This window comes from Phytohabitans sp. LJ34, assembly GCF_052068095.1.
In the GTDB taxonomy this organism is placed as follows: Bacteria; Actinomycetota; Actinomycetes; order Mycobacteriales; family Micromonosporaceae; genus Phytohabitans.
Genome location: NZ_JBQHDG010000024.1, coordinates 1 through 113,453, shown reverse-complemented (window position 1 = coordinate 113,453; position 113,453 = coordinate 1). Strand labels below are relative to the sequence as shown.

The window sequence follows — 113,453 nt, the reverse complement described above, 5'->3', positions numbered from 1 at the left end:
TCGCCGCCGTACGTCCGCTGGACGTAGCCCACCATCGAGGCGATCGACACCGGGTCGCTGCCGCCACCGCGCCGCTTCGAGGCGGCCGACCAGGTGTCGAAGCAGTTGCCGAAGCCGGCCTGCTGCATGGCGGACGGGTAGATGACCACGAACCCGTAGCGGTCGGCGAGCGAGGCGAACTCGCTGCCGGAGTAGAAGCCCGGACCGGAGCCGCCGCAGCCGTGCATCGCCACGACGACCGGCGGGTTGGCCGGGCGGGAGTCCGGCACGTAGACGTGCATGCGCATCCCGCCCGGGTTGTCGCCGAAGCTCGTCACCTCGACCAGGGACGCCGCCGCGGCCGGGGAAGGGAGCGCGATCGCGCCGCCCGCGACGAGCGCCGCGGCGGCCAGGCCAGCAAGGGCGGTCCGCACACGGCGGTGCCGCCAGGCATCGACAATCATCATTTCGACAAAGTTAGTCACAATCTCGACGGCCGTCAAGAGAGTGCCCAACATGTCGCCGCCGCCAGACCGACCGGCCGAGCGCTGACAACCTCACGCCGGGCCGTCTCGTACAGGAAAGTGAGGGCGGCCGAGCGAAGGTGGAGCGATGCGGGATCCGGAGCACGACGACAGCTTCGTCCGGTTCGTCGGCGAGTGCGGTCCCCAGCTCTACCGGGTCGCCTACCTGCTGACCGGCCAGACGGCCGCCGCCGAAGACCTCTACCAGGCCGCGCTGACCCGGTCGTACACGGCGTGGCGCCGGATCCGCCGGGAGGACGCCTACCGGTACGTGCGCAGGGTGGTGGTCAACCTGCACACCGACTGGTGGCGCGCGCCGCGGACCTGGCGCGAGAGATCCGTGCCGACCCTGCCGGACCGTCCCACCGCGGACGACCCGGCCGCGGCGGTCGCCCACCGCGACCAGCTCAGCCGGGCGCTGCGGGCGCTCACCCGCCGGGAACGGGCGGTGCTCGTGCTGCGCTACTTCGCCGACCTCAGCGAGCAGGACACGGCCGTGGAGCTCGGCGTCGGCGTGGGCACCGTGAAGAGCACCACCGCCCGCGCGCTGGCCAAGCTGCGGCTGTCGCCGGAACTGACCGAACCGTCCGAAGAGGAGCTGAGTCCCCGTGCGTGACATCACGGACCTGCGGCAGGCGATGACGAGCGAGACCGCGGACCTGGTGCCGCGAACCGGCGCCGAGGAGATCCTCCAGGCCGGCCGGCGGCGCGCCCGCCGCCGCCCGGTCGTGGCGGCCACGGCCAGCGTGGCACTCGCCGCCGTGGCGGTGCCGGTCGCGGTCTGGGGCATCGGCGCCGGCGATGGCGGCGTCATGGTGGGCGGCGCGCCGCCGAGCGTGTCACCGCCGCCCGGGTACTGGTGGACCACGTCGCCGATGACCGGCCCGCCCGGGAGGCTGGAGCCGTACCGGGAGCACTGCCCCGACGACGCGAAGGCCGCCCGACCGATCGGGGACACCATCTGGACCGGGGCCATGAACTCCAAGGGCGAGGAGGTCGTGGTGCGGTTCGTCGAGAACGACAAGGCCGACACCGACACCGCGGGGTTCGCGATCGGCCTCGGTGACTCGGCCACCGGCAGGTTCGCGGACCTGCACTGCTCGTTCGCCTTCTCCCTGCCTCCCACCGCCGACGACTTCGAGGGCGTCACCGCCGAGTTCGACGGGCCGGACTTCAGCGGGCCGGGCAGCACCACCACCATCATCGACACGTTCGTCGGGCCGGCCGACCGGATCACCGCGACGTACGACGGCCGACCGCTGACCGTCGAGCTCCGGCGGTGGAGCGCCTACCCGCAGCTGGTCGTCTACTGGATCACCGGCGTCCCGGCCGACCAGCCGGTCAACCCGCGCGGCGTCAAACACCCGCTCGTGACCATCTACGACGCGGCCGGAAAGGTCATCGGCCCGGCGAACTAGCGGGTGCGCCGGCGGCCCGACCCCGATTAACATCATCGATGGGTGGCGGCGGCGCGCTCCCGGGTCCATTCCCGCTGCGCGAGGAGAGTCGCATGCCGTCTTCCGTGTCCCGCCGCACCGTGCTGCGTGTCGGTGGTGCCCTCGTCGTCACCACCGCGGGTGTGACCGGCTTCGCGCCGGCCGCTCTGGCCGCTCCGCTCGTCACCGCCGACCTGGTCATCTACGGCGCCACCTCGGGTGGGCTCGTCGCGGCCGTCCAGGCCCGGCGGATGGGTCGCACCGCCGTCGTGCTGGAGGCGTCCCACCACATCGGCGGGCTGAGCACCGGCGGCCTCGGCCAGACCGACAGCGGCGTCGCGGCGTCCATCAAGGGCATCGCCGGCGAGTTCTACCGGCGGATCTACGCGAAGTACAACGGCACCGCCGTCACGCCGACCTCGCCGGTCCGGATGACCTTCGAGCCGCACGTGGCCCGCGCGGTCTTCGACGACCTGCTCGCCGAGGCGGGTGTGCCGGTCTACCTCGGGATGCGGCTGGCCTCCGTGTCGAAGTCCGGCAACCGCGTCGTCGAGGTCGCCGCCGAGAACGGGCAGGCGTTCCGCGGCGCGATGTGGGTGGACGCGTCGTACGAGGGCGACCTCATGCACCGGGCCGGCGTCGCCTGGACGGTGGGGCGGGAGGGCAACGCCACGTACGGCGAGACCATCAACGGTGTCCAGTTGCGTGGCGGGCACCAGTTCACGCTTCCCGTCTCGCCGTACGTGGTCGAGGGCGACCCGGCCAGCGGCCTGCTCCCGGGCATCTCCGCGGCGCCGCTCGCGCCGGCTGGATCGGGCGACGACCTGGTACAGGCCTACAACTACCGGATGTGCCTGACGCAGGCGGCCGGTCGCATCCCGTTCCCGCGCCCGGCCGGCTACGACCCGGTCCGGTACGAGCTGCTGGCGCGCCACATCCGGGCGGGTGCGACCGGGCCGTTCTTCACCACGCACGGCGTCGGCGGCGGCAAGACCGACTCCAACAACAACGGCGCGTTCTCGACCGACTTCATCGGCGCCAACTACGCCTATCCCACGGCCTCCTACGCGGTACGGGACAGCATCGCGGCGGACCACACGACGTACCAGCAAGGGTTGATGTGGTTTCTGGCCAACGACCCGCGCGTGCCCGCCGCCATCCGCGCCTCGACGGCGTCCTGGGGATTGGCGCCGGACGAGTTCACCTCGACCGGTGGGTGGCCGCCGCAGCTGTACGTCCGCGAGGCCCGCCGCATGCTCTCGGTGTACGTGATGACCGAGCGCGACTGCCGGGGGCAGGCCGTCGCCGCCGACCCGGTGGGGCTCGCGAGCTACACCATGGACTCGCACAACTGCCAGCGTGTGGTGGTCTCGGGCCAGGTGAAGAACGAGGGCGACGTGCAGGTGGGCGTCCCCGCGCCCTACGGGATCAGCTACCGCTCGATCGTGCCGGCCGAGGCGCAGTGCGCCAACCTGCTCGTGCCGGTGTGCCTGTCGGCGAGCCACATCGCGTACGGCTCGATCCGCATGGAGCCGGTCTTCATGATCCTCGGGCAGTCGGCGGCGACCGCGGCGGTGCTGGCGTTGGCGGCCGGCTCGGCGGTGCAGCGCGTGCCGTACCCCACGTTGCGCGCCCGCCTCCTCGCCGACGGGCAGTTGCTCCAGTGGCCGCCGCCACCCGGGCCGGGCGAGTTCGTCGTGGACAGCAAGGACGTGGGCGTGACCCGGGCCGGCACGTGGGTGACGAGCACGTCGATCGGCGGCTACTACGGGTCGGACTACGAGCACGACGGCAACACCGCCAAGGGTGTCAACCGCCTGCGCTTCCGGCCGTCCCTGCCGTCGGCCGGCACGTACCAGGTCTATCTACGGTGGACGGCCGACCCCAACCGCGCGAGCAACGTGCCGGTCGACATCGTCCACGGCGGCGGGATCGCCAACCGGGTGGTCGACCAGCGGGTCGACGGCGGCCAGTGGGTCTCGATGGGGTCGTACACCTTCGCCGCGGGCACCGCGGGCAGCCTGCTCATCCGCACCGAGGCCACCGACGGTTACGTCATCGCCGACGCCGCGCGGTGGGTGCTCACCACGCCGTAGGAAGAGCTCGCCCAGCTCGAGCGCGACGGCCCGGCGACGGCGGCGGGCCGCTGCTGACCGCGCGGGCACACCGCGACCCGCCTCGACACCGTGCGGTACGGGTGAGGCGGGCCGGGGTCGTCCTTGCCGCCGCCTACAACGGGATCGGCGGGTCCGTGCACGTCGTCCCGGCCGGCGGGATGACCAGCCGCAACAGGTTCTCGTACATGTGCGCCTCGGTGCAGGCGCTCTTGCGGCGCGCGGTGTGCCCCTCGCCCACCCAGGTCACCAGGTGGCCGTTCTCCAGGATGCCGGCGAGCGCCACCGCGTCGGCGTAGGGCGTGTCCGGGTCGCCGGTGTTGCCGAAGACCAGGATCGGCGCCGAGCCCTTCGCCTCGAACGAGCCGCCGTAACGGCTGTGCCGCTTGGCGGGCCACTGCACGCAGGCCGGGGCGTGCGTCTGGTCGTAGGCCGGCGGGCCGTACGCCATGCCGGGCGCGGTGAGCGGCGCGTCGTTCGCGGCCTTGGCCAGCCGCGCCCGCAGCTCGTTCAGATCTCTCGGGTACACGCGGTCCGCGCACTCCACGGAGACGTTCGCCGCGTTGAAGGTCGTGTCGGAGTCGCCGATCACGTACATCAGCGGCCCGGTCCGCGACTCCGCCGCCTTCAGGTCCGCGCCGAGCGCCACCCAGCGGCGGGTGCCGCCGTTCAGCCGGAACGTGAGATCCGACAGCATCGTGGCGCCGTTGACGGCGACCGCGCCGTTGGCGTCGAGGATCGGGTTGGCGTCCAGGTCGTCGAGGATGGCCCGGATCTTCAGCGCCAGGCTGGCCGGTGTGGAGCCGGCCGAGCCGAACGCGCAGTCCGGCCACTTGTTCGCACACCAGTCGAGGAACCGGTACATCGCCCGCTCGGTCGCGATGTACTGCCCGTAGTCGTAGGCGTAGGGGTCGTCGCGGTACTTGTACGGGTCGTAGCCGGCGTCCAGGTTCATCGCCCGGACGCGGGTCGGGAAGAGGTTGGCGTAAACCGTGCCGACGTAGGTCGCATACGACTCGGCGTGCAGCGTCAACTTCGGGTCGCCGACGGCCGCGCGCAGCAGGTCGAGGTCGCGCGCCTGGTTTTCCGACCCGAGGAAGGGCAGCAGGTCACCGGAGTACTTCTGGCACGCGGCATCCCACTCGGCCGCGAGCTTGACGGCCGTGTCGAACGACCCCGGCAGCACGCGCGTGGACACCTGCGCCCACTGCGCCTTGTAGGACGCGGTGTCCAGGCAGCTCACCGCCTGGCTGCGCTGCACACCCCGCGGGTCGTACCCCACGATGTCGAACCGGTCGCGGATCTCCTGCGGCGACGACGACGCGAACGACGACACCCAGCCCCACCCGGAACTGCCCGGCCCACCCGCGTGGATGAACAGCGTGCCGATCCGCGTCGCCGGGTTGGCGGCCGGCCACCGCCGCAGCTGGAGCGTGACCTTCTTCCCCGACGGCTGGCGGTAGTCCAGCGGCACCTCCGCGGGCGTGCACTGGTACACGCCGTCGCCGCAGTCGGTCCAGGCCAGCGCGGGGACCGGCAGACCCGGCAGGCCACCCGGCGGCGGATCGGCCCCGGTAGCGCCGCCGGCCGCGTTCGCCACGGCCGGTCCGAGCAGCACCAGCGCGGCCGTCGCCGCGAGACACGCGGATGCGATGCGAGGGATATCCATTCCATCGAGGATGGCGCACGTCGCTTTCAGTCCGCTTTCACTGCGTGAAGCCGCAACCCCACCCCCGGGTCAGAACGTGGCGATCGGGTTGACCGGGCTGCCGGACGTACCCGCGAAGCGGACCGGCGCCACCGCGAGGTGGAAGTCCCACTGGCCCAACTCGGCGGCCGTCTCCGCGCACACCTCCAGGTCGCAGTTGTCCAGCAGCCACAAACCCATCGCGACCAGGCTCACGGCGTGCACCGGCATCAAGACGTCGTCGTACCCCGACGGCTGAACGTCCTGTGGGGTGTCGGCGCCGATCAGCGCCACCTGCCGGTCATGTAGCCACGGCAGGCAGGACGCGTGCCAGCCGGCCTGGACGACACCGCCGGCCGGACCGCTTTCGTGCCGGGCGCGGCCGTAGCCGGTGCGCAGCAGCACCGCGTCGCCGGCCCGCACCCGCACACCCTGGCGCCGCTCGGCCTCCTCCAGGTCGTCGGGGAACACGGCCTCACCCGGCTCCAACCACGGCACGTCACGGACCCGCGCGATGTCCAGCAGGACACCACGCGTGACGATCCCATCCGCCGCCGCCGTGACCGCCGCCCACCCCGATCCGGTCGCGGCGTCGACCAACGAGTGCGGCCGCCCGTTGTACATCGTGCCGTCCCAGTAGATGTGGCACGGCGAGTCGAGGTGGGTGATGGTGTTGCCGTGGAACATGATGCCGAGCCGCTCGGACGAAAAGCCCCAGCGCCGGTCGGCGTGGAAAGCGGGCGGCATGTTTTCGCCACCCGGCATGTCGGCGGCGCACGGGCACGAAGTCGTCGACCGCTCCATCTCCGCCGGCACGGCAACCTCCCAAGCGCACGACACACTACGGCCGTGACGCACAGCCCGCGCCGCCGCCACCCGGACGCCGTCGGTGATGTGGTTGAGAGTCCCGCGCTGGTCGTCGTCCCCCCACCGTCCCCAGTTCGACAGCGTGTCGAAATATCCGAGCACGTCATCCTGTGTAGGCATCGGCCGTCCTGCCGTCATCCGAGCATCGACTCCTCCGGTCACGCGGTTCGAAACACCGCAGCAGAGTATCCCGCCCTCCTGTCGAGGTGCCTCGGCCTGCCCATTCCTGTTAGGACGGAGATTTGAGCTACCGCGACGCTCATGATCGTTAGCCCAAAACCCGCGTTCGTGCCCGCGTGTCACACGGGTTCCGGGCTAACGATCACCACGCCGCCCACATGCTGAGCCACATCCCCAACCAGTGAGAAGGCGGGCCGGCGATCCGCCGGTCGGCCGGCCAACCCCAAGCCTCTCCATCGGGCGCTGGCTACCCGAGGCGGAGGATGGTTTCCTCGATTTCGGCGCGGCGGGCGGGTGCGTAGGCGGTCTCGGTGCCGATGACGGTGAAGCCGGCCTTCTGGAGGACGCGGAGCGACCCCGCGTTGTCGCTCGCCGCGCGGGCGTACACCGGACGCGTCTCGATGCCCTCGAGGAACAGTGCCAGCGCCCGGCTGGCCACGCCCTGACCCCAGAAGGCGCGGTCGATCCAGTACGTGACCTCGGTGTCGCCTTCCATGACCCAGCTGCCGATGCTGCCGACCAGCCGCCCGTCGCTGGTGATCGCCCGCTGGGTCACGTCGGGGGACGCGCGCAGCCGGGCCATGTGGGCGTCGAACGCCGCGCGGTCGGCCGGATCCCGCGCCGTGAACGCGGCCATGTGGACCGACTCGGGGTCGCGCATCTGCGCGAAGAGCGCGTCCATGTCGGCATCGACAATCGGGCGCAGCGCCACGTCTCCCACCGTCGTCCCCTTCACCGGCCACATCCTGTGACAACCTATCAGCTGGCCGTGCCCAGGCCGTAGACCCGCCGTGCGGTGCGGCTGAAGACGTCCTCCTGGGCGTCCGATGTGTACGGTCGCAGGGCGCGCTTCCAGGCCGAGACGAGCGGGGGCAGCTCGGTCCAGATCTTCTCGACCGGGAAGTTGCTGCCCCACATGCACCGCGCGGAGCCGAACAGCTCCAGGCAGGTCGCCGTCACAAGGTCGATCAGCGGCTGGTCCACCCGGTGTACGAAGGTGCCCTGTCCGGTCAGCTTGACCACCACGTTGGGCTGCTCGGCCAGCCGGCGCAGGCCGCGGATCCACTCGTCCACGGTGGACGGTGCGCGGCCGTCCAGCATGCCGGCGTGTACCAGGACGAAGGTGGTCTCCGGGAAGGCCGCCACGAAAGCGGCCGCGTCGTCCATCTGGCCGGCGAAGACCTGTAGCTCGAAGAGCCAGCCGAGGTCGGCGAGGGCGGCGATGTTGCGGCGGAAGGTGGGGTCGTTCATCCGGTCCGGCGCGGACGCGAAGCGGAACTCCGGGCGTTCGTGCCAGTGCAGCTGGAGCCGCACGCCGCGGACGAGTGGCGTGACGGCCGCCTGGCGGCGCATGACATCGGCGGCACCCTCGGCGAACAGGTCCGCGGAGCCGACCACGGCCATGGGCCATCCGCTTTCCGCGTGTACCTCCCGGAGCCACCGGATCTCGTCCACCGACCGTTCGAGGGGCCAGTTCGTCTGGATGTACACGGAGGACGTGATGCCGCACGCGGTGGCCTCGGCGATGTACTCGGGCGCCAGGTAGTCGCGCCGGATCGGCTCGTACGGCCCGAAGATGCGCGGCACCATCTCGCCGCTCAGCCACGGCAGGTCCCGTCGCCGCCAGATGTGGTGGTGCGCGTCCACGAGGTCAGTCATGCGGGGACTCCCAGGAGAGATAGGCGGCGCGGCGTGGACCGGCGGTGACGGCGGGGATGCGTTCCACTTCGGACAGTCCGGTCGCGAGGTCGCGTACGCCGCCGAGGTGGTCGAGGTGGCGCAGCACGCCGGCCATGCCCCGGGTCACCGGGCGGTAGGTGGGGGAGCAGGCGAGCGGCGACCACCACACCAGCCGGTGTCCGAGGCGGGAGAGGCGTCCGGTGGCGCGGACCATGGCGGTCGGGTCGCCGCGTTCCAGGCCGTCGGAGATGACGACGACCAGGGCGCCGCGGGCGAGGGCGAGGAAGCGCGGGTTGGCCAGAAACCGGCCCAGCGCCTCGCCGATCGCGGTGCCGCCGTCGGCGTCGGTGACCGCGCGGGAGACGGCCGCCAGCGCCGGGTCCACGCCGGCGCGGGCGAGCGCGCTCGTGACGCGGGTGAGGCGGGTGCCGAACGTGAAGACCTCGGTGCGTGCCGGCGCGGTGTACGCGAGCCGCAGCAGGTCGGGTGTGTGCTGCTTGAGCGAGCCGGACACGTCGAGCAGGATTAGCAGCCGGCGGGTCCGCGGCGGCCGGGTGGTCCAGCGCAGCTGGGCGAGCTCGCCGCCGTCGCGCCGGGCCTGCCGCCAGACGCGCCGCATGTCCAGCGTGCGTCCCGTGCGGGCCGGCCGCCGGCGCCGCGAGGGGATCACCGGGAGGTTGGCCGGCCAGGCGTCGCGCAGCAGGCGCATCATGTCGCGCTGGCGGGCGTCCGAAGGGCCGAAGGTGCGGCCGCCGGTGGTGGAGACCGCGCTCGCCTCCGTCCCGCCGCCGGGCCGCGCCTCCGCGGTGGACAGGGCGCCCGACGACCCCACGACCGCACCGTCCACATCGTCCGGTGGCGGGACGACCGCCGCCTCCGCGGCGCCCCGCACGAACCAGGCGTCGAAGACGGCGTCGAACGCGGCCAGGCCGGTGATGTCGGTGAGCAGCGTGACCCGGGCGTACCAGTAGAGGGCCTCGACGTCGCGTGGTGTGGCCTCGGCGATCGCGCGCAGGAAGTCCGCCTGCTTCGCCGGTGCGGCGCCCACGCCCGCGCGGCGCAGCGCGTCGAGGAAGCCCCACAGGTGGTCCGCCGCGAGCCGGCGAGGGTCGTCACCGATGGTCGAACACCTCCTCCGCGTGGCGTTCCAGGACGCGGGTGTCCTCCTCGTCCTTGATGAGCAGGCCCAGCGCCCGCCGCAGCGCGCGCGGCCAGCCACCGGCGCCGCCGGCGAGGGCGGCGGCGCCGCGTGCCCAGTCGACCGACTCGGCGATGCCCGGCCGCTTCAGCAGCGGCAGCGCCCGGATCCGCCGCACCGCCTCGACGAGCGCGGTCGCGGCCTCCTCGGTCAGGCCCGGCACGTGCGCGTGCAGGATCGCCCGCTCGCGCTCCGCGTCCGGAAAGTCGATCCAGTGGTACAGGCAGCGGCGGCGCAGCGCGTCATGCAGCTCGCGGGTGCGGTTGGAGGTGAGCACGACGACCGGGACGTGCGTGGCGCGCAGCGTGGCCAGCTCCGGGATCGTGATCTGGAAGTCGCTCAGGAACTCCAGCAGAAACGCCTCGAACTCGCTGTCGGCCCGGTCGATCTCGTCGACGAGCAGCACCGCGCCGCGCGCGGAGCGTACCGCGCGCAGCAGCGGGCGCTGGAGCAGGAACTCCTCGGCGTACAGGTCGCCGATCTCCTGCCCGCGCGACTCGGCGGTGCGCACCCGCAGCAGCTGCTTGGGATAGTCCCACTCGTAGAGGGCCTGACCGGAGTCGAGCCCCTCGAAGCACTGTAGGCGGATCAGCTCGCGGCCGAGCACGCGGGACAGCACCGCGGCGACCTCGGTCTTGCCCACGCCCGGCTCGCCCTCGAGCAGCAGCGGCCGCCCGAGGAGCAGAGCCAGGTGTATGGCCGTGCGGAGGCCCTCGTCGGCGAAGTAGCCCTCCCGCGCCAGCGCCGCCGCGAGCCGCTCTTCGCCGAGGACCATCAGAACAGCTCGTGCGGCGTCGTCAGCACGTGTACCCGGCTGGACGTGTGCGCGCCCGCGTCGGCCGCCGCGGCCTTGCCGTGCTCCGAGGCGAACGCGGCCACCCGCGCCTCCTCGTCGTCGAAGTACAGCTCGTTGACCGCGTCGTAGGGGGCGTCCTCGGGCACCGCCACGTTCACCGTGTAGCGGCGCAGGCCGGGCAGCTTCTTCGCGAACTCAAGGTGATCCTCGACGACCCACTTCGCGAACTCCTCTTTGGACAAGCCATCCGCGCGCTTGAGTAGCGAGACGACCTTGAGCATTGCGAATCCTCCTGTTAGTAGTTTCCGCCGCGCAGCTCGTCGAGCCCGCGCAGTACCCGTTCCGGCGTGAAGGGCATGGTGTCCAGCCGCACGCCGCAGGCGTCGAAGATGGCGTTGGCGATCGCCGGGATCGGCGCGTTCGCGGTCATCTCGCCGATCCCCTTGGCGCCGAACGGCCCATTGCTCGCCGGCCGTTCGAGGATCGCGTTGTGGTACGCGGGGATGTCCGCCGCACCGGGCATCAGGTACTCGTTGAAGTCGCCGGGCCCGTGGTCGCGGGCGGGGTAGTAGGGCTCGGTCGCCTCGAAGAGCGCGTGCGACATGCCCATCCACGCGCCGCCCTCGACCTGCTGGGCCACCAGCGCAGGGTTGAGCGCCCGCCCGATCTCGTAGACGTTGTGCATCTCCAGCACCTCGACGACACCTGTCTCGTCGTCGACTTCGACCACCGCCACCGTGCAGGCGTGTGCCTGGCACGAGTCGGGGTCCATCTCGCCGGTCTCCGGCACCGGGTCGTTCTTCTCCTTGAGGAAGATGCCCCGGCCCGAGATGGTGCGCCCGTGGGTGAAGTGCGCGGCCAGCGCCAGGTCGGTGATGTGGATCCGCTTCTCCTCGGCGCCCCGGACCTGGATGTAGCCGGTGCCGTCGGTCTCCAGGTCGCCGGCGTCGACCTCCAGCTCCTCCGCGGCGACCGCCAGCATCACCTCACGTGCCTCGGCGGCGGCCATGATGACCGCGTTGCCGACCCGGTGGGTGCCGCGGCTGGCGAACGTGCCCATGCAGTGCGGCCCGGTGTCGGTGTCCGCGGTGTCGACGAGGACGTTTTCGATCGGCAGGCCGAGCGTCTCCGCGGCACACTGCGCGACCACCGTCTTCAGGCCCTGCCCGAGGTCCACGGAGGACAGTGACACCACGAACGTGCCCGTGGTGGTGGCGTGGACGAGCGCCTGCGACGGGTCGCCGCCGAGGTTCATGCCGGTGGGGTAGTTGACCGAGGCGTATCCGCGCCCGCGCAGCCTGGCCATGCGTCAACGCCCCTTCCGGTCCAGAGAGGACATCCGGCGGTACTCGTCGGGAAGCTCGTGCCCCACCATCTCCGCGGCCTTCTGGATGACCTCGACCAGCGCGGTGCCCTCGGCGACCTTGCGGTGTGCCTTCATGTCGCCGTCGCGGTAGGCGTTGATGAGCCGCAGCCGCAACGGGTCCATCGAGAGCGCGCGGGCGATGCGGTCCATCTGCGACTCCAGCGCGAAGTCGCCGATCGTGACGCCGAAGCCGCGCATCGCGCTGGACGGGGTGCGGTTGGTGTAGACGCAGTGGCAGTCGACCCACACGTTCGGGATGCTGTACGGCCCCGGCATGTGTGCCGCCGCCTTCGTGGTGCCGTACGGGCTGTGCCGGGAGTAGGCGCCGGCGTCGACGTACAGCGTGACCTTCCGGCCGGTGATGCGGCCGTCGGCCAGCACCGCGTCCTTGATGTAGATGCGCTCGGCCGCCCGGGGCGAGGAGACCTGCATCTCCTCGTACCGGCTGTACACGTACTTGACCGGCCGCCCGGTCAGCATCGCGGCGACGCAGGCGACCGGCTCGACCGCGATGTCCACCTTGCCGCCGAAGCCGCCGCCGACCGTGCCGCCGACGATGCGCAGCTTGTTGAACGGGGTGCCGAGGATCAGCGCGGTGTTGTCGAGCGTGAAGAAGCAGGCCTGCGTGTCGGAGTGGATGCGCAGCCGGCCGTCGGGCTGCGGCACCACGACGCAGCCCGTGGTCTCGGTGGGCGCGTGCTCGATCGGCGCCGACTGGTAGCGCCACTCGAAGACGTGGTCGGCCGCCGCGAACGCCTCCTCGACGTCGCCGAACCGGATCCGCCGGCAGTGGTGCCCCTCGTACGTGAAGTAGTTGTTGCCGTGGTACTCGTTGACGATCGGCGCGCCTTCGGCGAGTGCCTCCTCCACGTCGAAGACGGCCGGCAGGTCCTCGTACTCGACCCGCACCCGGGCGGCGCCCTCGTGCGCGGCGGCCTCGGTCTCGGCGACGACCGCGCAGATCGGCTCGCCGAGGTAGCGCACCTTCCCCTCCGCCAGCACCGGCTCGTCGTCAGGCTGTACGCCGATCAGCTTGAGCGGGGTGAAGACGTTGTTGGGGATGTCGGCGTGGGTCAGCACCCGTACCACGCCCGGCACCGCGAGCGCCGCGGACACGTCCACTGTGGTCAGCCGGGCGTGGTGCCGCGCCGAGCGGTGCGTCTTCAGGTGCAGCAGGTCCGGCGGCGTGAGGTCCTCGAAGAACGCGGTGCGGCCGGTGACGTGGCCGAGCGCGTCCGACCGCTGCACCACCGAGCCGATCACCGTGAAGTCTCCGGCCGGCTCGTCCGGGAAGTACGCGCGGTCGATGGGATTGGTCTTCATGACCGCCGCCGCGCCGCCGCGTCGAGGATCGCGTCGACGATCGGGCCGTATCCCGTGCAGCGGCACACGTTGCCGCTGATCGCCTCCACCACGTCGGCACGCGTCGGGTCGGGGTTGCGGTCGAGCAGCGCCTCGGCCGCCATGATCATACCTGGGGTGCAGAAGCCGCACTGGGTGGCGAACCCCTCCAGGAAGGCGCTCTGCACCTCGTCGAGCTCGCCGTCGCGGGCCACGCCTTCGAGCGTGTGCACCGAGGCGCCGTCGACGGTCTCCACCGCGACGAGGCAGGCCATCACCGGCCGGCCGTCGAGCAGCACGGTGCAGGTGCCGCAGCCGCCCTGTGCGCAGCCGCGCTTGGCGGCCGTCAGGCCCAGCGTGTCGCGGAGGCTGGACAGCAGCGAGGTACCCGGTGACGCGAGGAACTCCCGCGACCGTTCGTTGACGCGGAGATTGACCACCGATGACGCCATGCCGTCGACCTCTCTAACCGAGGAACGCTCTGCGGAGATGAACGGGGAGGACGCGCGAGCGGTACCAGGCGCTGGCGTACGCGTCGTCGAACGGGGCGATGTCGGCGCGGGCCGCCCGCCCGGCCTCCTCCAGCACGCCGCTCTCCAGTGGACGTCCGATGAGGACGGTCTCGGCGGAGACCGCGCGGACCGGCGTGGGAGCCACGCCGCCGAGCGCGATCCGCGCGGACGTCACGACCCCGGCTGCCGTCTCCACCACCGCGGCGACCGCGACGATGGCGGCCGAGTTGAGCTTGCGGCGCATCGCCTTGTGGTAGAACCACGTGCCCGGCGCGGGCACGGCCAGCCGCACGGCCGTCACCACCTCGCCGGACGCGACCCCGCCGGCGAGCACCGCGCCGACCGGCACCTCCCGGTGCCCACCCGGGCCGGTGATGTCGGCGCTGGCGTCCAGCGCGAGCAGGCACACGGCGAGGTCGCCGTAGGGCTGCGCCACGAAGAGGTTTCCACCGACCGTGGCCAGGTTGCGGACCGTCGGCGAGGCGACCGTGCGCACCGCGCCGCGCAGGAACGACAGCTCTTGGCTTTCCTCGACCTCGGCGAGCGTGGTGGTCGCGCCGACGCGGGCGATCGGGCCGTCGAGCTCGATCCCGCCGATGCCGGCGCGGCGCAGGCTGACCAGCTCGGGGAAGCCGACCGCGCCGTTGTTGACCTGGGGCATCACGACCGTGCCGCCGGCCATCAGCCAGCCGCCGGCGGCGGCGTGGCCCACGGCGGCCGCGACGGAGTCCGGAGTACGCACTGCCGAGATCATCGACCGTCCTCCTTCACCGACTATCGATAATCGGTTACAGCGACGTTAAGACCGCGCGCCTCGCCACGTCAAGGTCAGCACGTGGTTACGATGGCGCCATGACGCCCGACGAGCCCGCCGTCACCCCGCTTGTCACGCGGATGACGCTGGCACAGCAGATCCGCGAGTCACTCGTGGTCCGCATCGTTTCGGGCGAGATCCAGCCCGGCGAGCGGCTCGTCGAGACCAAGCTGGCCGCGATGTACGGCACGAGCCAGGCCCCGGTCCGCGAGGCGCTGCGCGACCTGGAAGCCATGCGCATGGTGGAGACCCGGCCGCGGCGCGGCACGTTCGTCCGCCACTTCGTGCAGCAGACGCTCCGGGAGAGCTACGTCGTCCGCGCCGCCCTGGAGGAGACCGCCACCCGGCTGGCGATGCTGGCCGGCACCGTGCCCCTGGAAGCCCTGCGGGCCGAGGTGAAGGCCATGCGCGCGGCGGCGCGTGCCGACGACGCGGCGGCCGCCGCCCGGGCCAGCGTCGCGTTTCACCGGCACATCGTCGACGCGGCCCGCAACGAGCTGCTCAAGCTCTCCTGGGAGGCGCTCCAGATCGAGGCCCGCACCTCGGTGACGATGGTGGCCGCCGAGGTAAAGCTGAAGGACATCGCCCGCGACCACGCCGAGCTGCTCAGGTCCATAGCGGACGGTGACCTGGAGACCGCCTGCAAGCACGCCCGCGACCACCAGTGGCACTACGCCGACCTGCCGCACGACGCCCACGGCCGGGCCCGTCGCCAGGTCAGCTGACGGCGGGCAAGGCCGGCGGGGTCAGCCCGCGCAGGGGTCGGTGCCCGGGGTGCCGGGGCGGGCGATGCCGCGCTCGTCCAGCAGGCGCTCCATCCGCGTCGGCCACGACGACATCAGGCCGTCCGCGCAGGCGTCGATCAGCGCGTTGTACGTGGGCTCGTCCTCGGGCGCGGTGCCGCTGAACCACACGTGCACCGCGTACCCGTCGGCGTGGGCGCGGGCGATGAAGGCCGGCGTGGCGATCGGGACGCCCTGGTAGGTGACCGGCACCTGGAGGGCGACCGTGCCCTCGATCGGCCGTACCCCGGCGAAGAAGTAGTTGGTCAGCCCCTGGAGCCCCGGCGCCAGCGCGACCGCCGGCGCGAGCCGGTGGAACTCGGCCACCGCGGCGTCGTTGAACGAGGTCACGATGACGCCGCGGGTGCGGCCGGTCCTGGCGAGGAGGTCGGCGAGCAGCCGCGCGTTGTGCAGGAACGACTCGGTGTCGGCGTCGCTGGTGCCCTTGATCTCGATGCTGAGCGGCACGTGCCGGAAGGTGCGGAGGATCTCGCGCAGCGTCGGGATCGCGAAGTCGCCGGCGTGGTAGCCGCGCGGCGGTCGCTTGTCGTGGGTCCGGACCCCGCGCAGCGGGTACGACTCCGGTGGCAGGCCCGGCACCGCGTTCCGGCCCGGCACGAAGTGGTACGCCGCGTCCAGTTTGCGTAGTTCGCGGTATGTCTTCTCGCGGATCAGGCCGCTGCCGTCCGTGGTGCGGTCGACGGCCGCGTCGTGGCTGGCGACCAGCACGTCGTCGGCCGTCGAGTGGACGTCCAGCTCCAGTACGTCGGCGCCGACGCGCACCGCCCGCTTGAACGCGTACATCGTGTTCGACGGCGCCTCGCTCTCGCCGCCCTGGTGCGCGATGTGCAGAAACCGCTTCTGCGGCCAGGGGACGGGTCGCCCGCCGGCGCCGGCCGGGGCGGCGCCGACCGTGAGCGCGGCCATGGACGCGATCATGGTGGTGGCGGTGACCCGCCGGAAAAGTCGAGTAGCCCGCATCGGGACAGTATGCGTCGATCCACCGATGTGTTGGCTACCTGGTCGAACAACCGCGAACAAGGTCGAACGAGGTTGGTACGGGCGTCTGCCGACATCGTGCGAACAGGCGAGCCGAGGCGCGGGCATCGATGGGTATTCTCCCGGTCCATACGCGTAGGGGAGGGGCATGTCGCCGCACCGCCGGGTCCTGTCCGGGCTCCTCGCCGCCGTGCTCGCGGCCGGCGCGTTCGCGATCGTCGAGCGCGCCTCCGACGTGGTCGCCGCCGCCGTGGTGCTGCCGTCCGGGTTCCAGGAGCAGACCGTCTACTCCGGACTCAACCTGCCGATGAATATGGAGTTCGCGCCCGACGGGCGGGTCTTCGTGGCTGAAAAGCGCGGCCGGATCCTGGTCTACGACGGCCTCGCCGACCCGACGCCCACGACGTTCGCCGACCTCTCCGCCAACGTCCACAACCAGAACGACCGCGGGCTGCTGGGCCTGGCGCTGCACCCGGGTTTCCCCACCGAGCCGTGGGTCTACGTGCTCTACGCCTACGACGCCCCGCCCGGCCAGACCGCCCCGGTGTGGCACGACAACTGCGGCGACGTCGGCGGTGCCAACAGCGGCCGGTGCGTGGTCAGCGCGCGGGTCTCCCGGCTCCAGGCGGCCGGCAACGTGATGACCGGCGCCGAGCAGGTCCTGGTCAGCGGCTGGTGCCAGCAGTTTCCCAGCCACTCGGTCGGCGACCTCGACTTCGGCGCGGACGGCATGCTCTACGTCTCGGGCGGCGAAGGGTCCAGCTACAACTACGTCGACTACGGGCATCTGGGCACGCCGACCAACCCGTGCGGCGACCCGGCCAACGAGGGCGGCGCGCTGCGCGCACAGGACGTGCGTAGCACCGGCGACCCGGCCGGGTTCAGCGGCGCGATCCTGCGCGTCGATCCGGAGACCGGGCTGGCCGCGCCGGGCAACCCGCTCGCCGCGAGCGGCGACGCCAACGCGCGCCGGATCGTGGCGCACGGCATGCGCAACCCGTACCGGTTCACGATGCGCCCCGGCACCAACGAGGTGTGGGTCGGCGACGTCGGCTGGAACGACTGGGACGAGCTCAACCGGATCGCCGACCCGCTCGCCGGCGTGACCAACTTCGGCTGGCCCTGCTTCGAGGGCGCCGGCCGCCAGTCCGGGTACGACGCGGCGAACCTCCCGCTCTGCGAGAGCCTCTACACGGCCGGTGGCGCGGCCGCGCCCTACTACGCGTACGGCCACGCGGGCACGGTGGTGCCCGACGACGCCTGTCCCAGCGGCGGCTCGGCCCTCTCCGGGGTCCAGTTCTACCCCAACGACGGGCCGTACCCGGCGCAGTACCGCGGCGCGCTCTTCTTCGCCGACTACACCCGCAACTGCATCTGGGCGATGCTCCCGACGGCCTCCTCGGGCGGCCTGCCCGACCCGGCCAGCCGGCTCACGTTCGCCTCCGGGGTGTCGACACCGGTCGACCTCGCCGTCGGTCCCGGCGGCGAGCTGTACTACGTGGACATCATGGGCGGCACGGTCCGCCGGATCCGCCACTTCGCCGGCAACCAGCCGCCCATAGCCACCCCGGTCGCGACACCGACGTCCGGTCCGGCACCGCTCGCGGTCACGTTCGACGGCTCCACGTCGTCCGATGTGGACCCGGCGGACCAGGGGCGGCTGCGGTACGAGTGGGACTTCACCGACGACGGCACCGTCGACGCCACCACCGCGCGGGCGACCTTCACCTACCCGGCCGGCGGCCCGTACACGGCACGGCTGACCGTCTACGACACGCTCGGCGCGAGCGGCACGGGCGTCGTCACGATCCAGTCCGGCAACGGCGCGCCGGTCGCCGTCATCGACAGCCCGACCGCCGCGCTTACCTGGCGGGTCGGGGACCTCGTCACGTTCACCGGGCACGCGACCGACCCGCAGCAGGGCCGGCTGCCCGACTCGGCGCTGCGCTGGCGCCTGCTCCAGCACCACTGCTACGCGGCCGACAGCTGCCACGTCCACACCTACCAGGAGTGGAACGGCGTGGCGAGCGCGTCGTTCTCGGCGCCGGACCACGAGTACCCGTCGCACCTCGAGCTGGTGCTCAGCGCGACCGACTCGTCCGGGCTGGAACACACCACCCGCATGCGGCTCAACCCGCGGACGGTGCCCCTGACGTTCACGAGCAGCCCGCCCGGCCTCCAAGTGGTGGTGGGTTCGACGGCGCAGGTGACGCCGTTCACCCGCACCGTCATCCAGGGCTCGGGCAACTCGGTCAGCGCGGTCACGCCGCAGGTGGTCGGCGGCGCCTCGTACACGTTCCTCACCTGGAGCGACGGCGGCGCGCAAAACCACGTCGTCCAGGCGCCGCAGACGGCCACGACCTACACGGCGACGTTCACCTCGGTCACCAGGGTGCCGCGGGCCGACCTGCGCGTGCGCGGGTTCGACAGCCAGGAGACCGTCGGCGAGAACGGTCGCGCCACCAACGCGATCGACGGCAACAAGGCGACGTACTGGCACACCCGCTGGAAGGGCGCCGCGCCGCCGCACCCGCACCACGTCGACATCGACCTCGGCGCGACGTACCCGGTGACCGCCCTCCGCTACCTGCCGCGGCAGAACGCCGACTACGGTCGCATCGCCGCGTACGAGGTGTACGCCTCGACCGACGGCGTCAACTGGGGTACACCTGTCGCGAGTGGACGGTTCGGCAACTCCGCCGCCGAGCAGGCCGCGGCGTTCGCGCCCAAGCCGGCGCGATACCTGCGGTTGCGCGCGCTCGGTGAGGTCAAGGGCCGCGCCTGGACCACGGTGGCGGAGCTCGGCGTTGGAGTGGTCGCGCGGCTGCCGCGGTCGACCATCACCGTGCGCGGGTTCGACAGCCAGGAGACGGCCGGCACGGACGGGCGCGCGGTAAACGTGCTCGACGGTGACAAGGCGACGTTCTGGCACACGCGGTTCAGCGGGGCCACCCGGCCGCACCCGCACAACATCGACCTCGACCTCGGCGCGACGCGGACGGTCAGCTGCGTGTACGTGCTGCCCAGGCAGGACGTCAACCGCGGGCGGATCGCCCGCTACGAGGTGTACACGTCGATGGACGGCACCGCCTGGATCCCGCGCGCCGCGGCCGGCACCTGGCCCAACGGCAACGCCGAGCGGGCCGCCTGCTTCCGGGCGAAACCCGCCCGGTATGTGCGGCTGCGTGCCCTGTCCGCGGTCGACGGCCAGGCCTGGACGACCGTCGCGGAGATCAACGTCGCCGCCCTGTGACGGGCCGCCCGGCGATCACGCCGCCCGTGTGTTATGCCGGCAGGCGGGTATCGCGCCTCGTTTGGGAGGTGACGCGTGTCCGGTAGGGCGAAGCTCTGGTTGGGGATCGCCATCGTGGCGGTCGTGGTAGTGATTGTCATCGTCGCGCTGTCCGCGGGCGGCGGTGGGGGCGGGGGCGGAGGCGGTGGTTACTGACCGCGGGGCGTAACGCGTGGCCCGGGGGCTAGCCTGTCCCGGTGTCGTCGATGTTGCGCCCGGCCCGCGTGGCCGTCGCGGTGGCCCTGGCCATCCTTACCGGCGGGTTCGCGCTCGCCGCCCCGGCCCGGGCGGACCGGCCGATGCGCCTGGACGGCCAGGTCACCGACGAGGTGGGCGCCCTGGACGGGCGCCGCGCCGAAGTGGAGGCCGCGCTCGACCGGCTGCGGGCCGACGGCGGGCTGCGGCTCTTCGTCGTGTACGTACGCTCGTTCGACGGCACGCCCGCCCAGCAGTGGGCCGACGAGACCGCCACCCGCAGCGACTTCGGCCGGCGCGACGCGGTGCTCGCCGTGGCCACCCGCGACCGCTCGTACGCGTACGCGTTCGACACCGAGTTCCCGCTGACCGACACCCAGCTCGACGTCGTCGCCGCGGTGGCGATCGAGCCGGCGCTGTCGGCCAACGACTGGGCCGGCGCGGCGGTCGGGGCCGCCGACGGCTACCGGGCCGTGCTCGCCGGCCAGGCGGTGCCCAGCCCGCGGATCCGGCCGGGCGAGGCCGACCCCGGCGGCGGTGGCGGCGCCGGCACGTGGATCGCCGGCGCGCTCTGCCTGCTCGCCGTCGTGGCCGGTGTCCTGCTGGTCCTGTGGCTGCTGCGGCGCCGCCGGCCACGCCCGCCGGCACCGGCCGGGCCGAGTACGGCCGAGCTGACCACCAGGGCCAACGACCTGCTCGTCGAGCTCGACAACGACCTGCGCACCAGCGAGCAGGAGCTGGCCCTGGCCACCGGCCGCTACGGCGCGGAGGCGACCGCGTCGTACACCGCGGCCCTGGAGAGCGCGCGGCAGGACGTCGCCGAGGCGTTCCGGCTGCGGCTGACGCTCGACGAGACGCCCGGCCCGGACGAGGCGACCCGGCGAAGCACGCTCGAGGAGATCATCCGGCGGTGCACTGCGGCGGACGGCCGGCTGGACGCGGAGTCCGAGGCGTTCGACGCGCTGCGTGACCTGGAGGCCCGGGTCGAGGCCGAAGCGGCCGAGGCGACCGAGCGGCGTACGGCGCTCGAGGCGCGCATCCCGGCGGCGTCCGCCGCGCTCGACGCGGTACGCGCCGGCTATGTCGGCCCGGCGGCGACCGCGATCGCCGGCAACGTCGACCAGGCGCGGCAGCGGCTGGAGTTCGCCGCGTCCGTGACCGCGCAGGCCACCGAGGCCGTCGCGGCCGGCGACCGCCCGCGCGCCGCGCTCGCCGTGCGCGCGGCCGAGGAGGCGCTCGACCAGGCCGGCACGCTGCTCGACGCCGTCGAACGCGGCCGCACCGACCTCGACGCCGCGCGAGCCGGCATCGACGCCCTCCTGGCCGAGGTCGAGGCCGACCTCGCCGCCGCCCGGGCGGCGCGGCAGGCAACGGCGGGTTCGGCGGCCGAGGTCACCGCGTCACGGCCGGAGACGGCGGGCCTGCCGGCCGAGGTCACCGCGTCACGGCCGGAGACGGCGGGCCTGGCGGCCGCGGTCGCCGTCGCCGAGCAGGCCCTCGCGGCGGCGCGAGCGGCGGTCGCCGCACCCACGATCGACCCGCTCTCCGTGACCGCCCGGCTGGAAGCAGCCGACGCCGCGCTCGACCGCGCGCTCGCCGAGATCCGCGACGCCGGCGAGCGGGCCGCGCGGGCCCGGGCGATGCTCGACCACGCGCTGCTCGCCGCCCGCGCCGAGGTGGCCGCCGCCGGTGACTTCATCGCCACCCGCCGGGGCGCGGTCGCCAGCCAGCCGCGCGCCTGGCTGGCCCAGGCGCAACAACACCTCGCCCGCGCCGAGGCGCTGGCCGCGTCCGACCCGGCCGCCGCGCTGCCCGAGGCCCAGCGGGCCAGCCAGCTCGCCGCCGAGGCCGGCCGCTCCGCACAGTCCAACGTGGACCAGTGGTCGCCACCCGGCTTCGGTGGCGGTGGCGGCGGCACGGACGTCCTGTTGGGCGTACTGCTCGGCGGCATCCTGTCCGGCGGTGGCGGCGGTGGCCGTTCACGCGGCTGGGGTGGCGGTGGGTTTCGCGGCGGCGGCTTCGGCGGCAGCGGCAGCCGCGCCCGCCGCACCGGCGGAGGCCGCTTCTGAACCCGCCGGCCTAGTCCCGCGTTCGGGAGGATCGTGCAAGACCTCGCGCGGATCGGTCTACGCCGGCGTCGTCCCCGGCGTTTCGATGGGAGTACCGATCCGAAACGCGAGGAGAACACGCCATGCCGCTCGACCGCTACGTCACCCTCGGCCGCTCGGGGCTGCGGGTCAGCCCGTTCGCGCTCGGCGCCATGACCTTCGGCGAGGACCCCGGTGGCGCCGGGTGCGGCGTCGAGGAGTCGGAGAAGATCCTCGCCAGCTACCTCGACCGCGGCGGCAACTTCGTCGACACCGCCAACTTCTACACCAACGGCCACTCCGAGAAGATCCTCGGCGACTTCTTCGCCGCACACCCCGGCCGCCGCGAACACGTGGTGCTGGCGTCCAAGTTCTTCGGCAACATGCATCCCGGCGACCCCAACGGCGGCGGCGCCGGCCGCGGCGCCATCATCGCCCAGCTCCACGAGACCCTGCGCCGCATGCGCACCGACTACCTCGACCTCTACTGGCTGCACAACTGGGACCGCAACACGCCCGTCGAGGAGACCATGCGCACCCTCGACGACCTGGTGCGGGCCGGAAAGGTGCGCTACCTCGGCTTCTCCAACACGCCCGCCTGGGTCGTCGCGCGGGCCCAGACCATGGCACAGCTGAAAGGTTGGACCCCGCTGGTCGCGCTCCAGGTCGAGTACTCGCTGCTGGCCCGCACCGTCGAGGGCGAGATCGCCCCGCTGGCCCGCGACCAGGGCATGGCGCTGGTCCCGTGGAGCCCGCTGAAGAACGGCTTCCTCTCCGGCAAGTACCGCCGTGGCGCCCAGGTGACCGACTCCGCCCGTACGGCCTACGTCGGCGGCCCCACCGACGACGAGTACAAGGTCATCGACACCGTCGCCGCGGTCGCCGACGACCTGGGGACCACCTCGGCCGCGGTCGCACTGGCCTGGCTACACGCCCGCGAAGGCACGGTGGTCCCGATCGTCGGCGCCCGGCGCGTCGAGCACCTGGAGGCCAACCTGGCCGCCCTCGACACGACCCTCACCCCGGCACACCTGGCTCGCCTCGACGGGGTGTCCACTCCGGACCTCGACTACCCGGCACCGCTGAACGGCCCGCTGCGCGCCATGCTCCAGTTCGCCGGCACCACAGTGGACGGCGAACCGTCCACCGTGTACCCACCTCTCCTACAAAGCGACGTCCGCTACTAGAGACCTTTCGGGGTCAGGGTCGCCGTTCGTCGTGCGTTGTTTCAAGGCAGATTTGCCCACGTCCGCGTCAGCTGCGGACCGTATGCTCCCGCGGGCACCGTTCCCGGCCGGCGGCTCGCAGCGCTCGCCGAACCCCCCGGCCGTCCACTGCCAGCTCCGCGGTGCAAGCCCCGAGCGGGTCGGCGCGGCCCCCACCCGCGCCACCCTGACGCAGCGTAACCAGCCAAACGGGCCAGACTTCGAGATCTAGGAGACTTAGGGTTGAAATAGCGCCCTAACTCTCTCCTAAATCTCGAACCTCGCGCCCGCTCGCACCCTCGTGGCGGTTACCCGCGGCGACGACAACCCCGTTGCCTTCCCGGATCGCCGATCCGGGAACAGACATTGTGGACAAACGTCGGCCACCGCCTGGCGCGAGCTCCGTCACCACGCCCCCTTTCCTCCCGGCCGGTTGCGCGCAGGGTGATCGCGACCAGCGGCGGACGGGTGAGGCCGCGGGAGCAGCGGTCTGGACCGCGACGGACATCGCGGTAGCCCAGTTTCGGGGCCGCGACGTCCGCCACTAGGCGCCGCCCGGGGGGCTAGGCGCGGGACGAGCTGCGGCGGACTACCAGGTCGGGGGTGAAGACCAGGTGGTTTTCCTCGGGCGGTGGGGTCTCGCCGAGCACCGCGAGCAGCAGGTCTATCGCGGCCACGCCGAAGTCTTCGTGGGGCGGGCGCACCGAGGAGAGCGGCACGAACGAGTTTTCCGCGTACTCGATGTCGTCGTAGCCGACCACCGCGACCTCCTCCGGCACGTCGACGCCGCCGGTGGCGAGGGTTTGCACGAGGCCGATGCCGAGCAGGTCGTTGACCGCGAAGATGCCGTCGGGGCGGCGGCCCTGGGTGCGGCCGATCAGCTCGGCGGCGACCTTGTGGCCGGTGGCGATGACGCGGGGCTCGCTCGCGATGATCTCCAGGGTGGCGGAGCCGGACTCGCGGATCGCGTCGCTCGCGCCCTGGAGGCGGTCGGCGACCTGGCGGATGGAGAGCGGGCCGCCGACGAAGGCGATGTGCTGGCAGCCGATGTCGACGAGGTGGCGGACCGCCGTGTAGCCGCCGGAGACGTCGTCGATGGAGACCGACGGCTGGGCCGGTGCGCTGGCCCGCTGGCCGACCAGCACCGAGGGGGTGCCGCGCCCGCGGATGGCCGCCAGGCGGTCTTCGATGGCGCGCGGTGACGCGACGAGCATGCCGCGCACGCCGTGCTCCTCGAAGAGGTCGAGGTAGGAGTCTTCGCGGGCCGGGTCGCCGCCCGAGTTGGCGACGAACACCGACAGCCCGGCCTGGGCGGCCCGCCGCTCGACGCCCTCGGCGATGGTGGCGAAGAACGGGTTGCTCACGTCCGGCACGATGTACGCGATCGTGGTGCTGTGGCCGAGCCGCAGCTGGCGGCCGGCGTTGTTGCGGACGAAGCCGAGCCGGTCGATGGCCTCCTGGATGCGCTTCGCCTTCTCCGCCGACACCCGGTCGGGGTGGTTGAGGAAGTGCGACACCGTGCCCATGGAAACGCCGGCCGCCGCGGCGACCTCCCGGATCCCAACTCTCGGCACCTCGAACCCCATGCTGCTAGTAAACGTGATCGCGTCCTACGGCGTGGGCGCGGTCTCCAATCGGAGCATCCGGGCGATCACCCGGTCGAGCTCGGCATCGTCGAATATCTTCTTCCAGTCGGGCCGCACGATGGTCTCGCGCCCGTAGTCCATGGCGATGCGGCACCCGTCGGAGAACGGGTTGGCACCGCGCAGCGTATTACTCAGCGCGACCTGGATGTGCCCGTGCAGCATCGCGCGGGCGGCGCCCTCGGGCACCCCGACCGTGTGGACGGTCTCGTGGAGCGCCTCGCGGAGCAGGTCGCCGACCATGCACGCCACCGTCTCCACCAGCGTCGGCTCCAGCACGGCGAGCTGCTTGACGGTGACCCAGTGGAGGTCGAGCACCGGGCCGTACATGACGCGGATGACCTCCTCGGCCACGGCGCGTTCCGCCTCCGGGCCCTCGAACGCGGCCACCACGTCCTGCGGGGCGGCCACGCCACCGAAGCTGTCCGCGTACTCCTCGGGCGCCGTCCGTTCCAGGAAGACCGAGGGGTGGCACGGGTGGGCGACCGCGTAGTGGACGTCGTCGCGGCGGTGCAGGACGCCCGCGTAGGCCGCCGCGGGGTCGAGCGTCAGCACCGTCGCGCCCGCCCGCAGCAGCGGGACCACCGCGGCCGACACCGCCGCGAGGGCCACATCGGGTACCGCCAGGACGACCACGTCCGCGTCGGGCGCCGCCGTCCCGGTCTCGGACAGGGGCCGGCCGGCGGCGGCGACCCGTTCGCGGCCGGCGGGGGCGTTCTCCACGTAGCGCACGTCGTGGTCGGTGCGCGCCAGGTTGTCCGAGACGCGCATGCCCATCTTGCCGCCCGCGCCGATCACCGCGATCTTCATGCTCTCCTCCTCAGGTACGCGAGGTTGTGCGCGGTCCAGCGGCGCTCCAGCGCCACCGTGCCGTCCTCGTCGCCTTGCCACGGCAGCCAGTGCTCGATCACCTGACTGATCCCTCGCTCAGCCGGCCGCACCCGTGCGAAGAGCCGGTCGAGGTCGAGCGCGCCCTCGCCGAGCGGGGCGCCGGCCAGGCGGAAGCCGACCCAGCCCTCGTCCCGGGTGAAGGCGAAGTCTTTGACGTGCAGGTTGACCACGTGCGGCGCGGCCGCGTCGACGACGTCGTCGGGGTGTTCCAGCGCGGCCACGCAGTTGGCCGGGTCGAGGCAGATGCCCAGGTGGGGATGGTCGATCCGCTCGACGAGCGCGACGAGCTGCGCGGAGGGCACCCGCTCGTAGGTCTCCAGCGCGATGGTCACGCCCGCCGCCGCATAGCGCGGCAGCACCGCTTTCAGCTCGCCTTCCGCGGAGGGCCCCGTCACCATCGTGCGCACCAGGCGGGCGTGGAGGTGGGTGGCCAGCCGCAGGTACGCGTCGAGGTGCGCGACCGCCGTGCCGCGCGTGCCGAGCTCCAGCGCCACGCCCGCGTCCCGCGCCCGCGCCGCGAGCGCGTCCAGCCGCGCGTCGTCGAAGCCGGCCACGTCCGGGTGGTCGCAGATCTGGAACACCTCGGCGCCGAGCGCGGCCGTCCGGTCGAGCATCTCCTCGACGGTCAGCGGCTCGGCGACGCGGGGGGAGTGCTGCCAGAAGAAGGCGTACGTGCTGAGGCCGATCATCCGCTCAGCGCCTCCGCTTCGTCGAGCACGTCGGCGAGCGCGGCCGGGTCGTGCGCGAACCGGCCCAGGAACAGGCCGTCCACCGCGCCGCCGAGCTTGGTCAGCAGGCCGGGTCCGGCGCTGCCGCCGTAGATGACGGGGTGCCCGCCGCCGCGCAGCGCGTGGCAGATGGCCGCGATGTGGTCCGGGCCGGCCGGCTCGGCGGCACCGATCGCCCAGACGGGCTCGTAGGCGACGATCGCGGGAGCCGCCGCAGCGGCCGCGTCCAGCTGCCGCAGGCACTCGCAGGCCGCCCCCGGCCCGGGTGACGTCTCACCGACGCAGATCACCGGCGTCAGTCCACTGCGGAGCGCGGCCGCCGTCTTGGCCGCCACCACCGTGTCGTCCTCGCCGAAGAGGCGGCGGCGCTCGGCGTGCCCCACGACCGCGTACCGGCAGCCGAGCGCGGCGAGGTCGGCGCCGCTGACCGCGCCCGTGTACGGCCCCCGCTCGGCCCAGAACAGGTCCTGTGCGCCGACCGCGAGCGCCGAGCCGCGCACCCGGTCGAGCACCAGCGGGATCGCGGGCAGGCTCGGCGCCACCCACAGCCGTACGCGACCGTCCACGATGGCCGGACGGTCGGCGGCCAGCGCCACCACCCGCTCGCACCAGTCGAGTGTGGACGGGATGTCGACGTAGAGCTTGAGGCTGACCCCGATCGTCAGCATGGGGCCTCCGCGTCGTAGCCGTCGAGCACGCGCACCTTCTCCGCCGAGGGCGAGCTTTCGTCGAAGCGGTGGGTCAGCCACTCGCGGGCCAGGCGGCGGGCCAGCTCCAGGCCGACCACGCGCTGACCGAGCGCGAGCACCTGGGCGTTGTTGCTGAGCACGGCGCGCTCCACCGAGTACGAGTCGTGCGCGGTCACCGCCCGCACGCCCCGCACCTTGTTGGCCGCGATGGCGACGCCCAGCCCGGTGCCGCAGACCAGCAGGGCCCGGTCGGCCTTGCCGTCCGCGACCAGCTGGGCGGCGGCGACCGCGATGTGCGGGTAGGCGGTGCGCCCGTCGGCGGCCACCCCGACGTCCACCACGGACTCGACGAGCTCGCTCGACTCGAGATCCCGCTTGAGGACCTCCTTGTAGTCGTATCCGGCGTCGTCCGAGCCGACCACGATCCGCCAGCGACTTCTCATGCCTGTGCCTCCACTGTGTCCAGAAGCGCGCGCAGCAGCAGCGCCAGCGACGTCGCGCCCGGGTCGGGGGTGCCGCGGCTCCGCTCCCCGTGCGGCCGCGCCCGGCCCTTCCGCGGCAGGAGGGCCGCGGTCGCGCGGGCGGCCCGCTCCGCCACCGGCACGGCCGCTTCGAGCGCGGTCCGCGCCCCGCCGGCCGCTGCGGCCTCGAACGCGTCCCGGAACGGCACCAGCACGTCGACCATCGTCTTGTCGCCGACCTTCGCGCCGCCGGCGTCCACGATGGCGTCCGTCGCGGCGGCGACCGCGAGCGCGAGCGCGGCCGCCGCCGGCTCGTCCCGGTCGCCGACCACCTCGCCGAGCGCGCGCAGGCCCACGCCCCACAGCGCCCCGGAGGTGCCGCCGGCCCGATCCGCCCAGGCGTCGCCGGCGAGGCGCAGCGCGGTGCCGGTGCCGCCGCCCGCGGCCACCACCCGCCCGGCCGCCTCGAAGGCCGCCTCCGCGCCGCGCCGCATGCCGATGCCGTGGTCGCCGTCGCCGGCCACCGCGTCGAGCCGGCCGAGGTGGTCGGCGTGCTCGCCCAGGACCCGGACCGCGGCGGCGAGGGCGTCCCGCACCGCCGCGGCGCCCCGCCGGCCGGCCTCGGGGGCGCTCTCTATTTCCCTGGTACGCACGGGTGCCTCACCGCCGGCGGGCACAGTGCCCGTGGCGACGGTGCCTTTGCGGTAGGCGGGCGTGTCGGCCGCGGCCCTCCACAGTGGCTCCAGCTCGTCGTCGAGCCAGCACAGGGTGAGCGAGACGCCGGCCATGTCGAGGCTGGTGACGAGCTCGCCGACCTCCGGCTCGACGATGTGGACGCCGGCCGCGTCGAGGCGCTCGGCGACCGCGCCGTACAGCACAAAAAGCTCCTCGTACTTGACCGCGCCGAGTCCATTGAGGATCGCGACCGCCCGCCCGTCCCGCGCCGCCGTCAGGTCCTCGGGAAGCTCGGCCAGCAGCGCGTCGACGAGCCGGCCGGCCAGCTCGTCCGCGGTGGGCACGTCGGCCTCCTCGATGCCGGGCTCGCCGTGGATGCCCATGCCGACGGCCATCCGCCCGGCCGGCACGGTGAACAGCGGCTCGCCCGCGCCCGGCAGCGTGCACCCGCCGAAGGCCACGCCGAGCGTGCGGGTGCGGTCGTTGGCCCGCCGCGCCACCCGGGCCACCTCGTCGAGCGGGCGCCCTTCCGCCGCGGCGGCGCCGGCCACCTTGTACACGAAAAGGCCACCGGCTATCCCACGACGGAGCGCGCGGTCGCCCGGGGGTGCGCTGGAGATGTCGTCGGTGACCAGGACGGTCTCGCACGGTACGCCGTCGGCGCGCAGCCGGGCCTGTGCCTGGTCGAAGTTGAGCACGTCGCCCGCGTAGTTGCCGTAGCCGAGCAGCACGCCCCGGCCGCGGTCGGCGGCGCGGGCCACGCTGTAGACCTGCTGGGCCGAGGGCGAGGCGAAGAGGTCGCCCATGGCGGCGGCGCTCGCGAGCCCGGGCCCGACCAGGCCCGCGAACGCCGGGTAGTGCCCGGAGCCACCGCCCACGACGAGCGCGACGTGCGGAGCCGGCTCGACGGTGCGGCGCGCCACTCCGCCCGGCACGGGGCGCACCCACGCCCCGAACGCCCGCGCGAACCCCGCGGCGGACTCCTCCGCGAAGCGTGCCGGGTCGTTTGCCAAGCGGGTCACGAGCGCACCTCCGTGATTGAAACGTGTCAAGCATAGCGGATCATGCCGGCTACCGGAACAGCCGAAATCCCTGGGATACTTCGGCACATGGCCGCGTTGACCGCTCCCAGCAGCAAGCTTGAAACGTTAGCGACAGGCACGCGATGGGGCGAAGGTCCGGCGTGGTTGCCCGCCGCCGGCCGGTTGCGGTGGAGCGACATCCCGAACGACCGGATCCTCGAGTACGCACCGGACACCGGCCGCACCACCGTCCACCGCACCGAGGCGGGCTTCGTCAACGGCCGCACCCTGGACGCGGCCGGTGCCGTGGTGCACTGCTCGCACGGGCGGCGCGCGGTGGAGCGCGAGACGGCGACCGGCGTGGCCACGATCGTCGACACCTGGGACGGCAAGCGCCTCAACTCGCCCAACGACGTCGTGGTCGGCCCGGACGGGGCGATCTGGTTCACCGACCCGCCCTACGGCATCCTCTCGGACCGGCAGGGCCACGTCGCCGAGCCCGAGTACGGCGGCTGCTACGTCTTCCGCCACGACGAGCGCACCGGCCGGACCACGCCCGTGGTCACCGACATGGTCCACCCCAACGGCCTGGCCTTCTCGCCCGACGGCCGCACCCTGTACGTGTCGGACACCTCGGTCCTGCACCGCCCCGCCGGCCACCACCACATCCGCGCGTACGACGTGACGCCCGACGGCACGTGCGAGCGCGGCCGCGTGCTGGCCGAGATCTCACCCGGCTGCCCGGACGGCCTCCGCGTCGACGAGGAGGGCCGAATCTGGACCTCCAGCGGCTCGGGCGTGCAGGTGCTGGGCCCGGACGGCGCGCGCCTCGGCGAGATCCCGGTGCCCGAGGTCGTCTCCAACGTCTGCTTCGGCGGCCCCGACCTCTACATCACGGGGGCGACACGCCTCTACCGCATCCGCATCCGCGTCCCGCGTCGCTAGTGCGGTGGCACGGACGCTTACCCGGCCCGGCGAAGCCGGCCAACCGCGCGGGTCGGTGCGGCTGTGGCCGCACCCGTTGTGACACGGCGTTACCGGCCCGGGGCCGGGACTTCGAGATCTAGGAGAGTTAGGGCTGAAATAGCGCCCTAACTCTCCTAGATCTCCACCATCCACGTCCGCGTTCCTCGCGGCCGTTACTGCTGGTGACAGGCTTCGCTGCCCGCCATCCGCGTCGACCCGGCTACGGACATCGTGGACAAATCCTCACCCCCGCCGGGGTCAGCGTGACCAGCCGCGAAGGGTGAGGCCGCGGGAGCAACGGTCCGGACCACGACGGACATCGCGGTAGCTCAAATCTCCGTCCTAAAGGAATTCGAAAGCCCGACCCCGAAAGGTCTCTAGTGGCCCGGCCAGTGCGTCCAGGTGCGCAGGACCGGCGCGAGCGCCTGTTCCTCGAACGCGAGGTGCTCGTGCAGGTGGGTGGTCAGGCTGTCGAGCGCCTCGACCAGCCGCACGCGGGCGGCGTCGCCGTCGCTCCCGAGGTCTCGGGCGGCCGCCTCGATCTTGTCGAGGAGGTCGCTGACGGTGCGATGGTCCTCCTCCAGCCGGTCGACGGTCCCGGCGAGGTGGGGTGCCGCCCGGCGCACCGCGGGGAAGAGCATGCCGTCCTCGCCGCCGTGGTGCGCGTGGACCAGCTGGCAGTAGCCCAGGCAGTTGGCCTTGAGCTGAAGGAGCGGACCCCGCGCGTGCAGGGCGTCCAGGCCGTCGCGGACCCGCACCGCCGGCTCGCCGGCCGCGGCCGCCGCGGCGATCTCCTTCACGGCGGCGAGGTCGCGGCGGAGCATGTCGTGCACGCGCAGCAGCTCGCCGAACAATGAGGCTTCTCGTGTCGTCACGCACCCAGGCTCGTCGAGGTCCGGCCCGCTCGGCAAAACCGGGTTAGTAACTTACGATCGGTAAGTGACTCAGATTGGTGTGGCCGACGACGCGACGTGCGAGGCGTTCCAGCCGATCCTGGAGCTGATCGGCCGGCGCTGGGTCGGCGTGATCCTGCTGGCCGGGGCGCACGGGGCCCGGCGGTTCGGGCAGTACCGGGCGCTCGTCACCGGCATCTCCGACCGGATGCTGACGCAGCGGCTGCGCGAGTTGGAGCGCCAGGACCTGATCACGCGGACGGTGATCCCGAGCTCGCCGGTGCAGGTCCTCTACGCGCCCACGGCCCGGGGTGAGCAGCTGATCGAGGCGTTGCGGCCGCTGCTGGCGTGGAGCCTGCGGCACCCCGACTTCGTCCACCGCTGAGGTCACGGGCCGAGCGGCTCGGGGATCTCGGCGCCGCACTCGACGAGCGTGTCGGTCACGACGCGGATGGCGTTGAGCGCTCGCGGAAAGCCGGCGTACTGCACGACGTGGATCACCGTCTCCAGGATCTCGGTCGGCGTCAGGCCGGCGTTCAGCGCGCCCCGCGTGTGGCCCTTCAGCTGGGGTTCCAGCCCGCCGAGGGCGACAAGTGCGCCGAGGGTGATCATCTCGCGCTGGGCCAGGGTCAGGCCGGGGCGGGAGTAGATGTCGCCGAAGTTGAACTCGATGCCGTACCGCGCCAGGTCCTGGGCCAGGCCGGTCTGCATGGCGATCAGGCCGTCGGCCTTGCCTTCGCCGTAGAGCTCCTCGAACTTGCGCTTGCCTTGTTCCAGCCGGTCGCTCACGTGCGAACCTTTCAGATCGAGTGCCCGCCGTCGAGCGGGAGGACGACGCCGGTGATGTTCACGGCGGCGGGTGACGCCAGAAACACGATCGTCTCGGCCAGGTCGCCTGGCTCGCCGAGCAGGCGGGTCGGGATCTGGGCCAGCAGCGCCTCGCGGCGTTCCGGCGTGTCGCGGTCGCGGCCGGGCGTGGCCTGCGCGCCCGGTGCGATGCAGTTGACGGTCACGCCCCGCTCGGCCACCTCGATCGCGAGCGCCTTGGTCAGGCCGACCACGCCTGCCTTCGCGGCCGCGTAGGCGGTGGCGCCGCGGACCAGGCGGCCGCCGGCGATGGCCGCCACCGAGGCGATGTTGACGATGCGGCCGTGCGACTGGGCGAGCATCGACGGGAGCACGGCGCGGGTGACGTTGAAGACCGTGGTGAGGTTGCGGTCGACCTGGGTCGTCCAGGTCTCGTAGCTCATCTCGTGGAAGAACGCGACCGCGCCGCCGCCGGCGCCGTTGACCAGGATGTCGACGCCGCCCCAGACGCCGGTGACCCGCCCGACGGCGGTCTGGACGGCGTCGAAGTCGGTGAGGTCGACCGGCTCGGTCAGCGTCAGCGCGCCGTTGGCGGCCAGGCCGTCGGCGTTGAGGTCGAGGCCGGCCACCTGGGCGCCCTCGGCGGTCAGGTGCTTGGCGATGACGGTGCCCAGCGCGCCCGCGGCGCCGGTGACGACGGCCCGCTTGCCGGAGAGCTTCACTGCGGCCTCCTCCAACCCCTACTTGAAACCTGTCAAACGTCAGTGAATGTTACGGGCCATACCCGTGGCAAGGGGAATGCCCTGCACCTGTGAGATCCTTGACATCGTGTTGGTGGCAGGGCTAACCTCCGCTTTGAAACGCTTCAAAGTCCCGCCGCGCTTCACGAGGAGGAAACGTGTCGGTAGCGAAGACAGGGCGCCGCGGGTGGGCCGTCCGGGTGACGGCCGCAACGGGGGCGGCGCTGCTGCTCGCCGGGTGTGCGTCTGACAACGGTTCGGGTGGCGGCGGGTCCGCTCCCGACAAGTTCAGCCTGCTCACCCCGGCGGAAAATGCGATCATCCGGGACGAGCTGACCGCGCTGTCGAAGAACCAGTGCGCCACGGCCGAGCAGGCCCTGCCACTGAGTAGTGAGACCGTCGCACAGTCGGACGTCGTACAGAAGATAACGCTCCTGGCCAGCCAGGACGCGCTGCCGGTCATGTTCGTGGCCGGCACCGCCCAGGTGAAGCCCACCGGCGACCTGGGCAAGGGCAAGCTGATCGTCGACTACGAGCAGACCCTCAAAGAGCTCGGGGTCTGGGACAACATCCTGCCGGCCGCGGCCTCGACCGTGAAGTCGGCCTACGGCTCCATGGCATCGCTGCCGTTCCAGTACAACATCGAAGGCATCTTCTACAACAAGAAACTCTTCGCCGACAACGGTGTCCAGCCGCCGCAGACCTGGGACGACCTCGTCGCGGCCGGGCGGAAGTTCAAGGGCGCCGGCGTCGTGCCGATCACCGAGGCGGGCAGCCAGGGCTGGCCGATCACCCGGCTGATCGGCATGTACCTCTTCCGCAGCCTCGGCCCGGACGCGATGCTCGCGATCCAGAAGAACGAGGCCAAGCTGACCGACCCGCAGTACGTGGCGGCCGCCAAGGCCGTCGCCGACCTGGGCACCGCGGGCATGTTCGGCGACGGGATCACCTCCCGCACCACCGACGCCGCGAACGCGCAGTTCCTCAACGGCCAGGCCGCGATGATGTACAACGGCTCGTGGTTCCTGGCCAACCTCAACGACCCCAAGCAAAACAAGATCGGCGCGGAGAACGTCGGCTTCATCCCGTTCCCGAACGTGGCCGGCGGCAAGGGTGACAGCTCGCAGTGGCCGGCGAACGCCGGTGCGGCGACCGCCCTCGCCACCAAGTCCTACACGCCGAAGGTCGGCGACTGGCTCAAGTGCGTCGCCGAGAACTACGGCAGCAGCGTGTTGCAGAATCAGGGCGTGATCTCCGGCTTCCGTACCAACCAGCAGGTCAGCAACGTGCCACCGCTGACATCGCAGCTCCAGGAGATCGTCAGCAAGGCCAGCCAGACCGTGCTGTGGTTCGAGGCGCTCATGGACGCCAAGACCACCTCGGACGCGCAGACCAACGCCGCCCTGCTGCTCACCGGGAAGATGGCGCCCGACAAGTACATGGCCACGCTCCAGGCGGACCTGGACCAGGCACGCTGACCCAGCTGGAAGGGAAGCCACGTGCAGAGCGTCCTGGGTGACAAGAAGGCGATCCTGATCCTTCTCGGTCCCGCGCTGCTCGTCTACACGCTCGTCAAGCTGGTGCCGGTGTTCTGGTCGCTGGGCCTGACCTTCTACACCGGCAACCCGCTGAGCGGATTCGACTTCATCGGGCTCGACAACTTCAGCCGCTTCGCCGAGGATCCGCAGGCCCGCTCGGCGCTGTGGTTCACCCTGAAGTACGCGTTCGTACTCTCGGCCGGCCAGATCGTGCTGGGGTACGCGCTCGCGCTGCTGTACGTGTTCGTGCTCCGGCGGGCGTCCACGTTCGTCCGCACGGTGGTGTTCTTCCCGACGGTGCTGCCCACGGTCGCGGTCGCGCTGCTGTTCAACAGCCTGTTCGCGACCGGGCAGCAGCAGGGTCCGGTCAACGCCGGGCTGGAGGCGGTCGGCGGGTCACCCGTCGACTGGTTCTCCACCGGCACCGGCACGTTCGTCGTGGCCATCGTCATGGAGCTGTGGCGCTCCATGGGCTTCTACGCCGTGCTGCTCTACGCCGGCCTCGTCGACATCCCGGAGGAGACGCTGGAGTCGGCGAGGCTGGAAGGGGCGACGGGATGGCGGCTGGTGCGACACGTCGTGCTGCCGCTGTCCCTGCCCGTCCTGCTCTCCTCGGTCATCTTCAGCATCAACAACACCCTGAAGGTCTTCGACACCCTGCTCGCGCTCAACAACGGCGGGCCGGGCGGCGAGACCACACCCCTGACGCTGTACATGTACCGCACCGTCTTCAACTACGCCGACTACGGCTACGGCAGCACGATCGCGTTCGTCCTCACGGTCATGTGCCTGCTGGTGACGCTCGTGGTGTTCCGGTCGGCCCGACGCGACATCACGAGGGCCTGATGACGACGCTCACCGAGGCGCCGGCGCGAGCGGCGCACGCCCGTACACCGGCACCCCGCCGCCGGGCCGGCCGCACGCTGCGGCGGCTGCCGGTCCGGATCCTCATCGGACTGTTGGTGGTCGTCGAGCTGTACCCGTTGGTGTGGCTCGTGCTCGGCTCGTTCAAGACGCAGGACGAGTTCTTCAGCAAGCCGACCTGGGCGCTGCCGGAGGGCTTCAACCTCGACAACTACACCGAGGCCTGGTCCGGCGGCGGCCTGGGCCGCAACGTGCTCAACAGCGTGCTGGTCACCGTGCCGTCGCTGGCCTTCATGATCCTGCTCGGCGTCGCCGCGGCGTACGCGCTGGAGGTGATGGTGTGGAAGGGCCGCGGCACGGTGCTGCTCGCGTTCGTCGCCGGCATCATGATCCCCGGGCAGATGATCCTGGTGCCGCTCTTCACCGTCTACTTCCAGGCCGGGCTCACCAACACGTTGTGGCCGCTCATCATCACGTACACGGTGATGGGCCTGCCGCTGACGGTCTTCCTGATGGCGGCGTACCTGCGCGCCATCCCGCGGGAGATCTTCGAGTCGGCGGCAGTCGACGGCGCCGGCATGCTGCGCAGCTTCTTCCGCATCGCGGTGCCGATGATGCGCAACGCGATCGTCACCATCGCGCTCGTGGAGTTCTTCAGCGTGTGGAACGACCTGCTGATCGCGCTCACCTTCACCACCCGCGACGAGCTGGCCACCGTCCAGGTCGGACTGTTGCAGTTCAGTGACGAGTACGGCTCGACGCAGTACGGCCCGCTGTTCGCCGCGATCAGCATCAACGTGCTCGGCATCCTCGTGCTGTACCTCTTCCTCAACCGCCAGATCATGGCGGGCTTGGCGGCGGGGTCGGTGAAGGGATGAGGCCGGTGACGATCGGCGCCGGTCGGGTGTCCAACGTCGACCTCGCGCTGGCGGTGCTCCGTTCGCCGTTCGGACAGGTCGACACGTCCAACGCCTACGGCGAGGGGCGCAGCGAGACGGTCCTGGGTGAGGCGATGCGCCTGGCCGGGCCCGCGGTGGTCTTCTCCAAGGCCGACGCCGACCCGGTGACCGGGGTCTTCGACGGCGACCGGGTCAAGCGGTCGTTCGAGGAGTCCGTCACCCGGCTCGGCGTCGACCGGCTGCCGATCTACCACCTGCACGACCCGTTCACCATCACGTTCGCCGAGGCGGCCGCGCCGGGCGGGGCGATCGAGGCGCTCGTCGGGCTGCGCGAGCAGGGCCTCGTCGGCGCGATCGGCATCGCCGCCGGCCCGCTCGACCTCGTCGAGGAGTACGTGCGCACCGGCGCGTTCGACGCGGTGCTCACCCACAACCACTACACGCTCGTCGACCGGAGCGGCGCCGAGCTGATCGCCTCGGCGAAGGCGCGCGGCATGGTGGTCTTCAACGCGGCGCCCTTCGGCGGCGGGCTGCTCGCCGGCTCGACGCGCGCCGGGGGAAAGTACGCGTACCGCTCCGCCGCACCCGAGGTGCTGGCCCGCGTCGACCGGCTCACCGCGCTCTGTCGCGAGTGGAGCGTCCCGCTGCCGGCGGCGGCGCTGCACTTCTCGCTCGCCAATCCGGACATCGACTCGACGGTGGTCGGCGTCTCCCGCGCGGCGCAGCTGGCCGAGCTGGAGGCGATGGCGGCGCACCCGATCCCGGACGGGTTCTTCGCCGCGCTGTGACGTCCTACGTGGAGTCGTTTTCGCCGGGGGAGGGGCGGCGCCGGCCGCGGGCTGACTTTCACTCCGACGCGCCCCGCCTCTCGCTGAACGGCGACTGGGCATTCCGCCTGGCGCCGACCGCGTCCGGTCCTTCGTTCTGGGCACCGGAGTTCGACGACAGCGGCTGGGACCGGCTGCGCGTGCCCTCGCACTGGGTGCTCGAAGGCCACGATCGCCCGCTCTACACCAACACCGCCTACCCGTTTCCCATCGACCCGCCCCACGTGCCGGTGGAGAACCCGACCGGCGACTACCGCCGCCACTTCGACTGGCCGTACAGCGGCCGGGCGGTCCTTCGCTTCCAGGGCGTCGACTCGTGCGCGAAGGTCTGGCTCAACGGCACCGAGCTCGGCCACTCGAAGGGGAGCCGGTTGCCGTTCGAGTTCGACGTGACCGGATTGGTGCGGCCGGCCGGCAACGTCCTCGCCGTGCGCGTGCACCGCTGGTCCTCCGGCAGCTACCTCGAAGACCAGGACATGTGGTGGCTGCCCGGCATCTTCCGCGACGTCGAGCTGCTGGGCGGCACCGTCGACGACTTGTTCGTCCACGCCTCCTATGTGGACGGCCTCGGCACGCTGCGCGTGGACGCCGACCCGCCGGGCATCGTGGAGCTGCCGGAGCTGGGTGTCCGGGTGCCGACCGGCGAGACCGTGACCGTGCCGGTCGAGCCGTGGAGCGCCGAGCGCCCACGCCTCTACAAAGGCGTGTTGACGGCCGCCGGCGAGCGGATCGACCTCGCCGTCGGCTTCCGGACAGTGTCCATCGTGGACGGCCGGCTGCTCGTCAACGGCGCGCCCGTGCTCTTCCGCGGCGTCAACCGCCACGAGCACGACCCGGACCGCGGCCGCGCGCTCGACCCGTCGACGATGCTGCGGGACGTCCTGCTGATGAAGCGGCACAACATCAACGCCGTGCGTACCAGCCACTACCCGCCGCATCCGGAGTTCCTGCGGCTCTGCGACGAGTACGGGCTGTGGGTCGTCGACGAGTGCGACATCGAGACGCACGGCTTCGTCTACGCCGGCTGGGAGGGCAACCCGCCGGACGAGCCGGCCTGGCGGGACGCGCTCGTCGACCGGATCGAGCGGATGGTCGAGCGGGACAAGAACCATCCCAGCGTCGTCGTGTGGTCGCTGGGCAACGAGAGCGGGCACGGCGCGGCCTTCGGCGAGATCGAGTCGTGGATCAGGGAGCGCGACCCGAGCCGCCCCGTCCACTACGAGCGCGACCGCTCCTACCGGCACTCCGACTTCGCCAGCGTGATGTACCCGTCGCTGGAGGAGCTGGAGGCGATCGGACGGCGCCGGGAGCCGACCCCGGAGGGCGTCGAGCCGGACTCGCCCGACGACGTACGCCGGCGCGGGCTGCCGTTCCTGCTCTGCGAGTACGCGCACGCGATGGGCAACGGTCCCGGCTCGCTCGTGGACTACCAGCGGATCCTGGAGGCGCACGAACGGTTCTGCGGCGCGTTCGTGTGGGAGTGGATCGACCACGGCCTGCACGCGCCGGACGGCGGCCTGTTACACGGCGGCGACGTCGACCACCTGCCCAACGGCGGCCGCTACTGCCTCGACGGCCTGCTCTTCGCCGACCGCACCCCCTCGCCCGGCCTGCTGGAATACGCGAAGGCTATCGAACCGGTCGAGATCACGATCGCGGACGGCCGGGTCTGGTTGCGCAACCGGTACGACTTCGCCGACCTTTCCCACCTGCGTCTGGAGTGGACGGCCGGCGACGAGGCCGGCGAGCTGCCCACGCCCTACGTGCCCGCGCGCCACGCGGCGTCGGTGCCGGCGCCGAGGGGCGACCTGCTCACGGTCCGCGCGGTGCTGGCCGCCGGGACCGCCTGGGCGCCGGCCGGGCACGTGGTCGCGTGGGGCCAGGCCCCGGTCGTCCCACCGGCACGGGCTTTCCGGCCGGCGGGTGCTTTCCGGGGCGTCCGGTTCGACGACGGCCAGCTCGTGCGCCTCGGCGACCTCGACCTCAGCGGCCCGGTGCTCGACGTCTGGCGCGCACCCATCGAAAACGACCGCGGCCAGGGCTTCCGCAACGACGTCACGCGCGCCTGGCGGGCCGTCGGGCTGGACCGGATGCTGCACCGCGTGGAGGAAATCCGGACGGAGGACGGCCGGGTTGTCGTGCGCGGCCGCAGCGGGCCGGCCGGCCAGGCCATCGGCCTGCGCACCGAGATGTGCTGGGAGCCGGCCGGCGACGCGGGCGTCGCGCTGACCCTGCGGGTCACGCCCGAGGGCGTCTGGACGGACACCCCGATCGGCGGCCACGCCGTCACCCTGCCGCGGCTCGGCCTGCGGATGGGGCTGCCGGCCGGGCTCACCCGCGCCAGGTGGTTCGGCCGCGGGCCGGGGGAGTCCTACGTGGACAGCCAGGCGGCCGCCCGGGTGGGGCTGTTCGCGGCGGACATCGACGCGATGCAGAGCCACTATCCGTGGCCGCAGGAGAACGGCAACCACATCGAGACCCGGTGGCTGGAGCTGACCGGCGACGGTGTGCCGAGGCTGCGGGTCGAGGGTGACCCGTGGTTCGACTTCACCGCGCGCCGCTGGACGAGCGAAGACCTCGACCGCGCCACGAAGCCCGCGCAGCTGGTCCCGTCCGACCGGGTGTGGCTCAACGTCGACTACGGCCAGCAGGGCCTGGGCAGCGCGTCCTGCGGGCCGCCGCTGCCGGAGCGGTACCGGCTGCCGATCCGCCCCTACACGTTCCGCGTCCGCCTGTACGCCTAGCCGTCGCGGCGCTATGGTGCGAGGCGAACAGATAGGGGGACGTGGATGCATCTCGTGGCCGCCGTCGCCATCGCCATCGCTTCCGCGGTCGTGCCGCCAGCCGAGCCGGCGCTCACCTGGCGGGCCTGCCCGGGCGTCGCGGACGCGCGCCTGACGTGCGCCACCGTCAGGGTGCCGCTCGACCACGCGCGCCCCGGTGGCCGCACGATCGACATCATGATCTCCCGGCTTCCCGCCACCGACCCGGCGCTCCGCCGCGGCGTGCTGGTCACCACCGGCGGCGGGCCGGGCGGCGCCGGGGTCCCCGAGCCGCTGGCCCTCGCCGGCGTCCTCGACCCCGCGGTGCTCGCCCGGTACGACATCGTCGGGTTCGACACGCGCTTCGTCGAGCGCAGCACCCCGATCAGCTGCGGCCAGCCGGAGGAGGAGCCGGGCGGCTTCTGGGTACGCTCCGCGACATACCAGTCCATGGAGGACACCGCGGCGCAGGCGCGCGCGTACGCCCGCGCCTGCGCCCGTCACGCCGGCTGGGCGCTGCCGTACGCCACGACCGCGCAGGCCGCCCGCGACATCGACGCCATCCGCGCGGCCCTCGGCGAGCGGCGCGTGTCCTTCCTCGGCGGCTCGTACGCCGCGATGCTCGGCGCCGCCTACAGCACGCTCTTCCCGGGGCGGGTGGACAGGTTCGTGCTGGACAGCCCGGCCGACTACGACCTCGTCTGGCGCCGGTACGAGCTGAGCCGCATCCCCGCCTTCGAGGAGAACTTCGCCGCCTTCACCGGGTACGTCGCCGCGAACAGCGCGACCTTCGGGCTCGGCGCCACGCCGGCCGAGGTGGCCGAGACGTTCCGCCGGGCGTTCGCCGAGGCGCCCCTGCCCGCCGGCGGGCACGCCTGGACGGTCGGCGAGCTCGGCTCCCTCGCCGTCATCGCGACGTTCTTCGCGCACCTCTGGCCGGTCGTCGCGACAAACCTCGCCGCCATCATCGCGGGCAACCCGCCGCCGATCCCGATCGACCCGCGGCCCGCCGCGCTGCCCGGCACCCCCGGCGTACCGGCCGACAACCACACCGCGGTCAACACCGCCTTCCGCTGTGGCGACAACGCGTGGCCGCGCGACCTGGCGACCTACCGCCGCGACCTGGCCGGCCTCGGCGCCCGCTATCCGGTGTACGGCCCTGCCAGCGCCAACGTCGGTCCGTGCGCCTTCTGGCCGTTCAGCCGCGACAACACCGTGCCGCTGGCCACCAACCGGGCGCCGGCCGCGCTCGTCCTCGCCGCCCTGCACGACGCGTCGGTGCCGCTGGCCAACTCGGTCGCGACCGCCCGCGCCATCGCCGGCTCGCGACTCGTCACCGTGGACCGGCGGACGCACGTGCCGCTGCTCAGCGGGCAGGGCAACGCCTGCCTGGCCGGCGCGGTGACCGCGTACCTGGTGGACGGCCGGCTCCCGGTGCGCGACACGGCCTGCTAGTAGGGCTAGCCCTACGCGGAGAGGGTGGCTAGCCGCAATGCGATCACACGGCGGGACGCGGGACCCTTCATAGCATGTCGAGCCCTCTCAGCCGCCGCACCGTACTGGGAGCCGCCGCCGGCCTCGCCGGCGCCGGACTCATCCCCGGACGGGCCGCGCACGCCAGCCCGCCGCCGGACCGCGACTCGGTGGACGCCGTGGCGTCCACATTGGACGCCGATTGGATCGCGCTGCGCCGCGACATCCACCGCCATCCCGAACCGGCCGGCCAGGAGGAGCGCACCGCCGGGGTTGTCGCGCGGCGGCTGCGCGCCGCCGGCCTCGCCGTCACCACGGGGGTGGGCGGGCACGGCGTCGTGGGCGTCCTCGAAGGCGACCGCCCGGGCCGGATGGTCGCCTACCGGGCCGACATGGACGCGGTGCCGCCCGACGGGCAGATCGGTGGCGCCGCCGGCCCAGCCGCCCACCTGTGCGGGCACGACATCCACACCACCGTCGGTGTGGGCGTCGCCGAGGTGCTGGCCCGCCTGCGCCGCCGGCTCAGCGGCACCGTCGTGTTCGTGTTCCAGCCGGCCGAGGAGGCACTCACCGGCGCCGCCGCGATGCTCGACGACGGCCTGTTCGCCCGCACCCGCCCGGCGGAGATACACGCCCTGCACTGCGGTCCGTGGCCGGTCGGGCAGTTCATGGTCATGCCCGGGTTCGGACTACCCGGCCTCGACCGCGGCACCGTCACGCTCACCGGCCCCGACGCGGCGACCCGCGCGCAGCGGCTCGCCGCCGACATCGGCGCGCTGGGCACCGTCATGCCGCCCACCACACCCGCCGACCTCGAACGGATCGTGTCCGACGTCCAGGTGCCGGACGGCCCGCTGGCCAGGTTCGTCTTCATGCGGCCCCGGGCCTCCGGCGCCGAGGTGCAGATCTCCTTCCGCTGCTGGCCGGAGAAGAGGTACGTCGAGATCCGCGAGGAAATCCGCCGCCTCGCCCGGTCGTCCGGCGAGGCCACTGTGGACTTCCCGGACGACCCGTTTCCCGCCATGGTCTGCTCCGAGCGGGAGGGTCACGCGCTCAGGCGGCACCTGCGCCGGACGCTCGGCCACGACCGGGTGGGCACGCTGCACGCCTCGATCCCGTTCAACGGCGAGGACTTCGCGCTCTTCCTAGACCGGATGCCCGGCACGTTCACGTTTCTCGGTGTCCGGCCGCCCGGCGCGCCCATCGAGTCGGCCTATCCGCACTTCGTCGGCTTCACCCCGGACGAGCGGGCGATCGGCCACGGCGTCCGCGCCATGTCCGGCTGGCTGGCCAGCCGGACCCATGCCTAGAGAGCAGATATCCCCGGTCCGCGTCACCTGCGGACCGTACGCTCCCGCGGGCACCGCTCCCGGCCGGCGGCTCGCGGGGCGAGCCGAGATCCCCGGCCGTCCACTGCCAGGTCCGCGGGACAAGCCCTCAAGGATCTTCGCGGGCAGTCGCAGACCCCTACTTTCCTCCACCCTGACGCAGCGTGACCAGCCCGGGGCCGGGACTTCGAGATCTAGGAGACTTAGGGTTGATATAGCGCCCGAACTCTCCTAGATCTCGACCGCGCGCTGCTCGCATCCCTCGCGGCCGTCACTCCTGGCACCGACGCCCGCGCCACAGGTGGACCGGTTCGTAGCCGAGCTCGGCGCGGGCCTTGTCGATGGACATCAGGGTCTCGTGCTCGCCCAGGTCCTTGCGCAGTGGCACGCCGGGGAAGGCGCCGGCGACGAGGTCGGGGGTGGGCACGGTGAGGCCGGTGTCGGAGGCGGCGACGTTGTACGCGCGGAAGCCCGGCCGCGCGGCGTCCAGCGCGAGTGACACGGCCGCCGCCGCGTCCCGGGCGTCCACATAGGTCCACAGCAAGACGCGGCGGTAGGCCGGGTCGTGGGCGCGCTCGGCGAACGTGCCGTACTCGCCGGGGCCGGTCACGTTGGTGAAGCGCAGCGCCGTGACGGACAGGTCGGGCCGCCACCGCACCAGCTGCGCGGCCATCGCCTCTTCGAGGACCTTGACGAGTCCGTACGTGTTGTTGGCGCGCGGTTCGCTCTCCTCGTCGAGCGGCAGGTAGGCCGGCGGCTCGTCGAACGGGAAGCCGAGCGCGGTGATGCTCGACGCGTACACGATGGACCTGATCCCCGCCCGCAGAGCCGCGTGGAATGCGTTGAACGAGATGGTCATGTTGGTGTGGAACGTGGTGGCGTCGGGCACCAGGCCGTTGACCGGGACGGCCGCGAGGTGCACGAGCGCGTCCAGCCCGGTGTGCCGCGCGGTGACGCCGAGCAGAGCGTCGAGCGCCTGGCCGTAGTCGGCCAGGTCGACGCGGGTGAAGCCGGCGCCCGGCGGGCCGGTCAGGTCGAGGCCGAGCACCTCGTGACCGTCCGCGCGGAGACGGTCCACAGTGGCCGTGCCGAGCGTGCCGGAGCTTCCGGTGACCGCGAGCCGCACGTGTCAGCGCCCGGGGAAGTCGGCCGGCAGTGGGCGGGCCGGCACCTCGTGGCCGGCGGCGTCCGACGGGTCGCGGTGCAGGTGGCCGACCCGGCCGCCGGACGGGTGACCGGTCTCCACGAAGAAGCCGCGCAGCGTCTCGTACACCTCGACCACGTCGTGGAGGTCGCCGGCCCGGATCAGCACGACGTCGCCGGCCTGGGTGTACCGCTCGGCGCCGTCGACGAGGATGCGGCCCTTGCCCTCGGCGACGAACCAGATCTCGTGGTCGTCGTGGTAGTGGCGGTCGAAGCGGCCGCCGTCGACCGGCACCGTGAACCGGCCGGCGGTGGCCACCTCGCACCACTCAGGACGGTCGCCGGGGTTGAGCCAGCGACCCGGCCCGTAAACCGGCATCAGGCCTGCCGCCACGCGGGTTGAACGCCCGGGTCGAGGATGCGCGCGTCCGGGAGGGCGTCCAGCCCGGTCTCCGCTCCGCCGGGCGTGTACACCACGACGAGGCGCAGCGGCCGCCAGGTGGTGTTGTACGTGGAGTGCAACGTGTTGGCCGGGATGTAGACCGCGTCGCCCTCGCGGATGGGGAAGGCCGGCCCGTCGCCGACCGTCTGCTCGCCCTCGCCGGAGATCACGTAGATGACCTCCTCCTCGTTCGGGTGCAGGTGCGGCGCGTGGCCCTGTGACGGGTAGATGATCACCTCACCGGTGGTGAGGCCGGCGCCTTCGTCGAGGTGTGGTGTGACGAGCCACTTGATGGTGCCCCAGTCGAACGTGCGGGTGGGCACCTCGTCCGGGCGGCGCTGGGTGATGGCGGACGTCATCGTGGGTTACTCCTCAATGGAAATGGACTTGAAGTCGGCGACCTGCTGCTTGATGGCGCGCTCGGTGGGCAGGCGCTCCACGGAGGACGCGCCGAAGAAGCCGACCACGCCGGTGGTGTTGGCGAGGATGTAGGCGGCGTCGTCCGGCTCGGCGATGGGGCCGCCGTGGCAGAGCACGATGACGTCCGGGTTGACCGCCACGGCCGCGTCGCGCATCTCCTGCACCCGGGCCGCCGACTCCGCCAGCGACAGCGCCGTCTTGGCGCCGATCGTGCCGCTGGTCGTGAGGCCCATGTGTGGCACGAGGATGTCCGCACCGGCCTCGGTCATGGCCACTGTGGACTCGACGTCGAAGACGTACGGCGCGGTGAGCAGCTCCCGCTCGCGGGCCAGGCGGATCATCTCCACCTCGAGGTCGTAGCCCATGCCGGTCTCTTCGAGGTTTTCCCGGAAGACGCCGTCGATGAGGCCGACGGTGGGGAAGTTCTGCACGCCGGCGAAGCCGAGCGCGGCGAGCTCGTCGAGGAAGCGGCCCATCACCCGGAAGGGGTCGGTGCCGTTGACGCCGGCCAGCACCGGGGTGTACCGCACGATCGGCAGCACCTCGCGGCTCATGTCGACGACGATCTGGTTGGCGTCGCCGTACGCCAGCAGGCCGCTGAGCGAGCCGCGGCCGGCCATCCGGTAGCGGCCGGAGTTGTAGATGATGATCAGGTCGACGCCGCCGGCCTCGGCGGCCTTGGCCGAGATGCCCGTGCCGGCGCCGGCCCCGATCACCGGGCGCCCGGCGTCGATGGTGGCCCGCAGCCGGGCGAGCGCGGTCGCGCGATCCATGCCTCAGCCCTCCTTCCCGGTGATCAACGCGTGCAGCCGGTCGGCGGTGTCGGTCGCGAGTGCGCTGTCGTTGATGTGCCGCGGCGAGTCGAGCACCGTCACGTCGCTGCCGGCCACCGCGTCCAGCGCGGCGGCGAAGAGCGCGGCGTCCGCACCCGGGTCGTGGAAGGCGCCACCGTCGGCGTCCAACGCCGACACTCCGCCGCGCGGCACCACCAGCACGGTCGGCCCGGTCGCGCCGGCCAGCTTGGTGCCCAGGCGCCGGCCCAGCTCCGCGTTTTCCGCCTCGGTGGTGCGCATGAGCGTGACGGTGGGGTTGTGCACGAAGAACGTCCGGCCGGTGAACTGGGTGGGCACGGTCTCCCGCGGTCCGAAGTTGACCATGTCGAGCGCACCGAGGCTGACCACCTGCGGCACCCCGGCGGCACCGGCCGCGGTGAGCCGGGTCGGTCCCGCGCTGAGCACCCCGCCCACGAGGTCGTCGGCGAGCTCGGTGGTGGTCAGGTCGAGCACGCCGGCGAGCATGCCCGAGCGGGCCAGCGCCTCCAGGGCCCGGCCGCCCGAGCCGGTGGCGTGGAAGACCAGCACCTCGTAGCCGAGCTCTTCCAGGCGGGCGCGGGCGGCGTCGACCGCGGGCGTGGTGACGCCGAACATCGAGGCGGCGACGAGGGGCCGCTCGGCCGCACCGGCGCCGGCCGTGGAACGCGCCGTGGCCATCCCCGCGATCGCGGCGGCGGCGTTGCCCAGCACCGTGCGAGACACCCGGTTGATGCCGGAGATGTCGACGACGCTGTACATCATCGTGACGTCGGAGGCCCCGACGTAGGGTGCGACGTCGCCGGAGGCCATCGTCGAGACGATCAGCTTGGGCAGCCCGACGGGCAGGTCGCGGACCGCGCGCGCGGCGATCGACGAGCCGCCGCTGCCGCCGAGCGCGAGCACGCCGTCGAGGCGGCCCTCGGCGGCCAGCCCGGCGAGCACGGCAGCGGCGCCCTCGCCCATCGCGGCGACGGCCACGCCCCGGTCGCCGCCGTCGCGCAGGGCCTGGATGGTGGTGCCGGCGGCGCGGGCGACCGCGTCCTGACCGACGGAGACTGTGCCGGTGAAGCCGGCCGGCGGGTGGATCCCGGCGTCCACGACGACAGGCTCCACGCCCAGCTCGCGCAGCCTCGCGGCCACCCACTGGTACTCAGCGCCCTTGGTGTCGAGCGTGCCGACGAGCGCGACGGACGGTATGAGTAGGGTCACGGCTCCCATCCTGTAACCATCTCTGAAACGTGTCAACCAGTCGGCTAAAGTCAGTGCGCTATGGTTTTGAAACGTGTAAAGGACCGGCAGTGGGAGGACCAGGCGAGATGAGGGTTACCCCGCACGCGCCGACTGTCGAGCACCACCGCGCGGCGCTCGGGATCGGCGAGCGGCGGCCGCGGCTGTCCTGGCGCACCGACGCCCCGCCGGGGTGGCGCCAGGCCGGGTACGAGGTCGAGGTGGTCCGCGACGCCGGCACCACGCTCGCCGGCACCGCCTCGCCCGACCAGCTGCTCGTGCCGTGGCCCGGCGCGCCGCTGCGTTCGCGGGAGAGGGCCGCCGTGCGGGTCCGGGTGCGCGGCGAGGACGGCACGCTCTCCGGCTGGAGCCCGCCCACGGCGGTCGAGGCGGGGCTGCTGGAGCCCGGAGACTGGCGGGCCGTGCCGGTCGGTGCGGCCTGGCCCGAGGAGCCGGACTCCGACGACCGCCGCCCGGCGCTGGTCCGCCACACCTTCGACGTCGGCGGCGAGGTGGTCGCCGCTCGCCTCTACGCCACCGCGCACGGCCTCTACCAGGTGGAGATCAACGGCCGCCGGGTCGGCGACGACGCGATGTCGCCCGGCTGGACCGCGTACCGGCGGCGGCTGCGCTACTACACCTACGACGTCACCGACCACCTGCGCGCCGGCGGCAACGCGATCGGCGCGTGGCTCGGCGACGGCTGGTACCGCGGCCGGCTCGGCTGGCGCGGCGGCTTCCGCGACCTCTTCGGCACCGACCTCTCCCTGCTCGCCCAGCTCGAGATCGAGTACGCGGACGGGGGCCGCCAGGTCGTCGCCACCGGCCCCGACTGGCGCGCGGCGCCCGGCCCGATCGTGCGCACCGGCAACTACGACGGCGAGGTCTACGACGCGCGCATGGAACGGCCCGGCTGGTCCACTCCGGACTACGACAGCGCGGGCTGGAGCCCGGTGCGGGTGGGGGAGCGGGATCCGTCCACATTGGTCGCCCCGACGGGCCCGCCGGTGCGCGCGGTCGAGGAGGTGCGGCCGGTGGCGGTGCTCCACACGCCGTCCGGCCGGCCGGTGCTCGACTTCGGACAGAACCTCGTCGGCCGCCCGAGGATCCGCGTCCGCGGCCCGCGCGGCACCGTCGTCACGTTGCGCACCGCCGAGGTGACGCAGGACGGCGAGCTGTACCGGCGGCCGCTGCGCGACGCGAAGTCCACCGACGTGTACACATTGGCCGGTGGCGACGTCGAGGAGTGGGAACCGCGCTTCACGTTCCACGGGTTCCGTTATATGGACGTGGAAGGGTGGCCCGGCGACCTCGACGCGGCGGTGGCCGCCGGCGACGTGGTGGCCCTGGTGCTGCACACCGACATGGTGCGCACGGGGTGGTTCGAGTGCTCGGAGCCGCTGCTCAACCGCTTGCACGACAACGTGGTGTGGAGCATGCGCGGCAACTTCCTCGACGTGCCCACCGACTGCCCGCAGCGGGACGAGCGGGTCGGCTGGACCGGCGACATCCAGGTGTTCGGCCCGACGGCCGCCTACCTGTACGACTGCGCCGGCATGCTCGCCTCCTGGCTGGCCGACGTGGCCGCCGAGCAGCTGCCCGACGGCACCGTGCCGTGGTACGTCCCGGTCATCCCGGCCCACCACATGTGGACCCCGATCCGGCCCGGCGCCGGCTGGGGCGACGTGGCCGTGCTGCTGCCCTGGACGCTGTACGAGCGCTACGGCGACACCGGCCTGCTCGCCCGCCAGTACCCGAGCGCCAAGGCGTGGGTCGACCTGGTCGAGCGGCTCGCCGGCCCGGACCGGCTGTGGGACGAGGGTTTCCAGCTCGGCGACTGGCTCGACCCGAGCGCGCCGCCGGACGATCCGGCCGCCGCGGCCACCGACAAGCACCTGGTGGCCACCGCGTACTTCGCCTGGTCCGCCCGGCGGCTCGCGGACACCGCCGAGGTGCTCGGCGAGGCGGCCGACGCGGAGCGGTACGCCCGGCTGGCCGCCGAGGTGCGGCGCGCGTTCCAGCGGCGGTACGTGACCGGGCCGGGCCGGCTCACCAGCGACACCCAGGCCGCCTACGCGATGACGATCGTGTTCGGGCTGGTGCCCCTGGCCGACCGCGAGGCGTGCGGCGAGCGCCTGGCCGAGCTTGTCGCGGCCGGCGGCAACCGGATCGGCACCGGCTTTCTCGGCACCCCGCTCGTGGCCGACGCGCTCACCCTGTCCGGCCACCTGGAGCGGGCGTACGACCTGCTGCTCCAGCGGGAGTGCCCGTCGTGGCTCTACCCGGTGACGCGAGGCGCGACCACGATCTGGGAACGCTGGGACAGCCTGCTGCCCGACGGCCGGGTCAACCCGGGCCAGATGACGTCGTTCAACCACTATGCCTTCGGCGCGATCGCCGACTGGCTACATCGGACGGCCGCCGGCCTCGCGCCGGCCGCGCCCGGCTACCGCGAGATCCTCTTCCGCCCGCGGCCGGGCGGCGGGCTCACGCACGCCTCCGCGGCACACGACACGCCGTACGGCCGCGCCGCGATCGCCTGGACCCTGGACGGCGGCACGCTCCACGTGGAGGTGACGGTGCCGGTCGGGACGACCGCCCTTCTCGACGTGCCGGGGGAGGAGCCGCGCCCGCTCGGCCCGGGAATCCACAAGGCCACCGCGCCGCACGCACCGATCCCGGCCCGCATGCCCGCGTAGCGCGTCACCCGTACGCGGTGGGTCGCGCTCACCCGCTGCCCGGTTGTGCGTGCGGCCTTCCCCGGGCCGGCGGCCAGGCGTGGGTGAGGTGTCCGGGGACGCCTTTGCTCTGCTTCCCTATCGGGGGCGGCCGGCGGTTCAGTGGCCCCTGGGCGTGGGCGCCCACTATGGGGAAGCAGAGCAAAGGCATCCGCGCACACCCTGTCCAGCCAGGTCCGCTAGGCAGATTTGAGCTACCGCGATGTCCGTCGTGGTCCCGACCGCTGCTCCCGCGGCCTCACCCGCTCCGCGAGCCGCCGGCCGGGAGCGGGCCGCGGGCATCCGCCCGACAAAGCTCGACACCGTGGGCTTGCGGCGCGGACCTGGCAGCGTGGGTCGGGGATCTCGGCGAGCGCCAGCTCGCCGCCGACCCGCGCGGTCTCCGGCGGGAGCGGCGGTCCGCAGCTGACACGACCCGGGCAAACTCAAGCTCGAGGCACCACGACGGAGTCACCCTGACCCCGAAAGGTCTCTAGTCGTAGTAGCGGCGGACGCTCGAGCCGACGCGGGTCACGTCCGTGCCGTAGATGTGGATCGAGATCGCGGTGCCGCCGGTGGTGTTGTGGACGCGGTGGATGTCGCCGGGCGGGGCGAAGCCGCTGACCTCGCCGGTCTTGTTGTCGCTGCGGCCGATCAGATTGAGGTCGGCGTCGAAGAGCTCCTCCCGCTCCACGCCTTGGATCACGCCGAAGACGCACCAGGTCAGGTGGTCGTGGATGCGGGTGATCTGGCCCGGCCGCCACACGATCGCGAGGATCGAGAAGGAGCCGTCGGGCTCGACGTGCAGGGTGTGGCTGCCGTAGCCGTCGGCGGAGCCGAGGCGCTGTTCGGCGGTGAGCACGTCCGGGCTGGGTAGGTGGCGGCGCAGCTGCTCGGCGACGAGCCGCGCGGTGGCGGCCCAGTCGACGTGTGCGGCGATGGCGGTGCGGACGCCGTCGACGAGGCCGGCGAGCTCGGTGGTGGGGCGGATCTGTGTCGTCGTCATGTGAATCAGCGTGCGCGCGGCCGATCCATATGTCTAATGCCAGGTTTCGTGCTGAACCATAGATATGCTCGATGGATGCTGGACGTTTCCCGGTTGCGTGTCCTCGATGCCCTGGCCCGCCACGGTTCGGTCACCGCCGCGGCGAAGGAGCTGCACTACACGCAGCCGACCGTGAGCCACCACCTGGCCCGGCTGGAGGCGGAGACCGGCGCGCAGCTGTTCCAGCGGGTGGGGCGCGGCATCCGGCTCACCGAGGCCGGCAGGCTGCTCGCCGACCGGGCGGCCGAGATCATCGGGCGGATCGACGCGGCCGGTGCGGAGCTTGCCGCGCACGTGGGGTTGACCGCCGGGCGGGTGCGGCTGGCCGGCTTTTCGTCGGTGATCGGGTCGCTGGTGCCGGCGGCCCTGGCCGCGCTGGCCGGCCGCCACCCCAACCTCCAGGTCAGCCTCGTCGACACGCACCCGCCGGAGGCGTTGGAGCTGCTGCGCGCCGGCACGATCGACGTCGCGGTCATCTTCCGCTACGACGAGACCGAGCCCGAGCCGGACGGCGTCCGCCTGCACCACTTGCTCAACGACCCGCTGTTCCTGCTGTCGAGCCGCCGTGGGCAGCGGCTCGCCACCCTGCGCGACGCGACCTGGATCGCCGGCTGCGAACGGTGTCGCAGCCACCTCCTGTCCCTCTGCGCCGACGAGGGCTTCGAGCCGCGGATCGGCTACATCTCCGACGACATGGTGGTGATGCAGACGCTCGTCGCCGCCGGCCTCGGCGCGACCGTGATCCCCGGCCTGGCGCTGCGCACCCAGCGGGTCAAGGGCGTCGTCGCCACCGAGCTGCCGGGCTCGCGCCGCCACGTCTACGCCGCGACGTACGGCGAGCCGCCCGACCCACCGGCCACCGCCGCGCTGCTGGCCGCGCTCGCCGAGACCGCGCGCTCGGCCTAGGGCCACCGGGTGTGCGGTGGCGCTCACCGGGCCGGCGAAGCCGGCGGCCTTAGCGGCGGGCGGCCAGTGTGGCGGGGGCGGCCGTGACGAGCAGCGCCGGTATGGCCCACCGCCCTAGCGGCGGGCGTGGCGGGCGGCCACCGTGGCGAGGGCGGCCGTGACGAGCAGCGCCGCCGCGCCGGCGACGGCGACCGGTGGCGGGCCGCCGGGCAGGGCGCCCATGTAGTCGAGGCCGCGGACGTCGTTGAGCACCGCGTACCAGAGTGGCGGATAGACGGCCTGAAACAGCCGGTGGGTGCGGCTCACCACGCCCAGCGCCAGCGCGAGCGCCGGGATGAACGCCACGCCGGCCAGCCAGCCCGCCAGCTCGCCCGCCGTGGCCAGCCGCACGCCCGCGCCGGCGCCGACCAGCGCGGTGAGCGCCACGCCGGCCAGCCACTGCGCGAGCGCGCGGCGCACCGGCGACGGGTAGGCGCCGAGCAGCCCCTCGACGCCGGCCTCCGCGGCCTGCGTGCCCAGCCGCGACCAGACCAGCACCGGCCAGATCCAGGCCGCGATCAGCAGCGGCCCGGACGCCCGCGTCGGCGCCGCCGCGCCGGCCACCACCAGCGCCGCGACGCCCAGCCACCACCACCGCGAAATCCCACCGGCCAGGATCCGCGTCTCTCCGGTCAGCAAGCCGCGGCCTCGTCGCCGCTCGGCCTTCGACATCATCTGGTACGAAACGAGAGGTGCCGTGGCGGTAACCGTGGGCGCCACGGGGGCGGCCGGGGCGGCTGAGCGGGCCGGGTCGAAGCGGCCGAACCACAGGGCCGGCACCGCCGCCACCGCGACCGCCAGCAGCACCGCGACGAGCCGCTGGCCGGCGAAGGCGGCGGTGAAGTCGACGCTCGCGAACCCGACCGCGCGGGGCGGGTCGTCCGCGTACATCAGGCCGATCGCGACCTCGGTGACCCCGACGCCGTGCGCGGCGAACTCGTCGCGCAGCGACGCGGCGAACACGTGCACGCCCAGGCCGCCCAGCGGAGCACCGGCCGACTGCCCGGCGACCATGCCGGTGAGCGCCACGAAGAACCACACCACGTTGCCGAAGCCGGTGCGCAGCACGGGAATCGTCTCGACGAGCACCGCCGCGGTGGCGGTGAGCGCCAGCACCGGCAGCGTGAAGAGCAGGAACGGCAGCACGAGGTCGACCGGGTGGAGCGCCCGCGACTCGCCGCGCGCCAGCTGCATCACCAGCGCGGTGCCGGCCAGCGCCGCCGCCATCGAGCCGAGCACCAGCAGGTTGCTCAGGAACTTGCCGACGAGGTACGCCGGCGTGCGCAGCGGGGTCGCGGCGAGCAGCTGGCCGACGCCGGTCCGCTCGTCGCGGGCGATCGCCGTACGCACCACGTAGAAGCCGGCGGCCGAGAGCCACAGCGCACCGGCGAGGGCGGTGACCGCACCGACGTAGGCGCTGTTGTAGACGCCGCGGTGGTCGCCCGCGTTGACGATCGTCCAATGCGCACCGGCGGCGGGTGCGGCCAGGTAGCCGAGTCCTACGGCGGCGAGCAGCACCACCGCGTACGACGGGCGGCGCACCCGCTCGCGGAAGTCGGCCACCGCGAGCGCCGCCAGCACCCGCGGCGTCATGCCGCCACCACACCGAGGTAGGCGTCCTCCAGGTCGGGTGCGACAGGTGTGGCATCCGGGTCGGGCCGGGTGGTGGAGAGCAGCCGCAACCGCACACCGCCGTCGACGCGGACCATGCGGCTGACCGTGTGCCGGGCCTGCACCGCCGGGACCGTTTCCGGCGCCACCACGGTCTCCCACACGTGCCCCGCCACGGCCTGGAGCAGCTGCTCCGGTGTGCCCCGGCGGAGCAGCCGGCCCCGTGCCACGATCGCGATGTCGTCGGCCACCGACTCCACATCGGACACGATGTGCGTGGAGAGCAGCACCAGCCGGTCGGCGGCGAGCTCGCTGAGCAGGTTGCGAAAGCGGACCCGCTCCTGCGGGTCGAGGCCGGCGGTCGGCTCGTCGACGACCAGCACCCGGGGGTCGGCGAGCAGTGTCTGCGCGATGCCGACGCGGCGCAGCATGCCACCGGAGTACTTGCCCAGAGGACGCTTGGCCGCCTCGGTCAGGCCGACGAGGCGCAACAGCTCGTCGACCCGGACCCGGGCGGACCGGGCCGACAGCCCCTTGACCGCCGCGAGGTACCCCAGGAACTCGCGGGCCGTCAGGTTGGGGTACACGCCGAAGTCCTGCGGCAGGTAGCCGAGGTGGCGGCGCAGCACGTCCGGCCTGGCGACGACGTCGGTGCCCTCGAAGAGCACCCGCCCGCCGGTCGGCCGGGTGACCGTGGCGGCGATCCGCATCAGCGACGACTTGCCCGCGCCGTTGGGGCCGAGCAGGCCGACGACGCCGGTGCCGAACCGCATCGTCACGCCGTCGACCGCCCGCTTTTGTCCCTTGTAGACCTTGGTGACGTCGACCAGCTCGAACATCAGGCTCCCTTTCGCACGCGGGCGGCGTGTCCGTCGCCGGCGACCGCGGTGACGACCCGCCCGCTGGCCGGATCGCCGCGCATCGCGTCACCCTTCGGCGAGGCGCTGACCCGGTAGGTCTCCGGCCCGTCCGGCAGCGTGACCTCCACCGCGCCGGCACCCCGCGCGTCGACCCGGCTGGGCGGCCCGGCGAAGGCGAGGCTGACGTCGCGGTCGGTGGAGCGGGCGACGACCTCCGCCGAGCGGGCGCCGGTCACGTCGACGTCGAACGCGGCCTGTAGGCGGAGCGAGCCGGCCGGATCCTCGACCCGCAGCCAGGAGTCGCGGACGGTCGCGGTGAGGTCGCCGCCGAGCCCGACCGCCCGCACCGGCGCGTCGCTGCGCACCTCGACCGCGACGCCGCCGGGCACGTGCACGATGTGCCGGCCGCCGCAGTCGGGCACGAAGCCGCTGCACTCCACCCGCAGCCGCAGCGTGTCGCCGTCGAGCGCCCAGGACGCGTTGCCGTCCACTGTGGCCTTGCCGGTCAGCGAGCGCTCCACGTCGACCGCGCCGTCGTCGCCGGCCACCAGGCGCAGATCGGCCCCGCCGCTGTCGACGACGAGCCGCTCGCCGGTGAAGGGGAACTCGCGCCGGTCGTCGCGGGACTCGTTGACCGCGCGGACGTCGGAGCAGCCGGCCGCGGCCAGGACGGCGGCGAGGGTGAGCAATGGCAAAAAACGCATGGGGCGGAGCACATCACGCGGCGCCGGCCCAGAGCACTACTCCTAGATACCGAACCAAAGGTAATGCTAGGTATACCGCGGCCGGCCGGGTGCACCGGATAGCGTGGGCTGATGCCCGCACCGATGCCGCAGACCGCGATCGAGGCGGTCGCCCGGCGCCGGTTCCTCGCCTCCGGGTGGCCGTGGCGGTCGGTCGCCTACCTGTTGACCACCGCGCCGCTCATGGTCGCGGTCGGCGTGCCGCTGGCGCTGCTCGCCGCGCCCTGGGCGGCGCTGCTCCTGCGTCTCGCGGAGTGGGACGGGCCGTCACTCGCGGGGCTGGCGCTCCTGCTGGTCGCCGGCGCCCTGCTGGTGGGCGTGGTCGGGCCGGCGGTGGCGCTGCCGCTGGCCGCGGTGGAGCGCCGCCGGCTGCGCCTCGTCGACAGCCGGCCGGTCGGCTCGGGCCACCGGCGGCCGCCCGGGGTCGGGCCGGGCCCGTGGCTGCGCACGCGCTACACCGAGGCGGCCACCTGGCGCGAGCTGGGCTACGCGGTGCTGCTGTGCACGGTGATGCCGATGGCCTACCTGACCGCGCTGATGCTGGTGGTCCTGATCGTCGTGTGGGCGGCCAGCCCGCTGCTCGTCCCCGACAACGGCCCGGTCTCGCTCGGCGTGGGCGAGGTGAACACGGTCGGTGACACGGTGCCGTTCGCGGTGGCCGGCATCGCGCTGCTCCCCGCCGTGCCCTACCTGCTAGCGCTGCTCGCCGGCGCGCACGCCGCGGTGGCGCGGGCGCTGCTGTCGGCCGGCGCCGGCTCCCAGCTGCGCGCCGAGCTCGTCGAGGTGTCGCGGTCGCGGGCCCGGCTCGTCGACGCGTTCGAGGCCGAGCGCCGCCGGATCGAGCGCGACCTGCACGACGGCGCCCAGCAGCGGCTCGTCGGCCTCACCCTCCAGCTCGGCCTGGCCCGCCTCGACCTGCCCCCGGAGACGCCGGCCGGCCACGCGGTGGCCAGCGCGCACGAGCAGGCCAAGCAGCTGATGGCGGAGCTGCGCGAGCTGATCCACGGCATCCGCCCGCAGGTGCTGACCGACCTCGGGCTGCCGGCCGCGCTGCGCGAGCTGGCCGACCAGGCGCCGATCCCGGTGACCGTCCGCACCGACCTGCCCGCGCGGCCGCCGCCGCACGTGGAGACGGCCGCCTACTTCGTGGCCGCCGAGGCGCTGGCCAACATGGCCAAGCACAGCGGCGCCACCGCGGCCGCCATCACCGCCACCCGCGATGGCGACATCCTGGCGCTCGAGGTGCGCGACAACGGTCGGGGCGGCGCCGACCCGGCCCGCGGCAGCGGCCTGACCGGGCTCGCCGACCGGGTGTCGGTTGTCGATGGTCGCATGTTCGTGTCCAGTCCGGCCGGTGGGCCGACCCTCGTCCGCGTGGAGCTACCGTGCAGCAAAGCCGACCTTCCGTCCGCGTAGTCCTCGCCGAAGACGGCGTGCTGCTGCGCGAAGGGCTCGCCGGGCTGATGGGCCGCTTCGGCTTCGAGGTGGTCGCCTCGGTCGGCGACGCGGCTGAGCTGCGGGCCGCCGTCGCCGAGCACCATCCCGAGCTGGTGGTGACCGACATCAAGATGCCGCCCACCTTCACCGACGAGGGGCTGCGCGCCGCCGTCGAGCTGCGCCGCGCCGACCCGCGGCTGGCGGTGGTGGTGCTCAGCCAGTACGTGCAGCAGGGCTACGCGACCGAGCTGCTCGACTCCGGCGACGGCCGCAAGGTGGGCTACCTGTTGAAGGACAGGGTGGTCGACGTCGAGGAGTTCGTCGCGGCGCTCCGCCAGGTGGTCGGCGGGGGCACCGTCGTCGACCCGGACGTGGTGCGGCAGCTGCTGCGCCGCCGCAGCGATCCCGTGGCCGGCCTGTCCACAAGGGAGCGCGAGGTGCTGGCGCTGGTCGCCGAGGGCCACTCCAACGCCGCGATCGCCCGCACCCTCGTGGTCTCCGAGGCCGCCGTCGGCAAGCACGTGGGCAACATCCTGGCCAAGCTCGACCTGCCACCCACCGACGACACCAACAGGCGCGTGCTGGCCGTGCTGACCTACCTGCGCAGCAGCTCACCGCCCGCGCGGTGAAAGCGTGGAACCGATGGGGGCGGTGCGGGGTGTACAGAGGGCTGCCCTCTTGGGCGCAGGGCGGAAGGGGTGAGCGGGACCAGCGGCGGACGGGTGAGGCCGCGGGAGCAACGGCATGGACCACGGCGGACGTCGCGGTAGCCCAAGTCTTTGTCCAAATAAGTGATTCAGGGGTCGAGCCACCCGACTTCGAAAGCTCTGTAGATCTCGAACGGCGCGTTGCCGGTGGCCGGAGCGGACGCGGCTATGGGCGTTCGATCCGGGTGGGGTCGCCGCGCACCAGCTCGTCGTGGATCCGCCACCGGGCCGTGGTCAGCGAGCGCCCGGCCTGTTCGTCGCCGCGCTCGAGGCGTTCGCGGAGCAGGCGCAGCGCGGTGCGGCGGTTGAGGCTGAAGTGGCGTTCCGTGTCGACCACCACCACCGTCCCGGATGGACGGTGGGTGGCGCGCACCGCGGTGCTGGCCTTGTTGCGGTGTTGTCCGCCGGGTCCACCGGTGCGGCAGGGCACGATCTCGACGTCGCCTTCCGCGAACACCGTCCGCGGCGCGTCCACCTCGCACGGCTGGGCGATGACGTACCAGTTCTTGCGGCCGGCGCTGGCCCGGTAGGGGCTCGGTGCCTGCCAGCACAGCGTGCCGGTCCAGGAGGCCGCGAACGCCTCGGCGCCGTCGCCGGTGACCTCCAGCAGCACCGAGCGGTAGGTGCCGGGACGGTCACCGGCCACGGTCTCGACCCGCCGGGTCGCCACCCGGCGCCGGGCGGCGTCGGCCTCCAGCCGGTCTACCAGGCGGGCCAGCGCCCACGCGCACTCGCGCGGGCCGCGGCCGGCGGACAGCAACAGGTGGACGCTCACCGCCGGCGCGCCGATCCGTTGTGTGCCGTCTTGTACGTGACCAGCGGCACCGTGGTGGCGATCGGCGTGGCCAGGCCGTGGTCGACGAGGTCGGCGACGACCTGCTCGATGCGCTTGTAGGCGGTGGGCGCCTCCTCGAAGAGCAGCTGCCGGTCGCCGCACACCACCAGCGAACCCACCGGCGTGCGGCGCAGCTCCTCGACCGTGTGCTTGGCCCGGCCGCGGCGCAGCGCGTCGGCGCGCGACATCTTGCGACCCGCGCCGTGCGCCACCGAGTGGTTGGCCTCCGGGCCGGCGTGACCGGCGACGAGGTACGAGCGCGTGCCGCGGGTGCCGGCGACCAGGACGTCGCGCCCGTCGCCCCGCGCCGCGCCCTTGCGGTGCAGGTAGACGCCGTCGCGGACCTCGACGGAGTTGTGGCATTCGTCGACGATCGGGTCGGCGGGCTCGGCGCCCAACGCGTCCGCGACCCGGGCGGCCATCAGCCGCCGGTTGAGTGAGCCCCACCGCACGGCCTCGTCGTGCGCAGTCAGGTAGGCGGCGGGGTCGGGCGCGGGGCCGGCGCCGTGCGCCTCGGTGTGCGCGCGCAGGATCCGCTCGCCCAGCCCTCGGGAGCCACTGTGGACGATGAGCACGAGCCCGCCGGCGGCCAGCCCGAGACGGTCCGCGTGCTCGGGTGCGGCGACGGTGTCGACGCGGGCCAGCTCCACGAAGTGGTTGCCCCGGCCGACCGTGCCGAGGCCGTCCACGTAGCCGGCGGGAATGCCGTCGCCGGCGGCCGAGGGGTCCAGCGGCACGTCGAGGTCGGGGAAGCGGGCGGCGAGCTTTTCCGGCACGGCGCGCTTGAGCCGGATCGGAAACACGGCGATGCCGCAGCCGATGTCCGAGCCGACCAGAAACGGGTACAGCACGGTGGAGGACATGGCCGCGCCGATCGGGGCGCCCTTGCCGGGGTGCAGGTCGGGCATGCCGGCGACGTGCAGCATCCCGTCGAGCGCGGCGACCTGGTGGCACTGCGCGACGGCGTCGGACTCGATCCAGCTGCCAGCGGCGGCGAACACGGAGACGGTAGACAAAGACGCTCACTTCACGGAAAGGGCGGACACGGGGCTCAACGTGAGGTCAGAACGTCATGCCCACCACGATCACCCGAGCCGCCCTAGTCCGGCAAGCGGTTTTCCACCGTGGTGAGCGGGCCCGGCCGCGCGGCCGGGCCCGCTCGTCAAAGCCGCGTCAGCAGGTCGCCAGCATGCCGTTCAGCGCGGTCTTCTCGGCGCTGTCGACGCTGAGGCCGTAGTAGTACTTCACCTGGATCCACGCCCGCGCGTACGTGCAGCGGAACGACGCCACCGACGGCTGCCAGGTGGCCGGGTCCTGGTCGCCCTTCGACTGGTTGACGTTGTCGGTGACCGCCCACAGCTCGGGCCCGCCGAGGTCGTTGGCGTACGTCTGCCGCCGCGAGGTGGTCCAGGCCCACGCGCCCGACGCCCAGGCCTCCGACAGGGGCACCATGTGGTCGATGTCGACGTCCGCCGGGTTGGTCCAGGTGGCGCCGTCGTACGGGCTGCGCCACGAACCCGACGTCGGGTAGCAGCTGCTGTCCACGGTGACCCCGGTGCCGTCCCGCTTGAGCACCTGCTCCCGGGTGTTGCACGAGCCGGTGATCGTGATCCAGTGCGGGAAGAGGTCACGGTCGTACGTGGACTGGTGCGACTCCGCCGCCACGGTGAGCGCGGCGAGCCGGCTCACGGCGGTGCTGTACGACGGGATGTTGGGCGGGGTGGCGCCGGCCGGTGTGGCGGCGAGCGCGAGGAGCGCGACGACGGCGGCAAGGGTGGCGCCGCCGGCCTTCAGGACGCGAGCCATCTGGACTCCTGACTGTGCGCCGCCGCGGCCGGACGGGGGTGTTCCGGCTGGGGACGCGGCGACGGACACATAGATCAATGTCAGATTTATTAGCATGGACCCCACCGAGCCCGAAACGACCGCGTGAACGTCGTGTGAAAATCGCCGCCGGCTCAGCGTCCTCTCAGCGGCTCTCAGCGGACTCAAAGGCTGGCTCGGCGAGGCTCGCGGCATGAGAGCGTGGGCCGCGATCCGCCTGACCCGACCGTGGTTCTGGCCGCTGGGGTGGGGCGGCGCGTACCTGGGCTGGGTGCTCGCGGCCGGCCGCTGGGTGCCGCCGCCCGGCGCGGTGCCCGAGGCGGTGGCCGCCGGCGTGGTGCTCGGGCCGCTGATCTGGGGCGCGGTCCTGGCCGTCAACGACCTGCACGACCTGCCGAGCGACCGCCGCAATCCCCGCAAGTCGACCGCGCCCCTGGTGACCGGCGTGTTGACCGAGGCCGACCTGGTCCGCGGATACCGGTGGGGCGGCGTGGCGGCCGTCGGCGTCGCGGTGGCGGCCGGGCCGATGTTCGCCGCGGGCACCGCGATCGTGCTGCTGCTCGGCTGGCTCTACAGCGTGCCACCGATCCGGCTCAAGGCCCGCCCCGGCGCGGACGTCGCCGTGAACGCGCTCGTCGTCGGCGTCCTGGCACCGCTGGCGGGGTGGTCGCTCCAGCGGCCGGTCGTGGAGTACCCGCCGGTCATGGTCCTTTTGGGACTGTTGCTGGCCGCGGCGCTGTACCTGCCGACGACGGTGATGGACCGCGCGGCGGATGTGGCGGCGGGTGACACGACGATCGCCGTGCGCTGGACGCCGCGGGTGTGCTACCTGGTGGGCCTCGGGTTGTGGACCGCGGCGAACGCGGTCTGGCTGGCCACCTGCCACCTCGACCTCATCGTGCGGCGCGACTCCTGGACGCTTCAGACCGCCGCCGCGCCGGTCCTCGTCGCGGTCTACGCGGTCGCGGCCCGCCGGCCCTCCATCCCGCGCATGGCGGCCGTGTCGGTCGCGTTCGGCGTCCCGGCCGCCGACTTCCTCGCCGCCGCGGTCGGCTGACACCGACGTCTTCGCCCGCGTCCCCCGGCTCAGCCCACGTTGACGACGTACCTGTCCGTCAGCAGGTCACCCGCCCGCCGGTTGGCGGCCAGCGACAGCCAGGCCGCCTCGGTCGCCGACCACGGGTAGTCGTGCCAGGAGACCCAGTACGCGACCGCCGGATAGTCCTCGCGCAGGCGGGTGGCGTAGAGCGTCGTGTCCAGGTCGCCGGCCCGGTCGTGGGCGCCGAGCAGGCCCGCCGAGTACTCGCCGGCCGCCACCACCTCGGGCAGGCGCAGGTGGTCGCGGTAGTCGGTGATGGCCAGCTCGTCGTGGTACGCGGTGCCGGCGACCACGTCCACCACGTCCGAGCCGGGATACGCCCACGCCGCCGGCTTGATGCCGGGCACCGGCTGCCCCGCGTAGACAAGCTGGCTGGAGGCGGGGGAGTACACCCACAGCAGGTTGTCCAGCCGGCGCGTGTGGGTGAGGTAGCGGTACATGTGCCGCCAGATGTCGACGTACGGCGACGCGTCGTCACCGTGGACGGTGGAGCCCCACCAGAACCAGAAGCCGTTCATCTCCTGCATGGGCCGCCACAGCACCACCACGCCGGCGTCGCGGAGTGTGGTGAGCGCGTCGGCCACCCGGGCGAGCTTGCGTCGCCACACCTCACCGGCGGGTGTGGTCGGGTCGAGCAGGTCGCGCAGGTCGTCGACGCCGGCGAGCTGGCCCGCGTCGGTGCGGGTGCCGGTCCACTGGCCCGGATGGCCGGCGATGTCCCGCTCGTCGTTGAGCCATGGGCTCAGCGGCGACCAGGTGACCTGCACCAGACCCCCGCGCCGCTCGTGGTCGACCAGCACGCTGTTGCCGGCGGCGAGCTGGGCCGGCGTGAAGACCTGGTCGTGCTCGTAGTCGAGCCCGACGACCGCGACCCGCTCGCCGGTGTCGGCGGCCAGCCGCTCGACCAGCCGCGGGTAGCCGAACCAGCCGTCCGGGTCGAGGGCCTGCGGGCCGTGGCCGACGTTCTGTCCGGACAGGACGCCGCGGCGGTGGCCGCAGGTGAGCGTCCACAGGTACGCGTGCAGGCGCACGGCCTCGGCGGTCGCGTGGCGGTTGGCGGTTCGCGGCGGGTGCCCGCAGACCGCCGGCCCGCCACTCCCGGCGGCGGCCGGGGCGGGCGTGACCAGCACGGCCACCAGGAGGGCGACGAGGGCACCGGTCCTCCGCATGACCACCGAGCGTAGTGACGTATGTCGATACCAGTCAACATCGGCCGGAATGATTCCCTGCGTCGGACCCTTGCGCGGGCGGCGGATGGGGTCGAGGGTAATGACCGGCGGTTTCGCCGGCGGTCGGCGCCGCCACGCAGGCCACGACCGGTCGGGGAGCGGCATGAACCTGGAGCTGCAAGGCATCGTCGACACGATGGCCGCGCGGGTCGGCCGGCCAGCGCTGATCGAGGACCGCCGCCACCGGGTGGTCGTCTACAGCGAGCAGAACGGCACGATGGACGACGTCCGCCGCTCCTCGATCCTGCGCCGGCACACCACGCCCGAGGTCGTCTCGTGGCTGCGCGGCTTCGGCATCCTCAAGGCGCGCGTGCCGGTCCGCACGCCGGCCTGCCCCGAGCTCGACCTGCTGCCCCGCCTCTGCGTGCCGATCGTCCACCAGGACCGCCTGCTCGGATACGTGTGGTTCATCGACGACGGCGGCATGACCGACGCGGACATCGACGTGGTCAGGCGGGCGACCGGCGACCTGTCGCTCGCCCTCTACCGGGAAAACCTGCTCGGCGAGCTGGCCTCGCAGCGCGAGGCCGAGGCGGCCCGCACCCTGCTGTCGGACAACCCGCTCACCCGCGAGGAGATGGTCAAGTCGCTGCTGGGCGACGGCGTGGTCACCGCCGACGGCCCGGCCACCGCGATCGTCGCCCAGCTCGTCCCGGCGCGCGGGCAGGTGCTCGACGAGGACGCCGGCATCGCGCTGGAGCAGGCGCTCGTCGCCACCCGCCGCTGGCTCGGCGTCCGCGACGCGCTCCACCTGCTCCGCCACGACCAGGGCGTGCTGCTGGTCCGCGGCGGCCAGGTCGCCGGCCGCCCATCCGCCGAGGCCGCCGCCGGATACCTCCGCGAAGGCCTGCGCAACGCGATCGGCGACCTGCCCGAGGTCGCCCGCGTGGTCGTGGGCGTCGGCGCACCGCGCCCCCGCCTCGCCGACGCCATCCACTCGTACGACGAGGCCGTCCAGTCGGCCCGCGTCGGCGTGCGGCTGCCCGCGCTGGGCCCGACGATCTCCTGGACCGACCTGGGCATCTACCGCATGCTGTCGCAGATGGAGGGTCGCCACCTCGACGTGGCCACCGTCCACCCCGGACTGCGCCGCCTGCTCGACGACGAGGCCAACCAGGCGCTGCTGGAGACGCTCGAGGCCTACCTCGACCTGGCCGGCAACGCCCACGCCACCGCCGAACGCCTGCGCCTGCACCGCACCACGCTCTACTACCGCCTGCACCGGGTGGAGCAGCTGGCCGAGACCGACCTCAAGGACGGCAACGAACGCCTCTGCCTCCACCTGGCGCTCAAGCTGGCCCGCCTGACCGGCGACTACCGGCCCAGCGCCTGACGACCCAAACAAAAGTTTCCCGGGTTCGCGTCAGCCGCGGACCGCCGCTCCCGCCGGAGACCGCTGCGGCCGGCGGCTCGCCAAGGCTCGCCGAAATCTTCGGCCGTCCGACCAACGACGGACGGGTGAGGCCGCGGGAGCAGCGGCATGGACCACCGCGGACATCGCGGTAGCTCTCCCGATCTCGGCGATCACCATGGACACCATGGTCGGGCGTGGGGAGCGGGATGGCGGTGGCGGGCCGCCATCCCGTCACCGGGGGTCAGGTGCGGCAGGCGTTCGCGCCGTGGACGGTGTTCGGGGCGCCGAAGTCGCTGGGGCGGGAGCTGTTGCCCGCGCACATCAGGGCGCCGTTGACTCGGTTGCCGACCAGCAACGGGCCGTAGGGGCCGGCGAGGCGGCTGTAGCGTTCGTTGGCCGTGACCTGGGTGTTGCCGGTCAGGACGACCGCGCCGTTGAAGGAGCTGCCGGCGACCGTCACGTCGCGGGTGGTGCCGGTGAGCTGGACCGCGCCGCTGACCGTCGAGCCGAAGACCTGCACCGCCTGGGCGCGGGTCGCGACGAGCGTGCCGCCGATCGTGCTCTGCCGGACCACCAGCGAGGCGCCCGCGCGTACCGTCACCTGGCCGGCCACCTGGGCGTTCGTCAGGCAGGTCACGCCCGAGGTGACGGTGACCGAGCCCTGGCGGCCGGTCAGCGTCCGGGTGCAGGCGGGGGAGGCGCCGGGGATCACGGTGGCGCGGTAGCTCGCCGCCGGGCCGATGTTGCCGGCCGGGTCGATCGCGCGGTGCTCGACCAGGTGGGTGCCGAAGCCGGGCACGAAGCCGCCGCTCGGGTGGTCGTCGGGCAGCGTCTGCTCGAACGTGGCCCGGGAGAGCCCGCCCGTGCCGAGGTTGCCGTAGGTCAGTGCCTTCACGTTCGTGCCCGAGTGGCGGAACTGGAACGGCGACGCCGGCATCGGCTGCTCCGGGAAGCCGAAGTAGTTGAACCAGCCGTCCTTGTCGAGCCGGAACTGCCCGACCACGTACCGCCCGGTCTGGTCGTCGCGCGGCTCGAGCCACATGTCCCAGCCGTCGAAGTAGACCGGGTGCTCCAGCGCGCCGGGCAGCGTGGCCAGCGGTGTGGAGAGCCGGCGGGGCGCTGTCGGCAGCGCGTTGTCGACGGTCCACTCGACCGAGTCCGAGGCGCCGGCCGGGTCGGTCGCCGTCGCGACGAGCTTGTGCGTGCCGGCGGAGAGGTCGAGCGCGCCGAGGTCGAGGCGGCGGCTGTTCCCCGGGTTGGGCACCGCCTTGCCGTCCAGCGTCCAGGCCACGTCGAGGATGCGGTCGGAGGGGTGGTTGGTCTCCACGAAGACGACCTCGTCGCCGGCGACCGGCTGCGTGGTCATCGTCGAAGAGGTGATCTCGGCGGCCGCCGGTGTCGGCGTCACGCCCGGCGCGCCGACCGTCCACTCGCGAGTCTGCACGAAGCGCGGCCCGTTGTACCCGGAGTTGGTGGCACTGTCGCCGGTGGAGGGGTTGCGCACCCAGTCGATCCCGTCCGGCCCGACCGGGTCGCGCACCTCTACCCGCACCGCGGTGCCGGCCGGCAGGCCCAACGACGCGAGGTCGAGGCTGTCCGCCGTGCCGACGACGGTGCCGCCGACCCGCCAGGTCACCTGGAGCTCGTGGTATCGCGGATGGCCGGTCTCCACCCACAGCACGCCATCGGACGGCACCGTCCCCAGTGGAGTGTGCTGGAGGGCCATCTGGCCGGCGTTGCGCCGCCCGGTGATGCGGGCGACCATGTGCTCGCGGCCGATCTGGTCCCAGTCGAAGCCGATCCACCGCATGATGGAGTGCTCGCTCGGCCGGCGCTGTCCACAGGGGAACATGCCGCCGCCCTCGTGCAGCCCGATCGTGCCGCCGGACAGGCTCTCCTCGCCCACCCACCGCCACCACTTGTGCTGGTCGGCGACCATCCGCGCGGGGTCGGTGTACACGGTGTGGTGGAAGCTGCTCGGCTCGGCGCCGGTGTAGCAGGGGCGCACCACGTCGCGGGAGGAGTACGGGTACTCGTCGGCCATCGTGCCGAGCGAGTGGCCGAGCTCGTGCAGCGAGATCAGCGGACCCTGCGGCGAGCCGCCGGACGTGGTGGCGTTGGTGCCGCCGATCCCGCCGTACGTGAACGTATTGAAGATGGCGAGCGTCTGGAGGTTCTGCGACGTGCGCGGGATGCCGAGGGCGGGCACCACGTACGACTCGAGGATGCGGTTGTGTGCCTGCGTCCCGGTCTCGCACGGGTTGACGCCCGGCGGGTAGTACGCGGCGTCGTTTTCGCAGCCGACCGGCGCTCCACCGTAGACGGTGCCGCGGGCGAGCGGGTCGGCACAGCCGTTCTGGAAGATCATGCGCAGCGCGGTGCGCTTGCCGTCGATCGGGCCTTCGCGCACGCCGGTGTCGCGGATGGTGCCGTCGGGGTGGCGCACCCGCCCGTCGGGGTCGCAGCGGACGCCGTAGTCGATGGAGGCGATCTCGACCGCGTACACGTTGATGTAGTCGCGGTAGGTGCGGAACGGCTCGGTGGCCCACATGACCGCGAGGTTGCGGTCGACGTCCGCGAGGAAGATGCTCTGCTGGTCGGCCTGGTAGCCGTCGCCGAGGATGACGAGGTTGAGCCGGTCGGCGGCCGGGCCGGTGACCTGGATCGGGTGCACCTTCGGCTCGGGCAGCGGCTGCTCTTGCGCCCGCGCCGGGGTGGCGACCAGCAATCCCCCCGCCACAGCCGCCATCATCAGGAACGCTCTCTGTCGCAACGGACCCACCTCACCCCAGGAGAAGCTCGCGGATACGGGTATCCAATGTGGACGCGTCGAGGCCGCCGGGCCAGCCGCGCAGCAGCGCGCCACCCTTGGCGACGAGCACCACGGCGCCCGGCTCGCGGACGGCGTACGACCGGGAGATCGTGCCGTCCGTGTCGACCACGACGGGAAACTCGGCGCGGTGCGACCGCAGGTAGGAGTCGAGATCCGCGGGCTCGTCCTCGGTCACCACGCCGACGAAGACGACCCTGTCGCGCAGGCCGCGGGCGAGCTCGCTCAGCGCGCTCTGCCGCTCGGCGCAGGTGGTGCACCACGAGCTGAAGAAGAGCAGGACCACCGGCCGCTCCGCCCAGAGGTCGGCGGCGGCGAGACCGGTGCCGTCGGTGAGCGTGCCGGTGAAGACGGGCGCGCTCGGCGTGCCGGGCGGCACGGGCCGCAGGGCGAGGCCGGCCGGGACCGGTCCGGGCAGCGTGGCCGCCCCGCCGGCCGGCGTCGCCGGGTCTCCACCGTCGCACGCCGCGACGCCGAGCACAACGGCCAGAAGTACCGCCACGGCCCTCACGACGGCACCACCGCGACGAGCGAGTCCGCGTCGGGCCGGAGCGGGATCGGCGACTCGTCGTCGACGACGAGCTGGTAGCCGGCCCGCGACGGCACCGAGACCGACACGGCGAACTCGCAGTACGTCGGGACGCGGTCGACTTCGAGGTCTTCCTCGAACGTGCGCACCGCCTTGCCGGGCGGCAGCTTGCCGTCGGTCAGCGTCCGCCCGTCGAGGTCGACGACCTTGAACGGCGCCCGGTTGTGGAAGAACGTGTACGCCCCGGTGCCGGCGCAGTCGACGCCCTCCTCGCGGATGTTGATGTCGCGCACGAGGACGCGGACCGTCGTCGCCGACGCGGCCTCGCCCCCGCAGCCACCCACCGCGGCCGCGAGCAGCAAGGCCACGCCGTAACGCAGGATCAATCCTTCTCCAGGTGGCACGTCTCCGTGACCGTCTTGGTCGGGTCGCTGACCGAGGTGGCGGTCAGCTTGGCGAACCCGCGCGCGGCCGCGTCGGCGGTCGCCCCGACCGATACCTTCACGGTGGTCTTCTTGCCGTACGGGACCGCGGCGAGGGCGTTCGGCACCTCGACCCGCCAGCCGATCTGCCCGATGTCCGCGGAGAGGCGGTATACGTCCGACTTGAGGTACGGCGTGACGGTTTCCGGGTGCTGCTGCCCGCCGGCCGACCAGGTGCCGGTGTTGGTCAGCTCGAACGAGCAGGTCACGCCCCGGCCGGTCGGCTTGCCGCTGGTGGTGACGCGGCCGTCGCCCAGGTCGACGCCGTGCGTGCTCGGCCCGCCGGTGCCGTCGAGCGACCGCACCGCGACCGTGTACGACAGCACGCCGCTCGCGTCGCGCTTGAGGTCGAGCACGTAGAAGTGCAGCCGGTTGGCCTCGTCGACGTACTCGTACTCGCTGCCCGACCGGGTACCGGCGTGGAAGAGCGCGTCCGACAGCTGCCGGTAGTCGCCCATGGTGATCTTCTGCGGCGTGCCGTTGGGCTGGTAGAAGTCGATCATGTCGATGTCCTGCGGGTTCGCGTCGATCACCCAGACGAACGGCGCGCTGTCCGCGTTCTTCGTCTTGCTGATCAGCACCCCGCTGTCCGGCGTGAACGAGTCAGCGCCCATCCGGTCGACGACCTCGACGGTGTAGTTGTTGTAGCCGCCGCCGTCGCAGAGCGGGTTTTCGCTGACGACGCAGGCCGGCGAGTTGTCGCGGTTCATCGCGATGTTGATGCCGGTGAGCCCCTTCGGCCCGGCGTCGACGGCGCGGGCGGTGACCTGGGCGACCACCAGGCCCGAGGACGCGAGCGCCTCGCGGGAGAGCCGCAGCAGGTGCTCCTCGCCGAGCAGCCCGATCTTGATCTTGTCGCGGACGACGTGCAGCGAGCCCATCGAGCCGCCGTTGACCGGCGGGATCTGCCAGCGGGTGTGCGGCCCGCCCGGCCCGTTGAACGAGCCGCGCGACATCATGCTCCAGATGCCGGTGTACGCGCGTCTCAGCGGTACCCCATAAGGGTTGTTGTAGTTGTCCCCGATGCTCAGCAGGTGGGTCAGCTCGTGCGCGTAGACGCCCATGCCCGAGCTCTCCGCCTGGGTCGACGAGCCGCCGCCCGCGTTCGGCCAGATGGAGGAGGCGGCCTTCCACGAGGTCCACTCGACGTATCGGGTGCGCGCGTAGTTGGGCAGGGCCGGGTCCGGCGGGCCCCACGCGTCCGGCACGTCCTCCTTGGTCTGGAACATCATCTGGCCGAACTCCTGCCAGGTCGACGACTCGTCCTGGCCGGCGGAGAGGATGAAGACCAGCTCGTACGAGTCGGCGACCGCGTCACCGACGGCCGCCCGCCACGCGCCGAGCCCGTCGGTGCGGATGTTGCGGGCGCACTGCTCGCCGGCCGGGCACCCGCCGGGGTTGAAGCCGTTGTCGATGCCGTACTGGTAGGACTTCGCCGGCATCTGGTACGGCCCGAAGCCGGTCAGGTCGACGCCGTAGCGGCCGTTCGAGTCCTGCATCCAGTACTCGTGCAGGGTGTGCCCCTTGTTCAGGGTGTTCGGCGTGTTGAGAAAGTCGCGGTAGAAGGTGGCCACCTGGTCGCGCGGGATGTTCTGCGCGGTCGCCTGCGGGTTGCCGAAGAGCGTGGAGCGGGCCCGCTGCGCGACCACGAACGGCTGGTCCGGGTAGTCCAGCGTGACCAGCGCGATCTTGAAGTTGCGCGTGGACCCGGCCACCGACGGGTCGGCCCAGTTTTTGCCCGGGACCGCCGTCCAGTCGTCCCAGGTCATGGTGTCCGGGTTTTGCCAGGCCTGCGGGTCGAGCACGTCGAACGGGCCGGTGCCGCCGGCCGGATTGCCGGGCGCGGCCGCCGCCGGGGTGGCCACGGCGGCGACGAGTACGGTCGCGAGGGCGGCGGCAAGGGCCGCGCGCCGCTTGAACTGAAGGCCCATCACGCCACCCTTCACGGAGGTGATCGTGAATTTATGGGCACGGATAGTAGCGCGTCACTGTACATCTGCCGGTAGATCATGGACGCGGTTTCGACATCTGACTGATCCCACCCCGGCCGCTTTGCCATAACGTACGCACAACTGGCATAGGGGAGGATGCATGAGTCGCTCCGGCAGGCTGTTCCGCGTCGCCGTTGCCCTGCTACCGGTGGCCGCCGTCGCGGTCCTGGGCGGGACGAGCCCCGCCTTCGCGGCGGACGTTCCGTCGATCGTCGTCTCCGGCGGTGTCACCCAGCCCGTCTTCGGCTACACGGACGCGATCCGCGAGCGGCTGTTCATCGACTCCACATTCGACAGCGACCGCGACGGGCTGCGCGACATCATCGCCTTCGACGTGATGCGTCCAAAGGCGACCCTCGACGGCCTCAAGGTGCCGGTCGTCATGGACGCCAGCCCGTACTACTCCACGCTCTGCCGGGGCAACGAGGCCGAGTGCAAGGCCGACCTCGACGGCGACGGCCTGCTCGACAAGTGGCCGCTCTTCTACGACAACTACTTCGTGCCGCGCGGCTACGCGGTGATCCTGCTGGACATGGTCGGCACCAACAACTCCACCGGCTGCCCGACCACCAACGCCAACGAGGACAACCTCAGCGCCAAGCAGGCCATCAACTGGCTCAACGGCCGGGCCACCGCCCGCAACGCCGCCGGCCAGGTCGTCACGGCCGACTGGCACAACGGCAAGAGCGCGATGATCGGCAAGTCGTACGACGGCTCGCTGGCCATGGCGACCGCGGTGACCGGCGTGCCGGGCCTGACCACCGTGGTGCCGATCAGCGGGCCGACCGAGTACTACGACTACGTGCGCAGCAACGGCGTCGTCACCCGGGGCAACAGCTACGTGGCGTCGCTCGCCAACATCGTCACCAACCCCGACCGGCGGGCCTACTGCCAGCCGACCCGCGACCGCATCGCCGCCGCGGACGGCGACGAGACCGGTGACTACACCGCCTTCTGGAACGAGCGCAGCTACGTCAAGAAGGTGCCCAACATGACCGCCAGCGTGCTGCTCTACCACGGCCTCAACGACGACAACGTGCGGGCCGACCACTTCAGCAAGTTCTGGTACGCGCTCGCCGAGAACGATGTGCCGCGCAAGCTGTGGCTCTCCCAGGAGGGGCACGTCGACCCGTTCGACTCGCGGCGCGCGGTGTGGGTGTCCACATTGCACCGCTGGTTCGACTTCTGGCTGCATGGCGTGGCCAACGGCATCATGGACGAGCCGCGCGTCGACATCGAGCGCTCGGCCGACGTGTGGGAGACGTACGCCGACTGGCCGGTGCCCGGCAAGGCCGACACCGAGGTCTTCCTCCAGCCCGGCACCGGCGGCGCCGGCGGGCTCAAGGTGGTGCCGGTCGCGTCGCCCACCACGCGGTCCTTCCAGGACAGTCCGACCCAGAGCCAGAACACGATGATCCTCAACCCGGACCTGGTACAGCCGAACCGGCTCGCCTTCCTGTCCGCGCCACTGACCGCGCCGCTGCACATCTCGGGTACGCCCGTGGTGCAACTGCGGGTGACGGCCGACCAGACCGACACCAACCTCGGTGCGATCCTGGTCGACTACGGCGCCGCCGAGCGGGTCAACCACCGCGCCTCGGGCGAGGGCATCATCACGCTCGACACGCAGGACTGCTGGGGTGAGACGAGCCCGACCGACGACCCCTGCTACAAGCAGACCCAGAAGCGGGTGGCGACGTCCGATGTGGAGCTGGTGACGAAGGGCATCCAGGACGCACTAAACCGCCAGTCGATCCGCACGGCGGTGCCGCTGGTGCCCGGCCAGGCGTACAACTACAGCTTCCCGATGCTGCCCGAAGACTACGTGTTCCAGCCCGGACACCGGATCGGCGTCGTCATCGTGGGCAGCTACCCGCAGTACTCCAGCCAGGTCGACCAGACCCGCGCCCGGCTCGACGTCGCGCTCAAGACGAGCAACGTGGTGCTCCCGGTGGTCGGTGGCACGGCCGCCGCGCACGCCGCGGGCCTCTGACCCCTCGGTTTCGTCACTTGAAGGTCTCGCTGTCGGCGCTGGCGACCGTCGCCCCGTCGACAGCGAGCACCGAGCGGATGAAGTAGGCCCCGTGCTCGGGCGGGAGCGGGATCCAGAAGTCGAGGCTGGCGGTGTCCCGGTCCGACGTCGCGACGAGCCGGTACGCGAGGTTGGTGTTCAGCCATTCGCCGTGCAGCCGGCGGGCGCCGCCCTGCTGCCACATCGACCACGAGAGGTGGGCCGGCCGGTCACGCATGCCGGTCAGCTCGAGTTCGACGGTCACCACCACGCCGAGCGGTTCGCTCTCGTCGGCCGGCACCTTGCGCGCCTGCTGGAAGATGTTGTCGACCCCAGCCGCACCTCGCTCCTCCTGCTCGACGCCGTGCGTGGGCGACGCGCTCGGGAGCGTGCTGTCCGCATATTGAGCCGCCAAGCCGGGGTTTGCGCGGCACGCGGAAGCGAACGTCTTCATGTGATCGCATATCCGCCTCGGGTCGACGCGCAAGGTTTGGCCCTTGTCCGCGGAGGGTTCGACCTCGACCGCGCTCCCTTGGAGGAGTGGGGCGGCGGGCTCAACCGGTGACGACTCCGGGGCGGAGGTCGTGGGAGGCACAGACGTCGCGTCCGCCGGCGGCGCGGTGTCGCTCGGCTCCGGTGCCGGCTCCGGCGGCCACTCGGGTGCGGGCTCGCCCGTGGCGGCGGTCGCCGCGGCGGCCAGGTGTAAGCCGCCCATGCCGAACGTGTCCTCGCCGGTGCCGTGCGCCGTGGCGATCCGCTGGCGGTACTCGCTGAACGGCACCTCCGGCGTGATCCGTACGGCGTGGAAGGCCGCCGCGTTCGCCGGGTCCGGCGCCGGCCAGAGCGACACGATCGCGGCGACCGCGGAAGCCAGCGCGCCCGCGCCGACGATCGTCTTGGTGGCGCCGTTCCACCAGCGCCGCCAGGCCGGCTGGTCCGCCTCTTCACGCTGGCGCCCGCTGTAGTCCACTCCGCGCGGCGCGCGCCGTTCCATCCGTTTTGCCATGGCTGAGTCCTAGCTCAGGTACGCAGAACTCCAGCCTATGGCGGCGTGATCATCCGCGGAGCCGAATCGGCACATTGCCCGGCGTCGCTACCATGCCGCCGTGGCTCGGTTCCAGATCCACCCGCAGGCCAGACCGCCGAGCTTCCACGCCCAGGAGTGGTCCCAGACGGCCTGGTCGGACGCCGGCGGCCGGGTCCCGCGCCGCCCGGTCCGCGTCCGCTACCGCTATCCGAGCCTGGACAGCCCGGCCCGCACCGGCCGCGACGGCGTGGTCCTGCTGATCTTCACGCTGATCGGCAGCCCGATCCTGCTGGTGCTGGGCGGGTGGGCGCTGTCGGAGGGCGACCGCACGCTGTACGACTGGGCCGGGGCCGCGCTGGCGTTCTCGTTCGTGGCCTGGTGGTGGTACATGATCGCCACGCACTTCGTGCGGGCCGTGCGCGGCGCCGGCCGCCGCACGGTGCGCGGCGTGGCGGTCGCCTGCCAGGTCCGCACCTTCCACCACTGGGAGACCCGCGAGCCGTACGACATCCACTTCCTGGGCGTCGACGACGGCACGAGCGACGACTGCTACGGCTGGGAAGTCCCGCACGAGGTGTACCAGGCGGTCGTCGACGGCACGCGGGTGGAGGTGGTGGTCTCCGGCGACCGCCGGTACATCTACACGCTCGACACCACCCCGATCGACTGACCGTTCGGGCGATCCGTCTGTAACGCTTGTGTGAACGTGTGTGAACGGTGGTGCCGCTGGGGCGCGGCTCCTGTCCACCAGCTAGGACACAGGTTGGCGTGAACAACGCGCGCACTCTTGTTCACGAAGTTTAAGCCTGATAGAACACGGAGAGCGGTCCACCTCCGGTCGCGGTTCTGGAAGGACGTCCCATGGCTGACTCAAGCCTCTCCCGCCGTTCCGTGCTCCAGCTCGGCGGCAGCGTCGCGCTGCTGCTGGCCACCGGCGCGTGCGCCGCCGGTTCGAAGAAGGAAGGTGGCTCCGGCACCGCGTCGGCGGGGCCGGCCGCCGGCACCCTGCGCATCGCCGTCTCCAGCTACCTCAGCAGCTGGGACCAGGACTTCGTCGGGTTCGACCTGACCGCCCTGATGCTGTACAAGAACGTGTTCCCATACATGATCGACTATGGCGTGACCGACGCCGGCGGGTCGAAGATCCTCGACACGCAGAGCATCACGCCGACGTTCGCCGAGTCGTTCGAGCCGAGCGCCGACCAGAAGACCTGGACGCTCAAGCTGCGCAAGGGCGTCACGTTCGCCAGCGGCAACGAGCTGAAGGCCGCGGACGTCAAGTGGTCCAAGGACCGCGCCTTCGCCGCGCAGGCCAACGTCGCCGGCGTCTACCGCACTATCGGCCTCACCGAGCCGGACCAGGTGCGGGTCGTCGACGACTACACGGTCACGTTCACCCAGGCCTTCCCGAGCGCGCTGACCCGGCAGATCCAGGCCATCTCGCTGTACGTCTTCGACTCCGTCGAAGCCAAGAAGCACGCCACCGACGCCGACCCCTGGGCCAAGGACTGGCTCGCCAAGAACGCGCCCACCGGCGGCTACTTCAACGTCACCAAGGCCACCCAGGGGCAGGAGATCGTGCTGGAGGCCAACAAGGGGTACACCGGTCCGGACCCCGCCAAGGCCGCCACCATCCGCATCGCGGTCGTGGCGGACGGCTCCAACCAGCGGCTCCAGCTCCAAAACGGAGACATCGACGTCGCGCTCGGCATCGGGCAGCGCGACATCGTCGACCTCAAGAAGACCGACGGCATCACGGTGGTCTCGGCCGCCAGCAACGAGCAGGTCGCGATCCAGATGTCCGTGACGACCGCGCCGTTCGACGACGTGAACGTCCGCAAGGCCCTCGCCTACGCGGTGCCGTACGAGCAGATCATCGCGAACGTGTACGGCGGCGACGCCCGGCCCACCAAGAGCCTGGTCCCGCTGGACATGCCGGGGTACGACGAGAGCGGCTACCCGTTCGGCTACGACGTCGAGAAGGCGAAGGCCGCGCTCGGCGGCAAGGCCATCAGCTCGGAGCTGGTTTTCGAGACCGACAACGCCACCCAGCAGCAGATCGCGGTGCTCGTGCAGAGCGAGGCGCGCAAGGCCGGCATCGAGCTCAAGCTGACCCCGCTCGACCCGGCCACGCTCGCCGGCCGGCGGCAGCAGAAGAACATCCCGCTCCAGCTCACCTCCGGCCAGCTGTGGGTCAACGACGTCGAGTACATGCTGGCGACGAGCTTCGTGAAGGGCGCGGCCCTCAACTACGCCAACTACACCAACGCGGAGATCGAGCAGATCTACGAGAAGTCGCACACCACAGTGGACGGAGCCGCGCGGCTGGCGCTGTGGAAGCGGGTACAGGAGATCTTCGCCGCCGACGTGCCCTGGGTCATCATCTGCCAGCCCAACTTCAACCTGCCGGTCCGCTCGTCGGTGAGCGGCTGGGTCCAGCCGATGGACGGGCTGGCCCGGCTGCGCTACCTGAGCGTGTCGGCCTGACCCGCGGATGCGGCTCCTTCGTTTCGTCGCCCGGCGGCTGCTCCAGGTCGTCCCGGTCCTGCTCGGCGTGGTCGTGCTGACCTTCGTGCTGGTGCGCGTGCTGCCGGGCGACCCGATCCGCACGATCCTCGGCCCGAACGCGACCGAGGCCGACGCCGACGCGGCACGCGCCCGCTTCGGGCTGGACAAGCCGATGTGGCAGCAGTTCCTCGATTACCTGAAAGGGCTGGCCACCGGCGACCTCGGCACGTCCATCCAGAGTGGAACGTCGGTCGGCTCGGAGCTGGCCGTCCGGGTCGGCCCGACGCTGGAGCTGGTGGTGATCGCGGTCGGCCTCGCCCTGGTGGTCGCGGTGGTGTTCGGCGTCTGGTCGGCCCGGCGCGCGGACCGGTTCGGCGACCACAGCGTGCGGGTGCTCGCGCTGGTCGGCAACTCGATGCCGGAGTTCTGGCTGGGCCTGGTGCTGATCCTGGTCGGATACAGCGCGCTCGGCTGGTTTCCCGCGCCCAGCGGCCGGGTCGACCCGGACACCAACCTGACGCCGCTCACCGGCGCCGACCTGCTCGACGCGGTGCTCACCGCCAACGGCCCGGCGTTCACCTCGGCGCTCAGCCACCTCGTGCTGCCGGTCGCGACGCTCGCGATCGTCGTCGTCGCGCCGCTGCTGCGCAGCGTGCGCGCCTCCGCCCTGGAGGTTCTGCGCTCCGAGGCCTACCTCGCCGCCACCACGCACGGCCTGCGGCCACGCACTCTTTTGCGGGGGTACCTGCTGCGCCCGGCCCTGGTCCGCCTGCCGGCGCTCGCCGCGCTGGTGTTCGGCACCGCGATCGGCTCGACCGTGCTCGTCGAGTACGTCTACTCGTGGCAGGGCTTCGGGCAGTGGGCGCTGCGCGGGCTGCTCTACCGCGACTATCCGGTGGTGCAGGCGTCGGTGCTGCTGGTCGCGCTCTGCTACGTGCTCGTGTTCCTGATCGCCGACGTGGTGCACGCGATCCTCGACCCGAGAGTGAGGATCTGATGACCGGCGTGCGCGCGGAGACCAGGTCCAGGTCGTTCTCCCGGGTGCTGATCGTGACCGGCGCGGCGATCCTGGCCGTGGTGGCGCTCGCCGCGTTGGCCGCGCCGCTGCTCAGCGGCTGGGGCCCGGAGGAGATCGACCCGGCCGCGAGCCTCGCCGGGCCGGGCGGCGCGCACCCGCTCGGCACCGACACCAACGGCATGGACGTCTGGAGCCGGCTGCTCTACGCCGCCCGCCTCGACCTCGGCGTCGCGGTCACCGCGGTCGCCCTCGCCGTCGTGGTCGGCACCGCGCTCGGGCTGCTCGCCGGATACCTCGGCGGGTGGATCGACGACGTGCTGATGCGGATCGTCGACATCTTCCAGGCGTTTCCCACGTTCATCCTCGCGCTCGCCGTCGCCGCCCTGCTCGGCAACGGCACCGTCAACCTCGTCATCACCATCGCCCTCGTCAACGCGCCGGCGTACGCGCGGCTGGTCCGCGCCGAGGTCCGCTCGATCCGCGAACTGCCCTTTGTGGACGCTTCCATCACCTCGGGCGCTTCCACGCTCGGCGTGCTGTGGCGGCACGTGCTGCCCAACAGCCTCACGCCGGTGCGGGTCATCGCGCCGCTCAACTGCGGGTGGGCGATGCTCACGCTCGCCGGCCTGTCGTTCCTCGGCCTCGGCGTGACCGTGCCGGGCGCCGAGTGGGGCGCGATGATCAGCCTCGGCAGCCCGGACGTGGTCGCCGGCCGCTGGTGGACGTCGGTGCCGCCCGGCCTGGCGCTGCTGGTCTGCGTGCTCGGCTTCAGCCTGCTCGGCGAGGGCCTCCAGGAACGCGCCGACGCGAGGAGGCGGTCGTGAGCTCGCTTCTGTCCATCGAGGACCTGTCGGTGCTGATCCGGCGGCCGGGGCGGGACGTCGCCGCGCTCAGCGGGGTCAGCCTGCACGTCGACGCCGGCGAGGTGGTCGGGCTGGTCGGCGAGAGCGGCGGTGGCAAGAGCATGGTCGCCCGCGCGATCGTCGCGCTGCTGCCGGACGGCGCGCGGACCGGTGGCGCGGTCCGCTTCGACGGCGCGGACGTCCTCGCGATGGACCGGGCCGCGCTCGCCACCCACCGCGGGCACGGCGCCGCCCTCTGCTTCCAGAACCCGCGCGGCGCGCTCAGCCCCACCCGCACCGTCGGCCGTCAGCTCACCGACCGCCTCACCACCCACCAGGGCATGGAACGGGACGCGGCGCGGGAGGCCGCGCGGCAGCTCTTCGAGGCGGTCGGCATCCGCAACCCGGCCAGCCGCCTCGACGCGTACCCGCACGAGCTGTCCGGCGGCATGGCCCAGCGGGTGATGATCTCGCTGGCCACGGGCTGCGCGCCGGGGCTGCTGATCGCCGACGAGCCGACCACCGGGCTGGACGTCACGCTGACCCGGGAGATCCTTCGGCAGTTCCGGCACGCCGCCGACACCGACGGGCGCGGCGTGCTGCTCATCTCGCACGACCTCGCGTCGATCGCGCCGATCTGCGACCGGGTCGTCGTGCTGTACGCCGGCACGGTGGTCGAGAGTGGACCGGCGGCCACGGTGCTGCGCGAGCCGGCCCACCCGTACACCCGGGCGCTGCTCGCCTCGGTGCCCGACGTCTCCGGCCGCCCGGCCCGCGCGATCGGCGGGGCGATGCCGCTGCTGTCGTCGCCGCCCGCGGCGTGCCCGTTCGCGCCCCGCTGCGCGCACGCGACCGGCCGCTGCACGAGTGAGCGGCCGGCGCCGACCGGTGACGGCTGGGAGTTCGCGTGCTTCCATCCGCAGACCGGTCCGATCGTGGGCGGCGAGACCGCCGGGCGCACCGGAGGAGAGCCCGGCTCCGTGGTCATGGAGATCGAGGACGCGCACGTCGTATACGGGAGCCGGTTCGGCAGCGGCGGCCACCACGCCCTGCGCGGGGTCAGCCTCCAGGTCCGCGCCGGCGAGACGGTCGGCGTGGTGGGGGAGAGCGGCTGCGGCAAGAGCACCCTCGCCCGGCTGATGCTCGGCCTCACCGCGCCGACCACCGGCACGGTGAAGCTGGCCGGCACCGAAATGCGGGCGCTCCGTGGCCGGAAGCTGCGCCGGCTGCGTACCAAGGCGCGGCTGGTCTTCCAGGACCCGGTCGGCTCGCTGAGCCCGCGCCGCACGGTCGCCGACGCGATCGGCGAGCCGCTGCGCGCCCTGGGCGTACCGGCGGCGGAGCGGGCCGCCCGCGTGGCCGAGGTGCTGGCCCGCCTTGGCCTCGACCCGGCCATGCTCCGCCGCCGCCCGCACGAGCTGTCCGGCGGCCAGGCGCAGCGGGTCGGCATCGCGCGGGCGCTGGTCGGCGACCCCGAGCTGATCGTCTTCGACGAGCCGACGTCGGCGCTCGACGTGACCGTGCAGGCGCAGATCCTCGACGTCATCGCCGAGCTGGCGGGCGACTCGACGCGCGGCTCGGTGTTCATCTCCCACGACCTGGCCACGGTCCGCGGCTTCTGCGACCGGGTAGTGGTGCTCTACCTCGGCCGGATCGTCGAGCAGGGCCCGGTCGACGAGGTGTTCGGCAACCCGCTGCACCCGTACACCCGGGCCCTGCTGTCCAGCGCGCCGAGCCTCGACGGCGGCTTCACCGGCCCGCGGGTGGAGCTGGCCAAGGACCTCGACGAGGCGGACGCGGCCACCGGCTGCCCGCTTGCCGCGCGGTGCCCGTTCGCCACCGACGAGTGCCGCGCCGAGCCGCAGCACCTGACGCCGTACGGGGCGACGGAGGCGGCCTGCTGGCGCGTGCCGCAGATCCCCGCCCTGATCCGGGAACGGCGTTTTGGGTTAAGGAGTTGACGCTAGTGTCCGAATTTCCCCTCCGGCTCGCCGTCGACATCGGCGGCACCTTCGTCGACGCGATGGAGCTGGACACCCGCACCAACCGGGTCCGCTTTCGCAAGGCGTCCACGACACCGTCGCGCCCGGCCGACGGGGTGCTCAACGCGATCGCCGAGCTGGGCACCGACCTGTCCACCGTGGAGCTGTTCATCCACGGCACGACGCTCGGCCTCAACGCGGTGCTGGAGCGGCGCGGGGGCGCCACCGGCATCATCACCAACGAGGGCTTCCGGGACATCTTCCTGCTCGGCCGGGGCAACGTGCCCGCCGACCACATGTACGACTTCACGTACCAGCGGCCGGAAAGCCTGGTGAAGCGCCGGTACACGGCCGGCGTGGTGGGCCGGCTGGACTACAAGGGCCGGGTGGTCCAGGAGCTGGACGCGGAGAGCGTCCGCGCCGCCGCCCGCACGCTCGTCGAGGAGCAGGGCGTGCGGTCGATCGCGATCTGCTTTCTGCACTCGTTTCTCGACCCGACCCACGAGCGGGAGGCCGCCCGGATCGTCCGAGAGTCCTATCCGGACGTTTCGCTGTCCCTCTCCACCGACATCGTGCGGGAGTACCGGGAGTACGAACGGACCAGCACCACCGTGCTGGAGGCGTACATCCGGCCCATCTTCGAGCGCTACGTCGACGAGCTGGAGAGCGGCCTGGCCGAGCGCGGGTTCGCCGGCCGGTTCCTCATCATGCGTTCCGGCGGCGGCTCGATGACCTCCGCGGTGGCCAAGACGTCGCCGACCCACACCGTGCTCTCCGGCCCGGCCGGGGGGATCGTCGGCGCCGCGTACCTCGCCGAGGCCCTGGGCCGGGACGACATGCTCACGTTCGACATCGGCGGCACCTCGCTGGACGCCTGCGTGATCGAGCGGGGCGGCGCGGTCGCCGCGTACGAGGCCCAGCTGGAGCACTTCCCGCTGCTCATCCCGGCGTACGACATCCGCACGATCGGCGCCGGCGGCGGTTCGATCGCTTGGCTCGACCGGGGCCTGCTCAAGGTCGGGCCGCGCAGCGCCGGCGCCGACCCGGGCCCGGTCTGCTACGGCCGGGGCGGCACCGAGCCGACCGTCACCGACGCCGCGGTGGTCCTCGGATACATCGACCCGGATCGGTTCCTTGGCGGCGACATGGGCCTCCAGGCGGACGCGGCGCGGGCGGCGCTCACCGGCACGATCGCCGCGCCGCTCGGGCTCACCGCCGAGGCGGCCGCGGCCGGCGTGATCGACGTGCTGCTGGCCCGCACCGTCGGCGCGGTCCGGCAGATCACCGTCGAACGTGGACACGACCCCGGGGTTTTCTCGCTGCTCGCGTTCGGCGGCGCGGGGCCGCTGCTCGCCCCGCTGCTGGCCCGGGAGATGGGCATCCGCGAGGTGCTCGTGCCGTTCGCGCCGTCCGGCTTCTCCGCTTGGGGCATGCTGTCCGCCGACATCGTCGACGACTTCGCCCGCACCGTGATGACCACATTGGACGACGCCGACCTCGACGAGCTTGAGGCGCTCTACAAGGGCGTGGAGGCCGACGCGCTCGCCTCCCTGACCGACCAGGGGGTCGGCACGGGCGACGCGGTCCTGGAGCGCCAGCTGGAGCTGCGCTACCTCGGCCAGGAGCACTCGCTGATGGTCACGGTCGGGCGCGAGCTGCGCCCGGACGCGATCCGGTCCGCGTTCGAGGAGCTGCACCACGCCCGGTACGGCCACACGATGGGCAACCGCCTCCAGATCCTCAACCTGCGCGTGCGCGGCATCGGCCGGACCAGGCGACCGGCGCTGGCGTCGCCTCCGCCCGGCGACGGCGATCCACGGCGGGCGCTGCGCGGGCACCGCACGGCGTACGACGTGGCCACCCGCGCGATGGTGCCGTTCGCGGTGTACGACCGGGACGCGCTCGCGCCCGGCGACGGCTTCACCGGCCCGGCGCTCGTCGACGAGGGCACCTCCACCACGGTCGTGCCGAGCGGCCAGCGCGTCGACGTGGACCCGCACGGCTACCTGCTCGTGACCTTGGGGGACTCATGACCGACGGCGCGACCGTCGAGGTGGTGCGCAGCTACCTCATCTCCGCGGCCGAGGAGATGCGGGCGACGCTGATCCGCACCTCGTTCAACCCGGTCATCTACGAGGTGCACGACTTCGGCATGTCCATGTACGACGCCGACCTGCGCCTGGTCGCCGAGGCCACCGGCCTGACGTTCTTCCTCGGCGCCAACGACTTCTCGATCCGCAAGGGCGTCGAGTACGTCGGCCGGGAGAACCTGCACCCGGGCGACGTGGTGCTGCTCAACTACCCGTACTGGAACGCCGCGCACGCCGCCGACGCCACGCTCTTCGCGCCGGTGTTCCAGGGCGACACGCTGGTGGGCTTCCTCTGCGTCCGGGCACATTGGATGGACCTCGGCGCCAAGGACCCCGGCTACGTGCTCGACTCGACCGACATGCACCAGGAAGGGCTCATCTTCCCGGGCACCAAGGTGGTCTCGCGCGGCGAGCCGGTACACGAGATCCACGAGCTGATCCGCTTCAACTCGCGGATGCCGGCCGAGGTGCTCGGCGACCTGCACGCCCAGATCGCCGCGCTGCGCACCGGCGAGCGGCGGCTGCTGGAGATCCTGGAGAAGTTCGGCCGCGACACCGTGGCGGCGGCCGTGCAGCTGATGATCGACGACGGCGCCGCGCGCAGCCGGGCCGCCCTCGACGCGCTCCCGCAGGGCTCGTGGACCGCGGTCGACTGGCTCGACGACGACGGCATCGGGACCGAACCCGTCCGGATGCAGGCCACCGTGACGATCGCGGACGGCGAGTTCACCGTGGACTTCGCCGGGTCGTCACCGGCGACGGCGGGCCCGATCAACATGCCGTTCGGCGCCACCGAGGCGATCTGCAAGGTGGTGCTCAAGTCGCTCACCTCGCCGGACCAGCCGTCCAACGAGGGCACCGTGGCGCCGCTTCGGGTCAAGGCCGAGCCGGGGACGCTCTTCCACGCCGTCTATCCGCAACCCACGTACACGCTGTGGACCGGCATCGTCGCGGTCGAGCTGATCCTCAAGGCGCTCGCCCAGGGGATGCCGGACCGGCTGCCCGCCTCGTCCGGCGGTGACGTGCCGGGCTTCATGATGGTCGGCACGCACCCGGACACCGGGCAGCTCTTCGCGGTCAGCAACAACGACCCGGTCGGCTGGGGCGCGACCGTCACGCACGACGGCATGAACGCGGCCACCCACGTCTCCGGCAGCACCGGCCGCGTCACGCCCATCGAGGTCCTCGAAGCGAAGACGGGCATGTTCTTCGAACGGGTGGAGATGCGCACCGACTCCGGTGGCGCCGGCCGCTTCCGGGGCGGTGTGGGGCTGCGGCGGGACATCCGGTTCGTGACGCCGGGCGAGTTCCTGTCGGTCATCAAGAAGACCCGCAGCCGCCCCTGGGCCTTGGCCGGTGGCCTGGAGCCCGAGCCCAATCAGGTCGTCGTCTTTCCGGATACGTCACGTGAGGCGCGGGTCAGCACGAAGCGGACCCGGGTGGACGTGGGCGACCGGGTGACGCTGCTGACCGCCGGCGGCGGTGGGCACGGCGAGCCGGGCGAGCGCGACCCGGTGGCGGTCCGGGAGGACGTGGCCGAGGGTTTCGTCTCGCCCGAGGCCGCCCGCGACGTGTACGGGGTTTCCGATGTCTGAGGTGGACGGTGCGACCGTCGAGGTGGTGCGCAGCTACCTCGTCGCCGCGGCCGAGGAGATGCGGGCCACACTGATCCGCACCGCGTTCAACCCGGTCGTCTACGAGGTGCACGACTTTGGCATCTCGGTCTACGACGCCGACCTGCGCCTCGTGGCCGAGTCCACCGGGCTGAGCCGCTTCCTCGGCGCCAACGACTACTCGATCCGCAAAGGCGTCGAGTACGTCGGCGCGGACACCCTGCGCGCCGGCGACGTCGTGCTGATGAACTATCCGTACTGGAACGCCGCGCACGCCTACGACGCGACGCTCTTCGCGCCGGTCTTCCTGGGTGCCACGCCGGTCGGCTACCTGTGCATCCGGGCGCACTGGATGGACCTCGGCGCCAAGGACCCCGGCTATGTGCTCGACTCGACCGACATGCACCAGGAAGGCGTCATCTTCCCGGGCACCCGGGTCTTCCGGGCCGGCGAGCCGGTCGCCGCGATCACCGAGCTGATCCGCTTCAACTCGCGGATGCCCGACCTGGTCCTCGGCGACCTGCACGCCCAGGTGGCCGCGATCCGCACCGGCGAGCGGCGGCTGCTGGAGATCTTCGCCAAGTTCGGCCGGTCCACCGTCGCGGCGGCCGTGCGCCGGATGATCTCCGACGGGGAGGCCCGGGCCCGGGCGGCGGTCGAGGGTCTGCCGCAGGGCTCGTGGACCGCCGAAGACTGGCTCGACGACGACGGCGTCACCGCCGACCCCATCCTGATGCGGTGCACCGTGACCGTCGCGGATGGACGGTTCACCGTGGACTTCGCCGGCTCCTCGCTGGCCGTGCCCGGCCCGGTCAACCTGCCCTTCGGCGCCACGATCGCCACCGCGCGGGTCGCGTTCAAGGCGATCACCACCCCGGCGGAGCAGACCAACGCCGGCCACTTCGCGCCGCTCGACGTGCGGGCCGCGCCGGGCACGCTCTTCCACGCCGTGTACCCGGCCGCGACGTTCACCCAGTGGACCGGCACCGTCGCGCTGGAGCTGATCTACAAGGCGCTCGCCCAGGGCATGCCGGAGCGGCTGCCCGCCTCCTCCGGCGGCGACGTGCCCGGGTTCATGATGGTGGGGACCCATCCGGACACCGGGCAGCTGTTCGCGGTCAGCAACAACGACGCGGTCGGCTGGGGCGCGGCGCCCGACCACGACGGCATCGGGCCGGCCAACCACCTGTGCCAGACGCAGGCCCGCAACACGCCGGTCGAGGTCCTGGAGGCGAAGACGGGCATGTTCTTCGAACGGGTGGAGATGCGCACCGACTCCGGTGGCGCCGGCCGCTTCCGCGGCGGTGTGGGGCTGCGGCGGGACATCCGGTTCGTGACGCCGGGCGAGTTCCTGTCGGTCATCAAGAAGACCCGCAGCCGCCCCTGGGCCCTGGCCGGCGGCCTGTCACCCGAGCCCAACCAGGTCGTCGTGTTCCCGGGGACAGACCGCGAGGCGCGGGTCAGCACCAGGCGGACCCGCGTGGCGGTGGGTGATCGGGTGACGGTGCTGACGGCCGGCGGAGGCGGACACGGCGACCCGCGGCGGCGCGGTGCGGCCGCGGTGCGGGAGGACGTCGCGGAGGGCTACGTCTCCGCCGCGGCCGCACGAGACGTGTACGGGGTGACGGCCGTATGAGTGAGCGGGTCCTGGAACGGTCCACAGTGGTGCTGGGATGCACGGTCGTGGACGGACGGATCGTGGACGGCGTGCCCGCCCTGCCCGACGCGGCCGTCTGGGTGCGCGACGAGCGCATCGCCGCGGTCGGCCCGCGCGACGAGGTGCTGGCCGAGGCCCGCGACGCCGGCGAGCACGAGACGGTCGACCTCGACGGCGCCTACCTGACGCCCGGCCTGGTCAACATGCACACCCACCTGTCCCTCTCGCTGCCCGGGAGCGGCGGCGACGGTGTGAAGACGATGAACCCGTACGAGCTCGCCCTCTACATGGCCGACGGCGCCCGCCGCACCCTGCTGTCCGGCGTCACGACCGTCCGGTGTGTCGCCGAGAAGGACCACGCCGACTTCGCGCTGCGCCGGGCGATCGCCGCCGGCCGGGTCGCCGGCCCGCGCGTCTACACCGCCGGGCGCGCGCTGGTCTGCACCGGCGGCCACGGCCACGAGAGCCCGGACACGCTCGAATGCGACGGCGCCGACGGGTTCCGCCGCGGTGTGCGCAGCCAGGTCAAGGCCGGCGCCGACCTGATCAAGGTGATGATCTCCGGCGGCATCGCCGGCGAGCACGAGCGGATCACCACCCGCCAGCTCTTCCCCGACGAGCTGGCCGCGGTCATCGAGACCGCGCACGCCTGGGGCCGGCGGGTCACCGCGCACGCCGGCCCGGCCGAGGTGATCGCCGAGGCGGTCGCGCTGGGCCTCGACTGCGTCGAACACGGCTACGAGCTGACCGAGGAGGTGGCCGCGCTGATGGCCGAGCGCGGCACCGCACTGGTACCGACGTTGCTCGTCACCCGGTGCAAGGAGTTCTTCGACGAGCTGGGCGTGCCGGAGTGGATGCAGGCCCGCTCGCTCGGCGCCGGGCCGAGGCACCTCGACAGCTATGCCATCGCCGTGGCAGCCGGGGTCGAGGTGCTGCTGGGCAGCGACATGCCGCCGTTCTGGCACTTCGAGGGCACCAACGCCTCGGTGCGCGAGCTGGAGTACATGTCCGAGGCGGGCATCGGCCCGGCGCGCGCCCTGTACGCGGGCACGCTCGGCCCGGTGCGCTGGCTCGGCGCGGCCGACGACCTCGGCACCGTCCAGCCTGGACGGTACGCCGACCTGATCGCGATGGACGCCGACCCGGTCGCGCACACCTCCGCCTTCCGCGGCGTGCGCTGGGTGATGGCCGGCGGCCGGGTGGTTCGGGACGACCGGGCGGGATGGAGCGTGTCATGAGTCAGGACGTGGAACGGATCGCGGACGGCATCGCGGACATGTACGACGCGTTCCTCGCCGGCGACCGCGACCGCTTCGACAGCCACCTGCACCCCGAGGTCACCACCTGGGAGACGCACCTGCCCGGGCCGCTGCGCAGCCGCGCCGAGCTCGACGCCTACCGGGACGGGCGCGACGCCTCCGGCCAGCGGCCGCGGCTCGACCGGCTCGACGCCACCGATCTGCGCGTCGACGTCTGGAACGACACCGCCGCCGCCCGCTACGTCCTCGTCGCCGTGCCGGCCGGCTCGCGCGACGCCGAGCAGACCCGGGTCACCGACGTACTGCGCCGCGACGGCGGCCGGTGGCTCATCGTGCACCACCACGCCGAACGGGTCGCCACTCCCGCCGGAGCCCCCGCCGGGCCTCGCACCAGGCCCGGCGGGCCGGCGTGATCCGCCGCCTGTGCGCGTACACGACCGGCGAGCCGGCCGACGTGCTCGCGGTCGCCGAGCTGCCCGACGACCCGCCGCCGGGGCCCGGCCAGGTCACCGTGGCGGTGCGCGCGGTCGGGCTCAACTTCCTCGACGTCATGCTCTGCCGCGGTACCTACCCGGTGCGGCCCGACCCGCCGATGACGCCCGGAGTCGAGGTGGCCGGCCGCGTGGTCGCGACCGGTGCCGGCGCCGAGCATATGTCCGATGTGGACGTCGTAGCCTGCCCGGCGCTGCCGCACGGCGCGCTGGGCGAGACCGTCACGCTGGACGCCGCGCTCGCCACGCCGTTGCCCGCGGGGTTCGACCCGGTCGTCGCCGCGGCGCTTCCGGTCACGTACCAGACGGCCTTTTGGGCCTTGGAACGGGCCGGTGTGGGTGCCGGCCAGACGGTGCTGGTGCACGCCGGCGCCGGCGGCGTCGGGATCGCCGCGACGCAGCTGGCGGTGGCCCGCGGCGCCCGGGTGATCTGCACCGCCGGCGGCCCGGCGAAGCTGGCCGTGTGCCGCGACAACGGCGCCGACCTCGCCGTCGACTACCGGGAGGGCGACTTCGTCGCGGCGGTGCTCGACGCCACCGGCGGCACCGGCGTCGACGCGGTCCTGGATCCGGTGGGCGGTGACGTGTTCGCCCGTTCGCTGTCCTGTTTGGACTTCGAGGGCCGGATCGTGGCGATCGGCGCCGCCGGCGGCCCGCCACCCCCGGTCGACCCCATGGCGCTCGTCGCGGCCAACACCACGCTCATCGGCCTGTCCTGGGGCTCGGCCTACCCGTGGCGGCGCCCGGATCGGGTGCGGCAGGTGTACGCGGAGCTGTTCGCGCTCTGCGCCGCCGGCGCCGTCCGCCCGCCGGTCGGCCGCACGCCCACTCTGGACGAGGCGCCGGCCGCGCTTGCCGACCTGGCCGCCCGCCGCACCACCGGAAAGATCGTCGTCCACGTTGGAGGGAGAACGCCGTGACCGATATGGAGCTGTACGACCTGCGCGTGTGCGTCGACCGCATAGAGGGCCGCTCGGTGTGCGGCATGGCGATGGGCGACTATTTCGAGCTGACCGACAGCGCCCACCTCACAATCCCAGAGGGCAAGCACTTCTGCGTGTACGCGCTTGCCGCCGTGCTGCCGTTCCTGGCCGCCAAGCAGCGCGACGTGCCGCCCGGCGACTGGCTGGCACAGGACTCGCACTTCGCCTGCCCCGACCCCGAGGAGCGCCTCGTCATGCGCGTGGAGCGCACCGGCCGGCGGGGCATGAACTCCGCCGACTTGACGTGAGTGCCGTGGAGATCGGCTTGGGCCTACAGAGCGACAAGCCGGCCGGTGCCTACGCGCGGCTCGCCCGGCGGGCCGAGGAGTGCGGCTTCGACGTGCTGACGGTCTTCGGCGACCTCATGTACCAGCCGCCGATCTTCCCGCTGCTGGAGATGGCGGACGCCACGGAGCGGGTGCGGCTCGGCGCGGCCTGCCTCAACCCGTACTCGATGGCGCCCTACGAGATCGCCGGCCAGGTCGCCGCGCTCGACCTCGCCTCGGCCGGCCGCGCCTACCTCGGGCTGGCCCGGGGCACCTGGCTCGGCGCGGTCGGGATCGCCCAGCCGCGCCCGCTCGCCGCGCTGCGCGAGTGCGCCGAGGTCGTGTACCGGCTGCTGAGCGGCGACTCGAGCGGGTTCACCGGCGAGGTGTTCACGCTCGCGCCGGGCACCGCCTTGCGCTACAAGGTGTGGCGCCCCGACCCGCCGCTGCTGGTCGGCGCGTGGGGCGCGCGTGGCGCGGCGCTGGCCGGGCGGATCGCCGCCGAGATAAAGGTGGGCGGCAGCGCCAACCCCGCGATGGTCCCGGTGATCCGCGACCGCCTGCGCGCCGGTGCCACACGGGCCGGCCGGCCGGTCGACGAGATCGGGATCGTGCTGGGCGCGGTCACCGTCGTGGACCGCGACGGGGGCGCCGCCCGGACCCGTGCCCGCACCGAGGTCGCGATGTACCTCGCCGTCGTCGCCGACCTGGACCCCACCGCGGGCGTACCGGCCGACCTGCTCGCCCGGGTGGCCGCGCTCGTCGACGCGGGCGAGCACGCCGCGGCCGGGCGCCTGATCCCGGACGACGTGCTCGACATGTTCGCCTTCGCCGGCACCCCGGAGCACGTGGCCCGGCAAGCGCAGGCGCTGATCGACGCGGGCGTGCGCCGGGTCGAGTTCGGCACCCCGCACGGCCTGACCGACGAGCGCGGCGTCGACCTGCTCGGCACGGAGGTCCTGCCGTCGCTGCGCCGGGAGGCCTCGTGAGCGGCGCGCGGGTGGTCGTCGCGGGCGGCGTGCGCGCCGACCACGCCCTCCTCGCTTCGGTGGCGCAGGGGGAGTTCGACCGGCTCGGCGTCGACGGCACCGTGGCGGTCGTCGACAGCGCCGCCGCGGTGCGCGCGCACCTCGCCGCCGGCGTGCCCACCGTCGTGCTGCCCGGCCGCCACCCGGAGATACGCGCGCTCATGCCGCACGCGCCCGCCGCCGTCTGGTACGACATCGAGGTCACCGGCCCGGCGGCGGTCGCGGCCGGCGCGGTCCACCTCTACGGCCGGGGCGTCTGGGGTCTGGTCTGGGCGATCCGGCACGCGGTGCTGCGGCGACGCCGGCCGGCGACCCGGATCGCGTACGGGCCCGGCGCCGAGCGGTACGGCGAGTTGCGGCTGCCACCCGCCGCCGAGCGGCCGTGTCCGGTGGCGGTCCTGCTGCACGGCGGGTTCTGGCGCTCGGTGTGGGCCGCCGACCTGATGGACGCGCTCGCGATCGACCTCGCGGCGCGCGGGTTCGCGTCCTGGAACCTGGAGTACCGGCGCCCGGACCGCCACGGCTGGGCGGCCACCGTGAGCGACGTCGCGGCCGGCCTCGCCGCGCTGTCCGATGTGGACGGCGGCCTCGATCTGGGTCGGACTGTCGTGCTCGGCCACTCGGCCGGCGGCCAGCTCGCGCTGCGGGTGGCCGCCGACCACGGGCGGGTGGTGCTCGCCGTGCCGCTGGCCGGCGTGCTCGACCTCGCCGGCGGTGACGGGCGAGGGATCGGCACCGGCGCGGTGACCGCCGCGCTGGGCGGCCCGCGCTACGAGGTGCCGGAGATCTACGCCGCCGCCGACCCGTTGGCCCGGGTGCCGATCGGCGTGCCGCAGCTCGTGGTGATCGGTGCCGACGACGACCTCGACCTGATCGACTTCAACCGGCGGTACGTGGCGGCGGCGCGGGCGGCCGGCGACGACGTGCGGTACATCGAGGAGCCCGGCGACCACTTCGCGGTGATCGACCCGGCGGCCCCGCTGTGGCACACGACGGCGGAGGCCATCGAAAATTACGTGACAGTGAACAAGGGCGGGTCTAGAACAGCCGCGGAGTGACTACCGAGACGACCGTGGTCACCTCGTCGGTGTCGTTGTACATGTTGTGCGGCACGTTGGAGCGCAGGTGCACGCTGTCGCCCGGCCGCAGCCGGTGCTCGACGCCGTCGACCTCGTAGAGCAGCTCGCCGGTCACCACGTACGCGAACTCCTCGCCGGCGTGCGCGTACGCCTCTTCGCGACGGCCGCCCGGCGCGATGTGCACCACCATCGGCTCGAGCACCAGGTTGGGCCCCCGGTCGGAGAGCATCCGGTAGGTGACCTGGCCCGACACGTACTCCGTCGCGCCGCTCTCGGCGCGGGTGAGCGTGAAGTGGCCGGGCAGCGCGGCCGCCGCGCCGTCGGAGCTGGCCTCGTCGCCCTCGGCGAAGAACTCGGCCACCGGCCGGTCGAGGGCCGCGGCCACACTGTTGAGCGCGGTCAGCCCGATCGACGAGACACCCCGCTCCACCTGCGACAGGAAACCGATGGAGAGCCCGGCCCGGGCGGCCAGCCCGCGCAGGGTCAGGCCGCGCTCGGTGCGGAACCGCCGCATCCGCGCGCCCACCCGGTCGGGGTGGGCGTCTGTCTTCTGCTCGCGGGCGGCCGAGGTGCGCAACGATCCTCCAGGGGGTGCCGAATCTGTTCGATCCTATCGAACTTGCCGCCTTCGGGACAGCAGGAGAACAGGACGTAGCACTCCAAAACAACCCCACTTTTCACTCGTTAAGTCGCGACGGCGTTCCACCGCTGGTTCTGCGGGTACTGCTGTCAGGGACCCGTTGAACCGCCATTCACCGCGGGCCCGTGACCGACGATGCTGGTGGTTGGAGGTGATCTTGCGTGACTGCGGCACCCATGGCCGTCCAAGAGGACGACCAGACGATCCAGTTCGCGGAGAGCGCGCCGTACGACGAGTACGTCCACGCCAGCACGCTGCACACGCTCCAGCAGACCATCAGCGACGACGCGGGCGAGATGTCGTTCCTCGTGGTCAGCCAGATCATGGAGCTGTACTTCGGGCTGATCCGCTACGAGCTGCGCGAGGCGCAGCGGCTGGTCCGCGACGACGACGTGTGGGGAGCGCTGGAGCCGCTGCGCCGCGCCGGCCTGCACCTGGAGGGCCTCAACGCCTCCTGGCGCACGCTGCGGTGGATGTCCCCGGCCGACTTCAACCGCTTCCGCGGCCAGCTCGGCGAGGCGTCCGGCTTCCAGTCCGCGATGTACCGGCACATGGAGTTCGCGCTCGGCCTCAAGAGCGAGCCGCTGATCCGCCCGTTCCGCCGCCAGAAGGCGGTGTACGCGGAGCTGACCCGCGACATCCGCGAGCCGAGCCTTTGGGACGAGGTGGTGGCGCTGCTGGCCCGGCGCGGCAACGACATCCCCGCCGACGCGCTCGACCGCGACCGCACCAGCGACCACGAGCCGCACCCCGCCATCGAGGACGCCTGGGTGCGGGTCTACCGCGAGCCGACCCCCGGCAACGACCTGTGGCTGCTCGCCGAGGCGCTCACCGAGGTCGGCGAGCAGTTCATGGACTGGCGCTACCTGCACCTCAAGGCCGTGCTGCGGACCCTGGGCGACAAGCCGGGCACCGCCGGCTCGTCGGGCGCCAACTGGCTGCGCCGCAGCATGGCCCGCCCGGTCTTCCCGGAGCTGTGGTCGGCCCGGACCCACATGTGAGGACCGCGATGACTGGGGACGACGCCCTCCGCCGGGACGAGGCCGATCCTGGCCACCGCGAGCTTTTCCACATCCCGCCGGGTACCGCCTACTTCGCCGGCAACTCGCTGGGCCTCCAGCCCAAGGCGACCGTGCCGGAGCTGCTGGCCGACCTCGACGACTGGGCCAGGCTCGGCGTCGAGGGGCACCTGGAGGGCGGCCGGCCGTGGCTGCCCTACCACGAGCTGCTGACCGAGCGGGCGGCCCGGCTCGTCGGCGCGCTGCCCACCGAGGCGGTCGTGATGAACTCCCTGACCGTCAACCTCCACCTGCTGATGGTCTCGTTCTACCGGCCGGCCGGCGACCGCACCCAGATCCTGATCGAAGACACAGCCTTTCCCTCCGACAGCTACGCGGTCCGCAGCCAGGCCCGCTTCCACGGCCTCGACCCGGACACCACCGTGGTACGCCTCGCGCGCACCGAGGACGTTTTCGCGTACCTGGGTTCGCACGGCGACCGGGTCGCGCTGGTACTGCTCGGCGGCGTGAACTACCTGACCGGCGAGCTGCTGGACATCCCCGCGATCACGCGCGCCGGCCGGGCGGCCGGTGCCGTGGTCGGCTGGGACCTCGCGCACGCGGCCGGCAACGTGCCGCTGCGCCTGCACGACTGGGACGTCGACTTCGCCGCGTGGTGCTCGTACAAGTACCTCAACGGCGGGCCGGGAGCCCTCGCCGGCGCGTTCGTGCACGAGCGGCACCTGGCCGACCCCACACTGCCGCGCTTCGAGGGCTGGTGGAGCACCGATCCGGCCACCCGCTTCGAGATGGCGCCGGTCGCCCGGCCACCGACCACAGTGGACGCGTGGCAGGTCTCCAACCCGCCCATCTTCTCGATGGGTCCGGTGCGCACCTCCCTGGAGATCTTCGACCGGGTCGGCATGGACGCCTTGCGCGCCCGCAGCCTGCGGCTGACCGGATACCTGCGGGAGCTGCTCGACGAGGCGGTCCCGTTCCTGGAGGTGGCCACCCCGCGCGCGCCGGAGCGGCACGGCTGCCAGCTCTCCGTGCGGATCCCCGACGGCGCGGCCGGCGACGTCACCCGCCGGCTGCGGCACGAGCACGGCGTGATCGCGGACGCGCGCGAGCCCGACGTCGTGCGCTTCGCGCCGGTGCCGCTCTATTCCACGTACCACGACTGCTGGCGCGCGGCGCGTGCGCTGGCCGCGGTCACGAAGGAGGTGTGACGGTGTCTGACTCCGATGTGGCCGTCGTCGGCGCGGGTCTGTGTGGCTGCCTGATGGCGTGCTTCCTGGCCCGGCGCGGCTACCGGGTCACCGTGTACGAGCGGCGGCCCGACCCGCGCACGAGCCAGCCCGAGCGGGGCCGCTCGATCAACCTGGCGCTGTCCGAGCGCGGGCTCAACGCGCTGCGCCAGATCGGCCTCGCCGACCAGGTGATGGCCGACGCGCTGCCGATGCGCGGCCGCATGATCCACCCGGTCGAGGGCGAGCTGGACTTCCAGCAGTACAGTGTGGACGGTCAGCGGGCCATCAACTCGATCAGTCGCGGCGCCCTCAACAACGCGCTGCTCGACGCCGCCGAGCGGGCGCCTGGCGTGCGGGTCGTCTTCGGCCACAAGCTCGTCGGGCTGGAGCCGGCCACCGGCGACATGGTCTTCGAGACCGCCTCCGGGAAGGTGCAGGCCGCGGCGGGCGTGGTGCTCGGCGCGGACGGGGCCGGCTCCGCGGTGCGCGGCCAGCTCCTCGCCCACGACGCGCTCACCGAGTCGCTCGACTTCCTCGACTACGGGTACAAGGAGCTGACCATCCCGCCGGCCGGTGGCGACTTCGCGCTCGACCCGGGCGCGCTGCACATCTGGCCGCGCGGCACGTCCATGATGATCGCGCTGCCCAACCCGGACCACTCGTTCACCTGCACGCTCTTCTGGCCCAACGGCGGCACCCGCAGCTTCGCGTCGTTGAGCAGCCCGGCGGCGGTCGAGCGGCACTTCGCCACCCACTACCCGGACCTCGTGCCGCTCGCGCCCAACCTCGTCGACGACTACCAGCACAACCCGGTCGGGCTGCTCGGCACCGTGCGCTGCGACCCGTGGCACGCGCACGGCCGGGTCGGGCTGATCGGCGACGCGGCGCACGCGATCGTGCCGTTCTACGGCCAGGGCGCCAACTGCGCGATGGAAGACGTCGTCGAGCTGGACCGGTGCCTGGACGGCACCGGCGACGACTGGACGCGGGCGCTGCCGCTCTTCCACGAGCGGCGCCGCGACGACGCTGATGCGATCGCCGAGATGGCGCTCGCCAACTTCGTCGAGATGCGCGACAAGGTCGCCTCACCCGTCTTCCGCCTCGGCAAGCGTGTCGAGCACGCCCTGGAACGCGCGCTGCCCGGCCGTTACGTCTCCCGTTACGAGCTTGTGTCGTTCTCCAACACGCCGTACGCCGAGGTGCGCCGCCGCGTCCAGTGGCAACACCGGGCCGTGGGCGTCGCGGCGCTCCTCGCCGGCGCCGGGCTCGCCGCCGTGGGCATCCGGAGGTGGGCGGCATGACGCTCTGGGATCCACGGTTGGCGACGACCGGCCGCCCGGTCGGGTCGCCCGGCCAGCTGCGCAACTTCGTCGGTGGGCGCTTCGAGTCCGGGCGGGCCTTTTCGAAGGTCTCACCGGTCACCGGCGAGCAGATCTTCGAGGTGGCCGAGGCCGATCAGTCCACGGTGGACGCCGCCGTCGCCGCCGCGCGCGCCGCGCTGCGCGGGCCGTGGGGCCGGCTGGGGGAGCGGGACCGGGCGGCGGTGCTGCGCGGGATCGCCGACGAGCTCGACCGGCGCTTCGACGACCTGGTGACCGCCGAGGTCGCCGACACCGGCAAGCCGGTGAGCCAGGCCCGGACGCTCGACGTGCCGCGCGGGGCGGCCAACTTCCGGGCGTTCGCCGACATCGTCTCCGCCGCGCCGACCGAGTCGTTCACCACGGTCACGCCCGACGGCGGCCGCGCGCTCAACTACGCGGTGCGCAAGCCGGCCGGCGTCGTGGCCGTCATCGTGCCGTGGAACCTGCCGCTGCTCCTGCTCACCTGGAAGGTGGCCCCGGCGCTCGCGTGCGGCAACGCCGTCGTAGTCAAGCCCTCCGAGGAGACACCGGCCTCCGCGACGGTGCTGGCCGAGGTGATGGCCGCGGCCGGCGTCCCCGACGGCGTCTTCAACCTGGTACACGGCTTCGGTCCCGACTCGGCCGGCGAGTTCCTGACCCGCCACCCAGGGGTCGACGCGATCACCTTCACCGGCGAGTCGGCCACCGGCAGCGCCATCATGCGGGCCGCCGCCGACGGGGTGAAGGCGGTCTCGTTCGAGCTGGGCGGCAAGAACGCCGGGCTCGTCTTCGCCGACGCCGACCTCGACGCGGCGGTCGACGGCTCGGTCCGCTCCAGCTTCACCAACGGCGGCCAGGTGTGCCTGTGCACCGAGCGGCTGTACGTGCAGCGGCCGGTCTTCGACGAGTTCGTCGAGCGGCTCGGCAAGCGCGCCGCGGCCTTGCCGTTCGGCTGGCCGTCCGACGAGGGCACCGGCACGATGCCGCTCATCTCCCGCCAGCACCGCGAGAAGGTGCTCGGCTACTACGACCTGGCCCGCACCGAGGGCGCCTCGGTCGTGGCCGGTGGCGGGGTGCCGGCGCTCGGCGACGCCCGCGACGGCGGCGCGTACGTGCAGCCGACCGTCCTCACCGGACTGTCCAACGCCGACCGTACCAACCGCGAGGAGATCTTCGGACCGGTGTGCCACATCGCACCGTTCGACGACGAGGAGGAGGCGTTCACGCTGGCGAACGACAGCCAGTACGGCCTGGCCGCCACGGTCTGGACCCGCGACGTCGGGCGGGCGCACCGCGCCGGCGCCGGCCTGGACGCCGGGATCGTGTGGGTCAACACGTGGTTTCTGCGCGACCTGCGCACCCCGTTCGGCGGGGTCAAGGCGTCCGGCGTGGGGCGCGAGGGTGGCGTGCACTCGCTCGCCTTCTACTCCGAGCTGACCAACGTCTGCGTGGACCTGTCATGACCGCAGCGGCTCTTCTCACCGAGGCTTACCGGACCGGGGTCCCGTGCCCACCGCTGCGTGGAACGCATATCCCGGTGGGCGATGTGGACGCCGCGTACGCGGTGCAGCGCGAGCAGGTCGACGCCTGGCTCGCCGCCGGTCGCCGCCAGGTCGGCGCGAAGATCGGCCTGACCGCGCGGGCGGTGCAGGAGACGTTCGGCGTGTTCCAGCCCGACTTCGGCGTGCTGATGGCCGACGCGGCCGTACCCGACGGCGCCGAGATCGCGCTCGACCGCCTCTTGCAGCCGCGGGTCGAGGCCGAGGTGGCGTTCGTGCTCGGCGCCGACCTCGTGGAGCCACAAGTGACCACGGTCGACGTGATCCGGGCGACCGACCACCTGCTGCCCGCCATCGAGGTGGTCGACTCGCGGGTCGCCGGCTGGGACATCTCCATCGTGGACACGGTCGCGGACAACGCGTCCAGCGGCCTGTTCGTGCTCGGCACCCGCCCCGTCCGGCTCTCCGATGTGGACCTTCGGCTGTGCGGCGCGGTGCTGGAACACGCCGGCGAGCCGGTCTCGGTCGGCGCCGGCGCCGCGTGCCTCGGCAACCCGCTGCACGCCGTCGCGTGGCTGGCGGCCACCCTGGCCACCGCCGGGCAACCGCTGCGCGCGGGTGACGTGGTGCTCTCCGGCGCGCTCGGGCCGATGGTGCCGGTCACTCCCGGCGCCGCGTACGAGGCGCGGATCTCCGGGCTGGGCTCGGTGCGCGCCTGCTTCGACAAGGGGGCGGTGTGATGACGACCGGGGTGGCGGTCATCGGTTCGGGCAACATCGGCACCGATCTGATGATTAAGGTCCTGCGGCTCTCCACATCCTTGAGAATGGTGGCCATGGCCGGCATCGATCCGGAGTCCGACGGCCTGGCCCGCGCCGGGCGGCTCGGTGTCGCCACGACGGCGGGCGGCATCGACGGGCTCGTCGCGATGCCCGAGTTCGCCGACGTCGGCATCGTCCTCGACGCCACGTCGGCCGGCGCGCACCACCGCCACGCGGAGGTGCTCCGCGAGCACGGGCGGCTGGTGGTCGACCTGACGCCGGCGGCCGTCGGCCCGTACGTGGTGCCGCCGGTCAACCTCGACCAGCACCTGCGCGAGCCGAACGTCAACATGGTCACCTGCGGCGGTCAGGCCACGGTGCCGATCGTCGCCGCCGTCGCCGCGGTCACGCCGGTCGGGTACGCCGAGATCGTCGCCGCCATCGCCTCCCGCTCGGCCGGGCCCGGCACCCGCGCGAACATCGACGAGTTCACCGTGACGACCGCGCGGGCCCTGGAGGTGGTCGGCGGGGCCGGCCGCGGTAAGGCCATCATCGTGCTCAACCCGGCGGACCCGCCGATGCTGATGCGCGACACCGTCTACTGCCTGTGTCCCGACCCATCCGCCGACCGGGAGCGGATCGCCGCGTCGGTGGGGGAGATGGTGGCAAGCGTCCAGCAGTACGTGCCCGGATACCGCCTCAAGCAGGACGTGCAGTTCGCGTCCACCCCGGACGGTCTACAGGTGACGGTCTTCCTGGAGGTCTCCGGTGCCGGGCACTACCTGCCCGCGTACGCCGGAAACCTGGACATCATGACGTCGGCGGCCCTGCGTACCGCGGAGCGCATGGTGGCGTTGCGGGGTGCGTTCGCATGAGCCTCTACATCCAGGACGTGACGCTGCGGGACGGCATGCACGCCTCGCGGCACAGCTTCACCGTCGACCAGGTGCGCGAGATCGCCGCCGCGCTCGACGCCGCCGGGGTCGCCGCCATCGAGGTGGCGCACGGCGACGGCCTCGCCGGTTCGAGCCTCAACTACGGGCGCGGCGCGCACACCGACGCCGAGTGGATCGCGGCCGCCGCCGAGGTGGTCCAGCGGGCCACGCTCACCACGCTGCTGCTGCCCGGCATCGGCACCATCGACGACCTGCGCGCCGCTCGCGACCTCGGCGTGACGAGCGTGCGGGTCGCCACCCACTGCACCGAGGCGGACATCGCCGCCCAGCACATCGGCTGGGCCCGGGAAAGCGGCATGGACGTGTCCGGATTCCTGATGATGTCGCACATGAACGACCCGGCCGGCCTCGCCGCGCAGGCCAAGCTGATGGAGTCGTACGGCGCGCACTGCGTGTACGTGACCGACTCCGGCGGCCGGCTGCTGATGCGCGACGTGGCCGCGCGCGTGGACACCTACCGCGAGGTGCTCGACCCGGCGACCCAGATCGGCGTCCACGCCCACCACAACCTCTCGCTCGGCGTGGCCAACTCGGTCGTCGCCGTCGAGCACGGCGCGACCCGCGTCGACGCGGCCCTCGCCGGGCACGGCGCCGGCGCCGGCAACGCACCCCTCGAGGTCTTCGCCGCCACCGCCGACCTGATGGGGTGGGCGCACGGGTGCGACGTGTTCGCGCTGATGGACGCGGCCGACGACCTGGTCCGCCCGCTTCAGGACCGGCCGGTGCGGGTCGACCGGGAGACCCTCTCGCTCGGCTACGCGGGCGTGTACTCGAGCTTCCTGCGGCACGCCGAGGCCGCCGCCGACCGCTACGGCGTCGACGTGCGCACGATCCTCGTCGAGCTCGGCCGCCGCGGCATGGTCGGCGGTCAGGAGGACATGATCGTCGACGTCGCGCTCGATCTGGTGAAGGAGGGCGCACGGTGAGCGACCTGGCTGAGCGGCTCGACGCGGCGGCGCGTGACGGTGTGGCCATCCCGCAGATCGTCTCCGCCGCCGGGCTGGACGCGGCCGACGCCTACACGGTGCAGGAGGCCCTCGTGGCGCGGCGGCTCGCCCGGGGTGAGCGGCTCGTCGGCATCAAGCTGGGCCTCACCAGCCGCGCGAAGATGGCACAGGTCGGCGTCGACGAAGTGATCTGGGGCCGCCTGACCGATGCGATGGCGATCGCCGACGGCGCCACTGTGGACACTTCGGGCTACATCCATCCGCGGATCGAGCCCGAGGTGGCCTTCCTCCTCGACGCCTCCGGAAACGCCACGGCCGTGGCCCCGGCGTTGGAGATCATCGACTCCCGGTACGCCGACTTCAAGTTTTCGCTGGCGGACGTCATCGCCGACAACTCCTCCGCGGCGGCGTTCGCCATCGGGGATTGGAAGCCCTTGCCTGGCGGCTTGGACAACCTCGGCGTGCTGCTGGAAGTCGACGGCCGGGTGGTCCAGATCGGATCGACGGCGGCGATTCTGGGCGACCCGCGGCGGGCGGTTTCCTGGGGTGTCCGCCTCGCAGGCAAGGTCGACCCGGGCTGGGTGCTGCTAGCCGGCGCGGCCACGGCGGCGGTCCCCTTGGCACCTGGTGTCCATGTGCGCGCGGTCGTCGAGGGCCTCGGCACGGTGGCGGTGCGGACAGCATGATCGTCGACGGCATGGCCCGCCCACGCGGCCGCTTCCCGCACGTGAAGGTCGCGGGCGGCTTCGCGTTCGTCTCCGGCACCTCCAGCCGCCGGCCGGACAACACCATCGCCGGCGCCGCCGTCGACGAGCTGGGCACGACCACATTGGACATCCGCGAGCAGACCCGCGCCGTCATCGAGAACATCCGCGAGATCCTCCGCTCCATCGGCGCGGACCTCCGCGACCTCACCCAGGTCACCACCTACCTGGTCAACATGAACGACTTCGGCGGCTACAACGAGGTGTACGCCGAGTTCTTCGACGAGACCGGACCGGCCCGCACCACCGTCGCCGTGCACCAGCTGCCACACCCGCACCTGCTGATCGAGATGCAAGCCGTGGCCCTTCTACCGTAAAAGGGAGTTGCCATGTCCGAGGTCGCGCAACCGGTGAGCTTCCCGAGCTGGCTCGCCGAAAACCAGCATCTGCTCAAGCCACCGGTGGGCAACAAGCAGATGTTTCCGACGGGGTCCGACTTCATCGTGATGGTGGTCGGCGGACCCAACCAGCGCACCGACTTCCACGTCGACCCCTACGAAGAGTTCTTCTATCAGATCAAAGGCAACATGCACCTCAACGTGATGACGCCCGACGGCCCCGACACCATCCACATCAAGGAAGGCCACATGTGGGTGCTGCCGGGCAACATGCCGCACTCGCCGCAGCGCCCCGAGGAGGGCTCGGTCGGGCTCGTCGTGGAACGGGTCCGCGAGGAGGGCACGCTGGAGAAGTTCCAGTGGTACTGCCCCGAGTGCGGCAACCTGGTGCACGAGGTGGAGCTCCAGGTGCGCGACATCGTGGTCGACCTGCCCCCGGTCTTCCAGGCGTTCTACGCCGACGAGACCGCCCGCACCTGCGACAAGTGCGGCACGCTCCACCCGGGCAAGGGATGACGCACCGACCGGTGTACGACGTGCACACGCACGTCGTGCCCAAGGGCTGGCCGGACCTGGCCGCCGAGTGCGGTGGGACCGGCTGGCCCTGGCTCCGCGTAGACAACGAGCGCGCCGCCATGCTCATGCTGGGCGAGCGCGAGTGGCGGCCCATCCAATCCGCCTGCTGGGACGCACCGACCCGACTGTCCGACATGGACGCCGACGGCATCGACGTCCAGGTGGTCTCGCCCACCCCGCTCTTCTTCTCCTACGACCGCCCGACGGACCAGGCGATTCGCGTCGCCCGCATCTTCAACGACCTCGTGCTGGAGTGCGCGGCCGCGGGCGGCGACCGGCTGATCCCGTTCTGCCAGGTCCCCTTGCAGGACCCGGACGCCGCCAGCGCGGAGCTAGACCGCTGCCTGGCCGCCGGCCACGCCGGCGTAGAGATCGGAAACCACGTAGGCGACCGCGACCTCGACGACCCAGGTGTGGTGGAGTTCCTCAAACACTGCGCGGCGGTGGGAGCGCCCGTGTTCGTACACCCGTGGGACATGCCCGACAGCCCCAGGCTGGACCGGTGGATGGCCCGCTGGCTGACCGGCATGCCGGCCGAGACCCACCTCTCCCTATTGGCGATGATCCTCGGCGGCGTCTTCGACGAGGTGCCCGATTCGCTGCGGATCTGCTTCGCGCACGGCGGGGGCAGCTTCCCGTATTGGCTCGGCCGGGCCGACAACGCCTGGCACCGGCGGGGGGATCTGGTGCGGGGGCGCTCGGCGCACCCGCCGAGCCACTACCTCGGGCGCTTCTATGTGGACAGTGTGGTGTTCGAGGAGCCGGCATTGCGCCTGCTGGTCTCGGTGGTCGGCGAAGACCGGGTGATGGTCGGCAGCGACTACCCGTACCCACTCGGCGAGCGCCCAGCGGGTCAGGTGGTGCGCAAGTCCGAATTCCTGACCGACGAACAACGGACGAAACTCATGAGCGCCAATGCCGCACGATTTCTGGGACACCGCGCGTCAGATCCGGCTAGCGGTCCGGAACCTGACAGGAACTGACGTTTTCTGGTGCGAATGTTCAAGCCAACTATCGTACAGTCATCCGCCACACGATTTGCTGACTGGTCCCATATGAGATCTGTAGATTAGATTCGGGGTGTGACGGGCGAGCAACACTCCGCGTTCGCGGGTCATCTCCGCGACGCCCTGATTCGCCTGCTCGATGCTGTGACGCCCGCGCAGCTCGCGGTGGCCGGCGAGACGCTCCGGCCCACTCAGGACGATCTTCCGTGGCACGACACCGCCGCGGTCGTCGAGCGCATCGCCGCGATGTCGGCTGATGCGGCCGGGATTCCGCCGTTGCTGGCATTCGCCGCCAGGATAGGTGCGGAGGCTCCGAGCGGCCTGGCCGCGGAGATCGACCGATGGATCGACGTGGCCGCCGCCGCCAGTGGCACCGATCGTTCCACCGTCCGGCACTGGCTCCGACAAAACCCCACGAAACACGAGACACCACCCAATAATGGTTCGCAGCGGATCTTGTCAAGGGGGGAGTCGGGAGCCGTCACGGTGATCGGCCGGAGCGCATCGGCTGTGCGGGAGCCGACCGGAGCGCCCCAGGAGAGCGGCAGGCGGCTGCCGATCTGGGGCGGTGTGCCGGCGCGCAACGCCGCGTTCACCGGCCGGGCGGGTCTCCTGCTCGCCCTACAGCGGGCGTTGGAGCGGCGTTCCAAGGCCTCGGTGTTGCCGCGCGTGCCGCACGGGATGGGCGGTGTGGGAAAGACGCAGCTCGTCACCGAATACGCGTACCGGTACGCGGACCGCTATGACATCGTCTGGTGGATTCCCTCCGAGCAACAGTCGCTTGTGCTCCAGTCGCTGCACGAGCTCGGCCGGCGCCTCGACACGCCCGCGACCGCGGACCTCCAGCAGGCCGCCAGTCTCGTGCTGGAGGAGCTGGCGGCCAGCTCGCTGCGCTGGCTCCTGATCTACGACAACGCCAACGAGCCGGAGGACATCACCCGGCTGATACCCGTCCGGGGCGGCCACGTCGTGCTCACTTCGCGCGACCAGACCTGGTCGGAGGTCTGGGACCCGATACAGGTGGGCGTTTTCGAGCGGGCCGAAAGCATCGAGTTGCTCCGGAAGCGGAGCGGGAGCATGTCGGCGGCGGACGCCGACCGTCTGGCGGCCCGGCTCGGTGACCTGCCGCTCGCGCTGGACCAGGCGGTCTCGTGTCAGGTCGCCACCGGCTTGTCGGTTACCGAGTACCTCGCGGAGCTCGACCAGCAGGTGCACGAGCTGTCGAGGCCGGAGTCGCTCCGTCCCACGATCGTCGCGCTCGTGCGGCTCACCATCAAGCGGCTGCGGGACGCCGCGCCGGCGGTGGCCGATCTGCTGGAAATGTTCGCGTTCCTCGGCGCGGAGCCGATCTCCGGCGAGCTGTTGCGGCGGGGCAAGGACGCGCGTGTCTCGCCGGCGCTGGGTGCCGCGCTTCGCGACCCGGTCGCCTGGGAGCGGGTGATCCACGATCTGCGCCGGTACGGTCTGGCCAAGGTCGACCCGGACCAACGTATCCACGTGCACCGGCTCTTCCAGGCGGTACTGCGGGACGAGCTGAGAGAAGAGGCGGCCCAGCGTGGCCTGGGCAACGTGCAGCGCCTGCTGGCGGCGGCGAACCCCGGGGATCCGATAGACCAGGCCACCTGGCCGTTCTACGCCGAGTTGGGGCCGCACATCGGTCCGGCCGGTCTGATTGACTCCGACCTGCTCGACGCCCGCCGCGCCTTTCTCGAGCAGGCGCGATACCTGAACATCACCGGCGACACCGAAGGCTGCCGGCGTCTGGCGGAGGCGGCGGTCCAGGTGTGGTCGAAGGTTGAAGGAGTGCGGAGCCTCGGGCCGGACGGCGAGTTGACCCTGCGCGCCACCCTCTGCCTCGCGATCACGTTGCGGCAGCTGGGTTTCAACGACCGGGCGTGGAGTCTCACCAGAAGCGCGTTCGAGCGGCTGCGGCACCATCCCGCGTTCGGGCCGGACCACGTGTACACGCTGGCCGCCGTGGACGGGCTCGCGGTGAGTCTGCGCGTCGCCGGTCTTTTTCGTGAGGCCATGGAGTGGGACCGGGAAAACGTCGATCGGCACCTGAGGGTTTTCGGTGGCGAGCACGAGAGGACGCTCCGGGCCCGCACCAACCTCGCCGTCAACCTTCGGATGCTGAGCGACTTCGCCGGAGCTCACCGGATCGACGCCGATGTGGTCCGCACGTGGCAGCGGGCGGTGGGCCAAGACGACCGCCGGTTGCTTTTCGCCCAGGCCAACCTCGCGCGTGACCTGTACGGCCTCGGTCGCTACGCCGAGGCGCTCGCACTCATCCGGAAGGTCGTTCCCCCGTTTCGCCGGCAGCTGGGTGCCGCACATCCGAACGTGTTGCTGGCCAGCCGCACGCTCGCCATCACACTGCGGAAGGCGGGCCGGTACGAGGAGGCGCTGGCGGCAGCGGCCGAGCACGACCGCGACAGCGAGCGGCGGTACGGGCCCCAGCACGAGCATGCCCTCGCAGCCGCGATGACCCACGCGAACACGCTCCGCGTCACCGGCGACCTGGCCGCCGCGCACGGTCGCGCGGCGGCGACGATGGACCAGTACGTCCTCGTGTTCGGGGAGGGCCACCCGCTCGCACTGACGGCGGCGGTCAACCTCGCGATCGTGCTGCGCGAACTGGGCCAGCTGGCGCAGGCACGCGAGCTGGACGAGCGTGCCCATGCCCGGATGAACGAGGTGCTCGGACCCGAGCACGAGTTCACACTGAGTGCGGCCGTCGGCCTCGCGAACGACCTCGCGTTGGCGGGCGAGTTCGAGGCGGCGCGGCGACTCTCCGCGGCGACCCTCCAGATCTCGCAGCGGGCCCGCGGCCAGCCGCATCCGTACACAGTGGCCTGTGCGGTCAACGCGGGGCTGGACGCGGTGTCGACAGGTCGGGGCGACGAAGGCCGGTCACTGATCGACGAGGCGGTGACAGCGCTCGCCGCGCTGCTCGGTGCCGACCATCCGGAGACGGTGGCCGCGCGCGAGGGACGCCGGGCCGAATCCGACATCGAGCCGGCGCCGACGTAGCGGCCGCTCAGTCTCGAAGGGTCGACGGCGGCACGGCGTCATACGCCGTGTACCGCTCCGTGGGCTGCCGGCGCGACACGAACTGCTCCGTGATGACCGTCAACATCGGATGCCCGCCGTCGAAAACATCGTCTATCGACCAGCGTGTGAGGTCGGGTATCGCCGCCGGCTCGTGTCGCAGAACGTCCACGCCCTCGGGCATCGTGCCACTCCGTCTCGTCCCACGGTGGTTTTGGCAGCCACCACGGTAACGGGCGGGGTGCGACACGCCAGTTTGCCACGCCGAAGTCAGGTGGTGCTGCCGTGCGCGGCGTAGTGTTCGCCGGACTGGCGCATATCCTCCACGAGGCGCCGCATCGAGCTTGTCAGCGCGGACTCGCCGGAGCCGAGCACGTCGTCGAGAGAGTGCGCGGTGAGGTCGGCGATGGGTGTGACACCGTCGCCCTCAGCGGGAGGGCGCTCCGCTTCCGCCATGTCCGTGCCTTTCCGCCGCGTCGAGACAGAATGATAGGGACGCAGGCTTTTTGGCACCATGCCGCCTGTCGGTTGGCAGCCTATCGTGTCACCCATCTCCTCGATGGTGGTTCGGGCTAGCGTGCCCAGGTCCGCCGCCGTCGCTCCACGGCCTCGACCGCCCATCTCGCCGCCGGCGCCGGCACGCGCTCGGCGCCGAGCGCGTCCACCGACTGCCGCAGGCCCTCCGCGAAGGCATGACCCGCCGGCGTCAGCTCCGTCGAGCTCTTCAACTCGGCGACGCCGTGTGCGACCTGTTCGCGCGCGAACGCGAACTCGCGGGTGGCCGACTCCTCGAGCCCGGGAGCCGACCGGAGGCCGCGCCAGGTGTCCGCCACACCCAGGAACGCGTAGACGCCTTGGAGTAGAGCGCCGGTGGGCCGGGCGTCCGAACGCCACAGCACGTTATGCCCCTCCCGCCCGTCCGGCCGGCAGAGCGGCACGAGGTCGAGCAGCGCGCTCAGCTTGGAGTGCTGGAACTCGTGGACGAGCGTGACGGCCAGGTCGGCGGGGGTGCGGGGCCGGGCGAGGCCCAGAGTCCCGAACACGTCCCGCGCGGTCGCACTGCGCGCCACGCCGTCGTCCCTCGTCACCAGCGGCACCACCGAGCGCAGCCCGGCGGCCAGCTCGGCGGCGCGCTCCGGGACGAACTTCGCCAGCATCGGCCACGCCTCGCCGTGCAACTCCTGCCACCGCCGGAAATCGCCCTCCGGCAGCCGGTCCGCCGGCGGCGCGTGGTAGCAGTTCCGGTACGGGTTGGTGTCCTCCAGCGCCAGCGAGCCGTCCAAGCCGTCATGGCGGGCGACAAGGCGGCGCAGCGCCCGCCAGCCAGGCTCGCCCTCGGCGACCCGTACCTTCGTCGTGCCGGCGGTGATCGTGGCTTGGCCGCCGCTGACCGCTACGACAGCGGGACCGTCCGAGTCCAGAAAGGCGTTCCCGAGCGTCGGCAGCGTGACGGTGCCGACCAGCGTCCGCGTCCGTATCTCGGCGTCCATCCCGGTGCGGCGCGCGGCGGCGGCGGCCACCGCACCCAGCTGTGCGAGGTCGGCCTCGAGCGGGCCGACATGCTCCACCTCTTCACCGGTGAGCCGCCGGGTGGTCCGTGCCGCCCAGGCGCCGACCATCGGATCGGTCATCAGGTAGGCGACTTCGTCCGGGTCGCGCCGCTGGGCCCAGCCGAACACCTCCACCGCGGCCGCGCGGTTCGGGTCGCCGGAGTACGCGTCGGCGAGGTACCGGAGCAGCAGCAGGTGCTTGCTGTGTTGGACGCGGACGAGATGCCTCACCGCCGCCGGACCGCCGAGCCCCGAAGCCAGGCCGGCGAACGCTTCGGCTGGCAGGTCATGGAACGTGATCATGGGTTGGTTTCCAGGCGGGCGCGCAGGTTGTCGATGTCGACGTCGGCGTGTACGCGTCGTTTGACGTGCTGGACGAGTCGCAGCATGTCGGCACAGTAGGCGGTCGGGTTGAGGAAACCCGTACCCGGGCGGTAGCGGTGGGCGTAGTGCCCGCCGCCGCAGATCGTGTGCTCGGGGCAGTCCCGGCAGGTGGCGGAGAGCGCGGCGAGGCCGATCTGGCGGGCGACGATTCCGGGGTGCTCGAGAGCCTGGTCGAGGGTGTTGGCGAAAACCGTCAAACCGGTCGCGGAGGCCCCGTGGTATGCCGACTTGAGCGAGTCGACCTGCTCGATGGCTCCGTCGGACTCCACCACGACGACCGCGACAGGGCTGAGGCCGATCTGCTCCGAGCGACCGCGGCCGCCCAGGATCAGCCCGATGACGTCCTCGAAGAGCCTTACCCTCGTCTCCTCCCGGGGCGCGCCGGACCAACGATCGAAGGCCTTGACCAGCCAGTCGCCGAATGGGGTAGGGCCTGCGCCGGCCGCACGCTTCGGCAGGTCCAACCAGTTGGCGTGCGGCAGGAGGAAGTCGATTGTGGGCGGCCCGTACTGGATGAGCGCCTCGTAGCAGGCGACGGGATCTGTGTCCGGGTCGACCGTGCAGAGCAGCCCGGCGAAGGCCGACCGGTACTCGGGGGCACTCAGGAGCCGGATCGCGCGGTCGACCGCCGCGAAGCTGCTCTTCCCGTCGGCGCGCCGGCGGTGCCGATCGTTGTCGACAGGGCTGCCGTCGAGGCTCACCCCGACTGTGACACCCTGCTCGTACAGCGTGTCGAGGACGTCGGCCGTGAGCCGCACACCGTTGGTCTGCATCCGGATCCGCAGCCGGCACAGGCCGTCGAACGCGTCGCGGAAGTCGGAGACCAGCCGGCCCAACCGGTCGGTGCCGGCGAGCAGTGGCTCGCCACCGTGCAGGACGAGCCGCATGGCGTCGAGCTTGTGTATCCGGGCGTGCTCGGCCATCCGGCCGGCCGCCGCGAGCCACGTCTCCCGCGCCATCACCCGGGGGCGATCCCGCCACGACTGGTCCGCCATCGTGTACATGTAGCAGTAGTCGCAGGCGAGGTCGCACCTTTGGTGCACCTTCAACACGACGTCCCGAAAGGGCGTCGGTCGCCAGCCGCCGGCCCGCATCGCGTTCACGTCAAGCGTCGACGGCCAGTCAGCCGGACCAAGAGCCACTGGGAGCCCCAGCGGCACGCCATCAGGAGGCACGGTCAGGCCATCCTCGCGGGCAGCAAGACAAAGCCACAGTTCACGTAATCCTCCCGCAGGGGATATTAGTGTCTCGACGTTCGGCGGTCCGGCGAATCACGCAGGCGGGGGTTCTATTTCGGACTCTCCTGGATGCCCGTCGGCGGCGGCGGTTACCAGCGGGTGCTCCGGGCCGAGCACCCGCCGCAGCTCCGCTATGGCCGAGCCGAGCAGGTCGGCGTCCGGAGTGCCCGCCGGTGCGAGCAAGCCGAGGTCGACCGCACACACCAGCGTCTCTGGGTGCCGCTCACCGCGAACCCGCCGCGCGTCGTCGAGCGTGCTGGCGAGTAGGCGGCGCGCGCGTTCTGTCTCGTGCGCGAGTACCAGGTCGTTGCCGACACCGATGGCGGCGGCGATCGTGTACGGGTGCTGCTGGCCGAGCACCTGGCGTAGCCTGTAGAAGCTGCTCTCACCGAACTGCCGGGCGCGACGCCGTTCGCCCATCGCGCGCAGGATGATGGCCTGGTTCGCGGCCGCGACCAGGCTCAGCGGATTACGCTCCCCGAAATGGCGGCGATATCGGTACATCGCGTCGGTGGCTACATTCCACGCCTGACCCAGGTCGCCGGCCGCGCACAGCGTATTGGCGTACGTCATCATCGCGGCGAGGCTGAGCTCATGGTCGGCGCCTACGTGACCCTGGGTGACGAGATAGAGCCGGCGGGCGTCCTCCAGCGCCGCGGTGACCTGGCCGGTCTTCCGCAGGCCGAGCACGATGGTGCGCCAGGCACTGAGCACCAGGGGATGCCGGTCGCCGAGCCGCTCGCGGTACGCCGGCCAGACGGTCCGCTGAAGCTCCAACGCCTCCGCGTACCTACCGAGCCCGTAGAGATCGCGGGCCACATTGGAAAGTGACAGGAGCGTGCGCTGGTCGTCCGGGCCGAGCGACCGGCGGCGGACCTCCGCGAGCCCCGTGTCGAGGTCGTACGCCGTGCGGAAGTCGCCCATCGCCCGGAGGCTGGCACCCAGGTTGTTACGGGCCGCCAGGGTGTGCGGGTGGGCATCACCGTGGATCCGGCCGTAGCGCTCGACCCGGTCCTGGTCGAGCCTCAGCGCCTCGGCGTACCGGCCGGACACCCGCAGCAGGACAGCGGTGGTGTCGGCGATCTCCAGGGTCGACGGGTGGTCGGGACCGTACTCGGGGTCGGCGAGCAGCCGCTGCCACGCCTCGTCGGCCAGCCGGCGCGACTCGCCGTAGCGGCCGAGGGCGTACAACGCGGCGACGAGCCGGCGTAGGCACGCGAACACCTGGGCGTCCTCCGGGCCGCCCTGCCGCGTCCACGTGGTCCACGCCTCGTGACTGAGCCGGCGGCTGCCCTCGAAGTCTCCGATCTCGTACAGATATGTCGCCTGGTGGACCACCGCCTTCCGACTGTCCGGATCGGACACCTCCATGGCGCGCGCGGGTCGCAGGTGCGGGCCGATCTGCGCGTGCATGTCCCAGGTCAAGGGGTCCAGGGGGTTGCCGGGATTGGCCACCGCGAGCAGCCGGCGGGCGTTGTGGTACGCCCGTTCGCGGACGCGGGTGGGCAACGCGTCGCGGACGATCGCCTGCACCAGCCGGTGTACCTGGAGGGCCTGGCCACCATCGAGGAGCTTGACAAGCCCGTACCGGCGCACCAGGCGGACCGCCTCGTCGAGCAGATCGGGCTGGGCGAGCAGCCGGCCCAGCGGCGGTGGGACCCGACCTCCGGCGCGGCGCAGGAGGGACAGCGGGATCGGGTCGGCGCCCAGGCAGGACAGCAGCTCCAGAAGCTGGCCGGCGGCCAGCGACTCGGCACGCACGTGGTCGGCGGCGACCGCGAAGGCGGTGGCCACGGTCGCGCGGTACTCGCCCGGCTCCGCCGCGGCCAACAGCCCGGTCGCACGCTCGTCCAGCTGGCGGAGATACTCCCGGACCGGGGTCCGCGTCGCCGACTGCATGGCGGCCACCTGTTCGAGCGCCAGCGGCAGATCGCCGAGACGGTCGGCGAGCTGGTCCGCCTCGTCGAAACTGATGTCGTGCCCGCGCGCCCGAAGCAGCTCGATGCTCTCCCGGCGGGCGAAAACGTCCACCTCGATCGAACGGCCCGAGTCGAGCCAAGCCACGTCGCGGGTCGTCACGACGACGTGGCCACCCGCGGCCGGAACGAGCGGCGCGAGCTCCTCCGGCGCACCGGAGTTGTCCAGGACGACCAGCCATCGTAGGCTGCCGAGCTCCAGACGGCTCAGCACGGTGGTAACTGTCTGCGCCATATCGAAGCTCGTCGGCCAGTCCTGCCGCTCGCCCAGCGCGACCAGCGACGCCGTCACCCGTGAGCGGTCTTCGGCGGCGATCCACCAGACCAGGTCGTACTCCTCGGCGTGCCGGTGGGCGTACTCCACCGCGAGCTGCGTCTTACCTACGCCGCCGAGCCCGTAGAGGACCAGGGGCTGCCACGGCTCGCCGACGAGTCGGGTCCTCATCAGCTCCAGCAGGTCGTCGCGTCCGGTGAAGGCCGGGGTGCGGTGCGGTGCCAGGCCCAGGTGGGCCACGCCGGCGGGCGGTGGCGGGGCGTCCGGCGGGGCGGCGGCGGGCGGTGCGGTCGGTGTGGACGGGGGATCGACGGCGGGCGGTGCCGCCCGCGCGAGCCGGTCCGAGGCGGCCAGCCAGAGCGCGTGAAACCGCCGCACCTCCTCGTCCTGGTTCGGCCGATGGACGGCCATGGCGGCCAGGTACCGCACCACACACTCCACCTTGGACCATCGGGCGAGTCCTTCGCCGCGGAGGATGGCGCTGACCGTCTCGTGGCTGACGGTGTCAGGCATCTGGTTCTGTCTGCGGACCTCGGAGCTGATCCGGCGATACGACGGGCGGCCGGCGGCGCGGTGCAGCAGTTGCAGCTCGGCGACGAGGTCCTGCGTCACCTGCCACGCTCCCTGGTCCGCGAATCACTGCCGTCGCTTGGCCGCCAGCTGACAACTAACGTCAATTTCTGGCAGAAACAGCATTCCATATCGAGGCAGTGCCAGGAACACCTTGTAAAGCTTTGTAGGTGACCGGCAGAAACTGATCCGGGGGTGCGCTCATGGCACACCATAGAAATGTGGATACGTTAGTGCAGCCCGGTCCGACCTGCGGATATCACGTAGCGACCGGATTCGAGAATCCGCTGAAAACCCGACCGGTTCCGGCGCCGCCTTTGCAAATTGCATTCCTGACGGTCCCGTCGGATCGCCGCCCGGAAAGATCGATTCAGCCCTCGGTTGCTCGCCGGTTCGACCATCTCCGAGAGATGTCGGTGAATAGCCGGTTCATGGCGCGCGTGATCTCGCGGTGGCTGCCGGCGGTGTGCGAGGACGCCGCGGCGGCCCTCCAGGCGCTGAACCCGGTCCGGCTGACGCCCGGCGACCCGCGGTCCGCCCGCCCGGCCGAACCACACCGATCGCCGCGGCTGCGCGCCAACATGCTGGTGCACAGGCTGACCGTCGCCTCGCCGAGTCGCCGGCGCGGGCCGACCGCCGCGCGCCGTCCGGCCAAGCCGCCACCACCGCCGCGGGCGACCGACGTGGCGGTCCGGCAGGAGCTTGTCGTGCACGTGTTCGCGCCGCTGGACGGGCCGCGGCGCGAGCTGGCGTACCAGCAGGTCCGGCGAATGTGGACGGCTGCCCGGACGTTGCTCCGCACGACGGAGGGGATCGGCCGCGGCGGACCGCCCACGGATCTGCCGGACGAGTGCGCCGAGCTGCCCGCCGGGCCGGTGGTCGCGGCCCAGCAGAGTGCGGATCGGCGGGTGCAGGCGATCCTGCGCCGCGAGCACGACGTGCTCAGCCTGTCGATCGGCTGGCTGGCCGACCCGGACGCGCCGCCCCGGACCTGGGAGGAGTGGGAGGCGCAGTGGGCCGCTGTCGCCGCCGGCGGCACCGAGGAGATGGTCGGCGTGGTCCGGCTCTACATCGGCACGCATCCGGCGGCCCGGCGCGGTGGTCCTCCGGTGCGGCCGTCGGTCGAGTTGGCGGCGGAGCTCGCCGCGGACCTCACCCCGGACGGTGGGACATTGTGGAACGACGGCGTCCTGGTGGACGGGTGCGTGCTGTGGGAGCTGCCTCCGTTCGACGGGCACGCGCGGCGGGAGCGGCGCATCCTCGCGCTGGCGACGCCGGATCGCGAGCGGGACATGAGCGCGCTGGCCTGGTGGCGCGGCGAGGCGGAGCTGGCGCCGCTGGCCCGATACCTGCTCGACGCGGCGAAGGTGCGCTACCAGCTGCGGGTCCGGCAGGCGGCCGAGGTCTCGCTGCGGGCCGCGCTGGCCGGTCGTGCCACGGCGACCGAGATGACGGTCCTGTTGACCCGGCTGGCCGACATGAAGCTCACCGTCGAGATTGCCCGGTCCAATATGGACACGGTGCTGCGGACGATCGATCCGTGGGGCGGCACCCCGGCGGGTGGGCTGTTCGCCGACGACCGGGGGTGCGCGGCGTGGGTGGAGTCGCTGCTCGCCGACGACGTGCGGTACATGTCGAACGCGCATCGGCGGGCACAGCACCTGCTGGACCGTGGGCCGCGGGTCGCCGCCGGCAAGGCGCCGGTGCAGCCGGTGATCGGGCTGGTCACGGCGTTGCCGGAGGAGTTCGCGGCGATGTCCGCGCTGGTCGACGGCGTCGAGGAGTGGTCGGTGGCCGGCGATCCCGCCGAATACGTCTGCGGGACCATGCCCAGCGCCGCGGCGGGCCGGCCGCACCCGGTCGTGCTGACCCTGCTCACCGAGACCGGCACCAACTGGGCCGCTACGGCGGTGGCGAACATGATGCGCAGCTTCGAGTCGGTCGACCAGATCCTGATGGTCGGCATCGCCGCCGGCGTACCCGCGCCCGTCGACCCGCACCGGCACGTGCGGCTCGGTGACGTCGTGGTGGCGACGTGGGGGATCGTCGACTACGACCACGTGGTCGACCGGCCCGACGGGGTCACGTTGCGGCAGGGGTTTCCGCAGCCGTCCGCGTTGCTGACGCATCGGGCGAAAGGGTTGATGGCCGCGGCGTTGCGGGGGCAGCGGCCGTGGGAGGAGGAGCTGGTGGTGCTGCTGCGGGAGTTGCCCGGGTTCGCCCGGCCGGACCCGGCGACCGACCGGCTCTACGCGCACGACGGCCCGGACGCCGGGCAGGTGCGGCATCCCGATCCCGCCGTGTCGGGGCACCGGCCCGGTCTGCCGAAGGTCCACGAAGGACGGATCGGGTCGGCCAACCGCTCGCTGCGCAACGCCGCCCGCCGCGACGCTCTGGCCCGGGAGTTCGACCTGCGGGCGATCGAGATGGAGGGTTCCGGCATCGGCTCGTCCGCGTTCGCCGGCGGGCGGGACTGGCTCGTGATCCGCGGCATCAGCGACTACGGCGACCAGCGCCTGGGCCACCTGTGGCGCGGGTACGCCTCGGCGGCGGCGGCCGCGTACACCCGCGCGCTCCTGCGCCGCTGCCCGCCGATCACCCCGCACGGCGGCCGCGTCGGCGGCTGAGCGCCCCGCCGGGGAGGCCGAACGCCGCACCCGGTGGCGCCGCCGAGGAGAGCGGGTAGCGCGGGCGTCACCGCCCCAGCAGGCTCGCTACCCGCAGCAGTGGCGCGACCAGCGCCGGGATCCGCGAGGGGTCGGTGAGGCGCCCGTGTTCGTACGTCACCAGCTCCGTGCCTTGCAGGCTCCAGTGCGGCACCCGCCCGGCGATGTGTTCCGCCACCAGCGCCGGGCCGAGGAAGCCGCGCACGATGGTCGGGTCGTCCGCGCTCACCCGCCACCGGCTGTCGAACCGCTCGTCGCCGAGGGCCGTGGCGCGGTCGCCGAAGATGCTGCGGCCGAGCTTGGACAGGGCGCCGCGGTGCTGCACCGCGATCGTGGCGCCGGGCCGGTCCAGGTGGACGACCACCACGATGAAATGGTGGGTCGTCGACGACGTGCTGTTGTTGCTCGTGGAGGTCGTCTCCGTGTACCGGTACTCGGCGACGCTGACGTGATGTCCCTGCTGCACGCCGACCAGCGCGCGCGACACGCCCCGGCGGTTGCGGCCGGGCACGCGGGAGGTCCACCCGACCGGCTGCGGCGAGTCGACGATCCGCCATTGGTGCGCGTGGGCCCAGGCCCGCAGGGCCTCGACGCGGCGGCGTTCCTGGCGGACGCCGTGCACGACGGCCAGGACCAGGAGCGCGACCAGCAGGACGCCGCCGAGGCCGAGGAGTGCCGGAACGAGATGATCCACGCCTCCGAGTAAAGCCGATCCGAGCTACCGGGCCGGGGCGGACCGCGCGAGGAGGAAATCCACCACCGCCGTGGCGAAGGTCGGGGTCAGCGCGGGGATGTGGCTGCCGTCTTCGATCGACCACAGCTCGGCCCGCGTCCCGTCCCGGCAGCCCTCGTGCCAGGAGGTCACCGTGGTCTCGGCGCCCGGGAGCGTGGAGTCGAGGTCGATCGGTGCGGCGGCCGTGCCCGCGCGGTCGGCGCAGCCGTCCAGCCCGCGCCACAGCGCTACCGTGTCCTTCGCGGCCGGGTACCGGCGGCCGCCGGTGGTGCTGCCCTCGTAGAGGATGGTGCGGTCGGACGTGCCGTGGATCTGGAGGACGCTGACCGGGCGGGCCGGCTCGCACGCGGCCGGGTCGGCGGTGGCGGCGCCGGCCAGGGAGACCACGGCGGTGACCCGGTCGGCGTGGTCGCAGGCCATGCGGAGCGCCATGAAGCCGCCGTTGGAGTGGCCGACGAAGTAGACCCGCGCGGGGTCGATCGGGTGCTTCGCGGCGACCGTGTCGATGAGCCGCGCGAGGTAGGCCGAGTCGTCCACACCGGACCGGTAGAAGTCGCAGCAGGCCGGCGTAGCGTTCCAGAAGCGCTCGCCGCGCTGGTCAGTCGTGCCCTCGGGCGTCGCGTAGAGGAAGCCGCGGCGGTCGGACTCGGCGGTGAGCTGGAAGTACGACTCCTGCTCGTCGGCGCTCGACGTGTAGCCGTGCAGGAGCACGACGAGCGGCGCCTTGTCGGGGGCGGTGCTCGGCACGTGCAGGCGGAAGGGCCGGCCGTCGAGCTCGAGCTCCACGTCCTCAGTGGCAGGCGTCGACGACGACGAGCACCCCGCCAGCAACAGCAGCACCACCAGCGCGAGCCTTCTCATGGCCACGATCCTGCCTGAAGCTGTCGGACATGCGCCATGGCGCATTCAAGACACTCGTTGTAACCCCGCCGTGTCATATCGAGTCGCATCCTTACGTCTATCGTGCTCGCGGGGAGGGGTTGGGGATGAGTGGAGACCTTGCCGTGCCACTGATCATCGGGATCGCGCCGTCGGAGGCCGAGCGTCGGCACCTTGCCGAGCTGCTCGGCGGGACGGAGGCGTTCCTCATCGTCGCCAGCGTGGAGCAGGCGCGCGAGATCCTCGACGCGGCCGTGCCACGCACGACCACGGACGCCACGTCGAAAACGGACCTGAGCGTCGACTCGGACCGGCGGGTGCTGCGCTGGCTCGACCGGGAGGTGGAGCTGACCCGGCTGGAGCACGACTTCATGCACCGGTTGCTCGACGCGCCGGGCCAGGTCTTCACCTACGAGCGGCTGCACCAGGAGGTCTGGGGCAACCAGCACCTCGGCCGCGGCTCGGACATCCACTCGGTGGTCCGCCGGATCCGCCGCAAGCTCGCCGAGCTGGGGTCCGCCGCGACCATCCACTCTGTACGCGGCGTCGGCTTCAGACTCACCGCGGCCTAGCGAGAAACGATTTCCCGGGTCCGCGTCAGCGGCGGGCCGCCGCTCCCGCCGGAGACCGCGGCGGCCGGCGGCTCGCGGGGCGAGCCGA

Annotated in this window: 99 protein-coding genes (1 of these 99 running past the window's edge); 51 read left to right on the top strand and 48 right to left on the bottom strand. The window is 72.5% G+C overall.

Annotation, left to right across the window (positions count from 1 at the left end; all coding sequences use genetic code 11):
• On the bottom strand, positions 1 to 443 hold the 5' end (the start) of the coding sequence (locus ACTMTJ_RS35615) for an extracellular catalytic domain type 1 short-chain-length polyhydroxyalkanoate depolymerase (RefSeq protein ID WP_441223147.1). Its footprint begins 931 nt before the window's first position; 443 of the gene's 1,374 nt are visible here — the first part of the coding sequence; its start codon is at positions 441 to 443; its stop codon lies off the left edge, out of view.
• A gap of 148 nt (positions 444 to 591) precedes the next feature.
• On the opposite strand from ACTMTJ_RS35615, the gene ACTMTJ_RS35610 reads away from it, so the two are divergent.
• From ACTMTJ_RS35610 to ACTMTJ_RS35600, 3 genes are all read left to right on the top strand, one after another.
• Positions 592 to 1,119 carry a SigE family RNA polymerase sigma factor gene (locus ACTMTJ_RS35610; RefSeq protein WP_441223088.1) on the top strand — a complete coding sequence of 176 codons (528 nt, stop codon included), beginning with the start codon at positions 592 to 594 and terminating at the stop codon, positions 1,117 to 1,119.
• Entirely contained in the window at positions 1,112 to 1,921 is an 810-nt protein-coding gene (locus tag ACTMTJ_RS35605) for a hypothetical protein (protein ID WP_441223087.1), read from the top strand. The genes ACTMTJ_RS35610 and ACTMTJ_RS35605 overlap by 8 nt, the downstream gene beginning before the upstream one ends.
• A 92-nt stretch (positions 1,922 to 2,013) precedes the next feature.
• Positions 2,014 to 4,035 (top strand): FAD-dependent oxidoreductase, encoded by a 2,022-nt coding sequence (locus tag ACTMTJ_RS35600; protein WP_441223086.1) that lies wholly within the window; start codon positions 2,014 to 2,016, stop codon positions 4,033 to 4,035.
• Between the two features lie 133 nt (positions 4,036 to 4,168).
• On the opposite strand, the gene ACTMTJ_RS35595 is transcribed toward ACTMTJ_RS35600, so the two are convergent.
• From ACTMTJ_RS35595 to ACTMTJ_RS35545, 11 genes are all read right to left on the bottom strand, one after another.
• A complete protein-coding gene (locus tag ACTMTJ_RS35595; protein WP_441223085.1) occupies positions 4,169 to 5,722 on the bottom strand; it encodes an alpha/beta fold hydrolase in 1,554 nt (517 codons plus the stop codon).
• A 69-nt stretch (positions 5,723 to 5,791) separates the two neighbouring features.
• Entirely contained in the window at positions 5,792 to 6,727 is a 936-nt protein-coding gene (locus ACTMTJ_RS35590) for a cyclase family protein (RefSeq protein ID WP_441223084.1), read from the bottom strand.
• A 307-nt stretch (positions 6,728 to 7,034) separates the two neighbouring features.
• Entirely contained in the window at positions 7,035 to 7,523 is a 489-nt protein-coding gene (locus ACTMTJ_RS35585) for a GNAT family N-acetyltransferase (protein WP_441223083.1), read from the bottom strand.
• A 23-nt stretch (positions 7,524 to 7,546) separates the two neighbouring features.
• The gene (locus tag ACTMTJ_RS35580; protein ID WP_441223082.1) at positions 7,547 to 8,446 is read right to left on the bottom strand and encodes an amidohydrolase family protein; all 900 of its coding nucleotides are present in this window, start codon (positions 8,444 to 8,446) and stop codon (positions 7,547 to 7,549) included.
• On the bottom strand, positions 8,439 to 9,515 hold the full coding sequence (locus tag ACTMTJ_RS35575) for a vWA domain-containing protein (RefSeq protein ID WP_441223081.1): 1,077 nt from the start codon (positions 9,513 to 9,515) through the stop codon (positions 8,439 to 8,441). The genes ACTMTJ_RS35580 and ACTMTJ_RS35575 overlap by 8 nt, the downstream gene beginning before the upstream one ends.
• Before the next feature lie 64 nt (positions 9,516 to 9,579).
• Positions 9,580 to 10,440 (bottom strand): AAA family ATPase, encoded by an 861-nt coding sequence (locus ACTMTJ_RS35570; RefSeq protein ID WP_441223080.1) that lies wholly within the window; start codon positions 10,438 to 10,440, stop codon positions 9,580 to 9,582.
• Positions 10,440 to 10,742 (bottom strand): EthD family reductase, encoded by a 303-nt coding sequence (locus tag ACTMTJ_RS35565; RefSeq protein WP_441223079.1) that lies wholly within the window; start codon positions 10,740 to 10,742, stop codon positions 10,440 to 10,442. The genes ACTMTJ_RS35570 and ACTMTJ_RS35565 overlap by 1 nt, the downstream gene beginning before the upstream one ends.
• Positions 10,743 to 10,756: 14 nt before the next feature.
• Positions 10,757 to 11,767, bottom strand: a complete 1,011-nt coding sequence (locus tag ACTMTJ_RS35560) for a xanthine dehydrogenase family protein molybdopterin-binding subunit (RefSeq protein WP_441223078.1) — start codon at positions 11,765 to 11,767, stop codon at positions 10,757 to 10,759.
• Positions 11,768 to 11,770: 3 nt separating this feature from the next.
• Entirely contained in the window at positions 11,771 to 13,150 is a 1,380-nt protein-coding gene (locus ACTMTJ_RS35555; protein WP_441223077.1) for a xanthine dehydrogenase family protein molybdopterin-binding subunit, read from the bottom strand.
• Positions 13,147 to 13,620, bottom strand: a complete 474-nt coding sequence (locus ACTMTJ_RS35550; protein ID WP_441223076.1) for a (2Fe-2S)-binding protein — start codon at positions 13,618 to 13,620, stop codon at positions 13,147 to 13,149. The genes ACTMTJ_RS35555 and ACTMTJ_RS35550 overlap by 4 nt, the downstream gene beginning before the upstream one ends.
• 13 nt (positions 13,621 to 13,633) lie before the next feature.
• On the bottom strand, positions 13,634 to 14,434 hold the full coding sequence (locus ACTMTJ_RS35545; RefSeq protein ID WP_441223075.1) for an FAD binding domain-containing protein: 801 nt from the start codon (positions 14,432 to 14,434) through the stop codon (positions 13,634 to 13,636).
• A 98-nt stretch (positions 14,435 to 14,532) separates the two neighbouring features.
• On the opposite strand from ACTMTJ_RS35545, the gene ACTMTJ_RS35540 reads away from it, so the two are divergent.
• The gene (locus ACTMTJ_RS35540) at positions 14,533 to 15,219 is read left to right on the top strand and encodes a GntR family transcriptional regulator (protein ID WP_441223074.1); all 687 of its coding nucleotides are present in this window, start codon (positions 14,533 to 14,535) and stop codon (positions 15,217 to 15,219) included.
• A gap of 21 nt (positions 15,220 to 15,240) precedes the next feature.
• Here ACTMTJ_RS35540 and ACTMTJ_RS35535 read toward each other — a convergent pair whose 3' ends face one another.
• A complete protein-coding gene (locus tag ACTMTJ_RS35535; protein ID WP_441223073.1) occupies positions 15,241 to 16,257 on the bottom strand; it encodes a glycerophosphodiester phosphodiesterase in 1,017 nt (338 codons plus the stop codon).
• 166 nt (positions 16,258 to 16,423) lie between these two features.
• On the opposite strand from ACTMTJ_RS35535, the gene ACTMTJ_RS35530 reads away from it, so the two are divergent.
• From ACTMTJ_RS35530 to ACTMTJ_RS35520, 3 genes are all read left to right on the top strand, one after another.
• The gene (locus tag ACTMTJ_RS35530) at positions 16,424 to 19,528 is read left to right on the top strand and encodes a discoidin domain-containing protein (RefSeq protein WP_441223072.1); all 3,105 of its coding nucleotides are present in this window, start codon (positions 16,424 to 16,426) and stop codon (positions 19,526 to 19,528) included.
• Between the two features lie 245 nt (positions 19,529 to 19,773).
• A complete protein-coding gene (locus ACTMTJ_RS35525) occupies positions 19,774 to 21,831 on the top strand; it encodes a TPM domain-containing protein (RefSeq protein WP_441223146.1) in 2,058 nt (685 codons plus the stop codon).
• A gap of 122 nt (positions 21,832 to 21,953) precedes the next feature.
• On the top strand, positions 21,954 to 23,036 hold the full coding sequence (locus tag ACTMTJ_RS35520) for an aldo/keto reductase (protein WP_441223071.1): 1,083 nt from the start codon (positions 21,954 to 21,956) through the stop codon (positions 23,034 to 23,036).
• 581 nt (positions 23,037 to 23,617) lie between these two features.
• Here the strand turns inward: ACTMTJ_RS35520 and ACTMTJ_RS35515 are convergent.
• From ACTMTJ_RS35515 to ACTMTJ_RS35490, 6 genes are read right to left on the bottom strand one after another with little or no spacing between them, the layout of a single operon-like run.
• The gene (locus tag ACTMTJ_RS35515; RefSeq protein WP_441223070.1) at positions 23,618 to 24,640 is read right to left on the bottom strand and encodes a LacI family DNA-binding transcriptional regulator; all 1,023 of its coding nucleotides are present in this window, start codon (positions 24,638 to 24,640) and stop codon (positions 23,618 to 23,620) included.
• 24 nt (positions 24,641 to 24,664) lie between these two features.
• Entirely contained in the window at positions 24,665 to 25,507 is an 843-nt protein-coding gene (locus ACTMTJ_RS35510) for a phosphogluconate dehydrogenase C-terminal domain-containing protein (protein ID WP_441223069.1), read from the bottom strand.
• Positions 25,504 to 26,277 carry a sugar phosphate isomerase/epimerase family protein gene (locus ACTMTJ_RS35505; RefSeq protein ID WP_441223068.1) on the bottom strand — a complete coding sequence of 258 codons (774 nt, stop codon included), beginning with the start codon at positions 26,275 to 26,277 and terminating at the stop codon, positions 25,504 to 25,506. The genes ACTMTJ_RS35510 and ACTMTJ_RS35505 overlap by 4 nt, the downstream gene beginning before the upstream one ends.
• Entirely contained in the window at positions 26,274 to 26,984 is a 711-nt protein-coding gene (locus ACTMTJ_RS35500; protein WP_441223067.1) for a triose-phosphate isomerase family protein, read from the bottom strand. Before ACTMTJ_RS35500 ends, ACTMTJ_RS35505 begins: the two co-directional genes overlap by 4 nt.
• Complete coding sequence (locus tag ACTMTJ_RS35495) at positions 26,978 to 27,448, bottom strand: ribose-5-phosphate isomerase (protein ID WP_441223066.1); 471 nt, start codon at positions 27,446 to 27,448, stop codon at positions 26,978 to 26,980. The genes ACTMTJ_RS35500 and ACTMTJ_RS35495 overlap by 7 nt, the downstream gene beginning before the upstream one ends.
• On the bottom strand, positions 27,445 to 29,163 hold the full coding sequence (locus tag ACTMTJ_RS35490) for a dihydroxyacetone kinase family protein (protein ID WP_441223065.1): 1,719 nt from the start codon (positions 29,161 to 29,163) through the stop codon (positions 27,445 to 27,447). Before ACTMTJ_RS35490 ends, ACTMTJ_RS35495 begins: the two co-directional genes overlap by 4 nt.
• Positions 29,164 to 29,205: 42 nt before the next feature.
• Here ACTMTJ_RS35490 and ACTMTJ_RS35485 point away from each other — a divergent pair, with 42 nt between their 5' ends.
• Positions 29,206 to 30,108 (top strand): SMP-30/gluconolactonase/LRE family protein, encoded by a 903-nt coding sequence (locus tag ACTMTJ_RS35485; protein ID WP_441223064.1) that lies wholly within the window; start codon positions 29,206 to 29,208, stop codon positions 30,106 to 30,108.
• Positions 30,109 to 30,506: 398 nt separating this feature from the next.
• Here ACTMTJ_RS35485 and ACTMTJ_RS35480 read toward each other — a convergent pair whose 3' ends face one another.
• Positions 30,507 to 31,004 carry a hemerythrin domain-containing protein gene (locus ACTMTJ_RS35480; RefSeq protein ID WP_441223063.1) on the bottom strand — a complete coding sequence of 166 codons (498 nt, stop codon included), beginning with the start codon at positions 31,002 to 31,004 and terminating at the stop codon, positions 30,507 to 30,509.
• 64 nt (positions 31,005 to 31,068) lie between these two features.
• Between ACTMTJ_RS35480 and ACTMTJ_RS35475 the strand changes: the two genes are divergently transcribed.
• On the top strand, positions 31,069 to 31,407 hold the full coding sequence (locus ACTMTJ_RS35475; RefSeq protein ID WP_441223062.1) for a winged helix-turn-helix transcriptional regulator: 339 nt from the start codon (positions 31,069 to 31,071) through the stop codon (positions 31,405 to 31,407).
• Between the two features lie 2 nt (positions 31,408 to 31,409).
• Here the strand turns inward: ACTMTJ_RS35475 and ACTMTJ_RS35470 are convergent, their stop codons facing one another.
• Both ACTMTJ_RS35470 and ACTMTJ_RS35465 read right to left on the bottom strand, forming a co-directional pair.
• The gene (locus ACTMTJ_RS35470; RefSeq protein WP_441223061.1) at positions 31,410 to 31,811 is read right to left on the bottom strand and encodes a carboxymuconolactone decarboxylase family protein; all 402 of its coding nucleotides are present in this window, start codon (positions 31,809 to 31,811) and stop codon (positions 31,410 to 31,412) included.
• 11 nt (positions 31,812 to 31,822) lie between these two features.
• Positions 31,823 to 32,551, bottom strand: a complete 729-nt coding sequence (locus ACTMTJ_RS35465; protein ID WP_441223060.1) for an SDR family oxidoreductase — start codon at positions 32,549 to 32,551, stop codon at positions 31,823 to 31,825.
• Positions 32,552 to 32,727: 176 nt separating this feature from the next.
• Between ACTMTJ_RS35465 and ACTMTJ_RS35460 the strand changes: the two genes are divergently transcribed.
• The 7 genes from ACTMTJ_RS35460 (at position 32,728) to ACTMTJ_RS35430 (ending at position 42,242) form a co-directional block, all read left to right on the top strand.
• On the top strand, positions 32,728 to 34,047 hold the full coding sequence (locus ACTMTJ_RS35460) for an ABC transporter substrate-binding protein (RefSeq protein ID WP_441223059.1): 1,320 nt from the start codon (positions 32,728 to 32,730) through the stop codon (positions 34,045 to 34,047).
• Between the two features lie 21 nt (positions 34,048 to 34,068).
• The gene (locus ACTMTJ_RS35455) at positions 34,069 to 34,953 is read left to right on the top strand and encodes a carbohydrate ABC transporter permease (RefSeq protein ID WP_441223058.1); all 885 of its coding nucleotides are present in this window, start codon (positions 34,069 to 34,071) and stop codon (positions 34,951 to 34,953) included.
• Positions 34,953 to 35,849 carry a carbohydrate ABC transporter permease gene (locus ACTMTJ_RS35450; RefSeq protein ID WP_441223057.1) on the top strand — a complete coding sequence of 299 codons (897 nt, stop codon included), beginning with the start codon at positions 34,953 to 34,955 and terminating at the stop codon, positions 35,847 to 35,849. The genes ACTMTJ_RS35455 and ACTMTJ_RS35450 overlap by 1 nt, the downstream gene beginning before the upstream one ends.
• A 5-nt stretch (positions 35,850 to 35,854) precedes the next feature.
• Positions 35,855 to 36,658 (top strand): aldo/keto reductase, encoded by an 804-nt coding sequence (locus tag ACTMTJ_RS35445; RefSeq protein ID WP_441223056.1) that lies wholly within the window; start codon positions 35,855 to 35,857, stop codon positions 36,656 to 36,658.
• Positions 36,655 to 39,441, top strand: a complete 2,787-nt coding sequence (locus ACTMTJ_RS35440) for a glycoside hydrolase family 2 TIM barrel-domain containing protein (protein WP_441223055.1) — start codon at positions 36,655 to 36,657, stop codon at positions 39,439 to 39,441. The genes ACTMTJ_RS35445 and ACTMTJ_RS35440 overlap by 4 nt, the downstream gene beginning before the upstream one ends.
• 45 nt (positions 39,442 to 39,486) lie before the next feature.
• A complete protein-coding gene (locus tag ACTMTJ_RS35435) occupies positions 39,487 to 40,914 on the top strand; it encodes an alpha/beta fold hydrolase (RefSeq protein ID WP_441223054.1) in 1,428 nt (475 codons plus the stop codon).
• Between the two features lie 74 nt (positions 40,915 to 40,988).
• The gene (locus tag ACTMTJ_RS35430) at positions 40,989 to 42,242 is read left to right on the top strand and encodes a M20 metallopeptidase family protein (protein ID WP_441223053.1); all 1,254 of its coding nucleotides are present in this window, start codon (positions 40,989 to 40,991) and stop codon (positions 42,240 to 42,242) included.
• Positions 42,243 to 42,531: 289 nt separating this feature from the next.
• Here ACTMTJ_RS35430 and ACTMTJ_RS35425 read toward each other — a convergent pair whose 3' ends face one another.
• From ACTMTJ_RS35425 to ACTMTJ_RS35405, 5 genes are read right to left on the bottom strand one after another with little or no spacing between them, the layout of a single operon-like run.
• Positions 42,532 to 43,386: an NAD-dependent epimerase/dehydratase family protein gene (locus ACTMTJ_RS35425; RefSeq protein ID WP_441223052.1), complete on the bottom strand. Its 855-nt coding sequence runs from the start codon at positions 43,384 to 43,386 to the stop codon at positions 42,532 to 42,534.
• A 3-nt stretch (positions 43,387 to 43,389) separates the two neighbouring features.
• Positions 43,390 to 43,782, bottom strand: a complete 393-nt coding sequence (locus ACTMTJ_RS35420) for an AraC family ligand binding domain-containing protein (RefSeq protein ID WP_441223051.1) — start codon at positions 43,780 to 43,782, stop codon at positions 43,390 to 43,392.
• The gene (locus tag ACTMTJ_RS35415; RefSeq protein ID WP_441223050.1) at positions 43,782 to 44,204 is read right to left on the bottom strand and encodes a cupin domain-containing protein; all 423 of its coding nucleotides are present in this window, start codon (positions 44,202 to 44,204) and stop codon (positions 43,782 to 43,784) included. Before ACTMTJ_RS35415 ends, ACTMTJ_RS35420 begins: the two co-directional genes overlap by 1 nt.
• Positions 44,205 to 44,210: 6 nt before the next feature.
• A complete protein-coding gene (locus ACTMTJ_RS35410) occupies positions 44,211 to 45,038 on the bottom strand; it encodes a phosphoenolpyruvate hydrolase family protein (protein ID WP_441223049.1) in 828 nt (275 codons plus the stop codon).
• A gap of 3 nt (positions 45,039 to 45,041) precedes the next feature.
• Positions 45,042 to 46,286: a Tm-1-like ATP-binding domain-containing protein gene (locus ACTMTJ_RS35405; protein WP_441223048.1), complete on the bottom strand. Its 1,245-nt coding sequence runs from the start codon at positions 46,284 to 46,286 to the stop codon at positions 45,042 to 45,044.
• A gap of 107 nt (positions 46,287 to 46,393) precedes the next feature.
• Here ACTMTJ_RS35405 and ACTMTJ_RS35400 point away from each other — a divergent pair, with 107 nt between their 5' ends.
• The gene (locus tag ACTMTJ_RS35400; RefSeq protein ID WP_441223047.1) at positions 46,394 to 49,003 is read left to right on the top strand and encodes a family 78 glycoside hydrolase catalytic domain; all 2,610 of its coding nucleotides are present in this window, start codon (positions 46,394 to 46,396) and stop codon (positions 49,001 to 49,003) included.
• Between the two features lie 511 nt (positions 49,004 to 49,514).
• Here the strand turns inward: ACTMTJ_RS35400 and ACTMTJ_RS35395 are convergent.
• Positions 49,515 to 50,027, bottom strand: a complete 513-nt coding sequence (locus ACTMTJ_RS35395) for a hypothetical protein (protein ID WP_441223046.1) — start codon at positions 50,025 to 50,027, stop codon at positions 49,515 to 49,517.
• 75 nt (positions 50,028 to 50,102) lie between these two features.
• On the opposite strand from ACTMTJ_RS35395, the gene ACTMTJ_RS35390 reads away from it, so the two are divergent.
• On the top strand, positions 50,103 to 50,972 hold the full coding sequence (locus ACTMTJ_RS35390) for a LysR family transcriptional regulator (protein WP_441223045.1): 870 nt from the start codon (positions 50,103 to 50,105) through the stop codon (positions 50,970 to 50,972).
• Positions 50,973 to 51,086: 114 nt separating this feature from the next.
• Here ACTMTJ_RS35390 and ACTMTJ_RS35385 read toward each other — a convergent pair whose 3' ends face one another.
• The 3 genes from ACTMTJ_RS35385 to ACTMTJ_RS35375 are packed head-to-tail and all read right to left on the bottom strand — an operon-like array spanning position 51,087 to position 54,186.
• Positions 51,087 to 52,604, bottom strand: coding sequence for a hypothetical protein (locus ACTMTJ_RS35385; protein WP_441223044.1), 1,518 nt, complete (start codon positions 52,602 to 52,604; stop codon positions 51,087 to 51,089).
• Positions 52,601 to 53,461 (bottom strand): ABC transporter ATP-binding protein, encoded by an 861-nt coding sequence (locus ACTMTJ_RS35380; RefSeq protein WP_441223043.1) that lies wholly within the window; start codon positions 53,459 to 53,461, stop codon positions 52,601 to 52,603. Before ACTMTJ_RS35380 ends, ACTMTJ_RS35385 begins: the two co-directional genes overlap by 4 nt.
• Positions 53,461 to 54,186: a hypothetical protein gene (locus tag ACTMTJ_RS35375; RefSeq protein WP_441223042.1), complete on the bottom strand. Its 726-nt coding sequence runs from the start codon at positions 54,184 to 54,186 to the stop codon at positions 53,461 to 53,463. Before ACTMTJ_RS35375 ends, ACTMTJ_RS35380 begins: the two co-directional genes overlap by 1 nt.
• 111 nt (positions 54,187 to 54,297) lie before the next feature.
• Here ACTMTJ_RS35375 and ACTMTJ_RS35370 point away from each other — a divergent pair, with 111 nt between their 5' ends.
• Entirely contained in the window at positions 54,298 to 55,641 is a 1,344-nt protein-coding gene (locus ACTMTJ_RS35370; protein WP_441223041.1) for a sensor histidine kinase, read from the top strand.
• Between the two features lie 47 nt (positions 55,642 to 55,688).
• The gene (locus ACTMTJ_RS35365; RefSeq protein ID WP_441223145.1) at positions 55,689 to 56,291 is read left to right on the top strand and encodes a LuxR C-terminal-related transcriptional regulator; all 603 of its coding nucleotides are present in this window, start codon (positions 55,689 to 55,691) and stop codon (positions 56,289 to 56,291) included.
• 244 nt (positions 56,292 to 56,535) lie between these two features.
• On the opposite strand, the gene prfH is transcribed toward ACTMTJ_RS35365, so the two are convergent.
• From prfH to ACTMTJ_RS35350, 3 genes are all read right to left on the bottom strand, one after another.
• Positions 56,536 to 57,144 carry a peptide chain release factor H gene (gene prfH, locus ACTMTJ_RS35360; protein ID WP_441223040.1) on the bottom strand — a complete coding sequence of 203 codons (609 nt, stop codon included), beginning with the start codon at positions 57,142 to 57,144 and terminating at the stop codon, positions 56,536 to 56,538.
• On the bottom strand, positions 57,141 to 58,220 hold the full coding sequence (locus ACTMTJ_RS35355; protein WP_441223039.1) for an RNA ligase RtcB family protein: 1,080 nt from the start codon (positions 58,218 to 58,220) through the stop codon (positions 57,141 to 57,143). Before ACTMTJ_RS35355 ends, prfH begins: the two co-directional genes overlap by 4 nt.
• A gap of 157 nt (positions 58,221 to 58,377) precedes the next feature.
• The gene (locus ACTMTJ_RS35350; protein WP_441223038.1) at positions 58,378 to 59,010 is read right to left on the bottom strand and encodes an HNH endonuclease family protein; all 633 of its coding nucleotides are present in this window, start codon (positions 59,008 to 59,010) and stop codon (positions 58,378 to 58,380) included.
• Positions 59,011 to 59,221: 211 nt separating this feature from the next.
• Here ACTMTJ_RS35350 and ACTMTJ_RS35345 point away from each other — a divergent pair, with 211 nt between their 5' ends.
• Positions 59,222 to 60,085 carry a UbiA family prenyltransferase gene (locus ACTMTJ_RS35345; protein ID WP_441223037.1) on the top strand — a complete coding sequence of 288 codons (864 nt, stop codon included), beginning with the start codon at positions 59,222 to 59,224 and terminating at the stop codon, positions 60,083 to 60,085.
• 29 nt (positions 60,086 to 60,114) lie between these two features.
• On the opposite strand, the gene ACTMTJ_RS35340 is transcribed toward ACTMTJ_RS35345, so the two are convergent.
• Positions 60,115 to 61,296 (bottom strand): glycosyl hydrolase, encoded by a 1,182-nt coding sequence (locus ACTMTJ_RS35340; RefSeq protein ID WP_441223036.1) that lies wholly within the window; start codon positions 61,294 to 61,296, stop codon positions 60,115 to 60,117.
• A gap of 163 nt (positions 61,297 to 61,459) precedes the next feature.
• On the opposite strand from ACTMTJ_RS35340, the gene ACTMTJ_RS35335 reads away from it, so the two are divergent.
• On the top strand, positions 61,460 to 62,689 hold the full coding sequence (locus tag ACTMTJ_RS35335; RefSeq protein WP_441223035.1) for a PucR family transcriptional regulator: 1,230 nt from the start codon (positions 61,460 to 61,462) through the stop codon (positions 62,687 to 62,689).
• A gap of 262 nt (positions 62,690 to 62,951) precedes the next feature.
• Here ACTMTJ_RS35335 and ACTMTJ_RS35330 read toward each other — a convergent pair whose 3' ends face one another.
• From ACTMTJ_RS35330 to ACTMTJ_RS35315, 4 genes are read right to left on the bottom strand one after another with little or no spacing between them, the layout of a single operon-like run.
• Positions 62,952 to 65,483 carry a M64 family metallopeptidase gene (locus tag ACTMTJ_RS35330; protein WP_441223034.1) on the bottom strand — a complete coding sequence of 844 codons (2,532 nt, stop codon included), beginning with the start codon at positions 65,481 to 65,483 and terminating at the stop codon, positions 62,952 to 62,954.
• A 10-nt stretch (positions 65,484 to 65,493) separates the two neighbouring features.
• Positions 65,494 to 66,051 carry a TlpA family protein disulfide reductase gene (locus ACTMTJ_RS35325; RefSeq protein ID WP_441223033.1) on the bottom strand — a complete coding sequence of 186 codons (558 nt, stop codon included), beginning with the start codon at positions 66,049 to 66,051 and terminating at the stop codon, positions 65,494 to 65,496.
• Positions 66,048 to 66,455 carry a hypothetical protein gene (locus ACTMTJ_RS35320; protein WP_441223032.1) on the bottom strand — a complete coding sequence of 136 codons (408 nt, stop codon included), beginning with the start codon at positions 66,453 to 66,455 and terminating at the stop codon, positions 66,048 to 66,050. The genes ACTMTJ_RS35325 and ACTMTJ_RS35320 overlap by 4 nt, the downstream gene beginning before the upstream one ends.
• Positions 66,452 to 68,482, bottom strand: a complete 2,031-nt coding sequence (locus tag ACTMTJ_RS35315; protein ID WP_441223031.1) for a M6 family metalloprotease domain-containing protein — start codon at positions 68,480 to 68,482, stop codon at positions 66,452 to 66,454. The genes ACTMTJ_RS35320 and ACTMTJ_RS35315 overlap by 4 nt, the downstream gene beginning before the upstream one ends.
• Positions 68,483 to 68,642: 160 nt before the next feature.
• On the opposite strand from ACTMTJ_RS35315, the gene ACTMTJ_RS35310 reads away from it, so the two are divergent.
• Positions 68,643 to 70,535, top strand: a complete 1,893-nt coding sequence (locus ACTMTJ_RS35310) for a CocE/NonD family hydrolase (RefSeq protein ID WP_441223030.1) — start codon at positions 68,643 to 68,645, stop codon at positions 70,533 to 70,535.
• A gap of 13 nt (positions 70,536 to 70,548) precedes the next feature.
• Here ACTMTJ_RS35310 and ACTMTJ_RS35305 read toward each other — a convergent pair whose 3' ends face one another.
• On the bottom strand, positions 70,549 to 71,559 hold the full coding sequence (locus ACTMTJ_RS35305) for a hypothetical protein (RefSeq protein WP_441223029.1): 1,011 nt from the start codon (positions 71,557 to 71,559) through the stop codon (positions 70,549 to 70,551).
• Between the two features lie 100 nt (positions 71,560 to 71,659).
• Between ACTMTJ_RS35305 and ACTMTJ_RS35300 the strand changes: the two genes are divergently transcribed.
• The 14 genes from ACTMTJ_RS35300 (at position 71,660) to ACTMTJ_RS35235 (ending at position 88,375) form a co-directional block, all read left to right on the top strand.
• Positions 71,660 to 72,250, top strand: a complete 591-nt coding sequence (locus ACTMTJ_RS35300) for a hypothetical protein (protein WP_441223028.1) — start codon at positions 71,660 to 71,662, stop codon at positions 72,248 to 72,250.
• 191 nt (positions 72,251 to 72,441) lie between these two features.
• The gene (locus ACTMTJ_RS35295) at positions 72,442 to 74,067 is read left to right on the top strand and encodes an ABC transporter substrate-binding protein (RefSeq protein WP_441223027.1); all 1,626 of its coding nucleotides are present in this window, start codon (positions 72,442 to 72,444) and stop codon (positions 74,065 to 74,067) included.
• Positions 74,068 to 74,074: 7 nt separating this feature from the next.
• Positions 74,075 to 75,085 carry an ABC transporter permease gene (locus tag ACTMTJ_RS35290; RefSeq protein WP_441223026.1) on the top strand — a complete coding sequence of 337 codons (1,011 nt, stop codon included), beginning with the start codon at positions 74,075 to 74,077 and terminating at the stop codon, positions 75,083 to 75,085.
• Positions 75,085 to 75,930: an ABC transporter permease gene (locus ACTMTJ_RS35285; protein WP_441223025.1), complete on the top strand. Its 846-nt coding sequence runs from the start codon at positions 75,085 to 75,087 to the stop codon at positions 75,928 to 75,930. The genes ACTMTJ_RS35290 and ACTMTJ_RS35285 overlap by 1 nt, the downstream gene beginning before the upstream one ends.
• Complete coding sequence (locus ACTMTJ_RS35280) at positions 75,927 to 77,909, top strand: dipeptide ABC transporter ATP-binding protein (RefSeq protein WP_441223024.1); 1,983 nt, start codon at positions 75,927 to 75,929, stop codon at positions 77,907 to 77,909. The genes ACTMTJ_RS35285 and ACTMTJ_RS35280 overlap by 4 nt, the downstream gene beginning before the upstream one ends.
• A gap of 5 nt (positions 77,910 to 77,914) precedes the next feature.
• On the top strand, positions 77,915 to 79,963 hold the full coding sequence (locus tag ACTMTJ_RS35275; protein ID WP_441223023.1) for a hydantoinase/oxoprolinase family protein: 2,049 nt from the start codon (positions 77,915 to 77,917) through the stop codon (positions 79,961 to 79,963).
• Complete coding sequence (locus ACTMTJ_RS35270) at positions 79,960 to 81,615, top strand: hydantoinase B/oxoprolinase family protein (protein WP_441223022.1); 1,656 nt, start codon at positions 79,960 to 79,962, stop codon at positions 81,613 to 81,615. The genes ACTMTJ_RS35275 and ACTMTJ_RS35270 overlap by 4 nt, the downstream gene beginning before the upstream one ends.
• A complete protein-coding gene (locus ACTMTJ_RS35265; protein ID WP_441223021.1) occupies positions 81,608 to 83,269 on the top strand; it encodes a hydantoinase B/oxoprolinase family protein in 1,662 nt (553 codons plus the stop codon). The genes ACTMTJ_RS35270 and ACTMTJ_RS35265 overlap by 8 nt, the downstream gene beginning before the upstream one ends.
• Positions 83,266 to 84,528, top strand: a complete 1,263-nt coding sequence (locus ACTMTJ_RS35260; protein WP_441223020.1) for an amidohydrolase family protein — start codon at positions 83,266 to 83,268, stop codon at positions 84,526 to 84,528. Before ACTMTJ_RS35265 ends, ACTMTJ_RS35260 begins: the two co-directional genes overlap by 4 nt.
• Positions 84,525 to 84,962 carry a YybH family protein gene (locus ACTMTJ_RS35255; protein WP_441223019.1) on the top strand — a complete coding sequence of 146 codons (438 nt, stop codon included), beginning with the start codon at positions 84,525 to 84,527 and terminating at the stop codon, positions 84,960 to 84,962. The genes ACTMTJ_RS35260 and ACTMTJ_RS35255 overlap by 4 nt, the downstream gene beginning before the upstream one ends.
• A complete protein-coding gene (locus tag ACTMTJ_RS35250; RefSeq protein WP_441223018.1) occupies positions 84,959 to 85,960 on the top strand; it encodes a zinc-binding dehydrogenase in 1,002 nt (333 codons plus the stop codon). Before ACTMTJ_RS35255 ends, ACTMTJ_RS35250 begins: the two co-directional genes overlap by 4 nt.
• Before the next feature lie 5 nt (positions 85,961 to 85,965).
• Complete coding sequence (locus tag ACTMTJ_RS35245; protein WP_441223144.1) at positions 85,966 to 86,271, top strand: TIGR04076 family protein; 306 nt, start codon at positions 85,966 to 85,968, stop codon at positions 86,269 to 86,271.
• Between the two features lie 5 nt (positions 86,272 to 86,276).
• Positions 86,277 to 87,278: an LLM class flavin-dependent oxidoreductase gene (locus ACTMTJ_RS35240; RefSeq protein WP_441223017.1), complete on the top strand. Its 1,002-nt coding sequence runs from the start codon at positions 86,277 to 86,279 to the stop codon at positions 87,276 to 87,278.
• Complete coding sequence (locus tag ACTMTJ_RS35235; protein WP_441223016.1) at positions 87,275 to 88,375, top strand: alpha/beta hydrolase family protein; 1,101 nt, start codon at positions 87,275 to 87,277, stop codon at positions 88,373 to 88,375. The genes ACTMTJ_RS35240 and ACTMTJ_RS35235 overlap by 4 nt, the downstream gene beginning before the upstream one ends.
• Here the strand turns inward: ACTMTJ_RS35235 and ACTMTJ_RS35230 are convergent.
• A complete protein-coding gene (locus tag ACTMTJ_RS35230) occupies positions 88,356 to 88,973 on the bottom strand; it encodes a helix-turn-helix domain-containing protein (protein WP_441223015.1) in 618 nt (205 codons plus the stop codon). The genes ACTMTJ_RS35235 and ACTMTJ_RS35230 overlap by 20 nt on opposite strands.
• A gap of 239 nt (positions 88,974 to 89,212) precedes the next feature.
• On the opposite strand from ACTMTJ_RS35230, the gene ACTMTJ_RS35225 reads away from it, so the two are divergent.
• The 12 genes from ACTMTJ_RS35225 to fxsT (ACTMTJ_RS35170) all read left to right on the top strand — a co-directional run bounded on the left by ACTMTJ_RS35225 (position 89,213) and on the right by fxsT (ACTMTJ_RS35170) (position 102,505).
• On the top strand, positions 89,213 to 90,037 hold the full coding sequence (locus ACTMTJ_RS35225) for a tryptophan 2,3-dioxygenase (protein WP_441223143.1): 825 nt from the start codon (positions 89,213 to 89,215) through the stop codon (positions 90,035 to 90,037).
• An 8-nt stretch (positions 90,038 to 90,045) separates the two neighbouring features.
• The gene (kynU, locus tag ACTMTJ_RS35220; protein ID WP_441223014.1) at positions 90,046 to 91,263 is read left to right on the top strand and encodes a kynureninase; all 1,218 of its coding nucleotides are present in this window, start codon (positions 90,046 to 90,048) and stop codon (positions 91,261 to 91,263) included.
• Entirely contained in the window at positions 91,260 to 92,585 is a 1,326-nt protein-coding gene (locus ACTMTJ_RS35215) for an FAD-dependent oxidoreductase (protein WP_441223013.1), read from the top strand. Before kynU ends, ACTMTJ_RS35215 begins: the two co-directional genes overlap by 4 nt.
• Positions 92,582 to 94,087 carry a 2-hydroxymuconic semialdehyde dehydrogenase gene (locus ACTMTJ_RS35210; protein ID WP_441223012.1) on the top strand — a complete coding sequence of 502 codons (1,506 nt, stop codon included), beginning with the start codon at positions 92,582 to 92,584 and terminating at the stop codon, positions 94,085 to 94,087. The genes ACTMTJ_RS35215 and ACTMTJ_RS35210 overlap by 4 nt, the downstream gene beginning before the upstream one ends.
• Positions 94,084 to 94,863 (top strand): 2-keto-4-pentenoate hydratase, encoded by a 780-nt coding sequence (locus ACTMTJ_RS35205; protein ID WP_441223011.1) that lies wholly within the window; start codon positions 94,084 to 94,086, stop codon positions 94,861 to 94,863. The genes ACTMTJ_RS35210 and ACTMTJ_RS35205 overlap by 4 nt, the downstream gene beginning before the upstream one ends.
• A complete protein-coding gene (locus ACTMTJ_RS35200; RefSeq protein ID WP_441223010.1) occupies positions 94,863 to 95,759 on the top strand; it encodes an acetaldehyde dehydrogenase (acetylating) in 897 nt (298 codons plus the stop codon). Before ACTMTJ_RS35205 ends, ACTMTJ_RS35200 begins: the two co-directional genes overlap by 1 nt.
• Complete coding sequence (dmpG, locus tag ACTMTJ_RS35195) at positions 95,756 to 96,766, top strand: 4-hydroxy-2-oxovalerate aldolase (protein WP_441223009.1); 1,011 nt, start codon at positions 95,756 to 95,758, stop codon at positions 96,764 to 96,766. The genes ACTMTJ_RS35200 and dmpG overlap by 4 nt, the downstream gene beginning before the upstream one ends.
• Entirely contained in the window at positions 96,763 to 97,473 is a 711-nt protein-coding gene (locus tag ACTMTJ_RS35190; protein WP_441223008.1) for a 2-keto-4-pentenoate hydratase, read from the top strand. Before dmpG ends, ACTMTJ_RS35190 begins: the two co-directional genes overlap by 4 nt.
• Positions 97,470 to 97,868 carry a RidA family protein gene (locus ACTMTJ_RS35185; RefSeq protein ID WP_441223007.1) on the top strand — a complete coding sequence of 133 codons (399 nt, stop codon included), beginning with the start codon at positions 97,470 to 97,472 and terminating at the stop codon, positions 97,866 to 97,868. The genes ACTMTJ_RS35190 and ACTMTJ_RS35185 overlap by 4 nt, the downstream gene beginning before the upstream one ends.
• A 12-nt stretch (positions 97,869 to 97,880) precedes the next feature.
• Complete coding sequence (locus ACTMTJ_RS35180) at positions 97,881 to 98,405, top strand: 3-hydroxyanthranilate 3,4-dioxygenase (RefSeq protein WP_441223006.1); 525 nt, start codon at positions 97,881 to 97,883, stop codon at positions 98,403 to 98,405.
• Positions 98,402 to 99,448 carry an amidohydrolase family protein gene (locus tag ACTMTJ_RS35175; protein WP_441223005.1) on the top strand — a complete coding sequence of 349 codons (1,047 nt, stop codon included), beginning with the start codon at positions 98,402 to 98,404 and terminating at the stop codon, positions 99,446 to 99,448. Before ACTMTJ_RS35180 ends, ACTMTJ_RS35175 begins: the two co-directional genes overlap by 4 nt.
• Before the next feature lie 99 nt (positions 99,449 to 99,547).
• Complete coding sequence (fxsT, locus tag ACTMTJ_RS35170; RefSeq protein WP_441223004.1) at positions 99,548 to 102,505, top strand: FxSxx-COOH system tetratricopeptide repeat protein; 2,958 nt, start codon at positions 99,548 to 99,550, stop codon at positions 102,503 to 102,505.
• A gap of 7 nt (positions 102,506 to 102,512) precedes the next feature.
• On the opposite strand, the gene ACTMTJ_RS35165 is transcribed toward fxsT (ACTMTJ_RS35170), so the two are convergent.
• From ACTMTJ_RS35165 to fxsT (ACTMTJ_RS35145), 5 genes are all read right to left on the bottom strand, one after another.
• The gene (locus tag ACTMTJ_RS35165) at positions 102,513 to 102,695 is read right to left on the bottom strand and encodes a hypothetical protein (RefSeq protein WP_441223003.1); all 183 of its coding nucleotides are present in this window, start codon (positions 102,693 to 102,695) and stop codon (positions 102,513 to 102,515) included.
• A gap of 98 nt (positions 102,696 to 102,793) precedes the next feature.
• A complete protein-coding gene (locus ACTMTJ_RS35160) occupies positions 102,794 to 102,979 on the bottom strand; it encodes a hypothetical protein (protein WP_441223002.1) in 186 nt (61 codons plus the stop codon).
• 116 nt (positions 102,980 to 103,095) lie between these two features.
• Positions 103,096 to 104,376: an HEXXH motif domain-containing protein gene (locus ACTMTJ_RS35155; protein WP_441223001.1), complete on the bottom strand. Its 1,281-nt coding sequence runs from the start codon at positions 104,374 to 104,376 to the stop codon at positions 103,096 to 103,098.
• A complete protein-coding gene (locus ACTMTJ_RS35150) occupies positions 104,373 to 105,551 on the bottom strand; it encodes an FxsB family cyclophane-forming radical SAM/SPASM peptide maturase (protein ID WP_441223142.1) in 1,179 nt (392 codons plus the stop codon). Before ACTMTJ_RS35150 ends, ACTMTJ_RS35155 begins: the two co-directional genes overlap by 4 nt.
• A gap of 177 nt (positions 105,552 to 105,728) precedes the next feature.
• Entirely contained in the window at positions 105,729 to 108,557 is a 2,829-nt protein-coding gene (gene fxsT, locus ACTMTJ_RS35145; RefSeq protein WP_441223000.1) for an FxSxx-COOH system tetratricopeptide repeat protein, read from the bottom strand.
• A gap of 368 nt (positions 108,558 to 108,925) precedes the next feature.
• Here fxsT (ACTMTJ_RS35145) and ACTMTJ_RS35140 point away from each other — a divergent pair, with 368 nt between their 5' ends.
• Positions 108,926 to 111,142, top strand: a complete 2,217-nt coding sequence (locus ACTMTJ_RS35140) for a CATRA conflict system CASPASE/TPR repeat-associated protein (RefSeq protein ID WP_441222999.1) — start codon at positions 108,926 to 108,928, stop codon at positions 111,140 to 111,142.
• A gap of 67 nt (positions 111,143 to 111,209) precedes the next feature.
• On the opposite strand, the gene ACTMTJ_RS35135 is transcribed toward ACTMTJ_RS35140, so the two are convergent.
• Positions 111,210 to 111,875 (bottom strand): hypothetical protein, encoded by a 666-nt coding sequence (locus ACTMTJ_RS35135; protein ID WP_441222998.1) that lies wholly within the window; start codon positions 111,873 to 111,875, stop codon positions 111,210 to 111,212.
• 24 nt (positions 111,876 to 111,899) lie between these two features.
• Positions 111,900 to 112,775, bottom strand: a complete 876-nt coding sequence (locus tag ACTMTJ_RS35130; RefSeq protein ID WP_441222997.1) for an alpha/beta hydrolase family esterase — start codon at positions 112,773 to 112,775, stop codon at positions 111,900 to 111,902.
• A gap of 125 nt (positions 112,776 to 112,900) precedes the next feature.
• Here ACTMTJ_RS35130 and ACTMTJ_RS35125 point away from each other — a divergent pair, with 125 nt between their 5' ends.
• Complete coding sequence (locus tag ACTMTJ_RS35125) at positions 112,901 to 113,365, top strand: winged helix-turn-helix domain-containing protein (RefSeq protein ID WP_441222996.1); 465 nt, start codon at positions 112,901 to 112,903, stop codon at positions 113,363 to 113,365.
• Positions 113,366 to 113,453 lie beyond the last annotated feature (88 nt).

Excerpts from the sequence above, each read along its gene's own strand:
- ACTMTJ_RS35610 (WP_441223088.1), top strand. The coding sequence starts at position 592 with ATGCGGGATCCGGAGCACGACGACAGCTTCGTCCGGTTCGTCGGCGAG.
- ACTMTJ_RS35600 (WP_441223086.1), top strand. The coding sequence starts at position 2,014 with ATGCCGTCTTCCGTGTCCCGCCGCACCGTGCTGCGTGTCGGTGGTGCC.
- ACTMTJ_RS35595 (WP_441223085.1), bottom strand. The coding sequence starts at position 5,722 with ATGGATATCCCTCGCATCGCATCCGCGTGTCTCGCGGCGACGGCCGCG.
- ACTMTJ_RS35590 (WP_441223084.1), bottom strand. The coding sequence starts at position 6,727 with ATGCCTACACAGGATGACGTGCTCGGATATTTCGACACGCTGTCGAAC.
- ACTMTJ_RS35580 (WP_441223082.1), bottom strand. The coding sequence starts at position 8,446 with ATGACTGACCTCGTGGACGCGCACCACCACATCTGGCGGCGACGGGAC.
- ACTMTJ_RS35570 (WP_441223080.1), bottom strand. The coding sequence starts at position 10,440 with ATGGTCCTCGGCGAAGAGCGGCTCGCGGCGGCGCTGGCGCGGGAGGGC.
- ACTMTJ_RS35565 (WP_441223079.1), bottom strand. The coding sequence starts at position 10,742 with ATGCTCAAGGTCGTCTCGCTACTCAAGCGCGCGGATGGCTTGTCCAAA.
- ACTMTJ_RS35560 (WP_441223078.1), bottom strand. The coding sequence starts at position 11,767 with ATGGCCAGGCTGCGCGGGCGCGGATACGCCTCGGTCAACTACCCCACC.
- ACTMTJ_RS35555 (WP_441223077.1), bottom strand. The coding sequence starts at position 13,150 with ATGAAGACCAATCCCATCGACCGCGCGTACTTCCCGGACGAGCCGGCC.
- ACTMTJ_RS35550 (WP_441223076.1), bottom strand. The coding sequence starts at position 13,620 with ATGGCGTCATCGGTGGTCAATCTCCGCGTCAACGAACGGTCGCGGGAG.
- ACTMTJ_RS35545 (WP_441223075.1), bottom strand. The coding sequence starts at position 14,434 with ATGATCTCGGCAGTGCGTACTCCGGACTCCGTCGCGGCCGCCGTGGGC.
- ACTMTJ_RS35540 (WP_441223074.1), top strand. The coding sequence starts at position 14,533 with ATGACGCCCGACGAGCCCGCCGTCACCCCGCTTGTCACGCGGATGACG.
- ACTMTJ_RS35535 (WP_441223073.1), bottom strand. The coding sequence starts at position 16,257 with ATGCGGGCTACTCGACTTTTCCGGCGGGTCACCGCCACCACCATGATC.
- ACTMTJ_RS35530 (WP_441223072.1), top strand. The coding sequence starts at position 16,424 with ATGTCGCCGCACCGCCGGGTCCTGTCCGGGCTCCTCGCCGCCGTGCTC.
- ACTMTJ_RS35525 (WP_441223146.1), top strand. The coding sequence starts at position 19,774 with ATGTTGCGCCCGGCCCGCGTGGCCGTCGCGGTGGCCCTGGCCATCCTT.
- ACTMTJ_RS35520 (WP_441223071.1), top strand. The coding sequence starts at position 21,954 with ATGCCGCTCGACCGCTACGTCACCCTCGGCCGCTCGGGGCTGCGGGTC.
- ACTMTJ_RS35515 (WP_441223070.1), bottom strand. The coding sequence starts at position 24,640 with ATGGGGTTCGAGGTGCCGAGAGTTGGGATCCGGGAGGTCGCCGCGGCG.
- ACTMTJ_RS35510 (WP_441223069.1), bottom strand. The coding sequence starts at position 25,507 with ATGAAGATCGCGGTGATCGGCGCGGGCGGCAAGATGGGCATGCGCGTC.
- ACTMTJ_RS35505 (WP_441223068.1), bottom strand. The coding sequence starts at position 26,277 with ATGATCGGCCTCAGCACGTACGCCTTCTTCTGGCAGCACTCCCCCCGC.
- ACTMTJ_RS35500 (WP_441223067.1), bottom strand. The coding sequence starts at position 26,984 with ATGCTGACGATCGGGGTCAGCCTCAAGCTCTACGTCGACATCCCGTCC.
- ACTMTJ_RS35495 (WP_441223066.1), bottom strand. The coding sequence starts at position 27,448 with ATGAGAAGTCGCTGGCGGATCGTGGTCGGCTCGGACGACGCCGGATAC.
- ACTMTJ_RS35485 (WP_441223064.1), top strand. The coding sequence starts at position 29,206 with ATGCCGGCTACCGGAACAGCCGAAATCCCTGGGATACTTCGGCACATG.
- ACTMTJ_RS35450 (WP_441223057.1), top strand. The coding sequence starts at position 34,953 with ATGACGACGCTCACCGAGGCGCCGGCGCGAGCGGCGCACGCCCGTACA.
- ACTMTJ_RS35435 (WP_441223054.1), top strand. The coding sequence starts at position 39,487 with ATGCATCTCGTGGCCGCCGTCGCCATCGCCATCGCTTCCGCGGTCGTG.
- ACTMTJ_RS35430 (WP_441223053.1), top strand. The coding sequence starts at position 40,989 with ATGTCGAGCCCTCTCAGCCGCCGCACCGTACTGGGAGCCGCCGCCGGC.
- ACTMTJ_RS35420 (WP_441223051.1), bottom strand. The coding sequence starts at position 43,782 with ATGCCGGTTTACGGGCCGGGTCGCTGGCTCAACCCCGGCGACCGTCCT.
- ACTMTJ_RS35415 (WP_441223050.1), bottom strand. The coding sequence starts at position 44,204 with ATGACGTCCGCCATCACCCAGCGCCGCCCGGACGAGGTGCCCACCCGC.
- ACTMTJ_RS35410 (WP_441223049.1), bottom strand. The coding sequence starts at position 45,038 with ATGGATCGCGCGACCGCGCTCGCCCGGCTGCGGGCCACCATCGACGCC.
- ACTMTJ_RS35400 (WP_441223047.1), top strand. The coding sequence starts at position 46,394 with ATGAGGGTTACCCCGCACGCGCCGACTGTCGAGCACCACCGCGCGGCG.
- ACTMTJ_RS35395 (WP_441223046.1), bottom strand. The coding sequence starts at position 50,027 with ATGACGACGACACAGATCCGCCCCACCACCGAGCTCGCCGGCCTCGTC.
- ACTMTJ_RS35390 (WP_441223045.1), top strand. The coding sequence starts at position 50,103 with ATGCTGGACGTTTCCCGGTTGCGTGTCCTCGATGCCCTGGCCCGCCAC.
- ACTMTJ_RS35385 (WP_441223044.1), bottom strand. The coding sequence starts at position 52,604 with ATGACGCCGCGGGTGCTGGCGGCGCTCGCGGTGGCCGACTTCCGCGAG.
- ACTMTJ_RS35380 (WP_441223043.1), bottom strand. The coding sequence starts at position 53,461 with ATGTTCGAGCTGGTCGACGTCACCAAGGTCTACAAGGGACAAAAGCGG.
- ACTMTJ_RS35375 (WP_441223042.1), bottom strand. The coding sequence starts at position 54,186 with ATGCGTTTTTTGCCATTGCTCACCCTCGCCGCCGTCCTGGCCGCGGCC.
- ACTMTJ_RS35370 (WP_441223041.1), top strand. The coding sequence starts at position 54,298 with ATGCCCGCACCGATGCCGCAGACCGCGATCGAGGCGGTCGCCCGGCGC.
- ACTMTJ_RS35365 (WP_441223145.1), top strand. The coding sequence starts at position 55,689 with ATGGGCCGCTTCGGCTTCGAGGTGGTCGCCTCGGTCGGCGACGCGGCT.
- ACTMTJ_RS35350 (WP_441223038.1), bottom strand. The coding sequence starts at position 59,010 with ATGGCTCGCGTCCTGAAGGCCGGCGGCGCCACCCTTGCCGCCGTCGTC.
- ACTMTJ_RS35345 (WP_441223037.1), top strand. The coding sequence starts at position 59,222 with ATGAGAGCGTGGGCCGCGATCCGCCTGACCCGACCGTGGTTCTGGCCG.
- ACTMTJ_RS35340 (WP_441223036.1), bottom strand. The coding sequence starts at position 61,296 with ATGCGGAGGACCGGTGCCCTCGTCGCCCTCCTGGTGGCCGTGCTGGTC.
- ACTMTJ_RS35335 (WP_441223035.1), top strand. The coding sequence starts at position 61,460 with ATGAACCTGGAGCTGCAAGGCATCGTCGACACGATGGCCGCGCGGGTC.
- ACTMTJ_RS35315 (WP_441223031.1), bottom strand. The coding sequence starts at position 68,482 with ATGGGCCTTCAGTTCAAGCGGCGCGCGGCCCTTGCCGCCGCCCTCGCG.
- ACTMTJ_RS35310 (WP_441223030.1), top strand. The coding sequence starts at position 68,643 with ATGAGTCGCTCCGGCAGGCTGTTCCGCGTCGCCGTTGCCCTGCTACCG.
- ACTMTJ_RS35305 (WP_441223029.1), bottom strand. The coding sequence starts at position 71,559 with ATGGCAAAACGGATGGAACGGCGCGCGCCGCGCGGAGTGGACTACAGC.
- ACTMTJ_RS35295 (WP_441223027.1), top strand. The coding sequence starts at position 72,442 with ATGGCTGACTCAAGCCTCTCCCGCCGTTCCGTGCTCCAGCTCGGCGGC.
- ACTMTJ_RS35290 (WP_441223026.1), top strand. The coding sequence starts at position 74,075 with ATGCGGCTCCTTCGTTTCGTCGCCCGGCGGCTGCTCCAGGTCGTCCCG.
- ACTMTJ_RS35285 (WP_441223025.1), top strand. The coding sequence starts at position 75,085 with ATGACCGGCGTGCGCGCGGAGACCAGGTCCAGGTCGTTCTCCCGGGTG.
- ACTMTJ_RS35270 (WP_441223022.1), top strand. The coding sequence starts at position 79,960 with ATGACCGACGGCGCGACCGTCGAGGTGGTGCGCAGCTACCTCATCTCC.
- ACTMTJ_RS35265 (WP_441223021.1), top strand. The coding sequence starts at position 81,608 with ATGTCTGAGGTGGACGGTGCGACCGTCGAGGTGGTGCGCAGCTACCTC.
- ACTMTJ_RS35260 (WP_441223020.1), top strand. The coding sequence starts at position 83,266 with ATGAGTGAGCGGGTCCTGGAACGGTCCACAGTGGTGCTGGGATGCACG.
- ACTMTJ_RS35255 (WP_441223019.1), top strand. The coding sequence starts at position 84,525 with ATGAGTCAGGACGTGGAACGGATCGCGGACGGCATCGCGGACATGTAC.
- ACTMTJ_RS35245 (WP_441223144.1), top strand. The coding sequence starts at position 85,966 with ATGGAGCTGTACGACCTGCGCGTGTGCGTCGACCGCATAGAGGGCCGC.
- ACTMTJ_RS35225 (WP_441223143.1), top strand. The coding sequence starts at position 89,213 with ATGGCCGTCCAAGAGGACGACCAGACGATCCAGTTCGCGGAGAGCGCG.
- kynU (WP_441223014.1), top strand. The coding sequence starts at position 90,046 with ATGACTGGGGACGACGCCCTCCGCCGGGACGAGGCCGATCCTGGCCAC.
- ACTMTJ_RS35210 (WP_441223012.1), top strand. The coding sequence starts at position 92,582 with ATGACGCTCTGGGATCCACGGTTGGCGACGACCGGCCGCCCGGTCGGG.
- ACTMTJ_RS35205 (WP_441223011.1), top strand. The coding sequence starts at position 94,084 with ATGACCGCAGCGGCTCTTCTCACCGAGGCTTACCGGACCGGGGTCCCG.
- ACTMTJ_RS35200 (WP_441223010.1), top strand. The coding sequence starts at position 94,863 with ATGACGACCGGGGTGGCGGTCATCGGTTCGGGCAACATCGGCACCGAT.
- dmpG (WP_441223009.1), top strand. The coding sequence starts at position 95,756 with ATGAGCCTCTACATCCAGGACGTGACGCTGCGGGACGGCATGCACGCC.
- ACTMTJ_RS35185 (WP_441223007.1), top strand. The coding sequence starts at position 97,470 with ATGATCGTCGACGGCATGGCCCGCCCACGCGGCCGCTTCCCGCACGTG.
- ACTMTJ_RS35180 (WP_441223006.1), top strand. The coding sequence starts at position 97,881 with ATGTCCGAGGTCGCGCAACCGGTGAGCTTCCCGAGCTGGCTCGCCGAA.
- ACTMTJ_RS35175 (WP_441223005.1), top strand. The coding sequence starts at position 98,402 with ATGACGCACCGACCGGTGTACGACGTGCACACGCACGTCGTGCCCAAG.
- ACTMTJ_RS35160 (WP_441223002.1), bottom strand. The coding sequence starts at position 102,979 with ATGGCGGAAGCGGAGCGCCCTCCCGCTGAGGGCGACGGTGTCACACCC.
- ACTMTJ_RS35155 (WP_441223001.1), bottom strand. The coding sequence starts at position 104,376 with ATGATCACGTTCCATGACCTGCCAGCCGAAGCGTTCGCCGGCCTGGCT.
- ACTMTJ_RS35150 (WP_441223142.1), bottom strand. The coding sequence starts at position 105,551 with ATGCGGGCCGGCGGCTGGCGACCGACGCCCTTTCGGGACGTCGTGTTG.
- ACTMTJ_RS35140 (WP_441222999.1), top strand. The coding sequence starts at position 108,926 with ATGTCGGTGAATAGCCGGTTCATGGCGCGCGTGATCTCGCGGTGGCTG.
- ACTMTJ_RS35130 (WP_441222997.1), bottom strand. The coding sequence starts at position 112,775 with ATGAGAAGGCTCGCGCTGGTGGTGCTGCTGTTGCTGGCGGGGTGCTCG.
- ACTMTJ_RS35125 (WP_441222996.1), top strand. The coding sequence starts at position 112,901 with ATGAGTGGAGACCTTGCCGTGCCACTGATCATCGGGATCGCGCCGTCG.